Annotated in this window: 106 protein-coding genes and 1 tRNA gene (1 of these 107 only partly in view); 45 read left to right on the top strand and 62 right to left on the bottom strand. The window is 63.9% G+C overall.

Annotated features, from left to right (window positions below; all coding sequences use genetic code 11):
* On the top strand, positions 1-300 hold a 300-nt coding region (locus BLS48_RS26430), incomplete at its 5' end, for a transposase (protein WP_143019512.1).
* A 1,379-nt stretch (positions 301-1,679) separates the two neighbouring features.
* Positions 1,680-2,771, top strand: coding sequence for a sensor domain-containing diguanylate cyclase (locus BLS48_RS26435; protein WP_091584303.1), 1,092 nt, complete (start codon positions 1,680-1,682; stop codon positions 2,769-2,771).
* Positions 2,772-2,909: 138 nt separating this feature from the next.
* Here BLS48_RS26435 and BLS48_RS26440 read toward each other — a convergent pair whose 3' ends face one another.
* Entirely contained in the window at positions 2,910-3,623 is a 714-nt protein-coding gene (locus BLS48_RS26440; protein ID WP_091584306.1) for an antitoxin Xre/MbcA/ParS-like domain-containing protein, read from the bottom strand.
* Between the two features lie 481 nt (positions 3,624-4,104).
* Positions 4,105-5,097 (bottom strand): adenosine kinase, encoded by a 993-nt coding sequence (locus BLS48_RS26445; protein WP_091584308.1) that lies wholly within the window; start codon positions 5,095-5,097, stop codon positions 4,105-4,107.
* Positions 5,098-5,339: 242 nt separating this feature from the next.
* On the opposite strand from BLS48_RS26445, the gene BLS48_RS26450 reads away from it, so the two are divergent.
* Positions 5,340-6,257 (top strand): DMT family transporter, encoded by a 918-nt coding sequence (locus tag BLS48_RS26450; protein WP_091584311.1) that lies wholly within the window; start codon positions 5,340-5,342, stop codon positions 6,255-6,257.
* A gap of 87 nt (positions 6,258-6,344) precedes the next feature.
* Positions 6,345-7,043 (top strand): sulfate transporter family protein, encoded by a 699-nt coding sequence (locus BLS48_RS26455; RefSeq protein ID WP_091584577.1) that lies wholly within the window; start codon positions 6,345-6,347, stop codon positions 7,041-7,043.
* 9 nt (positions 7,044-7,052) lie between these two features.
* Here BLS48_RS26455 and BLS48_RS26460 read toward each other — a convergent pair whose 3' ends face one another.
* From BLS48_RS26460 to BLS48_RS26480, 5 genes are all read right to left on the bottom strand, one after another.
* Positions 7,053-7,856, bottom strand: coding sequence for an isocitrate lyase/PEP mutase family protein (locus BLS48_RS26460; RefSeq protein WP_091584314.1), 804 nt, complete (start codon positions 7,854-7,856; stop codon positions 7,053-7,055).
* A 79-nt stretch (positions 7,857-7,935) separates the two neighbouring features.
* Positions 7,936-8,787 carry a hypothetical protein gene (locus BLS48_RS26465; protein ID WP_091584317.1) on the bottom strand — a complete coding sequence of 284 codons (852 nt, stop codon included), beginning with the start codon at positions 8,785-8,787 and terminating at the stop codon, positions 7,936-7,938.
* 72 nt (positions 8,788-8,859) lie between these two features.
* On the bottom strand, positions 8,860-9,525 hold the full coding sequence (locus BLS48_RS26470; protein ID WP_091584319.1) for an HAD family hydrolase: 666 nt from the start codon (positions 9,523-9,525) through the stop codon (positions 8,860-8,862).
* Positions 9,525-10,010, bottom strand: a complete 486-nt coding sequence (gene dut, locus BLS48_RS26475) for a dUTP diphosphatase (RefSeq protein WP_091584322.1) — start codon at positions 10,008-10,010, stop codon at positions 9,525-9,527. The genes BLS48_RS26470 and dut overlap by 1 nt, the downstream gene beginning before the upstream one ends.
* Before the next feature lie 85 nt (positions 10,011-10,095).
* Complete coding sequence (locus BLS48_RS26480; RefSeq protein ID WP_091584325.1) at positions 10,096-10,566, bottom strand: Lrp/AsnC family transcriptional regulator; 471 nt, start codon at positions 10,564-10,566, stop codon at positions 10,096-10,098.
* Positions 10,567-10,681: 115 nt separating this feature from the next.
* Between BLS48_RS26480 and BLS48_RS26485 the strand changes: the two genes are divergently transcribed.
* The 3 genes from BLS48_RS26485 to BLS48_RS26495 all read left to right on the top strand — a co-directional run bounded on the left by BLS48_RS26485 (position 10,682) and on the right by BLS48_RS26495 (position 13,457).
* On the top strand, positions 10,682-10,936 hold the full coding sequence (locus tag BLS48_RS26485) for a DUF6356 family protein (protein WP_091584328.1): 255 nt from the start codon (positions 10,682-10,684) through the stop codon (positions 10,934-10,936).
* A gap of 15 nt (positions 10,937-10,951) precedes the next feature.
* Positions 10,952-11,749 (top strand): class II glutamine amidotransferase, encoded by a 798-nt coding sequence (locus BLS48_RS26490; RefSeq protein WP_091584331.1) that lies wholly within the window; start codon positions 10,952-10,954, stop codon positions 11,747-11,749.
* A gap of 340 nt (positions 11,750-12,089) precedes the next feature.
* Positions 12,090-13,457, top strand: coding sequence for an amidase (locus tag BLS48_RS26495; protein ID WP_091584333.1), 1,368 nt, complete (start codon positions 12,090-12,092; stop codon positions 13,455-13,457).
* Here the strand turns inward: BLS48_RS26495 and BLS48_RS26500 are convergent.
* Positions 13,451-14,518: an NAD(P)/FAD-dependent oxidoreductase gene (locus BLS48_RS26500; protein ID WP_091584336.1), complete on the bottom strand. Its 1,068-nt coding sequence runs from the start codon at positions 14,516-14,518 to the stop codon at positions 13,451-13,453. The two genes, BLS48_RS26495 and BLS48_RS26500, sit on opposite strands and share 7 nt — an antisense overlap.
* Positions 14,519-14,587: 69 nt before the next feature.
* The gene (locus BLS48_RS26505) at positions 14,588-16,423 is read right to left on the bottom strand and encodes a winged helix-turn-helix domain-containing protein (protein WP_091584338.1); all 1,836 of its coding nucleotides are present in this window, start codon (positions 16,421-16,423) and stop codon (positions 14,588-14,590) included.
* A 201-nt stretch (positions 16,424-16,624) separates the two neighbouring features.
* Here BLS48_RS26505 and BLS48_RS26510 point away from each other — a divergent pair, with 201 nt between their 5' ends.
* The 4 genes from BLS48_RS26510 (at position 16,625) to BLS48_RS26525 (ending at position 19,507) form a co-directional block, all read left to right on the top strand.
* A complete protein-coding gene (locus BLS48_RS26510; protein ID WP_091584341.1) occupies positions 16,625-16,906 on the top strand; it encodes a DUF4242 domain-containing protein in 282 nt (93 codons plus the stop codon).
* Between the two features lie 15 nt (positions 16,907-16,921).
* A complete protein-coding gene (locus BLS48_RS26515; protein ID WP_091584344.1) occupies positions 16,922-17,455 on the top strand; it encodes a hypothetical protein in 534 nt (177 codons plus the stop codon).
* 37 nt (positions 17,456-17,492) lie between these two features.
* Positions 17,493-17,789, top strand: a complete 297-nt coding sequence (locus BLS48_RS26520) for a hypothetical protein (protein WP_143019513.1) — start codon at positions 17,493-17,495, stop codon at positions 17,787-17,789.
* Positions 17,790-17,914: 125 nt separating this feature from the next.
* Entirely contained in the window at positions 17,915-19,507 is a 1,593-nt protein-coding gene (locus BLS48_RS26525) for a peptide chain release factor 3 (RefSeq protein ID WP_091584349.1), read from the top strand.
* A 56-nt stretch (positions 19,508-19,563) separates the two neighbouring features.
* On the opposite strand, the gene BLS48_RS26530 is transcribed toward BLS48_RS26525, so the two are convergent.
* Complete coding sequence (locus BLS48_RS26530) at positions 19,564-20,034, bottom strand: VOC family protein (RefSeq protein WP_091584579.1); 471 nt, start codon at positions 20,032-20,034, stop codon at positions 19,564-19,566.
* 220 nt (positions 20,035-20,254) lie between these two features.
* On the opposite strand from BLS48_RS26530, the gene ilvD reads away from it, so the two are divergent.
* A complete protein-coding gene (gene ilvD / locus BLS48_RS26535) occupies positions 20,255-22,099 on the top strand; it encodes a dihydroxy-acid dehydratase (protein ID WP_091584351.1) in 1,845 nt (614 codons plus the stop codon).
* A 168-nt stretch (positions 22,100-22,267) separates the two neighbouring features.
* On the opposite strand, the gene BLS48_RS26540 is transcribed toward ilvD, so the two are convergent.
* A complete protein-coding gene (locus tag BLS48_RS26540; protein WP_091584353.1) occupies positions 22,268-24,022 on the bottom strand; it encodes an ABC transporter ATP-binding protein in 1,755 nt (584 codons plus the stop codon).
* 153 nt (positions 24,023-24,175) lie between these two features.
* Here BLS48_RS26540 and BLS48_RS26545 point away from each other — a divergent pair, with 153 nt between their 5' ends.
* Together BLS48_RS26545 and BLS48_RS26550 are read left to right on the top strand one after the other, a co-directional pair.
* Positions 24,176-25,456 (top strand): amidohydrolase family protein, encoded by a 1,281-nt coding sequence (locus BLS48_RS26545; protein ID WP_091584355.1) that lies wholly within the window; start codon positions 24,176-24,178, stop codon positions 25,454-25,456.
* A 107-nt stretch (positions 25,457-25,563) separates the two neighbouring features.
* Positions 25,564-26,487 carry a DMT family transporter gene (locus BLS48_RS26550; protein ID WP_091584357.1) on the top strand — a complete coding sequence of 308 codons (924 nt, stop codon included), beginning with the start codon at positions 25,564-25,566 and terminating at the stop codon, positions 26,485-26,487.
* 97 nt (positions 26,488-26,584) lie between these two features.
* Here the strand turns inward: BLS48_RS26550 and BLS48_RS26555 are convergent, their stop codons facing one another.
* The 4 genes from BLS48_RS26555 to BLS48_RS26570 are packed head-to-tail and all read right to left on the bottom strand — an operon-like array spanning position 26,585 to position 33,243.
* Positions 26,585-27,460: a phosphotransferase family protein gene (locus BLS48_RS26555; protein WP_091584359.1), complete on the bottom strand. Its 876-nt coding sequence runs from the start codon at positions 27,458-27,460 to the stop codon at positions 26,585-26,587.
* A gap of 29 nt (positions 27,461-27,489) precedes the next feature.
* Positions 27,490-29,907, bottom strand: coding sequence for a GcvT family protein (locus BLS48_RS26560; RefSeq protein ID WP_091584361.1), 2,418 nt, complete (start codon positions 29,905-29,907; stop codon positions 27,490-27,492).
* 10 nt (positions 29,908-29,917) lie between these two features.
* A complete protein-coding gene (locus BLS48_RS26565) occupies positions 29,918-32,359 on the bottom strand; it encodes a GcvT family protein (RefSeq protein ID WP_091584363.1) in 2,442 nt (813 codons plus the stop codon).
* The gene (locus BLS48_RS26570) at positions 32,356-33,243 is read right to left on the bottom strand and encodes a phosphotransferase family protein (RefSeq protein ID WP_091584365.1); all 888 of its coding nucleotides are present in this window, start codon (positions 33,241-33,243) and stop codon (positions 32,356-32,358) included. The genes BLS48_RS26565 and BLS48_RS26570 overlap by 4 nt, the downstream gene beginning before the upstream one ends.
* A 440-nt stretch (positions 33,244-33,683) precedes the next feature.
* Here BLS48_RS26570 and BLS48_RS26575 point away from each other — a divergent pair, with 440 nt between their 5' ends.
* Complete coding sequence (locus tag BLS48_RS26575) at positions 33,684-34,457, top strand: DeoR/GlpR family DNA-binding transcription regulator (RefSeq protein WP_091584367.1); 774 nt, start codon at positions 33,684-33,686, stop codon at positions 34,455-34,457.
* 48 nt (positions 34,458-34,505) lie between these two features.
* Here the strand turns inward: BLS48_RS26575 and BLS48_RS26580 are convergent, their stop codons facing one another.
* Positions 34,506-35,867, bottom strand: coding sequence for a sensor histidine kinase (locus BLS48_RS26580; protein ID WP_091584369.1), 1,362 nt, complete (start codon positions 35,865-35,867; stop codon positions 34,506-34,508).
* A gap of 10 nt (positions 35,868-35,877) precedes the next feature.
* The gene (locus BLS48_RS26585) at positions 35,878-36,552 is read right to left on the bottom strand and encodes a response regulator transcription factor (RefSeq protein ID WP_091584371.1); all 675 of its coding nucleotides are present in this window, start codon (positions 36,550-36,552) and stop codon (positions 35,878-35,880) included.
* A gap of 289 nt (positions 36,553-36,841) precedes the next feature.
* On the opposite strand from BLS48_RS26585, the gene BLS48_RS26590 reads away from it, so the two are divergent.
* From BLS48_RS26590 to BLS48_RS26630, 9 genes are all read left to right on the top strand, one after another.
* Positions 36,842-37,441 (top strand): class I SAM-dependent methyltransferase, encoded by a 600-nt coding sequence (locus BLS48_RS26590; RefSeq protein ID WP_091584581.1) that lies wholly within the window; start codon positions 36,842-36,844, stop codon positions 37,439-37,441.
* Positions 37,438-38,037: a DedA family protein gene (locus tag BLS48_RS26595; RefSeq protein WP_091584374.1), complete on the top strand. Its 600-nt coding sequence runs from the start codon at positions 37,438-37,440 to the stop codon at positions 38,035-38,037. Before BLS48_RS26590 ends, BLS48_RS26595 begins: the two co-directional genes overlap by 4 nt.
* A gap of 74 nt (positions 38,038-38,111) precedes the next feature.
* The gene (locus BLS48_RS26600) at positions 38,112-39,038 is read left to right on the top strand and encodes a LysR family transcriptional regulator (RefSeq protein WP_091584377.1); all 927 of its coding nucleotides are present in this window, start codon (positions 38,112-38,114) and stop codon (positions 39,036-39,038) included.
* A gap of 205 nt (positions 39,039-39,243) precedes the next feature.
* Complete coding sequence (locus BLS48_RS26605; protein WP_091584583.1) at positions 39,244-40,398, top strand: ABC transporter substrate-binding protein; 1,155 nt, start codon at positions 39,244-39,246, stop codon at positions 40,396-40,398.
* Positions 40,399-40,588: 190 nt separating this feature from the next.
* Positions 40,589-41,587, top strand: coding sequence for an ABC transporter ATP-binding protein (locus BLS48_RS26610; protein ID WP_091584380.1), 999 nt, complete (start codon positions 40,589-40,591; stop codon positions 41,585-41,587).
* A gap of 14 nt (positions 41,588-41,601) precedes the next feature.
* Positions 41,602-42,552: an ABC transporter permease gene (locus BLS48_RS26615; RefSeq protein WP_208604675.1), complete on the top strand. Its 951-nt coding sequence runs from the start codon at positions 41,602-41,604 to the stop codon at positions 42,550-42,552.
* Positions 42,542-43,357, top strand: coding sequence for an ABC transporter permease (locus BLS48_RS26620; protein WP_091584386.1), 816 nt, complete (start codon positions 42,542-42,544; stop codon positions 43,355-43,357). The genes BLS48_RS26615 and BLS48_RS26620 overlap by 11 nt, the downstream gene beginning before the upstream one ends.
* A 29-nt stretch (positions 43,358-43,386) precedes the next feature.
* Positions 43,387-44,814, top strand: coding sequence for a gamma-aminobutyraldehyde dehydrogenase (locus BLS48_RS26625; RefSeq protein WP_091584388.1), 1,428 nt, complete (start codon positions 43,387-43,389; stop codon positions 44,812-44,814).
* A 45-nt stretch (positions 44,815-44,859) separates the two neighbouring features.
* On the top strand, positions 44,860-45,345 hold the full coding sequence (locus tag BLS48_RS26630) for an ester cyclase (RefSeq protein ID WP_091584391.1): 486 nt from the start codon (positions 44,860-44,862) through the stop codon (positions 45,343-45,345).
* Between the two features lie 52 nt (positions 45,346-45,397).
* Here BLS48_RS26630 and BLS48_RS26635 read toward each other — a convergent pair whose 3' ends face one another.
* From BLS48_RS26635 to BLS48_RS26680, 10 genes are all read right to left on the bottom strand, one after another.
* Positions 45,398-45,712 carry a hypothetical protein gene (locus tag BLS48_RS26635; protein ID WP_091584394.1) on the bottom strand — a complete coding sequence of 105 codons (315 nt, stop codon included), beginning with the start codon at positions 45,710-45,712 and terminating at the stop codon, positions 45,398-45,400.
* Between the two features lie 40 nt (positions 45,713-45,752).
* Positions 45,753-46,115, bottom strand: a complete 363-nt coding sequence (locus BLS48_RS26640; RefSeq protein ID WP_091584397.1) for a nuclear transport factor 2 family protein — start codon at positions 46,113-46,115, stop codon at positions 45,753-45,755.
* Between the two features lie 83 nt (positions 46,116-46,198).
* Entirely contained in the window at positions 46,199-46,678 is a 480-nt protein-coding gene (locus tag BLS48_RS26645; protein WP_091584585.1) for a carboxymuconolactone decarboxylase family protein, read from the bottom strand.
* 110 nt (positions 46,679-46,788) lie between these two features.
* Positions 46,789-48,342: an alpha/beta fold hydrolase gene (locus BLS48_RS26650; RefSeq protein ID WP_091584587.1), complete on the bottom strand. Its 1,554-nt coding sequence runs from the start codon at positions 48,340-48,342 to the stop codon at positions 46,789-46,791.
* A gap of 113 nt (positions 48,343-48,455) precedes the next feature.
* On the bottom strand, positions 48,456-48,767 hold the full coding sequence (locus tag BLS48_RS26655) for a formate dehydrogenase subunit delta (RefSeq protein WP_091584399.1): 312 nt from the start codon (positions 48,765-48,767) through the stop codon (positions 48,456-48,458).
* The gene (gene fdhD, locus BLS48_RS26660) at positions 48,757-49,587 is read right to left on the bottom strand and encodes a formate dehydrogenase accessory sulfurtransferase FdhD (RefSeq protein WP_091584402.1); all 831 of its coding nucleotides are present in this window, start codon (positions 49,585-49,587) and stop codon (positions 48,757-48,759) included. The genes BLS48_RS26655 and fdhD overlap by 11 nt, the downstream gene beginning before the upstream one ends.
* A gap of 2 nt (positions 49,588-49,589) precedes the next feature.
* Complete coding sequence (fdhF, locus tag BLS48_RS26665) at positions 49,590-52,502, bottom strand: formate dehydrogenase subunit alpha (protein WP_091584404.1); 2,913 nt, start codon at positions 52,500-52,502, stop codon at positions 49,590-49,592.
* A 10-nt stretch (positions 52,503-52,512) separates the two neighbouring features.
* A complete protein-coding gene (locus BLS48_RS26670) occupies positions 52,513-54,069 on the bottom strand; it encodes a formate dehydrogenase beta subunit (RefSeq protein WP_091584407.1) in 1,557 nt (518 codons plus the stop codon).
* Entirely contained in the window at positions 54,066-54,545 is a 480-nt protein-coding gene (locus BLS48_RS26675; protein ID WP_091584410.1) for a formate dehydrogenase subunit gamma, read from the bottom strand. The genes BLS48_RS26670 and BLS48_RS26675 overlap by 4 nt, the downstream gene beginning before the upstream one ends.
* 134 nt (positions 54,546-54,679) lie before the next feature.
* Positions 54,680-55,579 carry a LysR family transcriptional regulator gene (locus tag BLS48_RS26680; protein WP_091584589.1) on the bottom strand — a complete coding sequence of 300 codons (900 nt, stop codon included), beginning with the start codon at positions 55,577-55,579 and terminating at the stop codon, positions 54,680-54,682.
* A gap of 158 nt (positions 55,580-55,737) precedes the next feature.
* Here BLS48_RS26680 and BLS48_RS26685 point away from each other — a divergent pair, with 158 nt between their 5' ends.
* Positions 55,738-56,379 carry a DUF47 domain-containing protein gene (locus BLS48_RS26685; RefSeq protein ID WP_091584412.1) on the top strand — a complete coding sequence of 214 codons (642 nt, stop codon included), beginning with the start codon at positions 55,738-55,740 and terminating at the stop codon, positions 56,377-56,379.
* Between the two features lie 3 nt (positions 56,380-56,382).
* A complete protein-coding gene (locus tag BLS48_RS26690; protein WP_091584415.1) occupies positions 56,383-57,387 on the top strand; it encodes an inorganic phosphate transporter in 1,005 nt (334 codons plus the stop codon).
* A 47-nt stretch (positions 57,388-57,434) separates the two neighbouring features.
* On the opposite strand, the gene BLS48_RS26695 is transcribed toward BLS48_RS26690, so the two are convergent.
* A complete protein-coding gene (locus BLS48_RS26695; RefSeq protein ID WP_091584417.1) occupies positions 57,435-57,812 on the bottom strand; it encodes a VOC family protein in 378 nt (125 codons plus the stop codon).
* A 179-nt stretch (positions 57,813-57,991) separates the two neighbouring features.
* On the opposite strand from BLS48_RS26695, the gene BLS48_RS26700 reads away from it, so the two are divergent.
* On the top strand, positions 57,992-59,167 hold the full coding sequence (locus BLS48_RS26700) for an Mrp/NBP35 family ATP-binding protein (protein WP_091584419.1): 1,176 nt from the start codon (positions 57,992-57,994) through the stop codon (positions 59,165-59,167).
* Positions 59,168-59,272: 105 nt separating this feature from the next.
* Here BLS48_RS26700 and BLS48_RS26705 read toward each other — a convergent pair whose 3' ends face one another.
* Entirely contained in the window at positions 59,273-59,725 is a 453-nt protein-coding gene (locus BLS48_RS26705; RefSeq protein ID WP_091584422.1) for an SRPBCC family protein, read from the bottom strand.
* 147 nt (positions 59,726-59,872) lie between these two features.
* On the opposite strand from BLS48_RS26705, the gene BLS48_RS26710 reads away from it, so the two are divergent.
* From BLS48_RS26710 to BLS48_RS26725, 4 genes are all read left to right on the top strand, one after another.
* Positions 59,873-61,678 (top strand): IlvD/Edd family dehydratase, encoded by a 1,806-nt coding sequence (locus BLS48_RS26710; protein ID WP_091584424.1) that lies wholly within the window; start codon positions 59,873-59,875, stop codon positions 61,676-61,678.
* A gap of 209 nt (positions 61,679-61,887) precedes the next feature.
* A complete protein-coding gene (locus BLS48_RS26715) occupies positions 61,888-62,709 on the top strand; it encodes a chromate resistance protein ChrB domain-containing protein (protein ID WP_091584427.1) in 822 nt (273 codons plus the stop codon).
* Complete coding sequence (gene chrA, locus BLS48_RS26720; protein WP_091584430.1) at positions 62,709-64,100, top strand: chromate efflux transporter; 1,392 nt, start codon at positions 62,709-62,711, stop codon at positions 64,098-64,100. Before BLS48_RS26715 ends, chrA begins: the two co-directional genes overlap by 1 nt.
* 165 nt (positions 64,101-64,265) lie before the next feature.
* On the top strand, positions 64,266-64,664 hold the full coding sequence (locus BLS48_RS26725) for a hypothetical protein (protein WP_091584591.1): 399 nt from the start codon (positions 64,266-64,268) through the stop codon (positions 64,662-64,664).
* 20 nt (positions 64,665-64,684) lie between these two features.
* On the opposite strand, the gene BLS48_RS26730 is transcribed toward BLS48_RS26725, so the two are convergent.
* Both BLS48_RS26730 and pdxR read right to left on the bottom strand, forming a co-directional pair.
* Complete coding sequence (locus BLS48_RS26730; RefSeq protein ID WP_091584433.1) at positions 64,685-66,274, bottom strand: trimethylamine methyltransferase family protein; 1,590 nt, start codon at positions 66,272-66,274, stop codon at positions 64,685-64,687.
* A 188-nt stretch (positions 66,275-66,462) separates the two neighbouring features.
* Positions 66,463-67,956: a MocR-like pyridoxine biosynthesis transcription factor PdxR gene (gene pdxR / locus BLS48_RS26735; RefSeq protein ID WP_091584436.1), complete on the bottom strand. Its 1,494-nt coding sequence runs from the start codon at positions 67,954-67,956 to the stop codon at positions 66,463-66,465.
* 315 nt (positions 67,957-68,271) lie between these two features.
* Between pdxR and pgi the strand changes: the two genes are divergently transcribed.
* The gene (gene pgi, locus BLS48_RS26740; protein ID WP_091584439.1) at positions 68,272-69,915 is read left to right on the top strand and encodes a glucose-6-phosphate isomerase; all 1,644 of its coding nucleotides are present in this window, start codon (positions 68,272-68,274) and stop codon (positions 69,913-69,915) included.
* Positions 69,916-69,920: 5 nt separating this feature from the next.
* Positions 69,921-70,643, top strand: a complete 723-nt coding sequence (locus BLS48_RS26745; protein ID WP_091584593.1) for an HAD family hydrolase — start codon at positions 69,921-69,923, stop codon at positions 70,641-70,643.
* On the opposite strand, the gene BLS48_RS26750 is transcribed toward BLS48_RS26745, so the two are convergent.
* The gene (locus tag BLS48_RS26750; RefSeq protein WP_091584442.1) at positions 70,627-71,376 is read right to left on the bottom strand and encodes a class I SAM-dependent methyltransferase; all 750 of its coding nucleotides are present in this window, start codon (positions 71,374-71,376) and stop codon (positions 70,627-70,629) included. The two genes, BLS48_RS26745 and BLS48_RS26750, sit on opposite strands and share 17 nt — an antisense overlap.
* A gap of 8 nt (positions 71,377-71,384) precedes the next feature.
* Positions 71,385-73,358, bottom strand: a complete 1,974-nt coding sequence (locus tag BLS48_RS26755; RefSeq protein ID WP_091584444.1) for a long-chain fatty acid--CoA ligase — start codon at positions 73,356-73,358, stop codon at positions 71,385-71,387.
* A 453-nt stretch (positions 73,359-73,811) separates the two neighbouring features.
* Here BLS48_RS26755 and BLS48_RS26760 point away from each other — a divergent pair, with 453 nt between their 5' ends.
* Genes BLS48_RS26760 through BLS48_RS26780 form a run of 5 tightly spaced genes read left to right on the top strand, consistent with a single transcriptional unit; the run spans position 73,812 to position 79,053 of the window.
* Complete coding sequence (locus BLS48_RS26760; protein WP_091584447.1) at positions 73,812-75,410, top strand: ABC transporter substrate-binding protein; 1,599 nt, start codon at positions 73,812-73,814, stop codon at positions 75,408-75,410.
* A gap of 43 nt (positions 75,411-75,453) precedes the next feature.
* The gene (locus tag BLS48_RS26765; RefSeq protein ID WP_091584450.1) at positions 75,454-76,461 is read left to right on the top strand and encodes an ABC transporter permease subunit; all 1,008 of its coding nucleotides are present in this window, start codon (positions 75,454-75,456) and stop codon (positions 76,459-76,461) included.
* The gene (locus BLS48_RS26770; protein WP_091584453.1) at positions 76,461-77,372 is read left to right on the top strand and encodes an ABC transporter permease subunit; all 912 of its coding nucleotides are present in this window, start codon (positions 76,461-76,463) and stop codon (positions 77,370-77,372) included. The genes BLS48_RS26765 and BLS48_RS26770 overlap by 1 nt, the downstream gene beginning before the upstream one ends.
* Positions 77,372-78,223 carry an ABC transporter ATP-binding protein gene (locus BLS48_RS26775; protein WP_091584456.1) on the top strand — a complete coding sequence of 284 codons (852 nt, stop codon included), beginning with the start codon at positions 77,372-77,374 and terminating at the stop codon, positions 78,221-78,223. The genes BLS48_RS26770 and BLS48_RS26775 overlap by 1 nt, the downstream gene beginning before the upstream one ends.
* Positions 78,220-79,053, top strand: a complete 834-nt coding sequence (locus BLS48_RS26780) for a dipeptide ABC transporter ATP-binding protein (protein ID WP_091584458.1) — start codon at positions 78,220-78,222, stop codon at positions 79,051-79,053. Before BLS48_RS26775 ends, BLS48_RS26780 begins: the two co-directional genes overlap by 4 nt.
* Positions 79,054-79,089: 36 nt before the next feature.
* Here the strand turns inward: BLS48_RS26780 and BLS48_RS26785 are convergent, their stop codons facing one another.
* The 5 genes from BLS48_RS26785 to BLS48_RS26805 form a co-directional block, all read right to left on the bottom strand.
* Entirely contained in the window at positions 79,090-80,364 is a 1,275-nt protein-coding gene (locus BLS48_RS26785) for a cysteine desulfurase-like protein (protein WP_091584461.1), read from the bottom strand.
* A gap of 47 nt (positions 80,365-80,411) precedes the next feature.
* Positions 80,412-81,086: an amino acid ABC transporter permease gene (locus BLS48_RS26790; RefSeq protein ID WP_091584464.1), complete on the bottom strand. Its 675-nt coding sequence runs from the start codon at positions 81,084-81,086 to the stop codon at positions 80,412-80,414.
* 168 nt (positions 81,087-81,254) lie between these two features.
* Entirely contained in the window at positions 81,255-82,052 is a 798-nt protein-coding gene (locus BLS48_RS26795) for an ABC transporter substrate-binding protein (RefSeq protein ID WP_091584467.1), read from the bottom strand.
* Between the two features lie 73 nt (positions 82,053-82,125).
* Entirely contained in the window at positions 82,126-83,316 is a 1,191-nt protein-coding gene (locus BLS48_RS26800) for a pyridoxal phosphate-dependent aminotransferase (protein ID WP_167365261.1), read from the bottom strand.
* A 202-nt stretch (positions 83,317-83,518) separates the two neighbouring features.
* Positions 83,519-84,280: an HpcH/HpaI aldolase family protein gene (locus tag BLS48_RS26805; protein ID WP_091584471.1), complete on the bottom strand. Its 762-nt coding sequence runs from the start codon at positions 84,278-84,280 to the stop codon at positions 83,519-83,521.
* A gap of 122 nt (positions 84,281-84,402) precedes the next feature.
* On the opposite strand from BLS48_RS26805, the gene BLS48_RS26810 reads away from it, so the two are divergent.
* Complete coding sequence (locus tag BLS48_RS26810) at positions 84,403-85,494, top strand: LLM class flavin-dependent oxidoreductase (RefSeq protein WP_091584474.1); 1,092 nt, start codon at positions 84,403-84,405, stop codon at positions 85,492-85,494.
* A gap of 56 nt (positions 85,495-85,550) precedes the next feature.
* On the opposite strand, the gene BLS48_RS26815 is transcribed toward BLS48_RS26810, so the two are convergent.
* From BLS48_RS26815 to BLS48_RS26875, 13 genes are all read right to left on the bottom strand, one after another.
* Positions 85,551-85,946: a RidA family protein gene (locus tag BLS48_RS26815; protein WP_091584477.1), complete on the bottom strand. Its 396-nt coding sequence runs from the start codon at positions 85,944-85,946 to the stop codon at positions 85,551-85,553.
* Between the two features lie 64 nt (positions 85,947-86,010).
* A complete protein-coding gene (locus BLS48_RS26820; RefSeq protein WP_091584479.1) occupies positions 86,011-87,159 on the bottom strand; it encodes an acyl-CoA dehydrogenase family protein in 1,149 nt (382 codons plus the stop codon).
* On the bottom strand, positions 87,159-87,971 hold the full coding sequence (locus BLS48_RS26825) for an enoyl-CoA hydratase family protein (RefSeq protein ID WP_091584483.1): 813 nt from the start codon (positions 87,969-87,971) through the stop codon (positions 87,159-87,161). The genes BLS48_RS26820 and BLS48_RS26825 overlap by 1 nt, the downstream gene beginning before the upstream one ends.
* Entirely contained in the window at positions 87,968-88,438 is a 471-nt protein-coding gene (locus BLS48_RS26830; RefSeq protein WP_091584485.1) for a MarR family winged helix-turn-helix transcriptional regulator, read from the bottom strand. Before BLS48_RS26830 ends, BLS48_RS26825 begins: the two co-directional genes overlap by 4 nt.
* Positions 88,432-89,205: an SDR family NAD(P)-dependent oxidoreductase gene (locus BLS48_RS26835; protein ID WP_091584488.1), complete on the bottom strand. Its 774-nt coding sequence runs from the start codon at positions 89,203-89,205 to the stop codon at positions 88,432-88,434. Before BLS48_RS26835 ends, BLS48_RS26830 begins: the two co-directional genes overlap by 7 nt.
* Positions 89,202-91,496 (bottom strand): bifunctional salicylyl-CoA 5-hydroxylase/oxidoreductase, encoded by a 2,295-nt coding sequence (locus BLS48_RS26840; RefSeq protein WP_091584490.1) that lies wholly within the window; start codon positions 91,494-91,496, stop codon positions 89,202-89,204. Before BLS48_RS26840 ends, BLS48_RS26835 begins: the two co-directional genes overlap by 4 nt.
* Before the next feature lie 141 nt (positions 91,497-91,637).
* Entirely contained in the window at positions 91,638-92,237 is a 600-nt protein-coding gene (locus BLS48_RS26845; RefSeq protein ID WP_091584493.1) for a VOC family protein, read from the bottom strand.
* A 78-nt stretch (positions 92,238-92,315) separates the two neighbouring features.
* Positions 92,316-93,152, bottom strand: coding sequence for an ATP-binding cassette domain-containing protein (locus BLS48_RS26850; RefSeq protein ID WP_091584496.1), 837 nt, complete (start codon positions 93,150-93,152; stop codon positions 92,316-92,318).
* A complete protein-coding gene (locus BLS48_RS26855; RefSeq protein ID WP_091584499.1) occupies positions 93,145-94,023 on the bottom strand; it encodes an ABC transporter ATP-binding protein in 879 nt (292 codons plus the stop codon). The genes BLS48_RS26850 and BLS48_RS26855 overlap by 8 nt, the downstream gene beginning before the upstream one ends.
* Positions 94,020-94,868: an ABC transporter permease gene (locus tag BLS48_RS26860; RefSeq protein ID WP_091584502.1), complete on the bottom strand. Its 849-nt coding sequence runs from the start codon at positions 94,866-94,868 to the stop codon at positions 94,020-94,022. Before BLS48_RS26860 ends, BLS48_RS26855 begins: the two co-directional genes overlap by 4 nt.
* A complete protein-coding gene (locus BLS48_RS26865; RefSeq protein ID WP_091584505.1) occupies positions 94,861-95,868 on the bottom strand; it encodes an ABC transporter permease in 1,008 nt (335 codons plus the stop codon). The genes BLS48_RS26860 and BLS48_RS26865 overlap by 8 nt, the downstream gene beginning before the upstream one ends.
* Before the next feature lie 90 nt (positions 95,869-95,958).
* Positions 95,959-97,488 (bottom strand): ABC transporter substrate-binding protein, encoded by a 1,530-nt coding sequence (locus BLS48_RS26870; protein ID WP_091584508.1) that lies wholly within the window; start codon positions 97,486-97,488, stop codon positions 95,959-95,961.
* Positions 97,489-97,619: 131 nt separating this feature from the next.
* Positions 97,620-99,194: a phytoene desaturase family protein gene (locus BLS48_RS26875; RefSeq protein WP_091584510.1), complete on the bottom strand. Its 1,575-nt coding sequence runs from the start codon at positions 99,192-99,194 to the stop codon at positions 97,620-97,622.
* A 119-nt stretch (positions 99,195-99,313) separates the two neighbouring features.
* Here BLS48_RS26875 and BLS48_RS26880 point away from each other — a divergent pair, with 119 nt between their 5' ends.
* From BLS48_RS26880 to BLS48_RS26900, 5 genes are all read left to right on the top strand, one after another.
* Positions 99,314-100,105, top strand: a complete 792-nt coding sequence (locus BLS48_RS26880) for a cyclase family protein (protein ID WP_091584595.1) — start codon at positions 99,314-99,316, stop codon at positions 100,103-100,105.
* 78 nt (positions 100,106-100,183) lie between these two features.
* Positions 100,184-101,755 carry a phytoene desaturase family protein gene (locus tag BLS48_RS26885; RefSeq protein ID WP_091584597.1) on the top strand — a complete coding sequence of 524 codons (1,572 nt, stop codon included), beginning with the start codon at positions 100,184-100,186 and terminating at the stop codon, positions 101,753-101,755.
* The gene (locus tag BLS48_RS26890) at positions 101,755-102,237 is read left to right on the top strand and encodes a MarR family winged helix-turn-helix transcriptional regulator (RefSeq protein WP_023667791.1); all 483 of its coding nucleotides are present in this window, start codon (positions 101,755-101,757) and stop codon (positions 102,235-102,237) included. Before BLS48_RS26885 ends, BLS48_RS26890 begins: the two co-directional genes overlap by 1 nt.
* Before the next feature lie 46 nt (positions 102,238-102,283).
* Positions 102,284-104,437, top strand: coding sequence for a thiamine pyrophosphate-dependent enzyme (locus BLS48_RS26895; RefSeq protein WP_091584513.1), 2,154 nt, complete (start codon positions 102,284-102,286; stop codon positions 104,435-104,437).
* On the top strand, positions 104,430-106,010 hold the full coding sequence (locus BLS48_RS26900) for an indolepyruvate oxidoreductase subunit beta family protein (RefSeq protein ID WP_091584516.1): 1,581 nt from the start codon (positions 104,430-104,432) through the stop codon (positions 106,008-106,010). The genes BLS48_RS26895 and BLS48_RS26900 overlap by 8 nt, the downstream gene beginning before the upstream one ends.
* 106 nt (positions 106,011-106,116) lie before the next feature.
* Here BLS48_RS26900 and BLS48_RS26905 read toward each other — a convergent pair whose 3' ends face one another.
* From BLS48_RS26905 to BLS48_RS26945, 9 genes are all read right to left on the bottom strand, one after another.
* Positions 106,117-106,545 carry a CBS domain-containing protein gene (locus BLS48_RS26905; protein WP_091584518.1) on the bottom strand — a complete coding sequence of 143 codons (429 nt, stop codon included), beginning with the start codon at positions 106,543-106,545 and terminating at the stop codon, positions 106,117-106,119.
* A gap of 276 nt (positions 106,546-106,821) precedes the next feature.
* Positions 106,822-107,223 (bottom strand): DUF1501 domain-containing protein, encoded by a 402-nt coding sequence (locus BLS48_RS26910; protein WP_425284749.1) that lies wholly within the window; start codon positions 107,221-107,223, stop codon positions 106,822-106,824.
* Positions 107,224-107,265: 42 nt separating this feature from the next.
* On the bottom strand, positions 107,266-107,550 hold the full coding sequence (locus BLS48_RS26915) for a GCG_CRPN prefix-to-repeats domain-containing protein (protein WP_091584521.1): 285 nt from the start codon (positions 107,548-107,550) through the stop codon (positions 107,266-107,268).
* Between the two features lie 108 nt (positions 107,551-107,658).
* Positions 107,659-108,114 (bottom strand): periplasmic heavy metal sensor, encoded by a 456-nt coding sequence (locus tag BLS48_RS26920; protein ID WP_091584523.1) that lies wholly within the window; start codon positions 108,112-108,114, stop codon positions 107,659-107,661.
* Positions 108,111-108,563: a hypothetical protein gene (locus BLS48_RS26925; protein ID WP_091584525.1), complete on the bottom strand. Its 453-nt coding sequence runs from the start codon at positions 108,561-108,563 to the stop codon at positions 108,111-108,113. The genes BLS48_RS26920 and BLS48_RS26925 overlap by 4 nt, the downstream gene beginning before the upstream one ends.
* Before the next feature lie 119 nt (positions 108,564-108,682).
* Entirely contained in the window at positions 108,683-109,225 is a 543-nt protein-coding gene (locus BLS48_RS26930; protein ID WP_091584527.1) for an RNA polymerase sigma factor, read from the bottom strand.
* 45 nt (positions 109,226-109,270) lie between these two features.
* Entirely contained in the window at positions 109,271-109,717 is a 447-nt protein-coding gene (locus BLS48_RS26935) for an EF-hand domain-containing protein (RefSeq protein WP_091584529.1), read from the bottom strand.
* Between the two features lie 219 nt (positions 109,718-109,936).
* Positions 109,937-110,125, bottom strand: coding sequence for a YodC family protein (locus tag BLS48_RS26940; protein ID WP_091584531.1), 189 nt, complete (start codon positions 110,123-110,125; stop codon positions 109,937-109,939).
* 153 nt (positions 110,126-110,278) lie between these two features.
* A tRNA-Thr gene (locus BLS48_RS26945) sits at positions 110,279-110,354 on the bottom strand.
* 334 nt (positions 110,355-110,688) lie between these two features.
* Here BLS48_RS26945 and BLS48_RS26950 point away from each other — a divergent pair.
* Positions 110,689-111,828: a hypothetical protein gene (locus BLS48_RS26950; protein ID WP_167365258.1), complete on the top strand. Its 1,140-nt coding sequence runs from the start codon at positions 110,689-110,691 to the stop codon at positions 111,826-111,828.
* Positions 111,829-111,854: 26 nt separating this feature from the next.
* Here BLS48_RS26950 and BLS48_RS26955 read toward each other — a convergent pair whose 3' ends face one another.
* Positions 111,855-113,456, bottom strand: coding sequence for a cisplatin damage response ATP-dependent DNA ligase (locus tag BLS48_RS26955; RefSeq protein WP_091584535.1), 1,602 nt, complete (start codon positions 113,454-113,456; stop codon positions 111,855-111,857).
* 4 nt (positions 113,457-113,460) lie between these two features.
* Positions 113,461-114,288 carry the 3' portion of a ligase-associated DNA damage response exonuclease gene (locus BLS48_RS26960; protein WP_091584537.1) on the bottom strand. It continues 180 nt past the right edge of the window, so the window shows 828 of its 1,008 coding nt (coding positions 181-1,008); the start codon falls outside the window, past its right edge; its stop codon occupies positions 113,461-113,463.

Genomic DNA, 114,288 nt, shown 5'->3' on the forward strand with positions numbered 1-114,288 from the left:
CAAAGATGGCCTTGGCTGCTGCATGTCTTTGCCGATGGCGGCTACGCGGGTGACAAGCTGAAAAGGCGACTGCGGAAAATCGGGCACTGGACACTGGAAATCATCAAGCGATCCGACAAGGCAAAGGGCTTCGAGGTTCTACCGCGCAGATGGGTCGTTGAACGGACCTTCGCATGGCTCGGCAGATGCAGAAGGCTGGCGAAGGACTTCGAGAAATCCGTCGCTTCCGCCGAGGCGTGGATCATGATCGCCCACATACGCCTCATCACGCGCCGTCTCTCAAGATATTGCTATCATTGACCTCTTTTCGAGTCCGACTCTAAGGTAGCAGCCAGAACGTCACCGGGTTGCACCCAAAAGTCAAAAAGCGCTCTTACGTTATTGTGAACATCGAGCAGTGCTCCCAATGTGTCGGCATGCCATAGATGAATGCCCTTTATCCCGAGCTTCGCCGCCCAACTTTGTAAATGTTCAGTGACTCTGTCGATGCCTCCCTTCCCTTTGCCAGAGGAATTGGCGGCGCTAGCGCTCAGTCGAACGTTAGAGGCCAAGACATAGTAGTCAGGAATTTCCAATGACCTCTTCGAGTCCTCAAATTTCGACATCTCAAGATCGATCTGATTAATTAGCTATGCGGTATTCTTGGCTGGTGTCTCAGTGATTTCGTGATACTTGGCTTGAAAGACCACATAGCCACGCCAATCCTCATTTGCGATTCTGCAATGTCCCGTATAGGTTGCTTCGCGGGCGCCATCTTTGCCGCTACCATATACTTGAATGCGTGCCCCAACCGTGGCTGCAGCCAGAGCTTGGACAAATCGCTCAAAAGATTGTGTAGAGAATCGCGAGAAATCGTAGGCCATTAGAGACCTATAGCATTCTGGAGCGGGAGTTCATCTTTTTTTATACGTAAAACGGCATGTGCCCTCCTTCGCCAACTGACGTTGTGCCAGAAAGGGTGGCGATTTGCTCTAGCCAGGCTTAGTCAGAGGTTCATCACAACTAGCGGGTCGCCTGTCGTCTAGCCAGGGAATGTCTGCGACTCGGTGACACCATCGTCCGAGACGAATGCCGTGCGCCCTTCTAGTTAGGTTGGTAAGGCCGATCAGATTGAACACAGGAAGTGACGCCGCCGCCTAGGGTGCCCAAGTTACAGACGTTGGAATTGCCGGCTTCGGCGACGATCTGTGGCCCGGAGCGATCGTTAAGCAACGATTGAGGTCGCAGCTAGGATCTTCCTTGTCGGTATGGGAGAACTGTTCAACGCCGTCTTCTTGCGCTTAGTTTGGATGTCAGCGCTATGTCGGCGAAGTTGCGAGCCTACGGTCTGTATAGGCTCTTGGCCAGCGGAGCTTGTGGCCGTGATGACTGGTGCAACAATCGGTTCGGATCGGCTCGCTGACCGCTAAGGACAGAGACATCTCCAGCATTCCGGCGATCGCGGCCTACACAGAGGGCCGCCGGGGTGGCCCTCGCTACTGACCAACTTTTCGCGGCCGCCGGCGTTTGACTGCGCTCGAGTCACTGAACGCTTGCCCCGCTCGCGCCGCGGCGCGGGACCACCCTGTTCGCGTCGCCTCATAAGGGATTGATAAGATTCAACTGATATAGGGAACCTCTTGCCGACTTGCCGTAACGGCATCTTCGGCGCGCTCAGACCGCCAAACGGGGGTGCGGCCATGAAGCATGACGGAATTCCTGTATCCGCGGTCGGCCTGGGAGCCGACCACGACGAGCGGCTGGACGCCCTGCTCAGCATCACCGGCCGCATGGACGGTTATCTCTACCGCTGCCGCAACGATGCATCCTACACCATGCTCTATATCAGCGACGGCGTTCTCACGGTCAGCGGCTTTCCGCCAACGGATTTCGTGCACAACGCCGTGCGCGACTATGTCTCGGCCATCCACCCGGACGACCTCGCCGCGGTCTATGCCGCCGTCGACGCCGCGCTCGAGGCGCGTTGCAACTGGAACGTCGACTACCGCATCGTGCCGAGGGTCGGCGAACCGCTCTGGGTTCGCGAGATTGGCGGCGGTGTCTGGGACGATACCGGCCAACTCGAATTCCTGGAAGGCTTCGTCGTCGACATCAGCGATCGTAAGGTTGTCGAGGACCTCAACGCCCAGCTGCTCCTGGATCTGAAGGCAGCCAACGAGGAGCTTTCGGCGCAAAAGCGCGAGATCGAGGTTGCGAAGCAGCAGAGCGACCATTCGGCCAACCACGATGCCTTGACCGACCTGCCCAACCGGCGCGCCTTCCATGACGAACTCAAATCGGTGGTCGCCCGCTGCGGGGCCACCGGCGAGGCGGCCGGTCTCCTGTTCATCGACCTCGACCGGTTCAAGGAAGTCAATGACACGCTCGGCCACGAGGCCGGCGATGCGCTGCTGCAGCGCGTGTCGAGCCAGCTTCGCTCGATCCTGCGCAGCGCCGATTTCGTGGCCCGGCTCGGCGGCGATGAGTTCGCCTTCCTGTTCTCGGGCGACGCCGATCTGGCACAGCAGAAGGCCGTGCGCGTCGCCGAACGCATCCTGGAAAGATTGCGGATCAAGGTTCCGACGCCGAATGGCGCCATCCAGGTCGGCTGCACCGTTGGCGTGGCCATGTATCCGGCGGAAGCCGCCGATTCCGAAGCGCTGATCGCGCTCGCCGACCGCCTGATGTACATCGGGAAAAAGAGTGGCCGCAACCGTCTGGTCACCGCCGAGGAAATGGCGCCGCAACTGCCATCGTGCGGGCCTCGCCACCCGATTCGCAAGACAGCCTAGCGCCATCAAGGGCGTGCACAAAAGGCCCTGAACCAGCCTCACCGCCTGCCTGTGCTCGGCGATTACCCCGGCAGCCACTCGCGGAACCGCTTGATGCCGGCCGGGCCCGATTTGGTGTCTGCCCAGGCCTCAAGGCACTCAATCTGGCGCGAATGCACGCGCGGCCAGCACCACATCGTCGATCTGGTCCTGTCGCAGCAGGTCGATCGGGATGCGGCCGTCGAGCTGCGCCGAGGGGCGGGTCAGCCACAGCCATGCGAGCCTCGGATTGCTAATCAGGGATAGCACCTCGCGGATACCCGCCACCGGCCTGCCGTCGACGAACTGCGCCAGCGGGAAGACATGCTTGCGGCCGCCCTTGCGCAGGGCGACGACCTCGCCCCGCCTTTGCCAGCGATGCAGGGTCGATCGCGCGATGCGCAGGTTCTCCTCCAGATAGGTCGAGCCGGCGACCCGCCCGGCCCAGTCCTCGATCAGCATCGATTCGAGGTCGTCGGACTGGCTGCGCGGGGATGAAGAAACAGGTCCATCGATATCCGCCAGCGATGCCGCCGGCAGGCTTGTCGCGGTGCCGGCTTCGCTGCGGCGCGCGGCTTCCGCCGCCAGCGCGCGCACGAACTTCGATGCCAGGCCGGGAAGGTCGGCATGGATGGCGTCGATGGCACGCTGATGCTTCGGCGACAGCAGGGTGACGGCGGAAGCTATGCTGCCGGCGATCTTGCCGACCGAGACCATGGTGGGCTTGTTGATGGCCTCGTCATAGTGGGCAAGCGCGCGTTCGACTCTTTCCGCGACCATCTCCGCGAATTCGTCCTGCCTGATGCCGGTCGTCTGGGTCTGAAATCTGTTCATGCATCTGTCTTTTTGGGCCGCGCGCGCTCCTCCCTCAGCCGCGGCCGAATGTTGAACGTCTAGTGCGGAAAGCGGAAATCGCAGCGGCAACGAATGCAGCGGCCCGACAGCTTGCTGTCTTGCATTTTTTTGACACCCCAACTGGCTATGGACGCCCCGAAATGTCAGTCGCGGGGGCCTCGATTGCGTGTAGGTGCGATGTGTGACAGCTGCGCGACGGTGAGCAGCGGGACGGCCGAGCTGCCGATCTCCCCCCTTGTGGGGGAGATGCCCGGCAGGGCAGAGGGGGGCGCGAAGGATCGCTACGCGGCGATACTTGTGTCCGCTCCCCGCGCTCTTTGGCCGGCGTCGCACCTCGGATCCAGGGAGGTCATGCCGGCCATTTCGAGGGTAAAACCTTCGAGATGCCGGCGGGACAGCGCCCCCCCTGGCCTGCCGGCCATCTCCCCCACGAGGGGGGAGATCGGCAGCTTGACGGTCGCTACAACAACCCCGCCTGTTCCGCCTCGCGGCGCAAATTCTGCCGTGGCCTTGGGCCGATCTGCTGGATCACCAGTCCGGCCGCCAGTGAGCCAAGGTCGCCGCAGGTCTTGAGGTCGCGGCCTTGCGTGTAGCCGTGCAGGAAACCGGCGGCGTAGAGGTCGCCGGCGCCTGTCGTGTCGACCAGCTCCCTGATGGCGGTCGCCCTGATGACGACGGTCTCGTCGCCGCGCACGATCACCGAGCCCTTTTCAGAGCGCGTCACGGCGGCGATCTTGCAGTCCTTGCGGATCTGCGCCAGCGCCTCGTCGAACGACGATGTCTGGTAGAGCGACTTGATCTCGTGGCTGTTGGCGAAAACAATGTCGACGGTGCCGGAGCGCATCAGGTCGAGGAACTCGTCGCGGTAGCGATCGACGCAGAACGAATCCGACAGCGTCATCGATACTTCGCGGCCGGCCGCGTGCGCCAGTTTCGCCGTCTGTCGGATCGCTTCCTTGGCGCGCGGCGGGTCCCACAGATAGCCCTCGAAATAGGTGACCTTGGCGCCTGAGGCCTTGTCGGCCTCGACATCCTCCGGCCCGAGTTCGACGCAGGCGCCGAGATAGGTGTTCATCGAGCGTTCGCCGTCGGGGGTGACGAAGATCATCGAGCGCGCCGTCGGCGGCTCGCCCTTGAGCGGCCTGGTGTCGAAGGCAACGCCCTGCGCATGGATGTCATGGGCGTAGATTTCGCCGAGCGCGTCGCTCGAGACCTTGCCGAAGAAGGCGGCGCGTCCGCCGAAGCTGGCGACGCCGGCCGCCGTGTTGCCGGCGCTGCCGCCGGACGCTTCGATCGCCGGGCCCATGCGGCTGTAGAGCAGTTCGGCGCGCTCGGTGTCGATGAGGTTCATCGCGCCCTTGATGATGCCGTTGGTCTCGAGGAATTCCTCGTCGCACTGGGCGATGATGTCGACAATGGCATTGCCGATGCAAAGCACGTCATAATCCGGCATCAAAGTCTCCGCCAAGAACCCGAGCCGGCTTCTTGCCACACCGGCCGGGCGCGGGTGTAGCGATTCGTAACGGGTTTGCCTAGGGTGCGCTGATATTCAGGTGATGCCGGTCCGCGAACGGCGGCCCTCGGGAGCGCGACACGCCAGGCGCTACGACAATTCGACCGTGGCCGAAACATTTCATCGCCGCGTCGCTTACAAGCCTGGTTCAGCCGATCACGTCCCAAGGCGAACCAGCCCCCATGTCTGCAAACAACGGGCCGACAAAGAACGATATGACGACCGAGCTGGCGCTGCTTGCCGTGCTGGCGGTGCTCTGGGGCGCCTCGTATACCTTCATCAAGATCGGCGTCGAGACGATCCCGCCGGTCACGTTCATTGCCGCGCGCACCTTGATCGCGGGTGGTATCCTGTTCGCCATCATCCGCTGGCGTGGGCTCGCCATGCCGCGCGATGCCGCAAGCTGGCGCCGTTTCGCCTTCCAGGCCTGCCTCAACAGTGTGGTGCCGTTCACGCTGATCGCCGCGGCCGAGCGCTCGGTTGACGCCGGCCTTGCCACCATCCTGAATGCGACCTCGCCGATCTTCACCTTCCTGTTGACCGCGCTCATCACCCGCCATGAGCCGGTGACGTTGCGCAAGCTGCTTGGCGTCGGCGCCGGCATAGCCGGCATCTGCCTCATCATCGGCACCGAGGCGCTGGGTGGTCTCGGTCACCAGCTCTGGGCGCAGCTTGCCATCGTCGCGGCAACGATCTGCTATGCCGGTGCGGCGATCTTCGGCCGCGGCTTCAAGGGCCTCGATCCGATGCTCCCGGCGGCCGGCTCGATGCTCTGCGGCGCAATCATGCTCGTGCCGCTCAGCCTTGTGGTTGACCAGCCATGGACGCTGGCACCGTCGGCGGTGTCGATCCTGGCCTTGCTTGGCCTGTCCGTCTTCTCGACCGCATTGGCCTTTGTCATCTATTTCCGCCTGATCCACACGCTGGGCTCGGTCGGCACGACGTCGCAAGCCTATCTGCGCGTGCCGATCGGCGTCGGCATCGGCGCCCTCTTCCTCGGCGAAAGCCTGGGTTCGACGGCGTGGCTGGGAATGGCCTTTGTTGTCGCAGGCGTCGCCGCCATGACCATCCCGGTGCGAAAGCCGGCGCTCGCTCGATAGCCATTGGCTTGTGCTCGCGCCCTGCGCTGCCTATCTCGGGAGCGTCCGCCGGCTCGGCGGTGTCCGTTGACCTGGGGTTCAAGCACGGTGATTTTCGACGCTGCCCGCACTGCGGCCCTTGAGCTGCTCTCGCCTCCGTTTCGTGCCGTGTTCTTCAAGACTTTGGGCTTGACCCTGCTGGCGCTGGTCGCCTTGTGGCTCGGCCTGACCAGCCTCGTCGACTGGCTGGCCCTGCCATGGCTCCACGCGCTGTTGCCCGGCATGCCCTCCTGGGCCGGCTGGCTGGGTGGCATCATCGCCGCCATCGCCCTTGCCTTCGGCATGGCGTTGCTCATCGCGCCGGTGACGGCGATTGTCGCCGGCCTGTTTCTCGACGATGTCGCCGAAGTAGTCGAGCGCACCGACTATCCCGACGATCGGCCGGGACGCGCCATGCCGGCCCTGCGGTCGCTGGGGCTGTCGATGAGATTCCTCGGCGTCGTCATCCTCGGCAACATCGTCGCCCTGCTGCTTCTGCTGGTGCCGGGCATCAACATCGCCGCCTTCTTCATCGTCAACGGCTATCTGCTCGGGCGTGAGTTCTTCGAATTCGCCGCCATGCGCTTTCGCCCGGAGGCAGAGGCCAGGGCCTTGCGCAGGCACTATGCCGGCACGGTGTTTCTCGCCGGGCTGGTCATATCGGCCTTCCTCGCCGTGCCGCTGCTCAACCTAGTGACGCCACTGTTCGCCGCCGCCATGATGGTGCATCTGCACAAGGCGATTTCGGCCCGCGCAAGCCGCCTGTGACCGCAAGCGTCACGCGACGGGTTTAGCGAAAAGCGCCTGCAATTTGCCGAACGGCATGGCGGCGCGGGTGAAGCCGAACGTGCCGTCCTGCTGGATCTCGCGCGCCGCCGTCTCCAGCATGCCATAGGCGAAATTGGTCAGCCATGGCCCGAGCGAAATGCGCTTGACCCCGGCCATGGCAAGATCGGCGATGGTGAAGCCCGGTCTCGCCATGACGTTGAGCGGCTTGCCGACAGCCGAGCAGACCGTGCGGACCATCTCGACGTCGCCGATGCCTGGCGCATAGAGCACGTCGGCGCCGGCCTTCTCGAAGGCTTGCAGCCGCTTGATGGTGTCGTCGAGGTCGGACTTGCCCCACAGGAAATTCTCGGCGCGCGCCGTGAAGACGAAATCGCGCTTCAGCGCCCGTGCCGCCTCCACCGCCGCCGCGACGCGCTCGACCGCGTGCGAGAAATCATAGATCGGCTTGTCCGGGTCACCGGTGTGGTCCTCGATCGAGCAGCCGGCAAGGCCGGCGGCTTCCGCCGCGAAGATGGTTTCGGCGGCCTGCTCGGCACTGTCGCCCTTGCCGCGTTCGAGGTCCGCCGAGACCGGCAGGCTGGTCGCCGCCGTCACCTCGCGGCAATGATGGATCATCGCCTCGAAGGTGACGGCGCCGTCCGGCAGGCCGCGCGAAAAGGCAAAGCCGGCGCTGGTCGTCGCCAGCGCCTTGAAGCCGAACGAGCCCAGCAACTTCGTCGTGCCGACGTCCCAGGGATTGGGCATAACGAAGGTCGAGGCATGCAGGTCACGAAAGATCTTGCCCTTGTCCATGGTAGTTCCCCATCATGTGCGGTGTGGTGGAGCGGAATTTATCCTGCCGTCCTCGGTCGGGCAAACGAATGCGATTGGTTTAGAAGCGTTTCGCGTTCTCTGCTGACAAACGTTCGAACGCGTCGGAATCCTTGACGTAGCGCGATGTCTTCTTGTCCCAGTGATAGGTGACGGAAATCTTGTGCGATGAAGCCTTTGGCGGTGCCTCGTCGCAGCTTTCACCGCTCGGCATGGTGGCGTCGGTCACCGTCGCCTTGATCGCGGCATAAGGCTTGTCGGCGATTGGCTGGAAGGCGATATCCTGCGTGCGCTTGTAGGCGCACAGGTTCTCGTCGAACGTGTAGATCATGTCGATCAGCTCGAACCGGTCGTTGCGAACCATGATCAGCGGCGTGCTCACATAGCCCTGATTCGAATTGAAATGCGTGCTCATGGTGATGAGCAAATCGTCGTTGGGGCTGACGGAAAGCTTGCCCGGATCACGGAAATAGGTGCTGCGGTCTACGGCGACATTGACGGCGTCGAGCAGCCTCGGCTTGGCCGTGATGTCGTAGAGCGCCAGCACCGCATAGCCCTCGGCGCTGTCCGGAGAATCGCCGAGGTCGAACAGCATCGCCAGCCGATCCTTGCCGCCGGCCCTGATGTCGAGCAGCGCTGCATTGGGGAGGCTCGACGCCTCGGGCGGCGAACCGCCGCTATCGGGTCCCTCGATGTGGCGCATGTCGATCGGCGACCCACCCTTGTAGAAGCCGTCCTTGTCCGCGCTCAGGTCAGGGATGACCATCCTGGCCAGGTCGAGATAGGTGACGTCCTGGTGGCGGGGCAGCGCGCTGCCGAGTTCCGGGAAGCTGACGGCTTGCGCGCCGGCTGCCGTCCATAGAAACGGCAGCAGCACAAGAGCGAGAACGAAGCGAAGCAGGGTGGGTTTCATGCGGGGCCTCGAATTGGCAGCGCCAAGCTAGCACGGACAATCGAGGCGTACAGCCGCGAGCTGACGATCAGATCAGTGGATCGGCACCAGTCCGGCGAGCTCGCGCATGTCGTCGAACAGGATGCCGCCGGCCTTCACCAGCCCATCGCGGTCGGAATAGGGATCGCCATGATAGGAAAATACCCGCATGCCGGCGGCGATGCCGGCCTGCGTTCCGGCGACGCTATCCTCGATGACGATGCAGTCGGCGGGCGGAAAGCCCATCGTCTTCGCCGCATGCAGGAACAGGTCGGGAAATGGCTTGCCGCGCCCAACCATGGTCGAACTGAACAGCGCGTGTTCGAACAGCGGCAACAGCCCGGTCTGACCAAGCGTGATGTGCATCTTCGACACCCTGGCCGATGTGGCGACGCAATAAGCGATGCCGGCCGCGCGCACCACTTCGATGAAGTCGTGGACGTAAGGGATGGTCTCGACCCCGTGGGCGAACAGGTCGGGCAGGCCGGCATTCCAGCGATCAACGAAATCGGCGCCGAGCCTGACGCCGGTCTCTGCCTCGATCTCCTTTTGCACCGATGCCATGCTGCGGCCGGAGAAGTTCTTGCGGCAATATTCGAAGCTTGTCGGATAACCGGCGGCGGTCAGCCATTCGGCGAGGCGTCGATTGGCGAGGTTCTCCGTATCGACCAGGATCCCGTCGCAGTCGAAGATAACGAGTTTTGGCAGGGCCCCATGCATCAGGCGGTGCCGGTCGATCCGAACCCGCCCGAGCCACGTGCCGTTCCGCCGGCCAAGGTGCGTTCTTCCACCGCTGCTTGCGTCACCGCCGCGAAAACGATCTGGGCGATGCGCATGCCGCGCGTCACCGCGAAATCCTCGTCGCCGAGATTGATCAGCAGCACCTTCACCTCGCCGCGATAGTCGCTGTCGATGGTGCCGGGCGTGTTGAGAACGGTAAGGCCATGCTTGAAAGCAAGCCCCGAACGTGGCCGCACCTGGCCTTCCATGCCTTCCGGAATTTCCAGGATCAGCCCGGTCGGCACCAAAGCACGTTTGCCCGGCAGGATCAGCAGCGGCCGGTCGTCGGGCACCGCGGCCCGCAAATCCATGCCGGCGGCGCCGGTGCTTTCATAGGCGGGGAGAGGAAGCCCTTCACCGTGCGGCAACCTGACGAAGCCGACGGACGGACCGATGACGGAGGGAGTGTGGAGGGCTGCGCGCATAAAATCGATCCTATCGGCGCGAACCGCGATTCGGTCAACTCAACCGCAATGCTATCAACGGCTTTCTTTGTGGCATCACCGTGATCTAGCGTAGTTCCATCGGAACGACAGTTGTTTCCTTGATCTCCTCCATCACGAAGGAGGCGGAAACGTCCGACAGCGCCACCTTGGCGATCAGTCGCTGGTAGAGCCGGTCATAGGCCTTTACGTCGGCGACGCGGGCGCGCAGCACATAGTCGAGGTCACCGGACATGCGATAGACGCCGGTGATCTCGGGAAGGCCGGTCACCGCCGCCCGGAATTTCTGCAACCAGTCCGGATCGTGGTTGGACGTGCGGATCAGGATGAACACCGAAAGGCCAAGCCCGAGCTTGTCGGCATCGACCAGCGCCACCCGCCCGGTGATGACGCCATCCTCCTCCAACCGCTTGACCCGGCGCCAGCAGGCATTGCGCGACAAGGCCACCCGTTCCGACAGCTGGTCGACGGAGAGTGTGCCGTCGCGTTGCAATTCGGTCAGCAATTTTCGGTCGATTTCGTCGATTTCCAGCGCCATGTGGGATGTTTGTCCCATGAAATGGCCGAATACAAGGACATTTTGAGACCAATGAACCTGCGAAGCATGTCAGGATACTTACCATCAGGAACCCAAGCGCTGAAGGGGAATCAGCATGTCGGCAGGGCTCGCAAGGATTTTCACCTCTCATCCGGCCAAGGTCGGCGAAACCTATTTCGGCCACATGGCCTTTGCCGCCTGGTTCTCGTCGCGGTTGCTGATGGCGGCGGGTGCCGCGCTCGTTCACGCTTTCTTGCCATTTCTGTTTGAGACTACCGCCAGCCGAATCGTTCGCGAGCTTTACGAGCGGACGCACAACAGAGGCAAACACGCGATCAAGGAGCCTGCGGCTCTCATGGATCGCGCCTAGAGAACGGTTGATGCGATGTGCCGGTGGGCGGCCTATCTTGGTGAAGCGGTCTTTCTCGAAGACATCCTCACGGCGCCCTGTCACTCGCTGATCGCCCAGAGCCATTGCGCTCAGGAAGCAAAATCGCCGACCAATGGCGACGGTTTTGGCCTTGCCTGGTATGGCGACCGGCCCGAACCGGGTCACTATCGCGACATCCTGCCCGCCTGGTCGGACCCCAATCTGAAAAGCCTGTGCCGGCAGATCAAGTCCGGCCTGTTCCTTGCCCATGTGCGGGCGTCGACGGGTGGCGCCACCAGCCGCATGAACTGCCATCCCTTCATCTCAGGCCGCTGGTCGTTCATGCACAATGGTCAGATCGGCGGCTTTGAAAAGATCCGCCGGGCGCTGGAGAACTCGCTCTGCGACGCCGTTTTCGACCAGCGCGAAGGCACCACCGATTCCGAATTGTTCTTCCTGCTGCTGATCGACGAAGGATTGGCCACCGATCCGCAAGGCGCCGTGTCCCGTGCCACCAGCCGGGTGCTCGAAGCCTCGCGCCGAGCCGGGCTCGAGCCGGCGCTGAAACTCACTGCCGCCTTCTCGGATGGGCAAGCACTGCATGCGGTGCGTTACGCCACCGACGCTCATGCGCCGACGCTCTACACCTCCGTCTTGCGCCGGGGCGGCCGCTGCATCGTTTCCGAACCCTTCGATCGCGAGGGTGGCGACTGGCAGGCGATCCCGCCGTCGAGCTTCGTCACCATGACCAGGGATGGCATCACCATTCGCCCCTTTGCCCCTTCCGCGGCGAAGCTGGCGCTGGTCGGATAGTCTTTCAGCTTTTTTATTTTGCGGCAACGTCGCGTTCCTTCGCGCCCCCCTCTGTCCTGCCGGACATCTCCCCCACAAGGAGGGAGATTAGCAGCTTCGAAGCTTCGCCAGTCTTGCAACGTTGGAGATTGGCGAAAGCCGGGATGACGGCAATCTCCCCACCCGTGGGGGAGATGTCCGGCAGGACAGAGGGGGGCGACGTAGCGCGCGGACTTCGACAGTTCCAGCTGCACAATTCCGATCAAGCGCGGCCGATGCTCGAATGCTCAACTTGGCTTGAAGTCGCGCCGCCGTCCGCCATCTTGATCAGGGCGAGTGCGGCCAAGGCGGAGCCTTGAGCATGGACATCGTCTTTTCCTCAACCGTCGATCTCGCCGCCGCGATCGCCGCGCGGAAAATCTCCGCCGTGGAAGTACTTGACGCGCATCTGGCGCAGATCGACAGGCACAATGGGGCGGTCAACGCCGTCATTTCGCTCGACAGGCAAGGGGCTCGCGAGCGCGCAAAGAAGGCGGACGCGGCGCTGGCGCGCAGCGAGGCGCTCGGGCCGCTGCATGGCGTGCCGTTCACGCTGAAGGACATGCACCAGACATCTGGCATGAAAACCACGGTCGGCTTTCCGCCCTTCGCCGACTATGTCGCGAGGCACGACAGTCCGGTCGTCGCCCGGCTGAAGGCGGCCGGCGGCGTGCTGATGGCCAAGACCAATGTCGCGACCATGCTGTCGGACTGGCAGTCGAACAATCCGCTGTTCGGCCGCACCGGCAATCCGTGGGACCCCCAGCGCACCGCCGGCGGTTCCAGCGGTGGTGCGGCGGCGGCGCTTTGCGCCGGGATGACGCCGTTCGATGTCGGCACCGACATGCAGGATTCGATCCGCCTGCCGGCTGCTTTCTGCGGCGTCTATGGGCTCAAACCGACGGAGCATCGTGTCTCGCTGGCCGGCGCCTTCCCCGATCCAGGTGGTGCCGCGCGCAGCGTGCGGCTGATGTCCTGCCTCGGCCCGCTGGCGCGCAGCGTGGAAGATTTGTCGTTGATCTATCAAATCATCGCCGGGCCGGACGGGAGCGATACCGATCTTGCGCCGGTGCCGGTCGAAGCCATGCCAAAGCTCGACCTCAAGACCTTGCGCATTGCCGTCGCGCCGCCCTTTCCAGGCTTCCCGGTGGCCGGCGATATCAGTGCCGCGCTCGAAAGTCTCGCAAAGCAGCTGCAATCGGCAGGTGCGATCGTCGAGGAAGCGAAACCGCCCAAGCTCGATCTGCACGACGATCTGGAGCAGGGCGGCGCGTTGATCGGCATGATGATGGAAGCCGCGCAGCCGCCGGAGCAACCGACGCCGGTATCGCGCTGGTTCGAGGCGCTCGCCCGCCGTGACAGATCCACTCTCGCCTGGGACCGGTTTTTCGAAAGCTGGGACGCCTTGCTCTGCCCGGTCGCCATGACCACGGCCTTCCCGCATTGCGAGCCGGGCACGCCGATCAAGGTCGACGGCAAGGAGCAGAGCTACTGGCTGCTGCCCGCCTATGGCGCGGTCTTCAACTACAGCGGCCATCCCGCGCTTTCGCTGCCGTGCGGGCAGGACAGCGACGGCCTGCCGATCGGACTGCAACTGGTCGGCAAACGCTGGTCGGAGTCGCGGCTGCTCGGCATTGCGGCGGCGATCGAGCCGCTCACCGGCGGTTTTCGCCGTCCGCCAGCCTATTGAGCGAAGCGCGACAACCCGTATGGGGCAAGCAGCGGGTCGCGCTCGCCGTCGAGGATTTCCCGGGTGGCGAACAGGCCGACGGCCGGCGCCAGTGTGATGCCCGAATGCATGACCGCGACATAGAGCCCGTCCATGCCCTCGGCGCGGCCTATGATCGGAAAGCCGTCGATCGGCGTCGGCCGGTAGCCGACGGTGTGGAAATCCAGTTCCAGCCCGTCGCCGCCGCGCAGCATGGTTTTCATAGCCGCGAACAGCTCGCGGGCGGTGGCTTGCGGATCCATGCCGGGATCGGCGCCGCCGAAATCCGAGCCGGCGATGATGCGGCCCTCCGCCGTCTGGCGCATGTGCAGCCGGTCGGCCAGCACAAGCCCGTTGAGCAGTTTTTCGTAAGGCCGCGAATGGACGATCAGCCCGGGCGGTGTCTCGATCGGCAAGTTGATGCCGGCTGTCGCGGCAATATCCGGCGAGCCGACGCCGGCCGCGATCACCACCTCGTCGGCGGCAACCAGGCCGTGCGATGTGTCCACGCCGGTAATTCTGCCTTCGGTCTGGACCAGCGCCGTGACCGTGCTGGCGATGATACGCCCCCCGCGCCGTTCGGCGTCAGCCAGCAACGCTTTCGTGGCCGCGACCGGCTCCGCAACACCCTCCTCGGCGACATGCAAGGCGGCATCCGGAAGCTCCATGAGATTGGGCTCGATGCGCGCCGCCCTGGCGCGGTCGACGCGCTCGATGCCATAGCCCCAGGATGAATGCTCTCTGGCATAGGTTACCATATCGGCGGCCGACAGATCCCAGCATAGGCCGCCGCACCAGGCGAGCGGCAGGCCTGGCAGGTCCAGCGCCAGTCGCGACCATTCGGCCATGGCGCGCGTCCGCAGCCGGAAATACGGCTCCGGATTGCCCCAGCTGGCATTGATCCAGGCAAACGAATTCGGCGTCGCGACGCCGCCGGCAGCACCGTCGGTGATCACCGTCACCCGCGCGCCCGCCTTGCTTAGATGCCACGCGATGGAGGCACCGATGATGCCGGCGCCGATGACGATGATTTTCTTGCTCATGCTGGTCCTCTGCCGAATGGGCATCTTCTGATGACATCACGGCGGGCATATCTCAATAGTGGGGAAGGCTCATCCACCTGGATGCGTTCTCGGTAATGGTTGTGCCGTTTCTTTCGTCGCGCCAGCGAGCAGCGTCCGCAGCTCGTCGCACCGCCTCAGCAGCCGTGGCGAGTCGACTTTCCTTGCGACCGCCAGGACGGTGCCAAGCTCCAGCTCGGCGCCCGTGTGATCGCCCAGTTGAATAAGCAAAACTGCTAGCGACAGCCGGGCATCGGCGGCATTGATCGGCGAACCGATCTCGTTCCAGCGCGCGCAGGCGACTTGCAGTTCTCGGGCGGCTTCGGCCAATCGGTCTTCTCGTGTAAAGAGCTCGGCCTTGGCCACCGCCGTGAGCGCCCGGATCGATGCCATCGGCCAGCGTTGCGGCTGCTTCTCCAGCTCGGCGATGACCTCCTTCGCGCGCTCCGGCCGACCCGTCCGTGCCGCCACCTTGGCCAGCGTGGCGAGAATGAGACCCTTGCGCTGCAGGGTCGGCCAGCCGTTCCCGACAAGGGATCGCTCGAGAGAGGCGAAAGCAGCCTCGGCCTGTCCCTGCTCCAGTTGCAGGAGTGCAAGGCCGGGCTGGGGGTCCCAGCCTGCAGCATGGGACGCGCGATAGGCCGCTTCCGCCTCGGCGAGATCTCCGGCGGAGAGATGAATGTCGCCAAGAACGCGCAATGCATCGCCCGTCGCCCAGGGTGCGTCCAGAGCAAGCTGTTCGAGAGCCGCGCGCACCAGTGCCTCGGCCTCCTTCAGCGTGCCGTGCACCCCGAGCACCTCGGCCCGATGCAGCCGGCAAGAGCCGGACAGGTCCTCGAGCCCATGTCCCTTGCACCAGCTTTCATAGCCGAGCGTCCACTGGTTGGCTCTCGCCCAGTCGCCGAAATTCCGGCAGGCCCAAAGAATGTTGCAATAGAGGATACCGCCAACGATCGGATCGATGTCGCTGGACAGGCCGAGGGCGGCTGCGAAGTCCTGGTCTTCTTCACCTGACTTGGTTTCACCGAGGCAAAGCTTGAAGAAGCCGCGATAGATGAGACCGAGCGATTCAACGACAGGATCTTCGAGTTGTTTGCCAACTTCGAAGGCTTGCTCGGCCAGCGCCAGCGCCTGCTCGGGCTCGGCTTCCGCTCCCATGATGCGCGCCCCCATCCAGCACCAGAGGCCCTGTTCCCGGCTGTCGGTGGCCGTATCGATCAACTGGGCAGCGCGCTTGTGCCAGCCTTTGGCCACCGCGAGCTCCCCTCTCTCAAGGTGGATTCTCGCAAGCGTGATTGCCGGGGAAGCCGCCCGCAGACGTTGTCCGGCAGTGTTGTATGCCGCGACCGCACGCGTCAGGAGCGGAATGGCTTCGGCCGGTCGTCCCATGCATTCCAGGGCCAGTCCCCATTCCTCGAGATCGGAGGTGAGAAGCTGCTGAGCGGCATCCGCTTCGGCGAACAAGGTCGCGGCTTCCTGCCATTTCCTGGCCGTCGCTGCCGTTCTTGCACGCAAGATCTGTGACCCGGGACTCGAAGGAGCGGCGCCCGGATCGACCGGGCTCGTGCTCCGATCGGAAACGGTCGGCGGATCGAGGCAGATCCGGTAGCCGAACCGCGGCAGGTTGCGCAGTGCCGTTTCCATGCTGCCTTGGCGCAGAACGCTGCGGGCAAGGCTGGCCACGCGCTGCAGCGAGGCCTCGGTCACCGTGACGCCCGGCCACAGCGTTTCAAGCAACTCGTCCTTGCTCAAAGCCCGGTTTTGATGACGCAGAAGGATGGCAAGGAAATCGAACACCAGAGGCTGCACGTCGATCTCTCTGTCGGCGAGACGAAGGCCGCGAGAATCCTCGTTCAGCACGAAATTGCCGAAGCAATAAACTCCCATCGGCAGAATTCCCTCCAGCGACAACGCAAAGGATCAGAAGAAGATAAGGGCGGCGTAAGGACTGTCGGCCGCCCCTCCTGTCATTCTCCGTCTGCCTGGCGAGCCAAGCTGCACTTTAACGCAGCAGCCCCAGGGATGTCACCGGCAGCGACATGGTCGCCCGTCCGACGGCATTTGAACCCCAGACAAGGAGACTACGAAATGCACAAGTACATCATCGAAAGGGAAATTCCCAAGGTCGGCACTTTCGAGCGCGCGCAGCTTCGCGACGCGTCCAAGGCCTCGAACGCCGTCCTCGCCGAACTCGGCCCGGAAATTCAGTGGGTCGAATCCTTCGTCGCCGACGACAAGACGTTCTGCGTCTATCTCGCCAAGGACGAAGCGATCATCCAGCGCCACGCCAAGATGAGCGGATTCCCGGCGACGAAGATCACACAGGTGAAGCGCCTGTTCGATCCGACGACGGCGTACGCCAGCGCCTGACGCGGAGGGACGGCCGTGAAACTCTTCGCAAATCTCATCCTCGGCACCGCGTTGTCCGCCGGCATTTGGGCCTCCGCGCTCGCCTGCGGCTCCGCGGATGCCCATGATACGCCCGACCCGGTGCTCAACCGGTCCCGGGAAATGGCGGCCAAGTACGTCAATATCGAGGTCGCCAAGGCCGAGGGCTACCAGCAACTCTTCGAATGCACGACGCATGACGAGCACGGCACGATGGGCATTCACTTCATCCATCCCGGCCGCGCTGGTGACGGCAAGCTGGTGCTCGGCGAGCCGGACGTGCTGACCTACGAGCCGGAATCCGATGGCACCATGCAGCTCGTCGGCATGGAGTACATCGTCTTCGAGAAGGACTGGAAGGACAAGGGCGTTCCCGAGTTCCTCGGCCGCACCCTCCAGCGCAAGACGACGGTGGGTGTCCATCCGGTGGACCCCTACTATGAGCTTCACGTCTGGCATTGGCGGCACAATCCGGCCGGCATGTTCGCCGACTGGAACCCGTATGTGAGCTGCGTACACGACCAGTCCTGAAGCAGGCGATGCGCTGCACCTTTGGGAGGGTCATTGCATGGCCCTCCCAATCATCCATCGATCAAACAAAGGAAACATGACCATGTCAGTTCTTCGTATAGCGCCGGAATTCATCGTTGATCAGCCGGCCACTGGGCGCTCCTTCGCACTGGCCATCGCAATATACCGCCGTGGCCTTCGTGCCCTGGCCCGTATCATCCGCATTCGCGGAGATCGGGCATGGTTTGAGGACTTGCCGGACTATCTGTTGCGCGACATTGGCATCGATCGCTCCGAAATCTCCTCAGTCATCCGCTCCGGCAGCAAGGATGGTCGTGATCGTCTGTGGATTTGAAAGTCGCGGTTTCATTGCCAATTTTCCTTGGTCACAGAGGCGGTCCCGGACCAATCCGGCCAAATCTGTTCGACAGGCCTGAAATGCGCTGCTAGAAGCCCGCGCCACAGACAGGATTCCAAAAATTGGCTGAAGACATCGAACAGGCGGTATCCCGCCGCCGCACCTTCGCGATCATCGCGCACCCGGACGCCGGCAAGACGACGCTGACCGAAAAGCTGCTGCTGTTCGGCGGCGCCATCCAGCTTGCCGGCGAGGTCAAGGCCAAGAAGGACAAGATCCAGACCCGGTCCGACTGGATGAAGATCGAGCGCGAGCGCGGCATTTCGGTCGTCACGTCGGTGATGACCTTCGAGTATGAGGACAATGTCTTCAACCTGCTCGACACGCCCGGCCACGAGGATTTCGCCGACGACACCTATCGCACGCTGTCGGCGGTCGACAGCGCCGTCATGGTCATCGACGCCGCCAAGGGTATCGAGCCGCGCACGCTGAAACTGTTCGAGGTCTGCCGGCTGCGCGACATCCCGATCATCACATTCGTCAACAAGATGGACCGCGAAAGCCGCGATCCGTTCGAGATCCTCGAGGAGATCGAGCAGAAGCTGGCGCTGGATACCGCACCCATCACCTGGCCGATCGGCCGCGGCAAGACGTTCTCTGGCACCTATCACCTGGCGCTGAACGCGGTCCGCAAGGGCGACGACGAGAAGGAGCGCACGCCGGTCAACGGTCCCGATTCCAATCGCGTCGCCGGCCTTTTGCCGGAAAACGAGCGCGAGGCCTTCATCGAGGAACTGGAGCTCGCGCGCGAAGCCTGCCGCCCGCTCGACATCGACGCCTTCCGCGAAGGCCACCTGACGCCGGTCTATTTCGGCTCGGCGCTGCGCAACTACGGCGTCCGCGACCTGATCGAGGCGCTCGGCGCCTATGGGCCGCCGCCGCGCGCGCAGGAGGCCGACACCCGCAAGGTCGAGGCGACCGAGGACAAGATGACCTCCTTCGTCTTCAAGATCCAGGCCAACATGGATCCCAACCATCGCGACCGCATCGCCTTCGTGCGCGTCTGCTCGGGCAAGCTCGAGCGCGGCATGAAGGCCAAGCTGGTGCGCACCGGCAAGCCGATGTCCCTGTCGGCGCCGCAATTCTTCTTTGCCCGCACCCGCGTCACCGCAGACGAGGCGTTTGCGGGCGACGTCGTCGGTATCCCCAACCACGGCACGTTGCGCATCGGCGACACGCTGACCGAGGGCGAGGAAATCCTGTTCCGCGGCGTGCCGAATTTCGCGCCGGAAATCCTGCGCCGTGTCCGTTTGGGCGATGCGATGAAGGCCAAGAAGCTCAAGGAAGCGCTGCACCAGATGGCCGAGGAAGGCGTCGTGCAGCTGTTCTCGCCCGAGGACGGCTCGCCGGCCATTGTCGGCGTCGTCGGCGCGCTGCAGCTCGATGTCTTGAAGGAGCGGCTGAATTTCGAATACACGCTGCCGGTCGAATTCGAGATGTCGCGCTTTTCGGTTTGCCGCTGGATCTCGGCCGACGACAAGGCCGAGGTGCTTCGCTTCATCGAGGCGCATCGCGGCGACATCGCCCGCGACCTCGACAACGATCCGGTGTTCCTCGCCCAGCACGCCTTCTCGCTGAACTATGAAGCCGAACGCTGGAAGGCGATCCGCTTCGCCACGATCAAGGACTATCAGGTGCGTGACAGGGCGGCTTGAGCCTAGTGGCCCTTCCCTTCTCCCCAACCTAGGGAGAAGGGAAGATCGCGCAGTTCTCAGCCTCCGGCCGCCTCTTCAATCTTGGCGATGTCGATCTTGCTCATCTGCATCATCGCTGACATCACCCGGCCGGCCTTGGCCCGGTCCGCATCCCCGAGCAGGCGCGGCAGTTGCTCCGGCACGACTTGCCAGGAGATGCCGAACTTGTCCTTCAGCCAGCTGCATTGCGACGGTTCGCCGCCACCTTCGATGAGCCTGTCCCAGAAATAATCCACCTCTTCCTGCGTCTTGCAGTCGATCGACAGCGACATCGCTTCGTTGAACCTGAATTGCGGTCCGCCGTTGAGCGCCTGAAACGCCACGCCGTCAAGTTCGAACGTGGTCACCAGCACTTTGCCTTCATCGGCGTGGCCTTCGGGCCAACGCATCACGCTCAGCACCTTCGAATTCTTGAAGATGGAGACATAGAAATTCATCGCCTCTTCGGCCTGGTCGTCGAACCACAGGCAGGTGGTTATCTTTTGCATGTCGTGCTCCTCCGTTTGCTCTTTGCCATCTGCCCAAGGACGGTCGTGAGGCATGCAATCCGACAGTGGCATGCAATTTTTTGCAGCGCCTCGTTTTCGCGGGACTCTGGCGCATTGCAAAATTGTGGCCAGAGAAGGCTTGGACGTCTATAACGCCTGCGGTCCGAATTCAGCGCCGTCACGCTCCCATCGAGCGCGGCCAGCTACCTAAGGAAAATTCATGCCCGCCTATCGCTCCCGCACCACCACCCATGGCCGCAACATGGCCGGCGCCCGTGGCCTCTGGCGCGCCACCGGCATGAAGGATTCCGATTTCGGCAAGCCGATCATCGCCGTGGTCAACTCCTTCACCCAGTTCGTGCCGGGCCATGTCCATCTCAAGGACCTCGGCCAGCTGGTCGCGCGCGAGATCGAAAAGGCCGGCGGCGTCGCCAAGGAATTCAACACCATCGCCGTCGATGACGGCATCGCCATGGGTCATGACGGCATGCTCTATTCGCTGCCGTCGCGCGAGCTGATCGCCGATTCCGTCGAATACATGGTCAACGCCCACTGCGCCGACGCCATGGTCTGCATCTCCAATTGCGACAAGATCACCCCCGGCATGCTGATGGCGTCGCTGCGCCTCAACATCCCGACCGTCTTCGTTTCCGGCGGCCCGATGGAAGCCGGCAAGGTGGTGCTGGCCGGCAAGACACAGGCGCTCGACTTGGTCGATGCCATGGTCGCGGCCGCCGATGACAAGATCTCCGACGAGGACGTCAAGGTCATCGAGCGCTCGGCCTGCCCGACCTGTGGTTCCTGCTCGGGCATGTTCACCGCCAATTCCATGAACTGCCTGACCGAGGCGCTTGGCCTGTCGCTGCCCGGCAATGGCTCGACGCTGGCGACGCATGCCGACCGCAAGCGGCTGTTCGTCGAGGCCGGCCACCTGATCGTCGATCTGGCCCAGCGCTATTACGAGCAGGATGACGAGACGGCGCTGCCGCGCAACATCGCCTCGAAGGGTGCCTTCGAGAACGCCATGACGCTCGACATCGCCATGGGCGGCTCGACCAACACCGTGCTGCACATCCTGGCCGCGGCGCATGAGGGCGAGGTCGACTTCGATCAGGATGATATCGATGCGTTGTCACGCAAGGTGCCGGTGCTGTGCAAGGTTGCACCCGCCAAGGCGGACGTGCACATGGAGGACGTCCACCGCGCCGGCGGCATCATGGCAATCCTCGGCCAGCTCGACAATGCCGGCTTGATCAACCGCGACCTGCCGACGGTGCATACGCGAACGCTGGGTGAGGCGCTCGACCATTGGGACATTGCCCGCACGACCAGCCAGAACGTCCGTGATTTCTTCCTCGCCGCTCCCGGCGGCGTGCCGACGCAGGTCGCCTTCAGCCAGGATCGCCGCTGGGATGAGCTCGACCTCGACCGCGAAAAGGGCGTCATCCGCTCGGCGAAAACACCTTTCTCGAAAGACGGCGGCCTCGCCGTGTTGAAAGGCAATCTGGCGCTCGACGGCTGCATCGTGAAGACCGCTGGCGTCGACGAATCGATCCTGAAGTTCACCGGCCCGGCCCGCGTGTTCGAAAGCCAGGACGCCAGCGTCAAGGCGATCCTGTCCAACGAGATCAAGGCCGGCGATGTCGTGGTCATCCGCTACGAGGGTCCGCGCGGCGGCCCTGGCATGCAGGAAATGCTCTATCCGACCAGCTATCTGAAGTCGAAAGGCCTCGGCAAGGCCTGCGCGCTGGTCACCGATGGCCGTTTCTCCGGCGGCACTTCGGGCCTGTCGATCGGCCACGCGTCGCCGGAAGCCGCCGAGGGCGGCACGATCGGGCTGGTGCAGGAGGGTGACACGATCGAGATCGATATCCCCAACCGCACCATCCGCCTTGCTGTGGATGATACCGAACTCGCTGCCCGCCGTGCGGCAATGGAGGCCAAGGGCGCGTTGGCCTGGAAGCCCGAGGAAAAACGCAAGCGCAAGGTGACGACGGCGTTGCGCGCCTATGCCGCGATGGCCACCAGCGCGGCCAAGGGCGCGGTCAGGTTCGTGCCGGAGTAGCGTCTTTTTCCTTCTCCCCTTGTGGGAGAAGGTGGATTAGCGCGCAGCGCCAAGACGGTTGAGGGGTGCTGGACGGAGTGGGGCTTTGCCAAGCTGGAACACCCCTCATCCGGCCGAGCTTCGCTCGGCCACCTTCTCCCACAGGGGGAGAAGGAAGAAGCCCTGCCCCTAAGGCATCAGCTGATACTCATAAAGCTTCTGGTAGAGCCCGCCCTGCTTGAGCAAGGTCCGGTGCGGGCCGCTCTCCACCACCTTGCCGGCTTCCAGCACCACGATCGTGTCGGCCTGATGCACGGTCGACAGGCGATGCGCGATGACGATTGTCGTGCGCCCCTCCGTCAGTTGCTGCAGCGCGTCGCGAAACAGCGCTTCGGATTCGGCGTCGAGCGCACTGGTCGCTTCGTCCAAAAGCAGGATCTCGGCATTGCGCAGCATGGCGCGCGCGATTGAAATGCGCTGGCGCTGGCCGCCGGACAGCAGGCCGCCATTCTCCCCGACATCCGTCTCGTAGCCCTTCGCCTGCGCCATGATGAAGTCATGCGCGTTGGCGGCCTTGGCGGCGGTGATCACTTCCGCGTCGGTCGCGTCCTGACGCCCAAGCCGGATGTTATGCATGATCGTGCCGGCGAACAGGAACGTGTCCTGGCTGACATAGGCGATCTTTTCCCGCAGCGACGCGAGCGTCGCGTGAGAGATGTCCTGGCCGTCGAACATCACCTTGCCGCTCTGCGGGTCGTACATGCGCATGATCAGGTTCAAGATCGTCGACTTGCCGCTGCCGGAAGGTCCGACCAGCGCCGTCATCTTGCCGGGCGCGAAGGTCAGGTCGAACCGCTCCAGCACCGGCGGGCCGTTCTGGTACGCGAAGCTGACAGTGTCGAACCTGATCTCGCCCGGCCCAGCCAGAAGCGGTCTTGCATCCGGCTTCTCGGCCAGCGTCAGCGGCTCGTCGGCGAGCTGGAACATCATGCGCACGCCGACAATACCGCTTTCCAGCGCTATGCGGACGCGTGCAAGGCGCTTTGCCGGTTCATAGGCAAGCAACAGCGCGGCGATGAAGGCCATGATGTTGCCAGGCAACTGGCCGCCCTGCAGGACCAGGAAGCCGCTGACCACGACGGCGCCGGCGATCGCCAACCCGGCCAGCGTCTCCATCACCGGGCTGGTCACCGCTTCCAGCGCAGCGATGTTGTTGGCCCGATCCTCGACGTCCGACACCGCCTTGTACATGCGCTTGCGCATCAAGCCTTCGAGGTTGAAGGATTTGACCACGCGCACGCCGATTGCGGTTTCCTGCATCACCTGCACGATCTGGCCGACCGAACGGAACTCCATTGCAGCGAACTTGCGGACACGCTTCAGGATGCGGTTGACGCTGTAGATGGCCACGGGTCCGACGACGAAGCAAATCAGCGATAGCGCCGGCTGCTGCACCACCATGACCAGCACGAGGACGATCAAGGTCACCAGATCCCGCACATAGGACGTGACCACGAGGTCGAGCACGTTGCGTGCCGCCTGGGCATTGTTGGTCATGCGGGTGATCAGGTCGGACGAGGAGGTGGAATGATAGAATTCGATGCCCTGCGCGAGGATCCGATCGTAGATCTTGCGCTGCCGCTCGGCGATGATGGCGTTGCCGACCCGGCTCATGAAATAGGCCTGGACGTAATTGGCGATGCCCTTGACGATGAAGATCGCGGCAACCGCCATCGCAATCATGTTGACGCGATCGATCCTTTTGTCGATCACGAATTCATTGGTGATTTCGCGCAGGATCCAGGCGCTGGCGCCCGTCATGCCGGCCACCACCAGCATCGACACTATGGCGGCGCCGTATCCGAACATATGCTGTCGGAAGGATTCCCTGACCAACCTCGCAACGAGGCGCTGGTTCTCCGTCGAGCGGAAGAAACGAAACAAACGGCTGATCCTTGAAACGGGACGACGAAGGCGGCTTATAGAGGGAGTTGCGGCGAGATGGAACCGTCGGCAGAGTCTGCAAAGAAACGGCTGCGGCAAGCTGTCTTTTGCGACACGATGGAACGGGTGATTCTTCAAGCGGGATGACGACAGATGGATTTCGACCTTATCGTTCGCGGCGGCACGTTGCCTGATGGCGCCATTGCCGACATCGGCATCAGCGGCGAGACGATCGTGGCGATCGAGCAGACATTGCAGGGATCCGCGCGGACCGAGGTCGACGCCCGTGGCAATCTGGTCTCGCCGCCCTTCGTCGATCCGCATTTCCACATGGACGCGACACTGTCCTACGGCATCCCGCGCATCAATGCGTCGGGCACGCTGCTCGAAGGCATTTCGCTTTGGGGCGAGTTGAAACCGCTCCTGACGCATGAGGCGGTGCGCGACCGCGCGCTTGCCTATTGCGACTGGGCGGTGTCGATGGGCCTGCTCGCCATCCGTACCCATGTCGATGTCTGCGACGACAGGCTGCTGGCGGTCGAGGCTCTGCTCGACGTAAAGAAAACGATCGCCCCTTACATCGATCTGCAATTGGTGGCCTTTCCACAGGACGGCTTCTATCGCTCGCCGACGGCGCGCGAAAACACCATCCGCGCGCTCGACCTGGGCGTCGACATCGTCGGCGGCATCCCGCATTTCGAGCGTACCATGGCCGACGGCACGCGCTCGGTGACAGAACTCTGCGAGATCGCGGCCAGTCGCGGCCTGATGGTCGACCTGCATTGCGACGAGACCGACGATCCGCTGTCGCGTCATATCGAGCAGTTGGCTTACGAGACGCAGCGTCTTGGCCTGCAGGGCAGGGTAGCCGGATCGCACCTCACCTCGATGCATTCGATGGACAACTACTATGTTTCGAAGCTGCTGCCGCTGATCGCCGAAGCCGGTGTTTCGGCGATTCCCAACCCGCTGATCAACATCATGCTGCAGGGCCGCCACGACACCTTCCCGAAGCGCCGCGGCCTGACCCGGGTCAAGGAGATGCTGGCGCTAGGCATCCGCGTCGGCTGGGGCCAGGATTGCGTGCTCGACCCCTGGTATTCGCTGGGCACGGCCGACATGCTCGATGTCGCCTTCATGGGGCTGCACGTTGCCCAGATGTCGAGCCCGGCCGACATGGCGCGCTGCTTCGACATGGTCACCAATGTCAACGCATCGATCATGGGGCTCGATCATCTGGGTCTCGCGGTCGGCAAGCGCGCAAGTCTGGTCGTTCTCGATGCCGGCAATCCCGTCGAAGCCTTGCGCCTGCGCGCCGAGCGCATTTGCGTCATCGCCAGGGGCAAGGTGGTGGCGGAGCGGACAAGGCAGGATACGCGGCTTTCGATCGATGGAAGGCCGGCGGCGGTGAACCGCAGGCACAAGGCCACGTAGGCCCAGCCGATTTCCGGTTCTGGTCTCGCCGGTTTCCCGAATTCTCCTCGTCAAAGCGGCTGCTTCCGTCTACGACGCGGCTACGCAAGGGAGGAATCGGGATCGGCATGACGCAGCCCGTGGCGCAGAATTCTACAATCAGGAACGTGTTGCTGGCCGGCATTCTGCTGATGCTGGCGGGCGACTTCCTGTTTGCGCTGAACGATGCGATGGGCAAATGGCTGGTCGCCAGCTTCTCCGTCGGCCAGGTGGTGCTGATCCGTTCGATCGGCGCCTTCTTCGTGCTTGGGCCGATGATCGCCCATCAGGGCACGGCCAAGCTGTTCCGCATGGAGAGGCTCGAACTGCAGATCTTGCGCGTCGTCATGACCACGCTGGACACAGCGCTCTTCTATGCCGCCGTCGTCTATCTGCCGCTCGCCGACGTGATGAGCTTCTACATGGCCGGGCCGATTTATGTCGCGGCACTCTCGCACCTCTTGCTCGGTGAAAAGGTCGGCTGGCGCCGCTGGATGGCGATCCTGCTCGGCTTTTGCGGTGTGCTGATCATCCTCAAGCCCTCCTCGGCGGCGTTCTCCCTGTCGTCCGCCTACGCGCTGACGGGCAGCATCGCCTTCGCTTTCGCCATCATCCTCAACCGGCGGCTGCGCGGCACCAGCGACACCAATCTGGTGACGTGGCAGACCATCGGCACGCTGGTCGTCGGGGGTGTTCTGACCGTCGGCGCCTGGCAGACACCGTCGGCGCTCGATTTCGGCGCCATGCTGCTTCTCGGCATCGTTTCTTGCGGGGCGCATCTGATGATCACCAGGGCGCTCAAGCTGGCGCCGGCCTCGACGCTGGCGCCGCTGCATTACACGCTGCTCTTGTGGGCGGTGGTGTTCGGGCTGGTGTTCTTCGGCGACGTTCCAGGCCCGCGCATCCTGATCGGCTCGGGCATCGTCGTGGTGGCGGGCCTGTTCATCTTCCATCGCCAGAAGGTGGTCGAGACCACGGTACCGCCCGAAAACGTGCCGAAGGGTGTCAATTGATGCATGTCGCCCAAAAGCGCGCCGCGGTTTTGGGATAACGACATGCACAAAGATTGACCTAAAGCGCGCCGCGCTTCAGGGTCCAGATTTCTGGTCCCTAGCCCCGGCGTATCGCGGCAAGGTGTCGTGAAAACTCCGGCGTCTCCATCAGTGCCTTGCAGCGGGCAAACCGCCCGTCGGCATAGGCACGGAAATCGTCGACCGGGTTGTTGTTGGCGAGCTGGATCAGTCCCCACAGCGTCCACAAGAGGTCGCACATCGCCTTGTAAATGACGATGCGGCCGCGCTCCGCTGGCCTCGCCTCGCCACGGAAATAGGCGCGCATCATCTCTTCGTCCTGTGCCGTGTCGAACTTTCCTTCCACGCTGAGGTCGCCAAGGTCCCACAGCGGGTCGTTCATGCCCGAATATTCCCAGTCGACGATCCACATCCTGTCCCCCGTATCGAGGAAGTTCTCGCACAGCGGGTCGCAATGGCAGGCGACCAGGGGCAGCAAATGGGCGGCGAGCGCCGACCGCACGCTCCCGGCCTCACGCACCACGTCATGATAACCGGCGGGCAGGGCGACATCCTTCGTCGCCAGCACCTTGAGATAGTCGTCGATCATCGCAAACAGCTCGAAGCGGAAGGGAAACACCGCCTCGGAAGCATGCAGCTTGCGGAAGGCCTCGCCGGCCCGCGCCGGACTGCCCGACCGAACCTTGAATTTCTCCGGCGACATGGTCTCGGCGCCAGCGATGAAGCGCGTCACCATCACGCCGGTGCCGGGATCGACATGCAGCACCTCGGGACTGACCCCCGCCTTTGCCGCTTCGCGCGCCGCCACCGCTTCGTTGGCGCGGTTGATGTACTCCTCGGTGCCCTTGCCGGGAATGCGCAGGCAGAACTCGCCAGCCCCGAAGACGAGGTTTGTGAGGCCGCCAAGCCGTTCCGCTCTGCCGGCGAAATCCTTGAACAGCGGGATCGCTGCCATGGCCTGGCGGGCGAGGGCTAGATCGTCACTCACGCTCGCAACCTTTCCATCTTTGGATCATAAAGCGTGCGCGGCCCTCGCGTCGCCCTGTAGGCCTTGCCGAAGGCCTCGATCTCGAACGCGGCCTCGCCCGCCAGCTCCACCGGAAGGTAGCCGAAGGCAATGGTCTTGCCGAGCGTATAGCCATAGCCAGTGGATGAGGTCGAACCGACGACCTTGCCGCCGAACAGGATCGCCTCGCCGCCGTGGAACGGCGCGAAGCCGTCGACGGTGAAGGAGCACAGCTTTCGCGTCACGCCTTCGGCCTTGATCCGCGACAGCGCCTCGCGACCGAGGAACTCACCCTTGTCCAACGCCACCGCAAAGCCGAGCCCGGCTTCATAGGGATTGTAGTCGGGGGTGATGTCGCCGGACCAGTAGAGATAGCCCTTCTCCATGCGGCAGGCGTCGATGGCGCGATAACCGGCATCGGCAATGCCATGCGGCTCGCCCGCCTCGCGCAGTGTTTCGTAGACATGCACGGCATAGTCCTCCGGCACGTAGAGCTCGTAGCCAAGTTCGCCGACATAGCCGACACGTACCGCGAGTGCGGTGGCGTTGCCGACCTCGATGGCGCGCGCAGCCAGAAAGGGCAGAGTGTCGTTGGAAACATCATCATCGCTGACCGACTGCAGGATGTCCCGGGCGCGGGGGCCGCACAAATTGATTGTGGCATACTGATTGGTCACGTCGCGCAGCGACACGCCGGCCGGCAGATGCCTCGATATCCAATGCCGGTCATGCACACCGAAGCCGGAGCCGGTGACCAGCAGGAAGCGATCCTCGCCGGTATGAACGATGGTCACGTCAGCTTCGATGCCGCCCTTCTCGTTGCAGAGTTGGGTGTAGACGGCCCTACCCGGCGCGCCGGAAAGGTCGTTGGCGGCGATGCGCTGCAGTGCTGCCTGTGCCCCACTGCCCGTAATCTCGAACTTGGAGAACGAGGTCTGGTCGATCAGGGCGGCGCGCTCGCGGATTGCGCGCACCTCGTCGCCGACAGCGTTGAACCAGCCGGGCTTGCCTTCGAAGCTGCCCAGCTCGACCGATTTACCGTCATCGACAGAGAACCAGTTCGGCCGCTCCCAGCCGAATTTGGAGCCGAAAACCGCGCCGTTGTCGCGCAGCGTGTCATGCAATGGCGAAAGGCGCAGACCGCGCGCGGCGTGGGATTCCTCCGCTGGCCAGTGGATCTTGTAGTAGGCGCCATAGGCCTCGATGGCGCGCGCTTCAAGATAGCGGCCGTGCGCCTGCACCGCGCCGAAGCGGCGCACGTCGAAGGGCCACAAATCCATGCCGGCATCGCCATGAAGGATCATGTTGGACAATGCCAGCCCGGCGCCGCCGGATGCCGCGATACCGGCGGTAAATCCGCAGGCGACGAAGAAATTGTCGAGTTCCGGCGCCAGCCCCATGATCGGCTCGCCGTCGAAGGACACCGGGATAGGCCCGTTGATGACAGTCTGGATACCGATCTCATTGAGCACTGGCAGCCGCTCCGCCGCGGGCAGCGCGAACAGTTCCAGTCGCTCCATGTTGGGCGGGAAGAGCTCACGGCCGAAATCGAGCGGCGGCATGCCGCGCCAGCAGCCTTTCGAGCCGTCCTCCCAGCCGCCGATGGCAAAACTGCCAGTGTCCGGCTTGAGGTAGAAATTGTGGTCGGGGTCGCGCAGCGTGGTCAGGTTCGGATCGAGCGTCAGCGTCTTTTCGGTGAGGAAATACTGGTGTTCGACGACACCTGCGGCCAGCGGCACACCGGCCATCTTGCCGACGCGCTTTGCCCACAGCCCGGCGCAGTTGACGAGAATGTCGCAGGAGATCGAGCCGCCATTGGTGACGACGCCGACCGCGCGCCGTCCCTCGATGACGATCTCCTCAACCGTCACGCCTTCCTCAATTCTGGCGCCATTCTGCCGCGCGCCCTTGGCATAGGCCATGGTCAATGAATAGGGATCGATATAGCCGTCACCGGGAATGTAGGCGGCGCCCTCGATGCCTTCCTTGACAATGTAGGGGAAGTGCTTGGCTGCCTCATCGGCCGACAGCGAGTGACATTCGACACCAAAGCTCTTGGCTTGCGTCATCGACCGGCGGATTTCGCTCCAGCGGGCGGAACTTCCGGCCAGCCGCAGCGAGCCGACTTTCTTCCATGATATCGCTTGCCCGGTCTCGGCTTCCAGCCGGTCGAAGACGGCGACCGAATTCTGCATCAGTCGCGTCAGGTTCCGTTTGCCCCGGAGCTGTCCGACCAGTCCGGCGGCATGCCATGTGCAACCATGGGTGAGCAGCGATTTCTCGACCAGCAACACGTCCTTGGCGCCGTCGCGGGCGAGATGATAGGCCACCGAGGTGCCGATGGCGCCGCCACCGATGATCAGGATATGGACGTGACGATCCGCATGGAAACTCATCGCTGCACCGTTACGCCTTGATCTTGCTCATCGACGGATCATACAGCGGCCCAAGATGGATTTGGGCCGGCGTTCGCTCCATCGCCACAACCAGTTCGTAGTCGCCCGAGGCGAGAAAATCGTCGCTGACCCCGTCGGCATTGCGCACATAGCCGTAGCCGATGTTCCTGCCCACCGTGTAGCCATAACCGCCGCTGGTGAGGTAGCCGACCGGTTCGCCATTGCGCAGGATCGTCTCGCGGCCGAGCAGCACGATCTCCGGATCGTCGACCGTGAAGCCGGCAAAGCGTTTCTTCAATGCCGTGCCGTTGGTCTTCTCGAGCGCGCGCCGTCCGACGAAATCCGTATTCTTGCGCAACTTGACCGCCCAGCCGAGCCCGGCTTCCTGCGGCGTGTCGTTGGGCGTGATGTCGGAGCCCCAGGCGCGATAACCCTTTTCCAATCGCAGCGATTCCAGCGCCCGGTAGCCGACGGGGCGGATGTCGTGCTTCTTCCCGGCCGCCATCAGCGCGTCGAAGACTTCGCCCGTGGCCGCGATCGGCACATGCAGCTCCCAGCCGAGCTCGCCGACATAGGTGACACGCAGCGCCCGCACGGTGTGGCCGGCGATGGCAATCTCGCGCACATGGCCGAACGGGAAGCCGGCGTTCGACACATCCGCATCGGTCACATCAGCCAGCACATCGCGCGCCCGAGGACCCATCAGCGACAGCGTGCCGAAATCCTCGGTGACATCGGCGAGCGTGGCGTCGAGCCCTTCGCCGATATGGTCGCTGATCCACGAGAAATCGTGCGTGCGGAAGCCGGTGCCGGTGACGATGTAGAATTTCTCCTCGGCCAGCCGCGCTACGGTCAGATCGGCCTCGATGCCGCCGCGCGTGTTGAGAAGCTGCGTGTAGGTCAGCCGGCCGACCGGCTTGCTGACGTCGTTGGCGCAGATCCAGTCCAGCGCCTTCAACGCGTCGGACCCGGTCAGCTCGTATTTGGCGAAGGACGACTGATCGAAGATGCCGACCTTCTCGCGCACATGGCGGTGCTCGTCGCCGACTGCCGCGAACCAGTTCTGCCGGCCCATCGAATAGACGTCCTGCGGCTCGATGCCCTCCGGTGCGAACCAGTTCGGCCGTTCCCAGCCGAGCTTCGAGCCGAACACCGCGCGCTGCTGTCTCAGCCGCTCGTAGAGCGGCGAGACGATACGGGGTCGTCCGCTGGCGTACTCCTCGTGCGGGAAGCCGATCGTATAATGCTTGCCATAGGCCTCCAGCGTGCGGTCGCAGACCCATTGCCGGTCGCGGTGCAGGTTGGAAAAACGCCGGATGTCGACGACCCACAGGTCGAGTGGCGCCTCGCCATCGACCACCCACTGCGCCAGCACCCAGCCGGCGCCGCCGCCCGAGGCGATGCCGAAGGCGTTGAAGCCGGCGCCGACGAACATGTTGGCGCATTCGGGGGCCGTGCCGAGGATGAAATTGCCGTCCGGCGTAAAGCTCTCCGGCCCATTGATCATCTGCTTGACGCCGACGGTTTCGAGCGCCGGCACGCGCGCGATCGCTTGCGTCATATGCTGCTCGAAATGGTCGTAGTCGTCGTCGAACAGCCGGAATTCCCAATCATTGGGCACGTCGCCCATCGTCCAGGCCTGGGGGTTCGGCTCGTAGCCGCCCATCACCAGCCCGCCGACCTCCTCCTTGAAGTAGGTGCGCCGGTCCGGGTCGCGGATGGTCGGCGCGTCGGTCGCCAGCCCGTCGATCTTCTCGGTGATTATATACTGGTGTTTCACCGGCTGCAGCGGCACGTTGATGCCGGCAAGCGCGCCCACCTGCCGCGCCCATTGCCCGGCACAGTTGACCACCTTTTCGCAGGCGATGTCACCCTTGCTGGTCTTGACCGCGGTGATGCGGCCGTCCTTCATCTCGAAGCCGGTGACGCGGACATCCTCGAACAGTTTCGCGCCATGCATGCGCGCCCCCTTGGCCAGCGATTGCGTGATGTCGGAGGGGCTTGCTTGCCCGTCGGTCGGCAGCCAGGAGGCGCCGACAAGATCGCCGGTCTCGAGCAGCGGCCACATTGCCTTGACCTCCGCCGGCGACAGCAATTGCATGTCCATGCCGAAGCTTTTCGCCGTCGTCGCCAGCCGCTTGTACTCCGTCCAGCGGTCGGCGTTGGTGGCCAGCCGCAGGCAACCGGTCATCTTCCAGCCGGTGGCCAGACCGGTTTCGGCCTCCAGTCCCTTGTAGAGATCGACGGAATATTTAAGCACGCGGGTGATCGAGGCTGATGAGCGCAATTGCCCGACGAGGCCCGCGGCGTGCCAGGTCGAGCCCGAGGTCAGCTTGCCCTGCTCCAGCAGCACGACATCGGCCTTGTGATCGCGCGCCAGATGATAGGCCGTCGAACAGCCGATGATGCCGCCGCCGATGACGACGACGCCAGCATGGGTTGGCAATGTCATGGTTTTTGTATCCCGTATTTTGTTCTGTAGTTTTCCAGCGCGGCTTCGAGCCGCGTCAGGTTTTCCTCGGTATAGGCGACGTAGTCGATGCCGGGCGCGTCGAGATAGAGCTCGGACACCATGCTCCACATCGCCTCGCGCAGCAGCGAGGCGCACTGCATCGCCGCGTGCGAGCGGCGGATCGCCTCATCCGGTTCCTTCATGAAATAGGCGGTCAGAAAGGCGAAGGATTCGTCGTCGCTCATGCCGGCGTTCGAGGCGACGCCGGCGAGGTCGAACATCGCGGTGTTGAAGCCGGCATATTCGAAGTCGATCAGCCACAGCCTGTTGCCGTCGTCGAGAATATTGGCCGGCAACAGATCATTGTGGCCGAAGACGATCGGCAGCAATTTCTGCGCGCGCTCCAGCTCGTCAGCCAGCGTCAGCAGGCGCGGCAACTCGCCGCGCTTGCGGCTGCCGCCCTCTTCCAGAGTGCGTGCATAGTCGCGAATGACATGGAATACCCAGAACATGAAGCCGGCGCCGGAAACATGGTTGGGCATCTCCCGGTGGAAGCCACGCATCAGGGCCGCGACACGGCCCAAGTTGGCGCGCACATCTTCTGCCTGATAGGTCTTCGCGCCAAGGAACTCCGTCACCATGATGCCCGGTTCGGCGTGGCGGACAGCTGGCGCGAAACCGGCGGCATGAGCCGCCCGCGCGGTCATCACCTCGCGCTCGCGAAAGACATGGTGGAACGGATAGTCCTTGCCGAAGCGCACGACATGCTTTCCGGCCGCGTCCTTGACCAGATAGTTTGCATTGCTCAACCCGCCAGGCAGCGGTGCGATCTCGATGTCGCCGCTCCAGCAGGGCAGGGCGCGGATGCGGTCTTCGGCGGTCATGGGTTGGCCCTTGGTCCGACACGGCATCGACAGGGCGGCGCCGCGGTGCTGGCGTGCCGTTTCGACGGATGCTCATTTTGGCAAAGATCTCGTCGGCGCGGCATTCGGGATCGGTATCCTGCGCCGCACCGACGAGTCCCATGTGCCGGGCTCTTCGAGGCCGGCATCCGCCCCCGCGGATTCGATAGTTTCTTTCGCCCTCGCGCCAGACAGTTTTCAGACCTTTGGGCATGCAAGTTTGGATAAGGCTCTGCCATGGTTCTCCCGTGGCAGTCCGAGCCTGTCACCAGACAAGTGTCACGCCGCGCAATACCGGATGTCAATCGGATTCTGTGGCTTTTTCTGCTTTTATGACCGATCTGTTTCGAGATTTCTTGTAATGTCCGGCAAATTGGCCTTAGAAGCGGGCAATTGTGCAACGATGCGACCGGAAACGACCTATGGCTCACTCGAAACGGCACGGCGAGATCCTGCGGCTCCTGCAGGAAGAGGGAACCGTCACCATCGCCAGTCTGGCCGACCGGTTGGGCGTGTCGCTCGAGACTGTGCGCCGCGACGTCAAGCCGCTCACCAGCGACGGCTCCGTCCTCAAGATGCATGGCGCCATCGGCCTGCCGTCGATGATCGGCGAAGCGCCGTTCGAGCGGCGCATGCGCGAAAATGCCGACGCCAAGCGCATCATTGCCCGCATGGTCGCCGCCACCATCCGCGACGGTGAATCGATCATGCTCGACACCGGCACGACGACCTCGTTCCTTGCCCGTGAATTGCTCGCCCACCGGCGCCTGACGGTCGTTACCAACTCGTCGGACATCGCCCGCACGCTGGCCACCATCAATGGCAATAAAGTCTATATGGCCGGCGGCGAATTGCGCAGCGATTCCGGCGCCGCCTTCGGGGTCTCGGCCATCGAGTTCGTCAGCCGCTTCTCGGTCAGCCACGCCATCATCTCCACCGGCGCCGTCGATGCGGTGATGGGCGTCATGGACTATGATCTGGAAGAGGCTGAGTTCGCCCGCATGGTGCTGTCGCGCGGCCAGCGTTCGCTCGTCATCACCGACCACAGCAAGTTCGGCCGCCTTGGTCTGGTTCAGGTCTGCGGCTTCGACAGCTTTTCCGAGCTCGCCACCGATCGGTCGCCGCCGCGCGACATTGCCGCCGCCCTCGCGCAGGCCGGCGCGCGGCTCAGCATTGCCGGCGGTGCCGGGTTCTAGCCAAAGACGAGAGGTGTCTACGCGGCTGCATCAGCTCGCTCGTCGCGCCTATGCGGGCAAAGCGCGAAAAGTCATCCTGAAGCAGGCGCCGTTCGGCTTGCCGTTGAGGATCTCGATTCGCCCGCCGTGCAACTGCATGATTTCCTGCACCAGGTTGAGGCCGAGCCCGGCGCCGTGATCCTGCGGGCGTAGCCGGTAAAAGGGCTCGAAGACGCGCTCCCGCTCGCTCTGTGGCACGCCGCCACCTTCATCCCGCACCTCGATGACGGCGGGGGTGGTGACGCTGACGGTGATCTTGCCGGCACGGCCGCCATGCTCGATGGCATTCTGGACGAGATTGGTCACGGCGCGTTCGATCGCGGTGCGGTCGCCGGCGGCGAAGACTGTTTCTCTTTCCGGTTCGAACGACATCTCGTATCCGGCCGAAAACGCCATCGGCGCGAGGTCGACAATGACGCCGCGCGCGATCACCACCAGGTTGACCTTGTCGAAGGGCGCGGCCTGCCGGTCGAGGCGCTGAAGGTCGAGCAATTGGTCGGTCAGCGTCGAAAGCCGCGCCGCATCCTGCAGCAACCGTGCCCGTTCCGGAGTCGCCGGCAGCGAGGCGAGGCGGGTGTTGAGGATGGCGACCGGTGTCCGCAGTTCATGGGCTGCGTCGGTCAGGAAACGCTTGTGGCGCTCATAGCCCTTGTCGAGGCGCGCAAGTGCTGCATTCACCGCCTTGACCAGCGGCGTCACCTCCCTCGGCACGTCCTTCAGCGGCAGTTGCACGCCACGCTGGTCGATGTCGATGCGTTCGGCCTCGGCCGCCGCATGGCCAAGCCCCGAAAGCGCGCCGCGCACCACCCAGGGCGTCGCGAACAGCGTGGCCAGCGCCATCAGCCCGGCAAGCGGCAATATCCCTTGCAGGAAAAACTGTGGCGCCTGCCCGAGCAGGCGCAGGAGCGAAAGCCCGCCCTTGGTGCCAGTGAAGATCTGGACATTGCCGGCGGCAGTGTCGGTCCAGCGGATCTTTGCCTCCGGCGGCGCGGCTTGCCCGATTGCATGGTCGATACGGGCGTCGCTGATGGTGTCCAGCAGGCCGGCGAAAGGCTGGAAGATGGCCGGCACTGTTCCTTCCTGCAACTGCTGCCCTTGCTTGTCACGAATGATGAACCAGAGGTCAGGGACACCAGACCGCAGTTTTGCCAGATCCGGTGTTTCGTTGAGGGCAAGCTTGCCGTCTGCATCGCGCGCCACCGCATCCGCCAGCACGTCCATTGTGCCGTCTTCATAGTCGTGTGGAATGAGGCCGGTGGCCAGCATGGCGCCGAGGATGCCGACGATGATTAGCGTCAGCATCGCGCATTGCAGCAACGCGATGCGCAGCACCAGCCTCCATTTCAGCGAACGCGGGCGGCTGATGCTCATCGCTTGACGCTCATGCCGTCTCACGCAAGAGATAGCCGACGCCGCGAATGCCGTTGATCGTCACGCCGCTGTTCGCGTCGGCGAGCTTGCGGCGCAGGCGCGAGACATGGGTGTCGAGCGCGTTGGACTGGATCTCGTCGTCGAGGCCGAACACCGCCTCCATCAGCGCCTCGCGCTGCACCATGCGGCCGGTCCGCCGCATCAGCGCCTCCAGCACCAGCAGTTCGCGCCGCGGCAGGCTGAGCGGCTCGCCGCGGATCGCAGCCTCGCGATGTCCGACATCCAGAACCAGATGGCCGGCTCGGATGAATTGCGACTGCATCGGCACTGGGCGCCGCAGCAGCGCGCGCAACCGGGCCAGCAGTTCCTGGAAGGCGAACGGCTTTGCCAGATAGTCGTCCGCGCCCATGTCCAGCCCATCGACCTTGTCCGATGTGTCGCCCCTCGCCGTCAGGACCAGCACGGGCGTGGTGTTCTTTGCCGAGCGCAACATCGGCACCAGCGACAGCCCGTCGCCATCCGGCAACTGGCGGTCGAGCAGGATGGCGTCGTAACCGTCGACGGCAATGAAGCCCTCCGCCTCCAGCAATGTGCCGGCGTGATCGACCACCATGTCGTGGCGCTTCAGCGCGGCACGCAGCGCCGAGACCATCTCGGGCTCGTCTTCGACCAGCAAGATACGCATCCATTATCCTCAGGTAACGACATGGCTTCGGGCGCTACCGCGCCAACATTGCGCGAGCATGGCAAAGCCGAACGGCCCGAGGTCGACAAGCGCTTTCTTTGCGTCCGCGATATTGCGCAATGTCCATGCAATCCAGTCGCGGCAAACAGCGCCGGTCGGCACGAACCGCCCATGCCGGCATCAAAGGCGTCGGGCTCGAATATGCAACAGGTTCGGGTCCGACGTTGAAGCGAAATCAAGTGGCCGCGCCAAACTGTCTGGCGTGCCGCTGTTCGGGATTGAGGTTGTTATGCCTGTAAATGATGCTCTGTCTTTTCTCGTGGCGTGGACCGTGGCGCCGTTCAGGATCGGCTCCGTCACGCCGTCCAGCGCCAGTCTGGCGGCCTTGATGACGCGCGACGTCGGTCCCGGGACAGGTCCCGTGCTGGAGCTTGGCCCGGGAACCGGCCCGTTCACACGGGCGCTGCTGGCGCGCGGGGTGCGGGAGGAGGATCTGACGCTGATCGAATCCGATCCGGATTTCGCCGCGCTGCTCAAGCGGCGTTTTCCCGCCGCCCGGATCTTCGAAATGGATGCAGTCGGTTTGCGTCATCTGTCGCTGTTCCAGGGGCCGGTTGTCGGTGCCGCCGTCAGCGGGCTGCCCTTCCGCCTGATCTCGCCGCGCAAGACGCTCGCCATTCTCGAAGGCGTTTTCGTAAATCTGCGCCCGGGTGGCGCGCTCTATCAGTTCACGCTTGGCCGCCGCTGCCCGTTCGACCAATCGCTGCTCGATCGGCTCGATCTCGAGGTCACGCGGATCGGCCATACCTTTCGCAATTTTCCGCCGGCAACGGTCTATCGCATCGCCAGGATCAAGACGGTAAACTCCTATGATTGGCGCTTCGCATGACCGGGCCGCTGTCGGCCATTCTCGGCTTCGGTCTGTTCGGCGTCTTCTGCCTCGCCTTCACCGAAAAGATCCTGCCGGTGCCGCCGTCGCACGTGCTGTTGCTGTTCCTTGGCATGACGGCAGCCCCCGATGCCGCGACGCTGGCGATCCTGCTGCTGGTGACGACGCTCGCCTCCTCCACCGGCTGTCTTGTCTGGTACGCGGTGGGCCGCCGGATAGGGTTTGACCGGGCCGACAGGCTGGTCGAACGTTTCGGCGGATACGTCTTCCTGCGCCATGCGACCTACCGCAAGCTCGGCCACGCCTATCGCCTTAATCACGTCCGGGTCTCGTTGCTGGCGCAGTTCATACCGACAGTGCGCAATTACCTGCCGATCGCGGCCGGCGCGCTCTGTCTCCCCGCTCTGCCCTTCGCGGCCGCGACGCTGCTCGGCGCCACGCTGTGGAATGCTGGTTTTCTCACCACTGGCTACCTGTTGCGTGGCAGCGGCCGGGATTCGCTCACGGTGGGCTTGCGCATCATTGTCATTGTCGTGGCTCTGGAGACGGCATTCATGCTTGCATGCCGTCGGCGCATCAGGCTGGCGCTCGGCTGAACGCCAGCTCTCCAGCCATGGGATAAGCTCTGCGTCGGCTTTCCTTCCCTTCCGCGCCGGTGTTTAGTCGGGCCATGGCTTTCACCATCCGCCAGCTGCAGTTCTTCATCGCCGTCGCCGAGCAGGGCACGGTGTCGGGTGCCGCGCAGAACCTCTCCATCTCGCAATCGTCGGTCACCGAAGCGATCAAGGAGCTGGAAAGCGATCTCGGCGTCGAACTGTTCGAACGCCATCCGCGCGGCCTCAACATCACCCATAAGGGGCACCAGTTCCTGCGCCATGCGACGAAGATCCTGGCCGACGTGTCCGACGCGCGCCGCTCTTTTTCTAGTGAACAGGCCGCTTCCGGCGGCCGGCTGCAACTTGGCGTCACCTCGCTGGTCGCCGGTTATGTGCTGTCGGATTTGCTTGCCCGCTACCGCCGCGCCTATCCGGGCGTCGAGGTCTCGGCCATCGAGGACAATGGCGACTACCTCGAACATCTGTTGATCGGCGGCAAGCTCGACATAGCCGTCATGGTCACCTCGAACCTGCGCGACCGCACCGCGCTGCAGTCGGAAATCCTCGAGGTCTCGGCCTACCGGCTGTGGCTGCCGCTCGGCCACCCGCTGGCCGGCGCCGACATTATCGGCATTGGCGACATCGCCTCCGAGCCGCTGATCATGCTGACCGTCGACGAGATCGAGGAGAACACCGGCAAGCTGCTGACGGCGATCGGCGCCAAGCCGCATGTCGCCTTCCGCACGCGTTCCGTGGAAGCCGTGCGCAGCCTGGTTGCCACCGGCGCCGGGGTGGCGCTGCTGCCCGATCTTGTCTACCGGCCATGGTCACTGGAAGGCGACCGCATTGAATCGCGCGACATTTCCGGCTCCTTGCCAGTGGTCCAGGTCGGCATGGTCTGGCGGCGCGGCTCCGGCCTGCCGCAGGCGGCGCGCGATTTCATCGGCCTTGCCCAGTCGCAGCGTATGGTCCGCCAGCGGCCCGACAAGATTGGTCGCTGATATATCGGAAAAACCGATATCGCCTTTCTGATAAATGAATTTGCGAAACCGGAGTTTTCAAAGCACTTTTCGGTTCAGGGACCAAAGCCGCCACCAGAGCGACATGCGTCCGAAGGAAGAACTGACACTTTTTCAGTCCGCGCGTGCCCCCTAGCGAAGACCGAAACCGGCTTTCGGGGTCAGGCGTCAAAATGGGAGATCGATGATGAATTCATTCCTGAAGTCATGCACTGCTTTGACGGTCGCGCTGACCTTCTCGAGTCAGGCCGTCGCCCAGGTCAAGGAACTTGGCAAGGGCGAAGGCCAGGTCAACATCGTGGCCTGGCCGGGCTATATCGAGCGCGGCGAGACCGACAAGGGCTATGACTGGGTGACGTCCTTCGAGAAGGAGACCGGCTGCAAGGTCAACGTCAAAACCGCCAACACCTCCGACGAGATGGTCTCGCTGATGAACGAGGGCGGCTTCGACCTCGTCACCGCTTCAGGTGATGCCTCGCTGCGCCTCGTCGCCGGCAAGCGCGTCCAGCCGATCAACACCGATCTCATCCCGAGCTGGAAGACGGTCGACGACCGGCTGAAGGACGCCCCATGGTTCACCGTGGGCGGCGTTCACTACGGCGTTCCCTATCAGTGGGGCCCGAACATCCTGATGTACAACACCGAGGTGTTCAAGGAAGCGCCCAAGAGCTGGAACGTCGTCTTCGAGGAAATGAAGCTGCCGGACGGAAAGTCCAACAAGGGCCGCGTCCAGGCCTATGACGGGCCGATCCACATTGCGGATGCCGCCAATTACCTGATGTTCCACAAGCCGGAACTCGGCATCAAGGACCCTTATGAACTGAATGAGGACCAGTACAAGGCGGCACTCGAGCTGCTGCGCGTCCAGCGCACTCTGGTCGGCCGCTACTGGCACGACGCCGCCATCCAGGTCGATGATTTCCAGAACGAGGGTGTCGTCGCCTCGGGATCGTGGCCGTATCAGGTCAACGCGCTGGTCGCCGCCAAGAAGCCAGTCGCCTCGACCGTGCCGGAAGAAGGCGTCACCGGCTGGGCCGACACAACCATGATGGAAGCCGATTCGGCCAATCCCAACTGCGCCTATATGTGGCTCGAGCACTCGCTGTCGCCGAAGGTGCAGGGCGATGTCTCGGCCTGGTTCGGTTCGCTGCCGGTGGTGCCCGCGGCCTGCAAGGGCAACGAGCTGTTGACCGACGAAGGCTGCAAGACCAACGGCTACGACAATTTCGAAAAGATCAAGTTCTGGAAGACGCCGGTGTCGAAATGCGCCACCCAGAACGATCAGTGCGTGCCCTACTATCGCTGGGTGTCGGACTATATCGGCGTCATCGGCGGGCGGTGATTCCGCTTCGCTGAGAGCATAGTGCTGCCCCTCACCCTTACCCTCTCCCCGTGAAGAACGGGGAGAGGGGGTCGCCAGCGTTTCCGCCAAGTCCCTTCTCTCCGTCACTATACGGGGAGAAGGTGCCGGAAGGCGGATGAGGGGCAGCACAGCGCCCGAACTTGACGAGCCTGACAGATCAGGACAACCCATGACATCTGCCGTTTCCTTCCAGAAAGTCTCGCGCCATTTCGGCAGCGTTCGCGCTGTCGACGCGGTAGATCTCGACATCGTGCCCGGGGAATTCTTCGCCATGCTCGGGCCTTCGGGTTCCGGCAAGACCACCTGCCTGCGCCTCATCGCCGGCTTCGAGCAGCCGACCTCGGGCTCGATCTCGATCTTCGGCGAACGCGCCGAGGGCGTGCCGCCCTATCGCCGCAACGTCAACACCGTGTTCCAGGACTATGCGCTGTTCCCGCATCTCAACGTGCTCGACAACGTCGCCTACGGGCTGATGGTCAAGGGCGTCGGCAAGCCGGAACGGCACAAGGCGGCAGAGGAAGCGCTGTCGCTGGTGCGGCTGCCCGGCTATGGCGCCCGCCGCCCCGGCCAGCTTTCCGGCGGCCAGCGCCAGCGCGTCGCGCTCGCCCGCGCGCTGGTCAATCAGCCCAAGGTGCTGTTGCTCGACGAGCCGCTTGGCGCGCTTGACCTCAAGCTGCGTGAGAACATGCAGGAGGAGCTGAAGTCGCTGCAGAAGGCGCTCGGCATCACCTTCGTCTTCGTCACCCACGACCAGGGCGAGGCGCTGTCGATGGCCGACCGCGTCGCCGTCTTCAACGACGGCAAGATCATGCAGATCGGCACGCCCGAGGACATCTACCAGCGGCCGAAGACCCGTTTCGTTGCCGATTTCGTCGGCTCCTCCAACGTGCTGCCGCCGGATTTCGTCCAGCTCTATTCCGGCCAGCATCGCTGGGGCAGTCTGCGCCCTGAATCCATTCGTGTCGGTCGCGCGGCGAGCGGCGAAGGCGTTTCCGCTCGCCTCGTCTCGACCAACTATCTCGGCGCCACGACAAAGCTGGCGCTCGACGCCGACGGGCTGCGACTGCACGCCATCGTGCCGGCCGGCACGGCCTTGCCGGTGGAAGGCGAAGCGGTCGTGCTCACCTTCAACCGCGAGCACTTGCATCTGATGGACGAGCCGGCATGAGCCTCGACGCCGCCATGCCGCGCGCCTCGGCGCCCGCCATCCTGCCAGGCAGCGGCGGCCTGCGCGGCGCGCTCTCGGATCTTTTCTGGCGCAAGCCAAAAGTCCTGCTGTTGCTCATGCTGCTGCCGCCGGTGCTGTGGCTCGGCATCGTCTATATCGGCTCGCTGTTCGCGCTGCTGGCGCAGAGCTTTTTCTCGATCGACGAGTATTCCGGCCTGATCAACCGCCAATTCACCTTGAAAACCTATGGCGACCTGTTGCAGGCGGCCAATCTCGACATCATCCTGCGCACGGTGACGATGGCGGCTCTGGTCACGCTGGCCTCGGCTATTATCGCTTTCCCGATTGCCTATTATGCGGCGCGCTATGCGCGCGGCCGCTGGAAGGCGCTGTTTTATCTCGGCATCATGCTGCCGCTGTGGTCGAGCTACCTGGTCAAGATCTACGCCTGGAAGCTGATCCTGGCCAAGGAAGGCATCCTCACCTGGCTGTTCGGCAAGTTGCATCTGCAATGGCTGATTGACGCCTGGCTGTCGCTGCCGGTCGTCGGCGGCAACTCGCTGTCGGTGTCGTTCACGGGCACCTTCATCGTCTTCGTCTATGTCTGGCTGCCGTTCATGATCCTGCCGGTGCAGGCGGCCCTCGAGCGTGTGCCGGGCAATCTGGTCGAGGCCTCGTCCGATCTCGGCGCCTCGCCCGGCCAGACCTTCCGCAACGTGCTGTTCCCGCTGGCGCTGCCGGGCATCGTCGCCGGCTCGATCTTCACCTTTTCGCTGACGCTCGGCGACTACATCATCCCTCAGATCATAGGCACCTCGCGGCTGTTCATCGGCCAGGCCGTCTACTCGCAGCAAGGCACCGCCGGCAACATCCCGCTCGCCGCCGCCTTCACGGTCGTGCCGATCGTCATCATGGGCTTCTATCTCTGGGGCGCCAAGCGCATGGGGGCCTTCGATGCGCTCTGATCGTGGTCAATCCGCTCCGCTCAGCCTGAAGGTCGCCGCCGCTTGCGGCCTGCTGTTCCTGCACCTGCCGCTCCTGCTGATCTTCGTCTACGCCTTCACGACGGAGGAGAAGAGCTTCGTCTGGCCGCCGCCCGGCCTGACCACGCAATGGTTCGCCGTCACCTGGAACCGCCCCGATGTCTGGCAGGCGCTGTCGCTGTCGGTCAGGGTCGCGGCCATCTCGACGGCGATCGCGCTGATCCTCGGCACGCTCTGTTCGGCGGCGGTTTCCAGGACAAAATTCTTCGGCCGCGAAACCATCTCGCTGCTGGTCATCCTGCCGATCGCCTTGCCCGGTATCATCACCGGCATCGCGCTGCGCTCGGCGTTTTCGCTGGCCGACATTCCGTTCTCGTTCTGGACGATCGTGCTCGGCCACGCCACCTTCTGCGTCGTCGTTGTCTACAACAATGCCGTCGCCCGCTTCCGCCGCACTTCCGGTTCGATGATCGAAGCGTCGATGGATCTTGGCGCCGACGGCTTCCAGACCTTCCGCCATGTCGTGCTGCCCAACATTGCCACCGCTTTGCTTGCCGGTGGCATGCTGGCCTTTGCTCTGTCGTTCGACGAGGTCATCGTCACCACCTTCACCGCCGGCCAGCAGCAGACGCTGCCGATCTGGATGCTGGAGGAACTGATCCGGCCGCGCCAGCGCCCGGTCACCAATGTCGTGGCCATGGTCGTCGTGCTGGTGACGCTGCTGCCCATCCTCGCCGCCTATTACCTGACCCGCGACGGCGACCAGATCGCCGGTTCGGGCAAATGATTTCAAGAGTTCCCAAGGGAGAGACTTCCATGGATACCCAGATGCTGATCGGCTCGAAATTCGAGAAGGGTACCGAAACCGAGGAGCCGATCCTCAATCCGAAGACCGGAGCGACGATCCTCAACCTGCCCGAAGCCAGCCAGGCGCAGATCGAGGCGGCGGTGTTCGCGGCCGAGAAGGCGTTCGTCACCTGGTCGCGCACCACGCCGGCTCAGCGCTCCGGCTATCTCCTGAAGATCGCCGACCGCATCGAGGCCGATGCCAAGGAGTTCGCTACGCTCGAGGCGCTCAACTGCGGCAAGCCGATCAATGCCGTGCTCAACGACGAGATCCCGGCGATCGTAGATTGCTACCGCTTCTTTGCCGGCGCCGTCCGCTCGATGCCGGGCGTCGTTGCAGGCGAATACATTCCCGGCCACACCTCGATGGTGCGCCGGGACGCCATCGGCATCGTCGCCTCGATCGCGCCGTGGAACTATCCTTTGATGATGATGGCCTGGAAGCTGGCGCCGGCGATCGCCGGCGGCAACACCGTCGTCTTCAAGCCGTCGGAACAGACGCCGCTGACTTCGCTCAAGCTGGCGAAGATCCTTGCCGAAATCCTGCCCGAAGGCGTCGTCAATGTCGTGCTCGGCCGTGGCGACAGCGTCGGCAACACGCTGATCAACCATCCCAAGGTCAACATGATCTCGATCACCGGTGACGTCGCCACCGGCAAGAAGGTGCTGCAGGCCGCGGCCAAGTCGGTCAAGCGCACCCATCTCGAACTTGGCGGCAAGGCGCCGGTCATCGTCTTCGACGATGCCGACCTCGGTGCGGTGGTCAACGGGCTGCGCGCCTTCGGCTACTACAATGCCGGCCAGGACTGCACCGCCGCCTGCCGCATCTATGCCGGCAAGAAAATCTACGACAAGCTCGTCGCCGACCTCTCGTCGGCCGTCTCGACCATCAAGTACAATCGTCCGGACGACACGGAAAACGAGATCGGACCGCTGATCTCGCGCCGCCAGCGCGACCGCGTCTCGAGCTTCGTCGAGCGCGCCTCTGAACTGAAGCACATCGAGATCACCACCGGCGGCAAGCCGGGCGAGGGCTCCGGTTTCTACTACCAGCCGACCGTCGTTGCAGGAGCGCTGCAGGAGGACGAGATCGTGCGCCGCGAAGTGTTCGGGCCGGTCGTCTCGATCACGCGTTTCACGGAAGTCGATGAAGCGGTGAACTGGGCCAATGACAGCGACTACGGCCTGGCGTCATCCGTGTGGACCAAGGACGTATCACGCGCCATGGCGACGGCCGCCCGCCTGCAATATGGCTGCACCTGGATCAACACCCATTTCATGCTGACCAACGAGATGCCGCATGGCGGATTGAAGCAATCAGGCTACGGCAAGGACATGTCGCTCTATGCGCTGGAGGACTACACCGCCGTGCGGCATGTGATGGTAGCCCACGGCTAGCGCTTGAACGCGCAATACAAGCATTCAACCAGGGAGGAAATAACCATGCATCGCCGCCAGTTTCTGACAACCGCAGCCATCGCCGCGACGCTTTTCGCCACGGCGCCGTCTTTAGCCGCCGAGACTGCGCAATCGGTGGTCGAAGCCTATCTCGCCGCCTGGAATGCGCATGACTCGGCCAAGGCCGCCGGCTACTTCGCCGACGACGTCACCTATTACGACGCCTCGGTCGGCAAACCGGTCAAGGGCAAGGAGGCCGCCAAGACCGGCGTCATCGACAATTTCCTCAAGGCCGTTCCAGATGCCGTCTGGACGATGAAGGGTGCGCCCGTCGTGGAGGGCGATCGCGTCTCGTTCGAATGGGAGTTTTCCGGCACCAATACCGGCGCCTGGGCCGACGGCACCGCCGCCACCGGCAAGAAGTTCTCCTTCACCGGCGCCTCGATGTTCTCGGTCAAGGACGGCAAGATCGCGACCCAGAGCGACTATTACGACGCGCTCGGCTTCTACAAGCAGCTTGGCCTGATGTAGCAGCGCCGCCTGCTTCCCTTCTCCCCGTTGCCGGGGAGAAGGGCGTCAGCCACTACTCCACAATGCGATAGATATTCCACATGCTGGTGCCCGACACGACATAGGGCTCCATCTCCTTGCCCCATTTGGCGTGGGCGTCGATCTTGCCGATCTTGGCGAAGACCGCCTCCAACTGGGCCAGATTCTCGACCTGGTGATGCGACTCGACTGTCGCCTCCCGCGCGCCGATCGATCCGGTCATGATCTGGAACTTCAGGTCGGCGATGCCGACCTGCGAGCCGATCTCACGTTCCCATTTCTTCAACAGGTCAAGCACGGTCTGCTTGTGCCCGAACTTGGCGTCGATCTGCCATCTGGCGCTGAACATGTTGGTTTCCTCCGAGATTGCGGTTGAGCCCGCGATTGATCTACTCGTCCCAGGCCTGCACGACGGTCTGCCGTGCGATCCGCCCGTTCTTCAGCTCCAGCATCGCCGCGGCGAACACTTTCGTGCCGTCCGGGTAGGCGCAGGCCTGGGTGAAGGCCAGGCTGTCGCCATCGGCGATCGTGGTATCGACCTTGTGGGTCATCGCACGGCTGCAGATGTCGTCCCAGAACGTGCTGATCGCTGCGCGCCCGCGGATTTCGCGCGGCTTGCTCGGTGGGTTGTTGCGGTCGATCACCCGCACCAGCGCGTCGTCGGTATAGAAGCTCGACAGGAGTTTTCCGTCACGGCCTTCGATTGCCTTCTTGATCGCCGCGCCGTCCACGGCCTGTGTCTTGGTCAGCATTTTATCCTCCATGTGCCCGTCTTCGCGATCGGGCGGTTGATAATCAGGAGTGCTGTCCGGCGCTCATCGCCGGGCAGGGATTTTCACTGCGACTTTGCCTTGACTGCAGCGAACACGTCGTCGGTCTGCTTCTTGAACGTCGCGAGATCGACCTGGCTGCCGTTGAGAATCGTCGACCAGTGGCGCACGATCGCCGCCATCGCGATCGCCTCTTTGATCTCCTCGTCGCTCGCACCGTTGAGCTTGGCCGCCTCGGTGTGGAAATAGATGCAGTACTGGCAAGGAATCTGCGACGCGACCGCGAGGCCCATCAGCTCCTTGGTCTTGCCGTCGAGCGCCGTGTTCGGGTTGAGCTGCACCCCTTTGATCTCGGCCCAGGCGCCGGCGATGGCGACGTCAGGCAAGGTCTTGAACATGTCCGGCACCGAGCCGAGCGTCGCCTGGATGTCCTTGTAGGCGGCCGTTGCCGATGCATCCTCGGCCTTTGCGGGAGTGATGGCGAACAGCGCGCCAACGCCTGCCGCTATCACAAGTGATCTGATATTCAGCTTTGACTTCAGCATTTCATCCTCCGTTCGCAGCGCCTTTCCCGGCGACACCCGCCTAGCCTGCATGGGAGAAATTGATAGCGCTTACGTTGGCATGGCCGCTTCGCCCGAAAGCGCCATGGCTCTCATGGCCCGTCCGGGCCAGTGTGCCTGACGGAAAATGCCGCCGCCGCCGCTCGCGATGGCAGATCGAGCTTGAGCAGTATGTTGGCGACGTGGCGCTTGACCGTGTGTTCGCTCAGCCTGAGCTCGGCGGCAATCGCGGCATTGCTCTTGCCGTCGGCAATCAGGCCCACCACCTCGCTTTCGCGTGCCGTCAGCACGGCCGGTTCGGTCGTTCGGGTCCTGGCGCGGCAGTCGGGCTCCAGATGCTGCTCGGACATCGCATGGACCAGTGCCAGCGGCTCGTCCAGGTCGTCCAGCGTGATCCTTCCGGCATCAGCGAAATGCAGGCCAGAGCCGACGGCCAGATCGGCGATCAGTCGCGAGGCGAGGATATCGCCACGGCCGGCATGCGAGGCAAGCTGCATCGTCACTCGCGCCGTCAGCCCCACCGGCGGCCCACGCAGTTCGATCTCGCCGACATGCGCACCTTGCGCACTGGCCACGCCGATGCCTTGCGCCGCCTCGCGCAGCGCCGCCGCGCAGCGTATGGCACGCGCCGGTCCGTCGAAGCGCGACATCATCATCTCGCCCTGCGTGCCTGCCAGGCGGCCGCCATGGCGCCCGACCTGCTGGCGCCAGATTTCCTGGAAGCGCTGGCTGCGTTCGCCCCACATGCGGTCGCCCATCCGCGCCGTATCGTAGATGCGCGTCACCAAAAGCGCGGCCAGAACGCGGTCCACCTCGGTCACGGCGCGTTCGCCGGTCAGAAACTCCTCGATAATGTCGGCCACCCGGTCCACGTCGCCGGTCCAGATCGGATGGTCACGCCCGGGCACTTCGACCAACTTGGCGTTTGGGATCTTTCTCGCCAGATAACGGCTGGCGTCGGGGTCGACCCGCACATCGTTGCGGCGATGGATCAAAAGCGTTGGCGCGCTGATTGCCGCCAGCACGTCACGCACGTCGATTTCCGCGTTCATACGCGCCAGCGCGGCCGCTGCCGTCGGGCTCGCCGACAACCGTTCGAAACGCGCCCACCACTGGGCGAAATGCGCGTCATCGACCCGACCTGGCGCGAAATTCGGCAAAGTGGCGCCGGTGCCCCAGGCTGTCTCGGCCGTCTCGATGAACGCCTCGAGGCGCTCTGGTGGCATCACCCATTTGTGGAAATGCGCATAGCCGCCATAGAGTGCCAGCGCCCGCGTCCGTTCCGGATAGGTGGCGGCGAACAGCATCGCCATCGGCGCGCCTTCGGAGGCGCCAAGCAGTGCCGCGCGGCCGCTGCCTGCGGCGTCCATCACCGCGCGCACATCGTCCATGCGCGTTTCGAGACTGGGCAGGTGGTGCGCGTCGACACGGTCGGAAAGACCCGTGCCGCGCTTGTCGAACAGGATCAGCCGCGAGAACGCCGAAAGCCGCTTCAAGAGCCGGCTGTAGCCTTCGTCTTCCCAGTGCAGGTCGAGATTGGAAATGAAGCCCGGCACGAAGACGAGATCGAACGACCCCTGGCCTACCACCTGGTAAGCGATCCGCACGTCGCCGCTAAGGGCGTATCGGGTCTCGATCGGCCTCACCAGATTTTCCGCCCCGGCCTGACGATTTCTGATCGTCAACCATAGCAGAACAGTGCCGATTGCGGCAGCTTAAACTTTAGCGGCAGGGAATATAAGCCGGCGCGGCCCGGTGGCTATTTTTGCGAGGCGGCGACGTCGGCCGGGAAGGGCTTGAGCCCGAGTTTGAGGTCTGCCTCGGCCGGCGTGATCGGCCGCTTGATCTTGGCGGAGGCGGCCACCACCAACTCGTTGAAGTTCTCGGTGCCGCCCTCCAGCATCTCGAACAGCTGCCGCCGCATCCTCGGCTCCCAGAACTTGTTGATATGCTCGGCAACGCCCGCGATCCCTTCCTCGCGCGGTTTGGAATGGAAAAAATCGGCGATCTGGTTTGCCATTCGCACCAGCTTCTCGCTGGTGCTCATGATGTGTTCTTCGTCATGCGACATGCTTGGCAACTCCGGAAGCCACCCGGTCGGGGTGGGTGAAAATATCGAAATCATCGCCACGCACCAGCGCCACCAGCGTCATGCCGGCTTCCTCCGCGGTGCGGATGGCAAGGGCGGTCGGCGCGGAGACCGCGATGATGAAGGCGGCGCCGATCGCCGCCGTCTTCTGCACCATCTCGACCGAGACACGACTGGTCACCACGACGGCACCGGAAGCGCCGTCGATGCCGGCCCTGGCCAGCGCTCCGGCCAGCTTGTCGAGCGCATTGTGGCGGCCGACATCCTCGCGCGCCATGACGATGCCTTTGCCCGGAACGTAAAAACCGGCGGCGTGAACGGCCCCGGTCTCGGTGTGAAGCGGCTGCACCTTCGACAGGAGCTTGACCGAGCGGACGATATCGTCGGCCCCAAGCGTAAGCTTTGACGCACCAACCGCATCGACCGAGCGCATCGCTTCCTCGATCGATTCGATGCCGCACAGCCCGCAGCCGACCGGCCCGGCGAGCCGCCGGCGTCGGGCCTCGAAGCGCGTGTTGGCCTGATCCTTCAGCCGGATCTGGATGTCGATGCCCTCGCCGAGATCCTCGACCTCGATGGCTTCGATTTCTTGCGGGTCGGCAATGATGCCTTCGGTCAGCGAGAAGCCGAGCGCGAAATCCTCGAAATCGGCCGGGCTTGCCATCATCACCGCATGGGTGGTGCCGGCAAAGGAAAACGCCACCGGCGTCTCCTCGGGCACCATGCGGTTGGCCGTCGCGGTGCCGCTGGCGCGGCGCGCCAACCGCGATACCTGCGTCGTGGCTTTGCGGCGCGCGCTCAAGACTACTCCGCCGCTTCCAACTTCGCGATTCGACGGCTGTTGCGCGCTTGCTCGTCATAGTCGCGCTGCCATTCCGACGGCCCGTTGGAGGCGCCGACCTGCACGGCTGTCACCTTGTATTCCGGACAGTTGGTCGCCCAGTCGGAGAAGTCGGTGGTGATGACGTTGGCCTGCGTGTCGGGATGATGGAATGTCGTGTAGACGACGCCCGGCGATACCCGGTCCGTGATCAGCGCGCGCAGCGTCGTTTCGCCCGAGCGGCTGGTCAGCCGCACCCAGTCGCCGTCACGCAGTCCGCGGTTCTCGGCATCGTGCGGATGAATCTCCAGCCGGTCCTCGGCGTGCCACACGATGTTGTCGGTGCGCCGGGTCTGCGCGCCGACATTATACTGCGACAGGATGCGCCCGGTGGTGAGCAGCAGCGGGAAGCGTGGTCCGGTCCGCTCGTCCGTCGCCACATATTCGGTGCGGATGAACTTGCCCTTGCCGCGCACGAAACCATCGACATGCATGATCGGGGTGCCGAGCGGCGCCTTCTCGTTGCAGGGCCATTGCACGGATCCGACACGGTCGAGCAGCTCGAAGGAGACACCGGCGAAGCTCGGCGTCGTGTTGGCGATCTCGTCCATGATCTGCGAGGGATGCTGATAGTTCCAGTCCAGCCCGATCGCGCGGGCAAGCTCCTGCGTCGCCTCCCAATCGGCGTAGCGCGCCTTCGGCTCCAGAACCTTGCGCACCATGTTGATGCGGCGCTCGGCATTGGTGAAAGTGCCGTCCTTCTCGAGGAAGGTCGAGCCCGGCAGGAACACATGCGCGTAGTTGGCGGTCTCGTTGAGGAAGAGGTCGTGCACGACGACGCATTCCATGGCGGCGAGGCCGGCGGCGACATGCTTGGTGTCCGGATCGGACTGCAGAATGTCCTCGCCCTGGATGTAGATACCCTTGAAGGTGCCGTCGACGGCCGCATCCAGCATGTTGGGAATGCGCAGGCCGGGTTCGTCGTCCAGCTTCACGCCCCACAGGGTCTCATAGATGTCGCGCACGGCTTCGCCTGAGATATGGCGATAACCGGGAAGCTCATGCGGGAACGAACCCATGTCGCACGAGCCCTGCACGTTGTTCTGGCCGCGCAACGGATTCACGCCGACGCCCGGCCGGCCGATATTGCCGGTGGCCATGGCGAGGTTGGCAATCGCCATCACCGTGGTTGAACCCTGGCTGTGTTCCGTCACCCCGAGGCCATAGTAGATCGCGCCGTTGCCGCCGGTGGCGTAGAGACGCGCGGCGCCGCGGATCAGTTCGGGATCGACGCCGGACAACTTGCCGACGGTTTCGGGGCTGTTTTCCGGCAAGGCGACGAAAGACGCCCAGTCCTGGAACTCCGCCCAGTCGCAACGTTCGCGGATAAAGGCTTCGTTGAAAAGACCTTCGGTGACGATGACATGCGCCAGCGCCGTCAGCACGGCCACATTGGTGCCGGGCTTCAGCGGCAGGTGATAGTCCGCTTCGATATGTGCCGACTTGACCATCTCGGTGCGACGCGGATCGAGCACAATCAGCTTGGCGCCCTGGCGCAGCCGCTTCTTCAGCCGCGAGGCGAACACCGGATGGGCGGAAGCGGGGTTGGCGCCGATGATGACGGCGACATCGGTGTAGTCGACAGAGTCGAAATCCTGCGTGCCGGCCGAGGTGCCATAGGTCTGGCCGAGCCCGTAGCCCGTCGGCGAGTGGCAAACGCGCGCGCACGTGTCGACATTGTTGTTGCGGAAGCCCTGCCGCACCATCTTCTGGACGAGGTAGGTTTCTTCGTTGGTGCAACGCGACGAGGTAATGCCGCCTATCGCGGTGCGTCCGTACTGATACTGGATGCGGCGGAATTCCTTGGCCGTATGGGCGATCGCCTCTTCCCAGGTCACCTCGCGCCAGGGATCGGTGACTTTTTCCCGGATCATTGGCGACAGGATGCGGTCCTTGTGGGTGGCGTAGCTATAAGCGAAACGGCCCTTCACGCAGGAATGCCCGTGGTTCGCCTTGCCCTCCTTGTAGGGCATCATGCGAATGACTTCGTCACCCTTCACTTCGGCCTTGAACGAGCAGCCGACGCCGCAATAGGCGCAGGTGGTGACGGCCGAACGCTCCGGCAGGCCCTTGGCAAGTACCGATTTCTCGCGCAGCGCATCGGTCGGACAAGCCTGCACGCAGGCGCCGCAGGACACGCATTCCGAATCGATGAACGCCTCGTGCATTCCCGCCGAAACTCTGGATTCGAATCCACGCCCTTCGATAGTCAGCGCGAAGGTGCCCTGCACCTCCTCGCAGGCCCGCACGCAACGCGAGCAGACGATGCATTGCGCCGGATCATAGGTGAAATAGGGATTGGATTCATCGCGGGCGATGTAGTCGACCGCCAGCGAGCCATGGCCGGGCGCCACGCCGTTCTCCTGCTTGACGTGGTTGCGGCCCTCGATGCCGTAGCGGTTCTCGGTCAGGCCGACCGACTTTGCCACCGCATCGAACTCGCTGGCGCCGGTTCCGGCCTTCTCGTTCCAGCCGGTCGGATGGTCGGAGACATAGAGTTCCATGACGCCGCGACGAATGGCGTCGAGCCGCTCGGACTGCGTGCGCACCACCATGCCTTCGCCAACAGGTGTCGTGCAGGACGCCGGCGTACCGCCGCGTCCTTCGATTTCGACGAGGCAGATGCGGCACGAACCGAACGAGTCCAGCATGTCGGTGGCGCAGAGTTTCGGGATCTCGACGCCGCCTTCCATCGCGGCACGCATGATCGACGTGCCTTCCGGCACGGTGATGCTGCGGCCGTCGACGGTCAGCGTGACCTGCTTCTCGGCCTTCGATTGCGGGGTTCCGTAGTCGATCTCTTCGACGAGGGATGGGAAGTCGGCCTTGATGTTCATCTGCCAGCTCCTATTCAGCAGCCACGCGCACGGGCGCAGGCTTGAAGTCGTCGGGGAAATGGGTGATCGAGCTCATGACAGGGTAAGGCGTGAAGCCGCCCAGCGCGCAGAGCGAGCCGAATTTCATCGTGTTGCAGAGGTCGGTGACCAGAGCCAGGTTCTTCTCCGGTTCGATGCCGGCAGCGAGCCTGTCGATGGTCTCGACGCCGCGCGTCGAGCCGATGCGGCAGGGCGTACACTTGCCGCAACTTTCGATGGCGCAGAACTCCATGGCGAAGCGCGCCTGTTTCAGCATGTCGGCAGTGTCGTCGAACACCACGATGCCGGCATGGCCGATCAGCCCGTCCTTGGCCGCGAAGGCCTCATAATCGAATGGCGTGTCGAACAGCGCGCGCGGAAAATAAGCGCCGAGCGGCCCGCCGACCTGCACCGCCTTCACCGGCCGGCCAGTCGCGGTGCCACCACCGATATCGTCGACGATCTCGCCCAGCGTCATGCCGAAGGCGGCCTCGAACAGGCCCGCATATTTGACATTGCCGGCGATCTGGATCGGGATCGTGCCGCGCGAGCGGCCCATGCCGAAATCCTTGTAGAAGGGAGCACCCTTGTCCATGATGACAGGCACGGAAGCCAGAGAGATGACATTGTTGATCACCGTCGGCTTGCCGAACAGCCCCTTGTGAGCCGGTAGCGGCGGCTTTGCGCGCACCATGCCGCGCTTGCCTTCGAGTGAGTCGAGCAGCGCCGTCTCTTCGCCGCAGACATAAGCGCCTGCGCCGACGCGGATCTCCATGTCGAAAGCGTTGGACGAGCCCAGCACGCTGGCGCCAAGGACACCAGCCTTGCGGGCGACCTCGACGGCCTTGTTCATCACCGCCACCGCATGCGGATATTCCGAGCGGATATAGACAAAGCCTTTGGTCGCACCCGTGGCGATGCCGGCGATCGTCATGCCTTCGATCAGCACGAAGGGATCGCCCTCCATGATCATGCGGTCGGCGAAGGTGCCCGAGTCGCCTTCGTCAGCGTTGCAGACGATGTATTTGCGGTCGCCAACGGTATCGAGCACCGTCTTCCACTTGATACCGGTTGGGAAGCCCGCACCACCGCGCCCGCGCAGCCCGGATTCAGTCACTTGGGCAACAATGGCGGCGGGCGTCAGTTTCAACGCGTTCGTCAGTCCATTCAACCCGCCATGATTCTTGTAGGATTCGAGCGACAGCGGATCTGTGACGCCGCAGCGGGCGAAAGTCAGCCGCGTCTGTTTGGCCAGGAACGGAATCTTGTCGGGCGCGCCCAGCCAGCGTTTGTGATGGCCGCCGGTAAGGAAGCCGCAGTCGAACAGGCTTTTGACGTCGGACGGCTTGACCGGCCCGTAGGCGACGCGGCCATTTGCCGTCGCGACCTCGACCATCGGTTCGAGGAAATAGGCGCCGCGCGAGCCGTTGCGCACGATCTTGGCTTCGATGCCGCGCTCGGCGAGCTCACTTGCGATTGCCTTGGCGACTTTTTCGGCACCCAGCGCCAGAGCGCCGGAATCGCCGGGAATGTAGATGCGGGGGATCATGAGCGCACCTCGGTAACGATCTCTTCGATCTTTTCGTCATCGAGCCGCCCGATCACCTCGCCGTCCAGCATTGCCGCCGGCGAACAGGCGCAAAGCCCGAGGCAATAGACCGGCTCGAGTGTAACCGATCCGTCGCGGGTGGTCTCGTGGAAACCGATGCCTAGCAATTGTTTGATCTTGGCGGCGACGGCGTCCGAACCCATCGACTGGCAGGATTCTGCCTGGCAGAGCTTCAGCACATGCCGGCCGGCCGGATGGCGGCGGTAATCATGGTAGAAGCTGACGACGCCGTGCACCTCGGCCCTGGAAATGTTCAGCGCCTCGGCGATGACAGGCAGCGAATCCTGCGGCACATGGCCGAACTCTTCCTGGATGCCGTGGAGGATCGGCAGCAGTGGGCCTTCCAGCCCCCTCATCTCCTGGATGATCGCCGCCGTGCGCGATGCGATCTCGGTACTTGCAGGCTGCACGGTCATGCAGCGCCCTCCCTGGTCGATAGCTTTTTTCGCTAAGTCTTTACGAAATCAGAGGAAACCCGCGAAATCAATATAGCTGTCCCGTCGATCGATAGAGATCTTCTATCGATCGTGTTCAGCCTGCATTGTCTAGCCTAGCGCTGGGCGTGGAAATCGTCCGCCAGCGCCATCGCCTCGTCCAACAGCGCCGAGACCAGCGGCGTGTGCGGCTCGCGCGGGGTCGCCACCAGCCCGACGGTGTGGCTGGCATCCGGTTCGACGATCGGGATGGCCCGGACCGGTTCGGAAAAGCCGAATGTTTCCGCAAGGTTGAGCGGCATGATCGACGACCATTTACCGGTGCGGATGTGGGAAAACAGCACGATCATCGAGTTGGATTCCAGCGTCGGCCGCACCTGTACGCCGGCCTCGGCCAGATGCTGGTCGATGATGCGGCGGTTCTGCATGTCCGGCGTCAACAGGCAGAGCGGCAACTGGCTGAGCTCGGCCCACGTCACTTTGTCGCGGTCGGAATAGGGATTTCCGACAGCGGTGATCAGCTGATAGCGCTCGTCATAAAGTGGCACGCTGGTTACCCGTCCCAGCGGCTCGTTGTCGAGATAGGTAATGCCGGCATCGATGTCGAAATTGCCAAGCAGCGACAGCACCTCGATCGAAGTCCGCGACAGCACCGAAAAGGTGACGCCGGGATGCTTTGCCCGGAAGGGTGTCGTCAGCCGCGCCACCATGGCCAGGGCCGTCGGGATGGCGGCGATGCGGATACGTCCGGAAAGGCCATGGCGCGCCGCCCGCATTTCCTCGCGCATGGCGCGGGTGTCGCCGACGATGCGCCGCGCCCATATCAGCACCTGCTTGCCTTCCGGTGTAAGCCCCTGGAAGCGCGACCCGCGCAGAACCAGCATCACGCCGAGCTGGCCCTCCAGCTGCTTGATCCCTGCCGAAAGTGTCGGTTGGGTGACACCGCACAGCTCCGCCGCGCGGCCGAAATGCTCTTCCCTGGCCAATGCGATGAAGAATTCCAGCTTGTCGATCATGCCACCTGTCCGGTCCTTGGGTGCAAGGTCGGGGAAATTGCGTTTCGCCGCAAGCGCTATGCGCGATTGGCCTGCATCCACATCTTTGAGCCGGCTACCTGTTTTCCCCCGGCGGAATGTGGCGCTATGTGGTGGGACAGAAACGGGGGAGGTCGGACATGCTGGGCTGGTTCCGCAAGCTGCTGCCGCGCGAAGATCGTTTCTTCGACCTGTTCGAACGCCATTCCCGCACAGTGGTCGGCGGCGCCGAGGCGCTCCAGCAGCTTCTCCAGGGCAAGGATATCGATCGCTGGTGTCAGAAGATCATCGATCTCGAGGATGAGGCCGATCACATCACCGCCGAAGTCCTGCTGGCCGTGCGGCGCTCGTTCATCACGCCTTTCGATCGCGGCGACATCAAGGACCTGATCCAGTCGATGGATGACGCCATCGACATGATGCACAAGACCGTCAAGACGGTGAAGCTGTTCGAAAAGAAGGAGTTCGACCCGCTGATGCAGGAAATGGGTGGCGTCATCGTCGCCGCCGCCAAGCTGGTGGCCGAGGCGATCCCGCTGCTTGCCAAGGTCGGGACGCACACGGCGCGCCTGACCGCCATTGCCGAAGAGGTCATGCGCGTCGAAAGCCGGGCCGACGACCTGCACGAGCAGGGGCTGAAGGACCTGTTCAGGAAGCATGGCCGCAGCGACCCGATGGCCTACCTGATCGGCAGCGAGATCTATGGCCAACTGGAAAAGGTGGTCGATCGCTTCGAGGACGTCGCCAACGAAATCAGCGGCATCGTCATCGAGAATGTCTAGGTAATGGAAGCTACCATAGCCTTTCCCGTTCTCGCCGGTCTCATCGCGGTTGCGCTGTTCTTCGACTTTCTCAACGGCCTGCACGATGCGGCCAATTCCATCGCCACCATCGTCTCCACCCGCGTGTTGAGGCCGCAATATGCGGTGCTGTGGGCGGCCTTCTTCAATTTCATCGCCTTCATGTTCTTCGGTCTTCACGTCGCCGAGACCGTGGGAAAGGGCATCGTCGACGTCAGCATCGTCACCCCGGCGGTGATCTTCGCAGCCCTTGTCGGCGCCATCGTCTGGAACATCGTCACCTGGATGGCCGGCATCCCGTCGAGCAGCTCGCATGCGCTGATCGGCGGGCTGGTCGGCGCCGGCCTTGCAAAGGCTGGACTGAGTGCCATCGTCTGGCCGGGGCTTGGCAAGACGGTCGCCGCGATCGTCGTGTCGCCGGCGACCGGTTTTGTCCTGGCGCTTGTCCTGATCCTTGTCGTTTCGTGGCTGTTCGTGCGACAGACGCCGTTCGCCGTCGACAGCACCTTCCGCGTCATGCAGTTCTTTTCCGCCTCGCTCTATTCGCTCGGGCACGGCGGCAACGACGCCCAGAAAACCATGGGCATCATTGCCGTGCTGCTCTATTCGCAAGGCATGCTCGGCGCCAATTTCTACGTGCCGCTGTGGGTCGTCCTCACCTGTCAGTCGGCGCTGGCGCTGGGCACGTTGCTCGGCGGCTGGCGCATCGTCCACACGATGGGCTCGAAGATTACCCGGCTGAATCCGATGCAGGGCTTCTGCGCCGAGACCGGCGGCGCGATCACCCTGTTCGCCGCCACCTGGCTCGGTGTTCCCGTGTCGACCACGCACACCATCACCGGCGCCATCATCGGCGTCGGCGCCGCCCGCCGTGTCTCGGCCGTGCGCTGGGGCATTGCCGGCAACATCGTCATTGCCTGGGTTGTTACCTTGCCGGCCACTGCCGCCATTTCGGCGCTCACCTATCTCGCGGTTGGCCTGGCGGGATGACGTGAGCTCTGCGGAGCGTGGAGTGCCGCCGGCAAACGCGATACGATCTATCGGTTCACAAGATTGAGGATGTTGCCATCCGGGTCCTTGAACCATGCGACCTTCATGCCGTCGCCGACATGGATGTCGCCCTCGATCGTCAGGCCGGGCATTTCGTAGTGCTCGAACGCAACGCCTTTCGATTTCAACGATTTGACGACAGTCTCGATCTGACCGCCGACCGTCCAGGTCACCGCAGTCGCCTTGTTGGTCCCGGCGAACTGGGAACGATAGACATTGATGACCGTATCGCCGCTTTTGTAGACGATCAGTTCGCCACCCATTTCGTCGACCTGCTTGAGGCCCAGCGTTCCCTCATAAAAGGCCTTTGCTCTCGCCAGGTCCTTCACCGCGAGATTGGCCGTTGCGTTGCTGTTTGCAAGCATGATCGTCTCCTTCCCTGGTTGGCGCTCCTCATGTTGCTCATTGAAATAGGTCGCATGCCCCGTTTGGCGACCGGCGTCCCACGGAACGCTCGCTCGCAGAAGCCGGGGTGCGTCGAGGCGGCTGCTTGGTTCTGGTCGAAAACTACACTATCTGAGGTGCCGAACGCCGAGGAAAGATCATGCCCGTCACCAAAGATACCGTCATCGAACGCCTGAAAACGGTCAACGGGCCTGACTTCACCAGCAATATTGTCGACCTCGGCATGGTTTCCGAGATTTTCATCGCCGACGGCAAGGTCTTCTTCTCGATCACCGTCCCTGCCGCCCGCGCCCAGGAAATGGAGCCGCTGCGCGCCGCCGCGGAACGCGTCGTCAAGGCGATCCCCGGCGTCGCCGGCGCCGTCGTCGCGCTGACTGCCGAGAAGAAGGGCGGCGGCATGGAGGCTCCGGTCCCGGCGCGTCCTGCTCCCAGGCCGGCACCGCCGGCCGCTCCAGCTGCTTCGCGGCCAGTTCCCCACGCCCCCGCATCGCAAAGCCACGGCAAGCGCGGCGTGCCCGGCATCGAGGCGATCATCGCGGTGGCTTCAGGCAAGGGCGGCGTCGGCAAGTCGACCACAGCCGTCAACATCGCGCTTGGCCTCGCCGCCAACGGCTTGCGCGTCGGCGTGCTTGACGCCGACATCTACGGCCCCTCCATGCCGCGGCTGCTCAACATCCATGGCCGGCCACAGACCGTCGACGGCAAGATCCTGAAGCCGATGGAGAATTACGGCCTCAAGGTCATGTCGATGGGCTTCCTCGTCGATGAGGAAACGCCGATGATCTGGCGCGGGCCGATGGTGATGTCGGCGCTGACGCAGATGCTGCGCGAGGTCGAGTGGGGTCGGCTCGACGTGCTCGTCGTTGACATGCCGCCCGGCACCGGCGACGCCCAGCTGACCATGGCCCAGCAGGTGCCACTGGCTGGCGCCGTCATCGTCTCGACGCCGCAGGACCTGGCCCTCATCGACGCCCGCAAGGGGCTCAACATGTTCAAGAAGGTCGACGTGCCGCTGCTCGGCATCGTCGAGAACATGAGCTATTTCATCGCCCCCGATACCGGCAAGCGCTACGACATCTTCGGCCATGGCGGCGCCCGGCGCGAGGCCGAGCGCCTCGGCGTCACCTTCCTCGGCGAAGTGCCGCTCGAGATGGGTATCCGCGAAAGTTCGGATGCCGGCACGCCGGTGGTTGTCTCGAAGCCCGATGGCGCCGAAGCGAAGATCTATCGCGACATCGCCGGAAAAGTCTGGGATCGGGTCAATGAAGAGCGCGGTGCTGCGGCAGCCGCGGTGCCGAGCATAGTGTTCGAGTAGGTTTTCCGTCGGCAGGCGCTGCCCCTCACCCTTGAAGAACAGGGAGAGGAGGATCGCCGGTGCAACGCCAGCCCTGAACAAGCCAAGCGTTGTTCAAGCAGCAGCCTAAGCCGCGCCTACCTTCTCGCCGAACTTCGAGAAAAACTGTCCAGCCAGTTTTTTCGAGGTCGATTCGATCAGCCGGCTGCCGAGCTGGGCGATCTTGCCGCCGACATCGGCCTTGGCCGCGTATTTCAACACCGTGGCATCCGGCCCATCGGCGGTCAGCGTCACGTCGGCGCCGCCCTTGGCGAAGCCGGCGATGCCGCCCTTGCCTTCGCCCTGGATGGTGTAGGAATGCGGCGGCTTGAGGTTCTTCAGCGTTACCTCGCCGTTGAACGTCGCCTTGATCGGCCCGATCTTCACCACCACCGTCGCCGCCATCTCGGTCGGTGACTTCATCTCCAGGCTCTGGCAGCCTGGAATGGTCGCCTTCAAAACCTCGGGATCGTTCAGCGCTTCCCACACTTTTTGCAGGGGTGCGGCTATGTGTTCCTCGCCTTCGATCACCAAAGCCATGAAAACCTCCCAGACAAGACTGCCCGAAGCCCTAACGTACGGTTGGGTGCATGTCTATCGCACCAAAGTCCGGTTGCGACCGCACGCCCCTCTTGCCTGCTCTCGCTCGTTGCCATATCGATTTGTCTTACAAATACGGAGACCACGATGGCAGGCGCCCCCACCAGAAAGAAAAAATTTCGCTCGCAGGAGTGGTTCGACAATCCCGACAATCCCGGGATGACGGCGCTCTATCTGGAGCGCTACCTGAATTACGGCCTGACGCGGGCCGAACTGATGTCCGGCAAGCCGCTGATCGGCATTGCCCAGACCGGCTCGGATCTCTCGCCTTGCAACCGTCACCATATCGAACTCGCCAAGCGCGTGCGCGAAGGCATCGTGTCGATGGGTGGCATTCCCTTCGAGTTCCCGTGCCATCCGATCCAGGAAACCGGCAAGCGCCCGACCGCCGCTCTTGACCGCAACCTTGCCTATCTCAGCCTGGTAGAGGTGCTCTACGGCTATCCGCTCGATGGCGTGGTGCTGACCATCGGCTGCGACAAGACGACCCCAGCTCTGCTCATGGCGGCAGCCACCGTCAACATTCCGGCCATCGCCCTGTCGGTTGGCCCCATGCTGAATGGCTGGCACAAGGGCAAGCGCACCGGCTCCGGCACCATCGTCTGGGAATCGCGCCAGCGCCTGTCGGCTGGTGAGATCGACTATGACGAGTTCATGGACATCGTCGCGTCCTCGGCGCCGTCCACCGGCTACTGCAACACCATGGGCACCGCCACCACCATGAACTCGCTGGCCGAGGCGCTCGGCATGCAACTGCCGGGTTCGGCCGCCATTCCCGCCCCCTATCGCGAGCGCGGCCAGATTTCCTACGAGACCGGAAAACGCATCGTCGAGATGGTGCATGAGGACTTGAAGCCGTCCGATATCATGACGCGGGAAGCCTTCGAGAACGCCATCGTCGTCAATTCGGCCATTGGCGGCTCCACCAATGCGCCGATCCATCTCAACGCCATCGCCCGCCATCTCGGTGTGCCGCTCGACAACGACGACTGGCAGAAGATCGGCCTCGAGGTGCCGCTCATCGTCAATCTGCAGCCGACAGGTGAGTATCTCGGCGAGGACTACCATCATGCCGGCGGCGTGCCGGCCGTGGTGGCCGAACTGATGAAGGGCGGGCTGTTGCCGCATCCCGATGCCTTGACCGTCAATGGCAAGTCGATCGGCGACAACTGCAAGGGGGTCGTCAACGAGAACATCGACGTCATCCGCACCGTTGCCGAGCCGCTGAAGGCCAATGCCGGCTTCATCAACCTCAGGGGTAATCTGTTCGATTCGGCAATCATGAAGACCAGCGGCATCTCGCCGGAGTTCCGCGAGCGTTATCTCTCCAATCCCAAGGATCCCGAGGCTTTCGAGGGCAACGCCATGGTCTTTGACGGGCCCGAGGACTACCACGCCCGCATCGATGATCCGGCGCAAGGCATCGACGAACACACCATCCTGTTCATGCGCGGCGCCGGCCCGGTCGGCTATCCTGGCGGCGCCGAGGTCGTCAACATGCAGCCGCCGGCCTATCTGATCAAGAAGGGCATCCATGCGCTCGCCTGCATCGGCGATGGTCGCCAGTCGGGCACGTCTGGCTCGCCGTCGATCCTCAACGCCTCGCCGGAAGCCGCGATCGGCGGTGGATTGGCGCTGCTCAAGACCGGCGACCGCGTCCGCATCGATCTCAGGAAGGGCACGGCCGACATCCTCGTCACCGACGACGAGATCACCCGGCGCCGCGCCGAGCTGCAGAACAATGGCGGCTATCATTATCCGAAGCACCAGACGCCGTGGCAGGAGATCCAGCGCGGCATGGTCGACCAGTTCTCCGAGGGAATGGTGCTGAAGCCGGCGGTGAAATACCAGGATGTCGCGCACACCAGCGGTGTCCCCAGGGACAATCACTGATTATTCCCGGGAATAGTCAGTGATTACCTGTTCGCAGGTGCTTGCGTGAACGACAGACGGCGGCTTGGATATGGATCAAGCCGCCGCCCGCAGTCCTTGACAAGCGCGCCCAACAAATCCACCATCATGGCAAGGGGTGCATCGCGACGACCCCGTGAGGCGTCAGCCCAACGTTCGCGTCCAAGCTTCTCTTCCAGGAGGTGGACGCCATGCCGTCAACAACCGCTATCACCGTATCGCAACTATCCCGTCTGGTCGGTCTGCCGGGTGCTCCGGTAATCGTCGATGTTCGCATCGATGACGATTTCGACGCCGATCCGCGCCTGCTGCCGGCCTCGACCCGGCGCGATTTCAAAACCGTTTCGACCTGGGCGGCCGCGTTCGCCGGCAAACCAGTGGCCGTCGTCTGCCAGAAAGGGCAGAAGCTCTCGCAAGGCGTGGCCGCCTGGCTGCGGCATGAGGGGATTTCCGCCGAGACCCTCGAAGGTGGGTTCGAAGCCTGGCGCGAAGCAAAGGGGCTCCTGGTCCGCGCCGACAAATTGCCTGCGCGCGACGAAAAGGGACGCACGGTGTGGGTAACGCGAGCCCGCCCGAAGGTGGATCGCATCGCTTGCCCCTGGCTGATCCGGCGTTTTATCGATCCTCTCGCGATCTTCCTGTTTGTCGAGGCGGCGGAAGTGCCTGCCGTGGCCGACCGCTTTCAGGCCGTGCCTTTCGACATCGACAACGTGTTCTGGAGCCATCGCGGCGAACGCTGCACCTTCGACACGATGATCGAGGAGTTCGAGCTGAAATCCGAGGCGCTGGACCGCCTTGCGGCGATCGTGCGCGCCGCCGACACCGCAAGCCTCGACCTGGCGCCCCAGGCGGCCGGCTTTCTGGCTGCCTCGCTTGGCCTGTCGCGTATGTTTCGCGACGATCTGGAACAACTGGAAGCAGGCATGCTGCTCTACGATGCGTTCTTCCGCTGGTGTCGCGACGCCACCGAAGAAACTCACAACTGGCCCGCTGCCGGCACCGGTAAACCGTGATGAGCGTTTTGGTCCCGGAAGGTGAGGCTGAGAGCGTCGAGGCACCGGTTGCACCGACCTTCGCCGAAGCCGTCAAGGTCTGGGCGAAGATCGGACTGCTCAGCTTCGGCGGACCGGCCGGGCAGATTGCATTGATGCACAAGGAACTGGTCGAGGAGCGGCGCTGGATCGGTGAACAGCGTTTCCTGCATGCGCTGAACTACTGCATGCTGCTGCCTGGCCCGGAAGCCCAGCAACTTGCCATCTACATTGGCTGGCTGCTGCACAGGACGATCGGTGGCCTTGTCGCCGGCATCCTGTTCGTCGTGCCGGGCGCGCTTGTCATGCTGATCTTGAGCAGCCTCTACATGCTCTATGGCGACGTACCGCTCGTCGAGGCGCTGTTTTTCGGGGTGAAGGCGGCGGTGCTTGCCATTGTCATCGAAGCGGTGATCCGGATCGGCCGGCGTGCCCTGAAAAACCCAGTCATGGTGTCGATCGCGGTCGCGGCCTTCATCGCTATCTATGCGTTGAATGTGCCGTTCCCGCTTATCATCCTGCTCGCGGGCCTGACGGGATGGCTGGGGGACCGCATTGCTCCCGGCCTGTTTTCCGGCTCCGCGCATGGCAAGGGCGATGTTGCCGATATCAAGGGTGCGGTCGACCTGATGTTCGAGCGTGGCGAACTCACCCATGTCAAACCGACGACATGGCATGCGCCGCGCACCGTCGCGATCTGGCTGCCGATCTGGCTCGGGCCCGTTCTCGTGGTCTGGTGGTTCACCGGCTCTGCCAGCGTCTGGACCGAGATAGGCAGGTTCTTCAGTCTCATGGCGGTCGTCACCTTCGGTGGCGCCTATGCGGTCCTCGCCTATGTCGCGCAGGCGGCCGTCCAGTCCTTCGGCTGGCTCGCGCCCGGTGAAATGGTCGACGGTCTTGGGCTTGCCGAAACGACGCCAGGTCCGCTCATTCTGGTGTTGCAGTTTGTCGGCTTCATCGCTGCGTTCCGCCATTCCGGGTCGCTGCACCCGTTGCTTGCCGGATCGCTTGGAGCGCTGCTGACCTTGTGGGTGACGTTCACGCCGTGCTTCTTCTGGATATTCCTGGGCGGGCCCTATATCGAGGCCCTGCGTGGCAACAAGGCATTGTCCGCCGCGCTGGGCGCGATCACCGCCGCTGTTGTCGGCGTCATCATGAACCTCGCTCTGTGGTTTGCCCTGCACGTCATCTTCCGGGAGGTTCGCAACATGGGCCTCGGCATGAATGTGCCGGTGTTTTCGTCGATCGACTGGCGCGCGGCACTGCTTTCCGGCGCCGCCATGATCGCCATCCTGAAGCTGAAAGTCGGCATGCTGCCGACGCTTGCCGGATCCGCCCTTGCCGGTGTCTTGCTGCTGGCGGCGAGTGGCTAGAGCAATTCCAGGAAAAGTGTGAAACGGTTTTCCGTCCGGAATTGCGTCAAAACAAAGAGATAAGAGCGGTTCGGCGTTTCCGTGAAACGACGAACCGCTCTAGATGCCGCTGCCTTTGTATTCCGCTTGCGAACACCTAAGTGGTTGGAAACGGATTGGACCATCATGGCGGGACGACGCTCTTCCCTCGGCTTCCTCGGAATGTTCGGCCGCTCGGGCGACCTCAGGCAGCTCGATGCGGCGTTGCGTGGCGCCGACCTTCATCCGGCCCTCGTGCCGGACGGGGTGAAACTCACCATCGTCAATCTGATGAAGGATCGCTGGCCCGACGAGCCGCCCAGTCAAGCCTATCCAGAGGTGGCCCGGCTGTTCAGCTATTGCATTGCCGGGCCGGAAGCCTTCGAACGATCCAATGGCCTTCAGGGCACGCTCGACGCGGAGCGCCGGATCGAAACAGCCCTTGAGACCGGCGACAGCTTCGATGCGCAAATCGTGCTGATGACGTTGCACGCCAAGCTGATCAGTGCCGAGGTTGTCGAGCGCTACGCGCTGAGCGCCGACTGACGGCTTCGAGGGAAGTGGGCTTATCCGCCCATGCTGCCGCGCGGAAGCTTGATCATCTCGCCAAAGCGGGCGCGCAGTTTGTCGTCGAGCAGCTTGGGGACATGGCGCGGGAAGCGCTCGGCAAGGACACGCTTCTTCTCGATGATCGCCCGCTGCAGGATGTCGGGCCGGCCCTTCTCGTTCCATTCCTTCGGTGAAAACCGGTCGCCGACGGCCGGATAGAAATATTCGGTCTGCATCAGCCGCAGCGTCTGCTCGTTGCCGAGATAATGTCCCGGTCCCTTCAGGCAGACATCGGCGATGGTGTCGATCGACAGCGATTCATCGGACACTTCGATGCCGCGCACGCAGCGCAGGCAGTGGCCGAGCATGTCGTTGTCGATGATCAGGCTTTCCAGGCAGAAGCCGAGCAGCGAAGCGTGCATGCCGGCCGATTCATAGACCAGGTTGAGCCCTGCAAGGCCGGCCATCACGTCGGTGATGCCCTTTTCATAGCCGGACTGGATGTCGGGCAGCTTCGAATCCGTCATGCCGGCGGCCGAGCCACCCGGCAGGTCGTAGAATTGCGCCATCTGCGCGCAGGCCGCCGTCAGTACCGCCTGTTCGGCCGAACCGCCCGACATGGCACCGGTCCTGAGATCCGACACGAACGGCCATGTGCCGAAGATCGCCGGATGCCCCGGCTTGATGGCGTTGACATAGACGAGGCCGGCCAGCACTTCGGCCACTGCCTGTACCACAGCGCCTGCAATCGCCGCCGGCGCCGTGGCGCCTGCCTGTCCGGCCGAGAGCAGGAGGATCGGGATGCCGCCCTCGACGCAGGCTTCGAGCACGCCGCAGGCGTCTTCGGCGAATTTCATCGGCGGCACGACGAAGCAGTTGGAATTCGACACGAACGGCCGTGCGCGGAAGTTCTCCTCGCCACCGGCAATGGCATAGAGCATTTCGAGCGCCGGCTGCACGTTCTCGCGCACGGTGAACGAGGTGCCGACATGCTTGGACGTGCCCATCACGCACGCATAGAGCGTGTTGAAGTCCATTTCGAGCGGATCGGGAATGTCGCGCGGCACCATCGGCCGCTGGAAGAAATGGATGTTGTCGAGCCCCTCGACGATGCGGGCGGCGTCATAGATGTCCTGCAGCAGCGACTCGCGATATTCGCGCTTCTCGACATCGACCAGATGGACGGCGGCTCCGGCCGTGCCGTAGTGCACGCGCTTGCCCTTGATCAGCATGTCGTGCTTGGGGTCCTGGCCGTGCAGCGTGAAATTCCGTGCCGCTTTCTTGATGGAATCGAGCACCAGCGCGCGCGGGAACCGGATGCGGCCATCGTCGGCGTAGGTGGCGCCGGCCCCGGTCAGCGCTTCGATGCAGGAGGGAATGGCGTTGGCGAAGCCGACCGTCTCAAGCAGGGTCAGCACCGCCTCGTGGATGCGCTCCTGGTCATTCCCGGTCAGCGGTCCGTAGCTGCCGCCTTCGAGACCGGCGCGTACCGGCTTGATGTCGTCGGCCAGCGGCGCGGCCCGCATGGCACGGCGCGCTTCGCGTCCGCCGGAGCGGCGCGAACGCTGATCCGCCGCCGCTTCCTGCTTTTCAAGAACCACAGACATGCAGACACTCCACCTTTCAGAGAAGCAGGGCGCGGCGGTTGGTCCACCATCGGCTGCTTCTTCCCCTTGTGCCCCGACTATGCCGCCGGCATTGGCACAGCCTATGAGCCAGCCAGTCCGGTTGCATATGCCAGGGCTAAAGGACCCAGAGCCGCGCACGCGCGGCTCTGAAGGGATCGGTCGATGGATCAGGCGGCGGCAGGCCTGCGTCCGGCCGCGGTGGCCAGTTCGCGGATGCCGGGCTCGATGTGCTGCAGCGCGATCGAGGAGATGCCCAGGCGCATGAAGCGCGAAGGCTTTTCGGTGCGGTCGAAGAAGCGGTCGCCCGGCTCGATGATGACGCTGCGCGAGGCCGCCGCCTCGGCTAGCCCGCGCGCATCGGTGCCGCGCGGCCCCTCGAGCCACAGCGACGTGCCGCCGGCCGAATCGGTCGAACGCCATTCCGGCAGGAAGGCGGAAATCGCATGGACCAGGCGCTTGCGCCGCTCGTCGAAGGCGCTCGACAAACGCCGCACCAGCGCCTCGTGGTGGCCGAGCGACAGGAACAGCGCGACGGCGCGCTGGTTGTTGGCTGGCGGATGGCGCAGCATGAAGCGGCGCAGGGCCCGCAGCTCGGAGATTAGTCCAGCGGAAGCGACGATATAGCCAAGCCGCAGCCCCGGGGCCAGCGTCTTCGACATCGAGCCGACATAGACGACGCGGCCGGAGCGGTCGAGGCTCTTCAGCGCCTGCTGCGGCGCCTCGTCGAGCAACTGGCTGTCATAGCCGTCCTCGATGATGATCTGGTTGTGGCGGTTGGCTCGTGCCAGGAGATCCTGCCGCCTCTCGGCCGACAGGGGCACCATGGTCGGGCAATGATGGCTGGGCGTGACGAACACGAAGCCGGAATCATTGGGAATAGAAGCGGTTACGATGCCGGACTGGTCGACCGGCACCGGCTGGATGTCGGCGCCCGCAAGCCGGAAGATCGAGCGCGCGTCGGGGTAACCCGGGTCCTCCATCGCCACCTTGGAGCCCTTGGTCATCAGCAGCGTCGCCAGCATGTAGAGCGCATTCTGAGCGCCCAGCGTGACGATGATCTCATCGGGATTGGCGAAAATGCCGCGCCGGGGCAAGAGCCGCGCCTGGATCTGCTCGATCAGCAGCGGATCGTCGCGGTCGACCATGTCGGACGCCCAGTTGCGGATTTCGAGCACCGCGAGCGCCATGCGGTTGCACTCGCGCCACTCGGCGGTCGGGAACAGCGCCGGGTCGAACTGACCGTAGACGAAGGGGTAGGACGACTTGATCCAGTTCTCGTGCTTGGCCGGCGGCGGCATGTCGCTGGCGGCGATCTGCCGGCGTGCCTTCCAGTCGATCTCATTGGCCTGGTCGGGCGCCTTCTGGTGCGGCTTGGCCGGTGTCGCCAGCACGTCGGGATTGACGAAATGACCACGCCGCTCGCGCGCCACCAGGAATCCCTGGTCGACGAGTTGCTGGAACGCCAGCACCACGGTGCCGCGCGCCACGCCGAGTTTCTCGGCGAGGATCCGGCACGAGGGAAGCGGCATCGAAGCGGCGATCTGGCGATCGAGAATGGCTGCAACGATGGCTTGGCGGATCTGCGCCTGCAGGGTCTGGCCGGATTCGGCCGAAATCCGGAACAGGCCGGACCATATCGCCGTGTCGTTTCGCTGTGGCATGGAAGATGTTCCTCGATGGCCAGCTTTTTTCGCTTGGCTGGACCAGTCGAATGTAGCGGTGGCACAAGGTGTTGCGCCAATCAATTTTTCTGATCTTTGAGATTTATGCCAGTGATCCTTCGGCCGAAATCCTGCCTCGCGTGACGCGTTGCATAATACGGCGATGATGCAGTGCATCACGCGGCGATGATGCACTGCGTCATCGCTGCGTATTGAACCGGATGGAATTCGGCTCAATAGTTTTGGCGCGACGACACGCGCCGGAAACATCCGGTCTGATATGGTGCGTCGAAAACGTCAGGAGTCCCCCCGCCAGTGGATCAATCAGCCTTTCAAAAACAGCTTGCCGCCTTGCGCGACCATCGCGCCGCCGCACCTGCCAGCATGCGCCAGGCCTTCGCCGCCGATCCGCAGCGGTTCGAGAAATTCTCCGCCACCGACGGCGACCTTTTGCTCGACTGGTCGAAATGCGCTGTCGACGCGGTCACCATGGACTTGCTGGAAAAGCTCGCCAAGGCCGCCGATCTCGAAAGCCGTCGCGCCGCGATGTTCGCCGGCAAGAAGATCAACCTGACTGAAGATCGTGCCGTGCTGCACACGGCGCTGCGCAACCTGACCGGCAAGGGCGTCACGGTCGATGGCCAGGACGTCAAGGCGGACGTCATCGCCGTACTCGACGCGATGGGGGCTTTTGCCGATGCCGTGCGTTCCGGCAAGGCGGCCGGCGCCACCGGCAAGAAGATCACCGACATCGTCAACATCGGTATCGGCGGTTCCGATCTCGGTCCGGCCATGGCGACGCTGGCGCTGGCGCCCTATCATGACGGGCCGCGCGCCCATTACGTCTCCAACATCGATGGCGCCCATATCCACGACACGCTGAAGGGCCTCTCCGCCGAAACCACGCTTTTCATCATCGCATCCAAGACCTTTACCACCGTCGAGACGATGACCAATGCCGAGACGGCGCGCAAATGGGTGCAGGAAGCCCTCGGCAAGGATGCGGTGGGCAAGCATTTTGCCGCCGTCTCGACCGCGCTCGACCTTGTGGCGAAGTTCGGCATCGCGGCCGACCGCGTCTTCGGCTTCTGGGACTGGGTCGGCGGCCGCTATTCGGTCTGGGGCGCGATCGGCCTGCCGGTGATGATCGCTGTCGGCCCGAGAAATTTTCGCGCCTTCCTGGATGGCGCGCACGAGATGGACGAGCATTTCCGCACCGCCCCCATCCAAGAGAACCTGCCGGCGCTTCTGGGGCTGGTCGGCTGGTGGCATCGCGTGATCTGCGGATATCCGGCTCGCGCCGTCATCCCCTACGACCAGCGCCTGTCCAGGCTGCCGGCCTATCTGCAGCAGCTCGACATGGAATCGAACGGCAAGAGCGTCACCCTCGAAGGCGTGGCGGTGACGACGCCGACCGGGCCGCTGGTCTGGGGCGAGCCCGGCACCAACGGCCAGCATGCCTTCTTCCAGCTGCTGCACCAGGGCACCGATTTCATCCCGGTCGAGTTCCTTGCCGCGGCCGTCGGCCACGAGCCGAAGCTCAGGCATCAGCACGATCTGCTGCTCGCCAACTGCCTGGCGCAGTCGGAAGCGTTGATGAAGGGCCGCACGCTGGAGGAGGCGCGCGCCCAGATGCTGGCCAAGGGCATGAAGCCTGCCGAGGTCGACAAGATCGCCCCGCACCGCGTCTTCTCCGGCAACCGGCCCTCGATGACCATCCTCTACCGGAAACTCGACCCGCGCACCTTCGGCCGGCTGATCGCGCTCTATGAGCACCGCGTCTTCGTCGAGGGAACGCTCTTCAACATCAACTCCTTCGACCAGTGGGGCGTCGAACTCGGCAAGGAACTGGCCACCGGCCTTTTGCCTGTCGTGGAGGGCAAGGAAAGTGCCGCAAAGCGGGATGCCTCGACCGCTGGTCTGGTAGATTACATCCACCATCTGCGTGGGTCGGAGTGAAGCGCTTGGCAGACATCAAGGGAATATTGTTCGACAAGGACGGGACGCTTGTCGACTTCAACGCGACCTGGCTTGGCGTTGCCGACTTCATGGCCATGGATGCGTCCGAGGGCGATCGCTGGAAAGCCGACAGACTGCTTGCAGCGGCCGGATTCGATTTCGCCAACCGACGTTTCAAGCCCGATTCGATCTTTGCCTCGGGCACCAACATGGACGTCGTCGAGCTGTGGTTCCCGCGCCTGTCCGACGAGGACCAGATGCTGGCCGTCGCCCGCTTCAACGAGATCACCTCGGCGCAGGGCTCGGCGATGGCAGTGGCACTGCCGGGCATCGTCGAGACGCTCAACACCTTGCACAGGAAATCCTACCGGCTTGGTGTCGCCACCAACGATTCGACCAGCGGCGCGGAAAGGACGCTGGTCACGCTCGGCGTCGCCCAACTGTTCGACGCGGCTTATGGCTACGACGCGGTCGCCAATCCCAAACCGGCGCCCGATACGATCCTGGCTTTTTGCGATCTCACCGGCCTGCAGCCGTCGGCGATCGCCATGGTCGGCGACAACCGCCACGATCTCGAAATGGCGCGGGCCGGTGGCTGCGGCCTGGCGATCGGCGTGCTCTCGGGCACCGGCACCCGCGAATCGCTGGCCGGCATTGCCGACGCCGTCCTCGATTCCGTTGCCGATCTGCCGGATTTCCTTTCGGCGCGGGTCAAGGAGACGATCTGATATCGGCAGCACTGGCGGGTGCCATATCCGCCTCGAAACGAAAGACGCCGCTCGGCTCCAGTGCTGTGCCTTTCGTCTGGCCGAAATCCGGTACCTCGTATTCGGCAAGCAGAAGCAGCCGCGATCGTGGCAGGTAGGCCCGGCCCGGATCGCCGACCAGGACTTCGATGCCGGCGGCGAGGCAGCGGTCGAGGAAGGGAATGATCCGCCAGGCGACGTCCTGCCTGTAGAACACATCGCCGGCGAGCACCAGGTCGATCGCGGGTGGCGAACCCATGGTGATATCCCTGCCGATCACCGTTATGGCGACGCCGTTGGCTGCTGCATTGAGGTCGAGCGCGGCGACGCCGTGGCGGTCGATCTCGGCGGCGATCACTTCGCGCGCCCCGGCCTTCGCGGCGGCAATGCCGACAATGCCGGAGCCGGCGCCGAGGTCGAGCACGCGGCGCCCGGCGACGGTCGTCGGACGGTCGAGGACATAGCGCGCAAGCACGGTGCCACCGGCCCACGCATAGGCCCAGTAGGGCGGTTGCGGCTCCGGCGAATCGTCCTCGTCGTTCTCGTCATCGGGCTCGACTAGCCGCCTCAGTCCGCTGCCGGGATGAGCCGTGTAGAACTGGATCTCGGGAAGCGCGGGGACAGGAACAAGGCGCATGTTCGCCTTGATGAACGTCGCCGGGTCGAGGCGCGAGCGCCGATCCGGCGCATCGTCGGTGGCGAGCTTGTCACCCAAGATCCTGCCTATTCCCGCAGCGCCCGCCGCAGGATCTTGCCGACCGGCGTCTTCGGCAGCTCGGTCCTGAATTCGATATATTTGGGCCGCTTGTAGCCGGTCAGGTTCTCGCGGCAATAGGCGGTCAGCGCCTCGGCGGTCAGTGCCGGATCCTTCCTGACGACGAACAGCTTCGGCACTTCGCCCGAATGCTCGTCCGGCACGCCGATCGCCGCGACTTCGAGCACGCCCGGATGTTGGGCGACGACCTCCTCGAGTTCGTTCGGATACACGTTGAAGCCCGAGACGAGGATCATGTCCTTCTTGCGGTCGACGATCTTGGTGTAGCCGCGCTCGTCCATGAAGCCCATATCGCCGGATTTGAAGTAGCCGTCCTTGGTCATCACCTTGGCGGTCTCGTCCGGCCGGTTCCAGTAGCCCGCCATCACTTGCGGCCCCCTGATGCAGATCTCTCCGACCTCGCCGAGCGGCAGGTTGTTGCCGTCGTCGTCGCGAATGGCGATCTCCGTCGACGGCAGCGGCAGGCCGATCGTGCCGGTGAAATCGCTGGCGCTGAACTTGTTGGCGGTGGCCACGGGTGAAGTTTCCGAGAGGCCATAGCCTTCGGTGACCGGGCAGCCGGTCAGCGCCTTCCACCGTTCGGCGACGCCCTTCTGCACCGCCATGCCGCCGCCCAGCGTCAGGATCAGCGGCTTGAAGTCGAGCTTGCGGAAATCCTCGTTGTTGAGCAGCGCGTTGAACAGCGTGTTGAGACCCGGAAAGATGTGGACCGGATATTTTGCCAGTTCCTTGACGAAACCCGGGATGTCGCGCGGATTGGGAATGAGCACGTTGCGGGCGCCTTGCTGCATGCCCATCAGCGCGTTCACCGTCAGCGCGAAGATATGATAGAGCGGCAGCGCGCAGATGAAGTTCGGATGCGCCGGCTTCGGCTTGATGGTGTAGGCGTCTTCCAGCCACAGCGCGTTCTGCACGACATTGGCCAGCACATTGCTGTGCAGCAGCACCGCGCCCTTCGAAATCCCCGTGGTGCCGCCGGTATATTGCAGGAAGGCGACATCGTCGGCCGTCACAATGGCTGGCGTGAAGCGCAGGCTGGCACCGGCCTTCACGGCCGCGTTGAACTTGACATGGCCGGGCAGCGACCATGCCGGCACCATCTTCTTCACGCGGCGCACGACGAGATTGACGATGGTCCCCTTCAGGCCGCCAAGCATGTCACCCATCGCCGCGACGACAACATGCTTGACCGCCGTCCGGGCGATCACGGCCTGCAAGGTGCTGGCGAAGTTCTCCAGGATGACGATGGCCTGCGCGCCGGAATCCTTGAGCTGGTGTTCGAGTTCGCGCGGCGTGTAGAGCGGGTTGACGTTCACCACGGTGTATCCCGCGCGCAGGATGGCCATCATCGCCACCGGATATTGCAGCACGTTCGGCATCATCAAGGCGACGCGAGCGCCTTTCTGCAGCCCTTTCGACTGCAGATAAGCGCCGAAGGCCGCCGACAGCCGCTCGATATCGGCATAGCTGATGGACTTGCCCATGCAGGTGAACGCGGGCTGGGCGGAAAACTGCTTGCAGGTGGCAACCAGGAAGTCGCCGATGGAACTGTAGGGCAGGACGCCGATTTCGGCCGGCATGTTCTTCGGATAACTCTTGAGCCACGGCTTTTTCGGCAGCCCGGCGGCGAGCGCGGTCAGCGCTTTCGGCAGTCGCTTGGCGGCAGTTGCGACGGGCTTCGCGGCCGGCGCGGCTTTCGAAACTGCAGCCTTCGCCGGAGCCGCCTTTGGCGACGCGGTCTTTGTCGGGGTGCTCTTGCCTGCGGTCTTTACCGGGGACGATTTCGTTGCGGGCTTCGCTTCTGCCTTCGCGGTCGCTGCCTTGGTGGCGGGCGCCGCCTGTCCGTCAGGGCCGGCGGCCTGTTCCGAGGCCGCCTTGGCCGGTGCCTTTGCCGGCGCTGCCTTCTTTCCTGTTTTTGCCACCCATTCCTCCCTGGATCGTTCTGTTCGTCCGCGCCGCGCTCGTTCCTGAATTGACAGGGACATCCTCCGCTGCTGCCTAGATATCTTCTATGTATTGCCTCTATTGGCGGCCGTGCAAGTCTTGCCCTTGCGGCAGGACGGGAAAGATTTGGCTCCGAGAATCTTTCCCGCCGCCGACACTTCGAACCGGTCTCTTCCCGTATTCGCGGCCGAGCGAAGGCGCGCGTGCCATCAATATCGCCGGATTGGCGATCAATAAAAAAATGCGGTCGTTAATAATAACGTGAAAGGAAAAAACTGCTAATTTTTTCTGACATTTGCCAAAATCGCGGATTTTTTTCCTGCTTCCCGCGGGGTAAGCAAACGGGGTGTTCCAAAGCCGGAAAAACGGTGCTTATATGCGCGCTTCGCGAGCCTGATAGAGGGGCTTGGAAGAACATCAGGGAGTGCTCAATGAAAAAGAAACTCGCTTTTGCGGCCGCGTTGCTGGCCGCAAGCGTCCTCGGCGGCATGGCCAATGCAAAGACGCTTGTCTATTGCTCGGAAGCGTCGCCGGCCAATTTTGATCCAGGTACGACGACCGGCGGCAACGACTTCGATGCCTCGTCGCGTACCGTCTATTCGCGCCTGGTCGAATTCAAGCATGGCGGTACCGAGGTCGAGCCCGGCCTCGCCGACAAGTGGGAAATCTCCGACGACGGCCTGGTCTATACCTTCCACCTGCATCCGGGCGTGAAGTTCCAGACCACCGATTTTTTCAAGCCGACCCGCGACCTCAATGCGGATGACGTCGTCTTCTCTTTCGATCGTCAGTTCAACAAGGCGAATCCCTGGAACGGTGACAAGTATCTGCCCAACCTGACCTGGGACTACTATACCGGCATGGACATGCCGAAATACGTCGCCAAGTGGGAAAAGGTCGACGACCTGACCGTCAAGCTGACGCTGACCGAGCCGAATGCACCGATGCTGGCCAATCTCGGCATGGACTTCGCCTCGATCGTGTCGAAGGAATATGCCGACCAGCTGGAGAAGTCCGGCAAGATGGCCGATTTCTCCACCAAGCCGATCGGCACCGGTCCGTTCCAGTTCGTCGACTACCAGCTGGATTCGGTCATCCGCTATGCGGCCAACCCAGACTATTTCAAGGGCAAGGAGAAGATCGACGATCTCGTCTTCGCCATCACCCCTGACGCAACCGCACGCATCCAGAAGGTGCTGGCCGGCGAATGCGACATCGCGCCCTATCCGAATCCTGCCGACATCGGCACGATCAAGGCCAACCAGGACGTGACCCTGATGGATCAGGCCGGCCTGAACATCGGCTACATGAGCTACAACACCACCATCCCGCCGCTCGACAAGCCTGAGGTGCGCCATGCGCTCAACCAGGCGATCGATCGGGAATCGCTGATCAAGTCGCTGTTCCAGGATGCCGGCGCCACGCCGGCCGAAAACCTGATCCCGCCGACCATGTGGTCGTGGAACAAGGATGTGAAGTCCGACGCCTATGATCCGGAAGCCGCCAAGAAGGTGCTGGCCGCTGCCGGGCTCACGGAGATCCAGCTTTGGGCTTCCGATCGCGTTCGTCCTTACAACCCGAACTTCCAGCGTGCCGCCGAACTGATCCAGGCCGACTGGGCCAAGGTCGGCGTCAAGGCCGAGATCGTCAACTACGAGTGGACCAAGTATCGCTCGGAGGGCAAGAAGAAGGATCGTCCAGGCGCCTTCCAGATCGGCTGGACCGGCGACAATGGCGATCCGGACAACTTCTTCGCCACGCTGTTCGCCTGCTCGGCTATCGGCGTCTCGAACTACTCGAGCTGGTGCGACAAGGACTTCGAGGACCTGATCCAGAAGGCCAAGAAGACCAGCGACCAGGCCGAGCGCACCAAGCTCTACGAACAGGCGCAGGTGGTCTTCCAGAAGCAGGCTCCGGCCTTCCTGCTGGCGCATAGCCAAGTCTACGCGGTCGTGCGCAAGAATGTCAGCGGTTTCATGATGGACCCGCTCGGCATTCACCGCTTCGACGGCGTCGACAAAGCCGAATAAGACATTGAGTGGGGCGGCGCTCTAGAGCGCCGCCCCCTTCGCCATGCTCAAATATATTCTTCACAGAATTGCACTTTTGATTCCGACGCTTGTCGGCATCACTATCTGTGCCTTCGCCTTCGTCAGGCTGCTGCCCGGCGATCCCATCCTTGCCATGGCCGGTGAACACGGCGTGGCGCCGGCGCGCTACGAGGAGCTCAAGGAACAGTTCGGCTACAATCTGCCGATCTGGCAGCAATATGCCCGCTATGTCGGTGAGGTCGCGACCGGTGATTTCGGAGTCTCGATCTCGTCCAAGCGCCCGGTGATGGAGGAGTTCAAGATCCTCTTTCCGGCAACAATGGAACTGTCGTTCTTCGCCATGATTTTCGCCATGGTGCTCGGCATTCCAGCCGGCATCTTCGCTGCGGTCAAGCGCGGATCATGGTTCGACCAGTCGCTGATGGGCACGGCGCTCGTCGGCTATTCCATGCCGATCTTCTGGTGGGGCCTGCTGCTGATCATCTTTTTCTCCGGCTATCTCGGCTGGACACCGGTTTCGGGCCGCATCGGCCTGCAGTTCTTCTTCAAGCCGATCACCGGCTTCATGACCATCGACACCCTGCTCTATGGCAAGTGGGATGCCTTCCGCTCGGCGTTGAGCCACCTCGTCCTGCCGGCGATCGTGCTCGGCACCATCCCGCTCGCGGTGATCGCCCGCCAGACGCGTTCAGCCATGCTGGAAGTCCTGGGCGAGGACTATGTGCGCACGGCGCGCGCCAAGGGCCTGTCGCCGTCGCGGGTGGTCGGTCTGCATGCGTTGCGCAATGCGCTCATCCCGGTGGTCACCACCATCGGCCTGCAGATCGGCACGCTGCTCGCCGGCGCTATCCTCACCGAAACCATCTTCGCCTGGCCGGGCATCGGCAAGTGGATGGTCGATTCCATCTTCAAGCGCGACTATGTCGTCGTGCAGTCAGGTTTGCTTTTGATCGCCCTCATCGTCATGGCCGTGAACCTCATCGTCGACGTGCTCTACGCCGTCATCAACCCGCGCATACGGGCCGCGTGATGAGCCAGTCGACCGAAGTCACCGCGCTCGCCGCCGGCAATCCTGACCGCCTGACCGGGTTCAGGACCTTCTGGCACTACTTCTCGGTCAATCGCGGCGCCGTGATCGGCCTGTTCGTCTTCATCCTGCTGGTGCTGGCGGCGCTGTTCGCGCCGCTGCTTGCGCCCTATGCGCCTGACATTCAGGACAAGACCGCCTTTCTGAGGCCGCCAGCCTGGCAGGCGGGCGGCAGCGCGCAATATCTGCTCGGCACCGATCCTGTCGGCCGCGACATCCTTTCGCGCCTGCTCTACGGCGCGCGCTTTTCGCTGCTGATCGGCGCGGTCGTGGTCACGCTGGCGCTCACCGGCGGCATCACGCTCGGTCTGCTCGCCGGCTATTTCCGCGGCTGGGTCGACGTGGCGATCATGCGCTTGATGGACCTCATCCTGGCGTTCCCGTCGCTGCTCCTGGCGCTCGTCCTGGTCACCATTCTTGGCCCCGGCCTGTTCAATGCGATGCTGGCCATCGCGCTCGTCCTGCAGCCGCATTTCGCACGGCTGGTGCGCGCCGCCGTGATGGCGGAGAAAAGCCGCGAGTATGTCGTGGCGGCGAAGGTCGCCGGCGCCGGCCATATCAGGCTGATGCTTCGCACCATCCTGCCGAATTGCCTGGGGCCGCTGATCGTCCAGGGCACCTTGTCGTTCTCCAACGCCATTCTCGAAGCGGCCGCTCTCGGCTTCCTCGGCCTTGGCGCCCAGCCGCCGACGCCCGAATGGGGCACGATGCTCGCTTCGGCGCGCGAGTTCATCCTGCGCGCCTGGTGGGTGGTGACCTTCCCCGGCCTTGCGATCCTGATCACCGTGCTTGCCATCAATCTGATCGGCGACGGTCTGCGCGACGCGCTCGATCCGAAACTGAGGAGATCGTGATGGCGCTGCTCGAGATCCAGAATCTCGTCGTCGAATTCCAGACCGCGTCAGGTCCGTTCCGGGCGGTCGACGGCGTCTCGCTGCATGTCGACGAGCGCGAAGTGCTGGCCATCGTCGGCGAATCCGGCTCCGGCAAGTCGGTCTCGATGCTGGCGGTGATGGGCCTGCTGCCGTGGACGGCCACGGTCACCGCCGACCGCATGAGCTTCAATGGCCGCGATCTCCTGAAGATGAGCCCGGCGGAGCGCCGCAAGATCATCGGCAAGGACATATCGATGATCTTCCAGGAGCCGATGGCCAGCCTCAATCCCTGCTTCACCATCGGCTTCCAGATCGAGGAGGTGCTGCGTTTCCATATGGGTATGGACGGTGCGCAGCGCCGGGCACGTTCAATCGAACTCCTGACGCAGGTCGGTATTGCCGAACCGGCGGAACGGCTGAACTCGTTCCCGCACCAGATGTCGGGCGGCCAGTGCCAGCGCGTCATGATCGCCATCGCCATTGCCTGCAATCCGAAGCTTCTGATTGCCGACGAGCCGACGACGGCGCTCGATGTCACCATTCAGAAGCAGATCCTCGATCTCCTGGTCTCGCTGCAGGCGAAATACGGCATGGGCCTGATCATGATCACCCACAATATGGGCGTGGTGGCCGAGACCGCCGACCGCGTCATCGTCCAGTACAAGGGCCGCAAGATGGAAGAGGCCGACGTGCTGTCGCTGTTTGAATCGCCGAAGAGCAATTACACCCGCGCGCTTTTGTCGGCGCTGCCGGAGAATGCCGTCGGCGACCGGCTGCCGACCGTGTCCGACATGCTGTTCGAGCCGGCGCCCTCGGGAGCCGCCGCATGAGCATCAAGGTCGTCGAAGGCAAGAACATCGTACGCGACTACCATATTGGTGGCGGCCTGTTTCGCGGCCAGCGCACGGTGCATGCGGTCAAGGGCGTCTCGTTCAGCGTCGACAAGGGCAAGACGCTGGCCATCGTCGGTGAAAGCGGCTGTGGCAAGTCGACGCTTGCCCGCATCATCACGCTGATCGATCCGGCGACGTCGGGTGAGCTGTTCATCGACGGCAACAAGGTCGACATCGCCAGGAACGGATTGACCAAGGAGATGCGCCGCAAGGTGCAGATCGTCTTCCAGAACCCCTACGGGTCGCTCAATCCGCGCCAGAAGATCGGCGACGTGTTGGGTGAGCCACTGCTCATCAACACCAACAAGCCGGCCGAGGAACGGCGCGACCTCGCCATGAAGATGCTGAAGAAGGTCGGCCTCGGACCCGAGCACTACAACCGCTACCCGCACATGTTCTCGGGCGGCCAGCGCCAGCGCATCGCCATTGCCCGCGCGCTGATGCTCAACCCGAGCCTGCTGGTGCTGGACGAGCCGGTCTCCGCGCTCGATCTTTCGGTGCAGGCGCAGGTGCTCAACCTGCTTGCCGACCTGCAGGACGAGTTCCAGCTGACCTATGTCTTCATCAGCCACGATTTGTCCGTGGTGCGCTACATCGCCGACGATGTGATGGTGATGTATTTCGGCGAGGCGGTCGAATACGGCTCGCGCGAGGAGGTCTTCGCCGATCCCAAGCACAGCTACACCAGGACGCTGTTCGCGGCGACGCCGCGCGCCGACATCGCCTCGATCAAGGCGAGACTGGCGAAGAAGAAGGCGGCGGCCTGAGACTGCGAGCCGCCGCCCCCAGGCCGCCTTCGTCGATCACGACAACTTGGCGACGATGGCGCGCAGCGCCTCGCCGAAACGGTGGATCTCATCGACAGTGTTGTAGTGGACCAGTGAAGCGCGGATGGCGCCGCTGTCCATCGAGAGGTTGAGACGCTTCATCAGCCGCGGCGCGTACATGTGGCCGTCGCGGATGCCGATCTGCATTTCGGCCATTTCCTCGACGATCCGTTGCGGCGACAGTTTGCCGATGTTGAAACAGAAGGTCGGCACGCGCTCATTGATGCGGGCTTCGTCGGCGACACCATAAATCGTCGCACCGCAATCCTTGAGCACGGCGAGCATTTCGCGCGCCAGCAGCAGCTCATAGTCGCGAATGGCGCCCATGCCGGCAACGATGTTTTCGCGGCGCGAGCGGTTGTTGGATGGCGCAAGGTTGCGGCCGATCAGTTCCAGATACTGTACCGCCGCATCCATGCCCGCGACGTTCTCGTAGATGAAGGTGCCGGCCTCGACCTTGTAGGGCGGCTCGTCGGGGATGAAATCCTCGCGGAAGGTCGGCAGCCGCTTCAGCGTTTCGAAGCGGCCCCACAAAAAGCCCATATGCGGCGAGAAATTCTTGTAGCCGGAACAGACGAGGTAGTCGCAGTCCCAGGCTTGCACGTCGATAAGCCCATGCGGCCCGTAATGCACGCAGTCGAGGAACACTTCCGCACCGGCCGCGTGCGCGATCTCGGCCACCGAGGTGACATCGACGATCGAGCCGATCGAATGCGCCGTCACAGTGCAGGCAACGAGACGGGTGCGATCGGAAACCAGCGGGCGCAGATCGTCGACATGCAGGTTGCCGTCCTCGCGCATGCGCCACCATTTGAATTTGGCGCCAGCGGACTCCAGCGCCAGCCATGTGGCGATGTTGGCATCGTGGTCCATGTCGGTGATGACGATCTCGTCCCGCTCGGACAGCATCTGGCCGATGCCGAGGCTGACCAGGCGGATGAACGAGGTGGCGTTCATGCCGAAGCAGATTTCCGAGGGACTGGTGGCGTTGATCAGCAATGCCACGCTCGCACGCGCATCGGCGACCGCCTGGTCGACAGCGACGCTGCGGCCATAGCGGCCGCCGCGCTGCACATTGTGCGCGACCAGATGGTTGGTCACTGCGTCGAGCACACTCTGCGGGATCTGCGCGCCGGCGGCGTTGTCCAGGAAGATGAAGTCGCCGGCCCGCTGCAAGGCGGGAAACATGGCGCGGATGGTATCGACGGGGAACGCGGTGGCGTTCGCTTTGTCGGTTTGATGCTTGTTCACGGGTACGCTCCTGCGAAGGACTTGGCGGTTGGGATCAGTTGGCGAGGTCAGCGCGTCTTCTCGGTCTTGAAGCGGCGCTCGAGCAGGCTGACGAGGCGGACCATCGGCCAGAGGAAGATGAGATAGACAAGCGCTGCGCCGATCAGCGGTGAGGGGTTGGCGTAAAGCGACTGCGCGTTGGTCGCCTCCTTCAAGAGTTCCGGCAGCGCCACGGTGGAGGCGAGCGAGGTGTCCTTGAACATCGAGACGCAGTTGCTGGTCATCGGCGGGATGACCACGCGCACCGCCTGCGGCAGCACCACCTTGCGCAAGGTCAGCAGGAACGGCAGGCCAAGCGCCTGCGCCGCCTCGAACTGGCCGCGCGGAATGCTTTCGATGCCGGAACGGAACACTTCGCTCGAATAGGCCGACATGATGATGGCAAACGCCGTCACCGCCGACGACCAGGATGACAGGCGTATGCCGAGGAAGGGCAGCGCGTAGTAGATCAGGATCAGCACGACCAGCACCGGCAGGGCGCGGAAGATGTCGGTGTAGCCGATCGCCAGCCACCGCAGCGGCTTCGGCGCGTAGAGCCGCAGCAGGCTGATCACCAGCCCGATTGGGATGCCGATGCCGATGCTGAGCAGTCCGAGCAGCAGCGTGTTCAGGAAGCCGCGCAGCAGCGCCGGCAGGCTGGACATGATGACATCGGGGTTGAAGAAAGTGTCCAGCAGCGACATGGGAGCGTTCCCGAACCGTTTTGCGTCCCGTGACGCCAGAGCAAAGGGTGCTCAGTTAAAATTCATCGGCCTCGCCGATGGCGAGACGATTTGCGCGGAAGCTGGCGCCAGAGCATCAAATGAATCGTGCCGGCCTGCAAAGCCGGCACGATTTCAGTGCATTGCCGCTCAGGCCTTCGGCAGCGGCATTTCCTTGACCGTCGAAGAGTCGGCGGGGGCGTCGCTGCCGAACCACTTCTTGTGGATCGCGGCCAGCGTGCCGTCCTTCTTCATCGCGGTCAGGGCGTCGTTCAGCTTGCCGAGCAGCGGGTGGTCCTTGGTCATCATCAGGCCGTACTGTTCGCCGGTCTTGATGCGCTCCTTGACGGTCAGGTCCTTCATCTTGGTGAAGGAATACTGCATGCCCGGAATGTCGCTGACGGCGGCATCGACGCGGCCGGCGCTGAGGTCGAGCAGCAGGTTCTGTTGCGTGTCATAGCCCTTCACGTCGCTGAAGCCGTCAGCCTCCTGATGCGCCTTGACCCAGGTTTCGCCGGTCGATCCGGACAGCACGCCGACGATCTTGCCCTTGAGGTCGGCCTCGGCCTTGATCGGGCTGTCGGTCTTGGTGGCGATGCCCATGTCGGAATCATAGTAGGGCTGCGTGAACGACTGCGACTTCAGCCGCTCCGGCGTGATGGTGATCGACGAAATGGCAACGTCGATGCGCTTCGACGTGGTGGCGGCGAACAGCGCCTGGAAGCCGAGGTCGGCGATATCGGTGGTCATGCCGACGCGCTTGGCCGCTTCGTTGACGATGTCGACTTCAAAACCCTCGAAGGTGCCGCTCTCGTTCTTGTACTCGAAGGGCGGATTGGTCGGGTAGGCGCCGACATTCAGCACGTCGGCGGCATAGGCGGTGGCGGGGCCGGCGGCGATGCCGATGGCGGCAGCGAGAAGAAGCAGATTGCGGCGAGTGAAGCTCATTTGTGTTCCCTCTGTTGTTGATCGGGCGGGTTGGCCCCGCACGGTTTTTTGCCGCCCCACCTCCGGCAGGGCGTCAATTCATGGCAGCGACCATGCGGTCGAGCGCGGTCGCTATCGGGTCGCGTTCACGGCAGACGCACATCCGCAGGAAAGCCGTTGCCGAACTTCCGAAGAGATGGCCGGGCGCCAGCCCGACGCGCGCCGTCTCCAGGATCTTGGCGCAGGCCTGCCGGGCATCACTTTCGCCTTCCAAGGCAAAGAAGGCATACATGCCGCCGCGCGGTTTCGCCGGCAGGATGATGCCCGGAATCTGCGCCAGCCTGATATAGGCGAGGTCTAGGCCGGTCCTGATCCGCTGCCTGATCTCCTCGACCAGCGGTTCGCCCTGGCGGATGGCCGCAACAGCGCCGGCCTGGATCGGAGCCGCTGTACCGCTGTTGATATACTGGGTCATGGCGCCGAGCTGGTCGGCCACCCCGGATGGATGCGTCAGCCAGCCGATGCGCCAGCCGGTCATCGCCCAGGCCTTGGAGAAGCTGTTGACCGACAGCACCCGGTCGCCGTCCTCGGCGATCTGCAGAATGGAGGGAGCAACATCGCCGTCGAAATAGAGCCGGCCATAGACCTCGTCGGAGATGATCCAGATACCGGTGCGCCGGCTGAAGTCGAGCAGGGCCTGCATCTCCTGGCGCGACGCGGTCCAGCCGGTCGGGTTGGAGGGCGTCGACAGGAAGATTGCCCGCGTGCGCGCGTCGCAGGTCGCGAACAGCCGGTCGAGGTCGAGATGCCAGTCGCCCTTGAAGTCAAGCGAAAACGGTCGCGGCTCACCGCCGATCAGGTGAATGGCGTTGTGGATGTTGGGCCATTGCGGCGCGACATAGACGACATTGGTGCCGGTATCGACCAGCAGCTCGAGCGCCAGATACAGCGCCTGCATGCCGCCCGGCGTGACGGTGGTGCGCGCGATGGGGATCGGTCGGCCGTGCAGGCGCGTCTGGTACTCCGACAGCGCTTCGTTCAGGGGCCCATGGCCACGCATATTGGGAACGTAGAAGGTGAGGCCTTCATCGAAGGCTGCCTTGGCAGCGTCGCGGATGAAGGCCGGCGTCACCATGTCGCCTTCGCCATACCAGAGCGCGATCACGTCGCCGAGTTCGCGCGCACGCACGGCAAGGTTGGCGATGTTCTCGGTGTGCAAATCGCGGATTTGAGCGCGCACGCCATCGAGAGCATAGCGCGCGCTGGACGATGATTGGGGCAGCATGAACGACAAGGACTGAACCCTTTGAACCCACCCGGAGCACCACGATGGACTGGCCGGCAAGCCCGTCCGGCACGGCAGGCGCCATCGACTTTGGAATGCTTATCCAAACCACGACACTTTTCAAGGCAAAAGTTTTAAGCTTAAAAAGTTTCGCCGGCATGTTCCCCGGCCGATACGCTCTTTTGTGTTGGCTGCGCTCGTCTCACGCCAATTCGTCGCGCGCGGCGGCACAGTTGGCCGCGGCACCGGCGCCGAGGAACATCGTGTCGCTGGCCAGGATGAAGAAGCTGGCGCCGATGGCTGCCCATTGCCCGACAGACTGCGGGCTGGCGCAAAATATGCCGGCGGCCTTGTTGTGCGCGGTCGTCGCGCCAATGACTGTCCGGATCGCCGCATTCAGCCTGTCGGCGCCTTTCGGTCCGATCGCATCGATCGACACCGAAAGGTCGCCGGGGCCGACGAAGATCACGTCGACGCCGTCGACGGCGGCGATCGCTTCGATATTGGCCAGCCCTTCTGATGTCTCGACCTGTATCGCCACGACGATCCTGTCATTCGCGCCGGCAAGATATTCGGGAATGCGATAACCATAGCCGGCGGCTCGGCCGGGCCCGACGCCGCGCTCGCCCAGTGGCGGATAGCGCGAGGCTTTGACGGCCATGGCGGCCTGGGCGGCGGTCGAGACGCGTGGCACGAGTACGCCCTGCGTCCCGCTGTCCAGCGCCGCCTGGATTGCCTCCGGCGCATGGCCGGGAACACGCACCATCGCCGGCACGCGATGGACGTCCGCCGCCCGAACCATGCTCTCGATCATGTCCCGCGATACCTGGGCATGTTCCCAGTCGATGCAGAGGAAATCGAGGCCGGACTGCGCCATCACTTCGACAGCGACGGGATGAGGAATGGCGGCAAAGGAACCGATGAGGCTCGTCTTGCCGGTGCATTTCTGGCGGAACTCGCTCATGCAATCCCCTTTCTCGTCCTGCCCAAATCCATATCCGCAAACGATGGCGAGGCGAAGCTATTTCATGCTTGAAATATTTTCACGGAGCCGTAGCGTGCCATCTCCCGCCGAGAGGTCGCGACATGACGAAACCACATCCCCTGCACGGCTCCAACAAACTGAAGCTTGGCGTCTTTTCGACCAATGCGGATGGTGGCCTTGCCATCACCGACGTGCCGGAACGCTGGACGGCAAGCTGGCGGGACAATCTGACGGCGGCCCAGATCGCCGACCGCGCCGGCCTGGAGTTCATGCTGCCGATCGCGCGCTGGCGCGGTTTTGGCGGCCGCAACAAGGTGCGCGAGTGGTCGTTCGAGACCTTCACCTGGGCTGCAGCCCTTGCCGTGGCCACCGAACAGATCGGACTGTTCATGACCGTGCATGTGCCGCTCGTCCATCCGCTCTATGCCGCCAAGGCGCTGGCGACGGTCGATCACATCAGCCAGGGCCGCGCCGGGCTCAACATCGTCTGTGGCTGGAACCCCAAGGAATTCGGCATGTTCGGCACGCCGCTGGTCGAGAAGGGCTACGATCAGGCGGCCGAATGGATCGAAATCCTCGAAAAGCTCTATGCGTCGGCCGAGCCGCTCGATTATGAAGGCACCTATTACCATCTCAAGGAGGCTGTGAGCCGTCCGGCCAGTCTGCAGATGCCGCGCCCGGTGACCATGAACGCCGCGTTCGGCGGGCCGGGCCGCGATTTCGCCGCCGCCAGATGCGACTATCTGTTCACGACCTTTTCCGAAATGAGCGATGCCGGCAAGCATGTCGCCGATATCAGCGAACGGGCCGACAAAGTGGGCCGAGATGTCGGCGTCTACACGGTGGCGCATGTCGTCTGCCGCCCGACGATGGAAGAGGCGCAGGCCTATTACACGCGCTATGCCGTTGATATGGCCGACCACGATGCGGTCGACGCCCATATGGCGGGCAAGAAGGAATTCTCGCAATCGCACGACCCGCACGCCTACGACCGCTACCGGCAGCGCTTTGCTGGCGGCGCCGGTACGTACCCGCTGATCGGAACGCCGGAAACGATCGCGGCCGAAATGGTCGCCATTGCCGAGCAGGGCTATCAGGGCATCGCGCTGTCCTTCGTCAACTACACGCAGGAACTGCCCTATTTCTGCGACCACGTGCTGCCGCTGCTGAGGCAAGCTGGGCTTCGCGAATAGATTATTCTGGACGGACACTTGTTCCGGAGATTGGTTATTCCTGAACAACGAATTCGTTATTCCGGGATAACGGCGGTGGCCTGGATTTCGACCTTGGCGCGATCCTCGACCAGCGCCATCACCTGCATGGCGGCCATCGCCGGAAAATGCCGGCCGATCACCTCGCGATAGGCCTCGCCGATACCCCTGAGATTGGCGAGGTATTCGGCCTTGTCGGTAAAATACCAGGTCATCGAGGTGATGTGCCGCGGCTTCGCCCCGGCCTCGGCCAGCACCGCCACGATGTTCTCGAGCGTCTGCCGCACCTGGCCGACAAAGTCGTCGGTCTCGAACTGGCATTGGCCGTTCCAGCCGACCTGTCCGCCGACGAAGACCAGTTGCCCACGCGCGGCGACGCCATTGGCGTAGCCGACCGGCTTGACCCAGCCTTCCGGCTGCAGGATCGTGTGCATTTCAAGCCTCCCGGTATTCTAAAAACCAAGTCTCAAAATCGAATGCCCGTCAAATTTCTTGCCGTCAGGCAGCGCCCATCACTTGCCGCGCGATCACCACCTTCTGCACGTCCGAGGCACCCTCATAGATGCGCAGCGCGCGGATCTCGCGATACAGGCTTTCGACGATATGGCCTTTGCGGACACCGTCGCCGCCGTGCAGCTGCACCGCCTTGTCGATCACCTCTTGCGCCTTGTCGGTGGCGAACAGCTTGGCCATCGCCGCTTCGCGGGTGACCCGCGCCGCACCCATGTCCTTGGTCCAGGCGGCGCGGTAGACCAGCAGGGCCGCCGCATCGACGTCGAGCGCCATGTCGGCGATATGGCCCTGCACCATCTGCAGTTCGGCCATCGGCGCGCCGAACAGTTTGCGCTCGGCCACCCTCTTGATGCTTTCATCCAGCGCGCGGCGGGCAAAGCCGAGTGCTGCCGCACCGACGGTCGAACGAAACACGTCGAGCACCGACATGGCGATGCGGAAACCGTCGCCCGGTCTGCCGATCAACGCCGAGGCGGGTAGGCGGACCTGGTCGAACGACAGGCGCGCCAGCGGATGCGGCGCGATCACTTCCAGCCGTTCGGCGATGCCAAGCCCCTTGGCGTCGCCAGGCACGAGGAAGGCGGATAGCCCCTTGGCGCCCGGCGCCTCGCCGGTGCGGGCAAAGACGACGTAGAGGTCGGCGATGCCGCCATTGGAGATCCAGGTTTTTTCGCCGGATAGAACATAGCTGTCGCCATCGCGGGTCGCCGTCATCTCGGTGTTGGCGACATCCGATCCCGAGCGTGGTTCCGACAGGGCGAAAGCGGAAATCGCCTTGCCGGCGCGCGTCTTCGCCAGCCATTGCTGCTGCTCGGGCGTGCCGAACAGGCTGAGCGCGCCGGTGCCGAGCCCTTGCATGGCGAAGGCGAAATCAGCCAGTCCGTCATGGCGGGCGAGCGTCTCGCGCGTGATGCACAGCGCACGCACGTCGAGTCGGCCCGGATTGTCGGTGTCGATTGCCGTCGGCTTCAGCCAGCCCTCCCTGCCGAGCTTGCCCACCAACTCGCGGCAGGCGGCATCGACGTCATGGTGATCGACCGGCAGGTTCTTTGCGCACCATGCCTCCAGCCGCTCGGCCAGCTGGCGATGGCGGTCCTCGAAGAACGGCCAGGAGAGGAAACTCTTGTCAGCCATCAATTGCCCTCGAACGCCGGCTTTTCCTTGGCCACGAATGCCTTGTAGGCGCGCTCGAAATCGCGCGTCTGCATGCAGATCGCTTGCGCCTGCGCTTCCGCCTCGATCGCCTGGTCGAGACCCATCGACCATTCCTGGTTGAGCTGAGTCTTGGTGATGCCGTGGGCGAAGGTCGGGCCGGAAACGATGCGCGCCGCCATGTCGAGCGCGTCGGCCTCGAGAGAGGCGGCGTCGACCAGCCGGTTGTAGAATCCCCAGCGCTCGCCTTCCGCCGCCGTCATCGTGCGGCCGGTGTAGAGCAGTTCGGCGGCGCGGCCCTGGCCGATGATGCGCGGCAGGATCGCGCAGGCGCCCATGTCGCAGCCGGCGAGGCCGACACGCGTGAACAGGAACGCCGTCTTGGCTTCCGGCGTGGCGATGCGGATGTCGGAACTCATGGCGATGATGGCGCCGGCGCCGACCGCAACGCCATCGACAGCCGCAATGATCGGCTTGCCGCAGTTGAGCATCGCCTTGACGAAATCGCCGGTCATGCGGGTGAAGGCGAGGAGCTCCTTCATGTCCATCTTGACCAGCGGGCCGATGATGTCGTGGACATCGCCGCCGGAGCAGAAATTGCCGCCATTGGACAGGAACACCACGGCGTCGACATCGTCGGCGTAGACGAGGTCGCGGAATGTGTCGCGCAGCTCGGCATAGCTGTCGAAGGTCAGCGGGTTCTTGCGCTCCGGCCGGTCGAGCCGGACCTTTGCGATCCTGCCCTCGACCTGCCAGAGGAAATGCTTCGGCTTGAGCCCCGCCATTGCTGTCATTCGCGTCCCTCCCAGTTGCTGCGGAAAGAAGTCAGCATGCCGGTCAGCCGGCGCGCGTCGTCCTCGCTGACCTTGCCCAGCAATTCTCCGATCCAGCTCTCATGCACCGCGGCGATGGTGGCGAAGGTCCGCGAGCCTTCCTCGGTCAGCCGCACCATCGAGGTGCGGCGGTCACCATTGCGTCGGGCGCGGGCGACCAGCCCTTCCGAGACCAGCCGGTCGACGATGCCCGTGACATTGCCGTTGGACACCAGCAGGAAGCGCGACAGGTCGCTCATCAGCATGCCTTCCGGCGCCCGATAGAGCGCGGCCATCACATCGAAGCGCGGCAGCGTCGTGTTGAACTCCTTCTTCAGCCGCTCGCGCAGCTCGGCCTCGATCGTGCGCGAGGCACGCAGCAGCCTTATCCAAAGACGCAAGCGGTCCTTGCCGGGTCCTGACGGCGCGGGCAGGGGGCCGGCTACCATGTTTCGCCTCCTGAGATGGAAATCGTCTGTCCGGTGATCGACGCCGCCCCATCGCCACACAGCCAAAGCACGGCGGCGGCAACCTCTTGCGGCTGGATGAAGCGGCCTTGCGGATTGGTCGAGGCAAGGCTCGACCGTGCCTGCTCGGCCGAGCGGCCGGTCTTTTCAATGATGCGCTGGATGGACTCCTCCAGCATCTCGGTTTCCACGAAGCCCGGGCACACCGCGTTGACGGTCACGCCTGACTTCGCCGTCTCGGCCGCCAGCGCCCGCATCAGGCCGACGACGCCATGCTTGGCGGCGACATAAGGCGCGACGTAGGCGTAGCCTTTCAGTCCTGCCGTGGAGGCGATGAAGACGATCCGGCCCGCCTTGCGCCCCGCCATGCCGGCCAGCGCCGGCTTCACCGTCAGGAAGGCGCCGGTCAAATTGACGTCGAGCGTGCACTGCCAATCGGCAAGCGTGGTCTTGTGCGCCGCCGTGCTGCCGGCCATGCCGGCATTGGCGACGACGATGTCGAACGGCCCACGCGCTGCTTCGGCCGTCTCGTAAAGGGATGTCATCGCCGCCTCATTGGTGACATCGGCGGCGATGGCGAAGATGCGGTCGTTTTCGCCAGCCACCTTGGCAAGCTCCGCTTCCCGGCGGCCGCAAATGGTGACGTCGATGCCAGCCTCTGCCAATGCCAGCGCGATTGCCCGGCCGACGCCAGAGCCACCACCGGTGACGAGCGCATGCTTGCCGGCGATCGCTGTCGCGGCCGTCATACTTTCAGCCCCGCGGCCGCATCACGCTCGGCCAACCTGTAGAGCTGGTCGCGGCCAGGCAGATAGGGGTCGGGCCATTTGACGCCGCGATCGCCGAGCGTGACCGCGGCATGCAGCGTCCAGTAGGGATCGGCAAGATGCGGCCGTGCCAGCGCCACCAGATCGGCGCGGCCGGCCATCAGGATCGAATTGACATGGTCCGGCTCGTAGATGTTGCCGACCGCCATCGTCGCCATGCCGACCTCGTTGCGGATGCGGTCGGAAAACGGCGTCTGGAACATGCGGCCATAGACCGGTTTCGCCAGCGCGGAGGTCTGGCCGGCCGAGACGTCGCAAATGTCGACACCGGCCTCATGCAGCAGCCGCGCGATCTCGACCGCGTCGGCTGGCGTCACGCCTTCGATGCCGACCCAGTCATTCGCCGAAATGCGCATCGAGATCGGCTTCTGCGCCGGCCAGGCGGCGCGCACCGCGCGGAAGATCTCGAGGGGATAGCGCATGCGGTTTTCCAGCGAACCGCCATAGGCGTCCGTGCGCCGGTTGGTGACCGGCGTGATGAAGGACGACAAGAGATAGCCGTGCGCGGCATGGATCTCGAGCATGTCGAAGCCGCAGCGATCGGCCATCTCGGCCGAGGCTACGAATTCGTCGCGCACCCTGTCCATGTCGGCGCGGTCCATCGCTTTCGGCACCTGGTTCTGCGGTGACCACGCCACGGCCGACGCCGCCATAACAGGCCAATTGCCGGATGTCAGCGGCACGTCGGTGCCTTCCCAGCCGAGCCGGGTCGAGCCCTTGGCGCCGGAATGGCCGATCTGCGCGCAGATCTTGGCTTCGGTCTCGGTATGGACGAAATCGACCAGCCGCTTCCACGCCACTTCATGTTCGGGCGCATAGAACCCGGGGCAGCCGGGCGTGATGCGGCCTTCGGGACTGACGCAGGTCATCTCGATATAGACCAGCCCGGCGCCGCCTTTGGCCCGCTCGGCATAGTGTGTGAAATGCCAGTCGGTCGGACAGCCGTCGACGGCCTTGTACTGCGCCATCGGTGAAACGACGACACGGTTCTGCAGCCTCATGTCGCGCAGCTTGAACGGCGCGAACATCGGCGCGCGGCGAAGGTTGTTGGCGGCGGCGCCTGCCTGACGCTGGAACCATTCCTCTGCACCGCCCAGCCATTCGGCGTCGCGCAGCCGCAGATTCTCGTGGCTGATGCGCTGCGAGCGGGTCAGCAGCGAATAGTTGAACTGCACCGGATCGAGGCCGAGATAGCGCTCGACCTCCTCGAACCATTCGAGCGAATTGCGCGCCGCCGACTGCAGCTTCAGCACCTCGGTGCGGCGGGCATCCTCATATTTGCGGAATGCGGCGGCGAGGTCCGGTTCGGACTCGACATAGTCGGCCAGCGCCACCGCGCTTTCCAGCGCCAGCTTGGTGCCGGAGCCGATCGAGAAATGCGCCGATGCCGCGGCGTCGCCCATCAGCGCCAGGTTCTTGTAGGACCAGCGCTCGCACAGCACGCGCGGAAAATTGATCCAGGCCGAGCCACGGATGTGGTTGGCGTTGGTCATCAGCGCGTGGCCGCCAAGATGCTTGGCGAAGATGCGCTCGCAGGTGGCGATCGATTCCTGCTGCGACATCGAGCCGAAGCCGAAAGCCTGCCATGTCTGTTCGCTGCACTCGACGATAAACGTCGCGGTGTCGCTGTCGAACTGGTAGGCGTGCGCCCACACCCAGCCATGCTCGGTCTTCTCGAAGATGAAGGTGAAGGCATCGTCGAATTTCTGCTTGGTGCCGAGCCAGACGAACTTGCACTTGCGGGTGTCGATGTCGGGCTTGAAGATGTCGACGAAGGTGTTGCGCGCCCTGGAGTTCAGTCCGTCGGCGGCGACGACCAGATCATGCGTTTCCATATAGGGCTTGGGATCGGCGATGTCGGTCTCGAACATCAGCTTGACGCCGAGTTCGCGTGCGCGGCGCTGCAGCAGGATGAGCAGCCGCTTGCGGCCGATGCCGCAGAAGCCATGGCCGGTCGAAACCGTGCGCACGCCATCATGGATGACGGCGATGTCGTCCCAGTAGGCGAAATGCTTCTTGATCCAGACGGCGCTGACGGGATCGTTCTTCGACAGGTTTTCGAGTGTCTCGGCCGACAGCACGACGCCCCAGCCGAACGTGTCATCGGCGCGGTTGCGCTCGAACACCGTCACATCATGCGCGGCATCCCTGAGCTTCATCGAGATGGCAAAGTAGAGGCCGGCTGGTCCGCCGCCGAGAACCGCAACCTTCATCTGTGCGATCTCCTCTTCGCTTGCTGATTTGAGTATCGCGCCGGCGGCAAATTATTTCAAGCTTAAAGTTTCATATCGAAATGATTATCCGGACAATGGCGAAGGCGCGCTTGCGTGTCGTCACGCAAGCGCGCCGTCAGGTCATTTTTCCGGGTTCTTTGGGCTCCACAACACAGTCTCGGCGCCTTTCTCGTAAGCCATGCCGGTCGGATAGCTGATCGCTTCCAGCTGCAGGCCCCAGGGTGCCTGGAAATAGAGAATGGTCTGGCCGGCGGCGGGCCCCTCCTTGACCGGCAGCGGTCCCAATCTGGTCTTCACGCCCTTGGCGTCGAGATACGCCTTGGCGGCGGCGACATCGTCGACATAGAAGGCGATGTGGAAGCCGCCGATGTCGCTGTTGCGGGCTTGCAAATCCTTCTGGTCCGGTGCTGTGTATTTGAACAATTCGATGTTCGATCCGTAGCCGCAGCGGACCATGGTGATCTCTTCGATCACCGCCTTGGGGTCCACGCCCAGCAGATCCTGCATGAACGTGCCCTTGTCGTCGGCGAACGGGCCGAACGACATCGCCTTCTTGCAGCCGACCACGTCGGTGAAGAAGTCGACCGCCTGCTTCATGTCGGGAACCGTGATGCCGGTGTGATCGTGCCCGTGCATGCCGGGGATCGAGCTGGCCGCGGCCATGCCGGCACCGCCAAGGATGGCCGCCGCGAGCGTCGCGTTTCGAAGTATCGTCTTCATGTCACTCCTCCTCCATTGGCGGGACTTGGGTCATGCCGGCCGCACGTCCGAGGCCCGCTTTTCGGCGTGCGTATGCATTCATGTCGGGGCCTTGGCGGCAGGCGGGATGTTCAGCCAGCCAGCATCGATTTCCGGCAGCGGGATGGCAGAGATCAGGTCGCGCGTGTAGCTTTGCCGCGGGTTTTCGAACAACGCGTCGGTGGCGCTTGCCTCGACGATCATGCCTTCGCGCATGACGATCACTTGCCTGCACAGCCGCCGGATCACCGACAGATCGTGGCTGATGAAGGCGACCGTCAGGCCCATCTCCGCCGCCAGCTTCTCCAGAAGGGTGAGGATCTGCGCCTGCGTCGACACGTCGAGCCCGGAGACGATCTCATCGGCCAGCACGAATTTCGGCGACAGCGCCAGCGCCCGCGCAATGCCGACGCGCTGGCGCTGGCCGCCCGACAGTTCGTGGCGGTAGCGGCTGGCGAAGCTCTGCGGCAGGCCGACGCGCTGCAACGCCTCGGCTATGCGTGCCCTGAGATTGTCGCCAAGGCCGTTCTGCTTGAGGGGCGCTGCGATGATGCTGGCAATGGTGCGACGCGGGTTGAGCGACGACATCGGATCCTGGAAGATCATCTGCAGGTTGCGGCGCAGGGGCCGCAGCTCGGCCTCCGGCAGATGGGTGATATCTAGGCCGTCGAAGGTGACGCTGCCGGCGCTGGGCTCCAGCAGCCGCACGAGGGCGCGGCCGAGCGTCGATTTTCCCGACCCTGACTCGCCGACGATGCCGGTCACCGACCCCTTCGGCAGGTCGAAATCCAGGCCTTTCAGGATTTCGGCCAATGGCGCGCGGCCGATCAGCGGCTTGCGCGTCATGTCGGGCAGCGCGACCTTCAGCCCGCGCACGGAAAACAGCGGCTCAGCCATGCGGTCGCCCCCAGGCCTGGTCGGCGGAAGCGATCTCGGCGGCAAGCCCGGCCAGTACCGTTTCGTCCACCGGCTTCAGCGAAGCGAACGGGTCGGTGTAGCGCGGTGTGGCGGCCATCAGTGCTCGCGTGTAGGGGTGCTGCGGTGCGGCGAAGAGAGCAGCCGTTTCGGCCTCTTCCACCACCTTGCCGGCGTAGAGCACCGACACTTTCTGGCTGATCTTGGCGACGACGCCGAGATCATGGGTGACAAACAGAATCGCGGTGCCATGCTCGCGCTGCAGCTGTGCGATCAGCCGCAGGATCTGCTTCTGCACGGTGACGTCGAGCGCCGTGGTCGGCTCGTCGGCGACGATCAGGCGTGGCTCGGCGGCGAAGGCGGCCGCGATCAGCACGCGCTGGCGCATGCCGCCTGAAAGCTCGTGCGGATAGTTTTTCAGCACGCGGTCGGGGTCGCGGATCTGCACCTCGTCCAGCAATTGGCGGATGCGCTGATCGGCCTTCTCGCCACTCCAGCCGAGAATGCGCACCAGCCGGTCAGTCATCTGCGGGCCGATGCGGCGCGATGGATTGAGCGCTGTCAGCGGATCCTGCGGGATCAGAGCCGTGCGGGCGCCAATCAGCGTGCGGCGCGCCTTGGGCTGCAATTTGCCGAGGTCTTCGCCCTCGAGCAGCATGTCGCCTTCGACAATGCGCACACTCGACGGCAGGACGCCAAGCACCGCCTTGCCGATCATCGTCTTGCCGGCGCCGCTCTCGCCGACCAGTGCACGCACCTCGCCGGGCTGAACCGCAAGCGATACCGAGCGCAGCACGCGCTGGCCGTTGGGCAGCACGGCGCTCAAATCCCTGATGTCGAGACAAGCGCTCATCGCAGCACCGGGTCGAAACGCGCCTTCAGGCCTTCGCCGAACTGGCTGAACGACAGCACGGTGAGGATCAGCGTGATCAGCGGGAACACCAGCACCCACCAGGCCTGATGGATCGACAGCCGTCCCTCGGCGATGATGCCGCCCCAGGTCGGATCGTCGGTCGAGATCGACAGGTTGACGAAGGACAGGATCGCTTCGACGATGACGGCGATGCCCATTTCCAGCGACAGCAGTGCGACGATCGACGGCACCACATTGGGCAGCACTTCGCGCAGCATGATGCCGATGCGGCCATAGCCGGCGATGCGCGCGTTCTCGACATAGTCCATGCGCGACTGGCCCATGGTCTCGGCGCGGATCACTCGGCAAAAGCGCGTCCAGTCGATGACGGCGATGGCGATGATGACGGAACTCAGGCCGGTGCCGAGCACGGCGACGAGGAGGATGGCGAACAACACCGGCGGAAACGCCATCCAGACATCGACGATGCGCGAGATGATGCGATCGGCCCAGCCGCCGAAATAGCCGGCGACCAGCCCAAGCGTCGAGCCGACCAGGCACGCGGCGGTGGCTGCCGCGAAAGCGACGATGAAGGCGATGCGGGCGCCGAAGATCAGCCGGGACAAGAGATCGCGGCCGAGACTGTCGGTGCCGAGCCAGTAGCCGGGTTCGGCGCCGCTCATCCAGAACGGCGGCAGCCGCTCGAGCATCAGGTCCTGCGCCAGCGGATCCTGCGGCGCGACCAGTGGCGCGAAGATCGCGGCAAGCAGTGCGAGCAGCAGCCAGCCGCCGGCCAACCACAGTTTCGCTCCCGAGCCGTGCCTTGAGATGCGGCCGTCATCCATGGCGCAACCTCGGATTGAGCAGCGCATACATCATGTCGACGACGAGGTTGATCAGCACGAACAACAGCGCGAAGACCAGCACGATGCCCTGGATCAGCGGCAGGTCGCGGTTGATGACGGCATCGATCGCCATGTTGCCGAGGCCTTCATAGGAGAACAGCCGCTCGACGATGACCGTGCCGCCGATGAGGAAGGTGAATTGTACCCCGACCAGGGTCAGCGTCGGCAGCGCGGCATTCTTCAACGCCTCACGCAGAATGACCTGTGTTTCCGAAAAACCTTTCACCCGCGCCAGCACGACATAGTCGAGGTCGAGCACTTCCTTGAGCGACTGTTTCAGCAGCTGCGCAATGATCGCCGCCAGCGGCAGCGCCAGCGCGACGGCCGGCATCAGCATGTGCTTCAAGAGATCCCAGGTCAGGTCAAAGCGCAGCCGAAGCAAGCTTTCGAACAGATAGAACTGGGTGAGGAAGGGCAGGTCGAGCTGCGGCGACACCCGGCCGGAAATATCGAAGACAGGGATCAGCACGCCGAACAGGAGGATCAGCACCAGACCCCACAGGAAGTCGGGAATGGAAAGGGCGGTGCCACTGGCGATATCGATGCCGGCCTCGACCGCCGTGCCGCGTTCGCGGGCGCCGAGGATCGCCGTCGTGCCGCCGATCGTCACCGCCATGATGAGCGCGACGATGGCAAGTTCCAGCGTCGCCGGCAGCCGGTTGAAAACCAAGCCCAGCACGTCCTGTCGCAGCGAGATCGAGGTGCCGAAATCACCCCTGACAACGCCGGACAGCCAGATGAAGAATTGCTGCAAGATAGTCTTGTCGAGACCATAAAGCGCGCGCAGCCGGGCGATGTCGGCATCGGTCGCGCCGGGCGGCAACATCATCGCGATCGGATCGCCGGGCGCGACGCGGATCACGACGAAGACGACGACGGCCACGCCGAACAGCGTGACCAGCATCGTCAGAAGGCGGATCAGGAATCTTTGCAGGAGCATGTATATCTTTGCAGGAGCCCGCTGGCTCGTATGCCTGATGGAAAATGCGCGCCGTCGCTGTCGACGGCGCGCGGCAATCCCGGACCGATATCAGGCCGGGGACATCAGGGCCGGCAGCAGCGCGCCGGACACGTGCTGGACGACATTGACGCCCTTGGCATGCACGATCGGCTGCGCATACTGCATCAGCGGCAGCACATAGGCCTGCTCGGCGATGTATTTGTCCACCGCCTTCCAGCCGGCAATGCGCTTGGCCTCGTCCTTTTCGCCCCACAGCGGGTTGATCATGTCGATCAGGTCCTGGCTGTCCCACACCGAATGCGGGCTCGGGCCATACATGGCAAAGCCGGTCGAGGTGGTCGGGTCGCCGATGGCATTGCCCCAATTGTAGAAGGCGGCCGGCGCCAGCTTGTCGGCGGCGCGCAGCTCGTAATGCTTGGCGATCTCGTAGACCTCGATCGTCGCCTCGATGCCGACCTTGCGCCACATGCCGACGATCGCCTGGATCATCTCGTAGTCCTTGGGCTTGAAGCCCTTGGTCGTCTGGATGGTGAACTTGACCGGCTTTTCCGGCGAATAGCCCGAGGCGGCCAGCAATTCCTTGGCCTTCTCCGGATTGTGCTCGACCTTGATCGACGCATCGTAGGCCGTGTATTCCGGCGTTTCCAGCGTGTCGATGGGCTGGCCGTAGCCGCGCAGCAGGCGGTCGACGAGCAGCTTCTTGTCGATCGCCATCACCGCTGCCTGGCGGACATTCTTGTCCAGCATCGCCTCGATGTCGTTGAAGAAGATCATGCCGATGTCGGAGACGTTCTTGCACGAGCCGGCAAGCCCGTCCTTGGCGATCAGACGGTCATACTCCTCATAGGGAATCTCGAGCGTCACCTGCGAGGAACCGGATTCGATCTCGGCGACGCGGCTCGCCGCATCGGTGACGAACTTGATCGTCACATTCTCGAAGGCCGGCTTGCCGCCCCAGTAGGTCGGGTTGGCCTTGAGCCGCAGGAAGGCGTTGCGCTCGAACTTCTCGACCATGTACGGGCCGGTGCCGATCGGCGCTTTCTCGAAGCCTTCGGCGCCGACCTTCTCGTAATACGCCTTGGGCATGATGTAGCCGGTCAGGAACGACATCCATTTGAAATACACCGGGTCGAACTGCACGACGTCGCCGGTGATCTTGTTGCCGTCGATCTTGAAGTTGTTGACGTTCTTCCAGACGAACTGGATCGGGTTGCCGGTCTTTTCGTCACCAGCCCGCTGCAGCGACCAGACCACGTCTTCGGCCGTGAACGGCGAGCCGTCATGCCAGGTCACGCCTTCGCGCACCGTCATCATGATCTTGGTGCGGTCGTCGTTCCAGCCCCATTCGGTCAGCAGGCCCGGCGCGAAGGACAGGTCCGGTTTCTGCGGGATGAACTGGTCGAACACCGACTGGTAGAGGCCCTGGATCGTCGGGTTGACCGCCGAGGGCCCGGTCGTCGGATCCCAGGACGGCAGGTTGACGTTGTAGGCGATGGTCAGTTCGCCGGCGGCCGCCTTGGCGATCCGCGGCAGGCCGACAGCGGCCACCCCGAGTGCCGCGGCACTGTATCCGAGCAATTCGCGTCTGTTGATTGTCATGGTCGTTCCCCTTGTTGGTTGTATTTTCTTTGCGCGGCAATGTCAGTTCCTTGGTTCAGGCTCCTTGGGCAGCAGCGCCTTGCCCTCCTTCACCTCTAGAAATCTTCGGCACCTCTAGAAATCTTCGGCTCCTACCTCCCGCCAAGCTGTTGCGCGAGCATGTAGCCCGAAGCCGCGCCGGTGCCGGCGCCGGGCCACGTCGCGGCACCCGTGAGATGCAGATTGCCGACCGGCGTGTTCCAGCCGGCGAAACCGCGCGCCGGGCGAAACAGGAAATTCTGCGCCAGATGGTGGCTGCCGCAGACCTGGTCGCCGCCGACGAGGTTCGGGTTCTCGCGTTCCAGGTCGATGGGCGAAAACACCGCGCGGCCCAGGATCTTGTTTCGCAGGCCGGGCGCGTAGGTCTCGATGATGTCGAGAACGCGGTCCGCGTAGCGGTCCTTGACCTTCTCCCAGTGGTCCGGCGCGACCTTGCCGGCAGCGTCGCCGAGAATTTCGGCGGGCAGCATGCGCACCTGCACCCACAGCACGTGCTTGCCTTCAGGTGCGCGAGACGGATCGATCGCGGTCGGCTGGCCGACGACCAGCACCGGCTCGTCCGGAAGCATGCCCGCCATCGCCTGTTGATAGGTCCGCGACATCGCGTCGAGCGACGGCGACAGATGCACATAGGCGAACTGCCGAAGCTCGGCGCCGGCGCGCCAGTCCGGCAGATCGTCGAGCGCCAGATGGATCATCATCGTGCCCGGCGCGTGGCGGAATTCTTGCATCGCCGTGTCGAAGCCGGCGTCGCCGGAACCGTTGGGCAGCAACCTGCCGGTCAGCGCCCTGGGCGCAACGCCGGCGATGACGGCCTTGGTCGCGGTATGGGTCTCGCCGGAAGCGAGCCGCACACCGGTCGCCTTGCCGGCGGAAACCGTGATCTCGGCCACTTCGGCCCCGGTGACGATCTTGCCGCCGGCGGCAGTGACCATGCCCGACAAGGCGCGGATGATGGTGTCGGCGCCACCCTTGCCCAGCACCATGCCAAAACTCTGGTTGGCCATCGATTCCAGGTAGGGGAACACGGCGCCGCCGGCGATGTCGGGTGCGAAGTCCAGATGCATGCCCCAGGTCGCGAGCGTTGCCCTGACATGCGCGGACTCGAAATTCTCCTCGAGCCAGGCACGTGGCGACGACAGCAGCAATCGCCCGGTGTCGAGCGCGCCGGCAACACCCTTCTTGCGCCACAGATTCCACGCGGTGCCGGCCAGCGCGCGGGCGCTCATCGGCGAGCCCAGCAGCCGGAACAGATGCTCGGCCTCCGCCGGGAAGGCGGCGACCAGCCTGCGCCATGTCGCGGCATCAGCGGCTGAGAAGGCGGCCATGCGCGCGGCGGTCTTTTCCAGATCGTTGCTGACGCCGAACCAGCGGTCGTCCGGAAAGGCGCTGGCGAAACAGTCGGCGACCGGCGCGAACTCCAACCCCCGCGCTTTCAATTCATTTGCATATTTCCGATGGAAGGCCGAGCCGGCGAACAGGCTCAGATTCATCGCGCCGAAGTCGTGGCGGAAGCCGGGAAGGGTGAATTCACGGGTCTGGACGGCGCCGCCGATTGTTGCACTGCGCTCGAAAATCCCGGTTTTCCAGCCTTTGAGCGCCAAATGCGCGGCGCATGCCAGACTGTTGTGGCCCGCCCCGACAAAGATGGCGTCGAACTCGCTCACGCCCCGTTCCCATTTCCTTTATGCTTAAAGATAATTGCAGATGCATATGTTTTCGTCTAGTAGGATATTAAGGGCCGCGACGAGCCTTGATCATCACCACGAAAGAGGGAACAGAAACCATGGACACCCAAAAACTCCTCGGCGAAGTCGCCGGCCAGCTTCTTTCAGGCGCCATCAAGGTGGTCGACCTGTCGGCACCGCTCGGTCCCGACACCCCCTTGATCAAGCTGCCGCCGGAACTCGCCGTCGACACGCCGAAAGTCGAGATCCACACCATTTCCGCCTATGACAAGAACGGTCCCTGGTGGGCGTGGAACTGGTTGAAGCTCGGCGAGCATTCGGGCACGCATTTCGACGCGCCCAAGCACTGGATCACCGGCAAGGACTATCCGGACGGCGCCACCGATACCATTCCGGCGCAGAACTTCGTCGGCCCGGTCAATGTCATCGACTGTTCGAAGGAAGCCGCCGCCGATCACGATTTCCTGCTCACCGTCGACCACATCAAGGCCTGGGAAGCCAAGCACGGCGCCATCAACGCCGGCGAGTGGGTGGTGATGCGCACCGACTGGTACAAGCGCAATGGCTCGGAAGCCGAATTCCTCAATGCCAATGAGACCGGTCCGCACACGCCCGGCCCGACGGCCGAAGCCATCCAGTACCTGATCAGCAAGAACATCAAGGGCTGGGGCAGCGAGACCATCGGCACCGACGCCGGCAAGGCCGGCGGCATGGAGCCGCCATTCCCGGCGCACAGCCTGATGCACAAGGCCAACCGCTACGGGCTTGCCAGCCTGTGCAACCTCGACCAGCTGCCGCCGAAGGGTGCGATCCTGATCGCGGCGCCGCTGAAGATCGAGCATGGCACCGGCAGCCCGATCCGCGCGCTGGCGCTCGTCTCGAAGGCATGATCGCACCAAGGCAAGGGCCGGTTTCGCAAGAGATCGTGCCCAAGCTGGATGACACACGCTGAACGAAGGCAGATCAAGGTGAGTCAGCCGGATCACATCATCGTCGGCAGCGGCATCAACGCGCTGGTCTGCGCGGCGATGCTCGGCGGCAAGGGCGCCAAGGTGCTCGTCCTCGAGCGCAACGACCGCATTGGCGGCTGTATGCGCACCGAGGAGATCACCGCGCCCGGCTTCATCCATGATGTGATGGCGACCACCTTCGTGCTGTTCATCACCTCGCCTGCCTTTGCGGCACTTGGCGCCGACCTTGCACGGCACGGGCTGGAGTTCTGCCACACCGGCACGCCGACCGGCGTGCTGCGGCAGGACGGCAGCCATGCCGTGCTCAGCACCGACCGTGCCGCCAACGTTGCCGCCCTGAACGCGATCACGGCGGGTGACGGCGACCGGCACGCGGATGATGCCGGCGGCATCGAACGCAACGCCGGCCTGCTTTTCGGCCTGCTCGGCGGCAGCCTTTGGTCCTACCCGACGGCAAAGCTGCTGGCGGGCGAAGCCTGGCGGCGAAGCCCGCGCAATCTTGCCGCCTTTCTCGGCGAAGCCCTGGTGCCGGCGCGCGGCTGGCTGGAAAGCACCTACCAGTCCGAGACCGTCCGCGCGCTATGGGCGCCCTGGGTGCTCCATGCCGGCCTTGGGCCGGAAGATGCTTTCTCCGGCCAGATCGCCAAGGTCATCGCCTTCGCGCTGGAAGCAGCCGGCGCGCCGATCGTCAAGGGCGGCGCGAAGAACCTGCTGTCGGCCTTCGAGGCGCTGATCACCGAGTGCGGTGGCGTCATATCCACCGAAGCGGACGTTGCCTCCATCATCCTGACCGGAGGCCGCGCCACCGGCGTTCGGCTGGCGTCGGGCGAAACGGTCCACGCGAAGAAAAGCATCATCTGCTCGGTGACGCCAACGCAGCTCTACGGCCGGCTGCTCGGCAGCGAGGCTCCCGGGGACGACGTCGAGGCGACGCGGAAATACCGCTACGGCAAGGGCAACTTCCAGATCCACTACGCCCTCGACAAGCCTCCGGCATGGCGTGGCGAAGGACTGGACAAGGTGGCCTTGCTGCACCTGACGCCGGGATTGGATGGCGTGTCGAAGGCCTGCAACGAGGCGGCGCGCGGCATGCTGCCGGAGGTGCCGACCATCTGTGTCGGCCAGCCGCATGCGCTTGACCCGTCACGCTGCCCGCAGGGCAAGGCGATCCTGTGGCTGCAACTGCCCGAGGCGCCCCGGCATATCAAGGGCGACGCCGCCGGCAAGCTGCAGGCACCCGCTGACGGGCAGTGGACCGAAGCGCTGCGCGAGGCCTATGCCGATCGCGTCGAGGCGATCCTTGCCAGCCATATCGACGGCTTCAAGGACAGCGTGATTGCGCGCCGCGCCTATTCACCGGCTGATCTGGAAGCGATGAACATCAATCTGGTCGGCGGCGACCCCTATGGCGGTTCGTCGACCCTCGACCAGTCGTTCCTGTGGCGGCCGTTCAAGGCCAGCCGCAACCACCAGACCGGCATCAAGGGCCTCTACCATATCGGCGCCTCGACCCATCCGGGCGCGGGCCTGGGCGGCGGCTCCGGCTTTCTCCTGGCGGGGAGGCTGTGATGGAACAGAAGGTTGCGGAAAAGCGCCAGCGCATTTCGACCTTGGGGCAGATCGGCCTGCAGCAATTCGCGCCCTATCTGATGAACCGCATCATGGGTCGCTACAACGCCACCTTGCGCGACGATTTTCGCAAGCAGGGCCTGACCATTCCGCAGGTACGCACGCTGGCCGTGCTGTCGGTCACCGACGGCGTCACCGTCAACGACCTCTCGGTCTATACGGTCATCGAGCAGTCGACCTTGAGCCGGACGCTGGACACGCTGGAGGGGCAAGGGTTTGTGCGGCGCGAGCAGGGCGTCACCGACAGCCGTATCCGCCATGTGTTCCTGACCGACGATGGCCGCGCCGAGTTCGCGCGCGCCTGGCCGGCCATGCATGACGCGTTCGAGGCGATGTTCGACGATGTCGACGATGCCGAATACGCGGCGCTGATCGCGACGCTGCAGAAGATGCTGAAGAACATTCGCAAGCACGACATCTAGATGTACGCACCGCCGGCGCGCCCGGCGGTAACGGAAGGAGGCCGACATGGCCGAACGGTCTTTTGCCAAGGAAGTCGAGAAGCTCCGGCTCGGCGCCGGCGAGGAGTTTGCCGGTGAAGGCATTCTCGCCATCACCAAGGCGCTGCTGCAATGCGGCGTCGGCTATGTCGGCGGCTATCAGGGTGCGCCGATCAGCCACCTGATGGACGTGCTGGCCGACGCGCAGGACATTCTGGGCGAGCTCGGCGTGCATTTCGAGGCCAGCGCCTCGGAAGCGACCGCTACCGCCATGCTGGCGGCCTCGGTGCATTATCCGATACGCGGCGCAGCAACCTTCAAGTCGACGGTCGGCACCAATGTCGCCTCCGACGCGTTGGCCAATCTCGCTTCCGGCGGCGTCACCGGCGGCGCGCTGATCATTGTCGGCGAGGATTACGGCGAAGGCTCTTCGATCATGCAGGAGCGCAGCCACGCATTCGCCATGAAGAGCCAGGTCTGGCTGCTCGATCCGCGCCCCAATTTGCCGTCGATCGTCAAGGCGGTGGAAGACGGTTTCGAGCTGTCGGAGATTTCCAACACACCGGTGATGCTGCAGGTGCGCATCCGCTGCTGCCACGTGCATGGCCATTTCATCGCCAAGGACAACAAGCGGCCGCCAATGACCGTGGCCGATGCGCTCGACGCACCGCGGCGCGACACCGGGCGCATCGTGCTGCCGCCCGCCTCCTTCCTGCATGAGAAGGAAAAGGTGCAGAAGCGCTGGCCGGCGGCGGTCGATTTCATCCGCAAGAACAAGATCAACGAATTCTTCGGCTCGGACCACGGCTCGGTCGGCATCGTCATGCAGGGCGGCATGTACAATTCGGTCATCCGCGCGCTTCAGCGGCTCGGCCTTGCCGACACCTATGGCGACACCGACGTGCCGCTTTACGTGCTCAACGCCGTCTATCCCCTGATCGACGACGAGTTCCTGTCCTTCTGCGAGGGCAAGCAGTCGGTGCTCGTCGTCGAGGAAGGCCAGCCCAACTACATCGAACAGGCCTTTGCCTCGATGCTGCACAAGGCCGGGCGCGGCACCAGGCTGGTCGGCAAGGAGCATCTGCCGATGGCCGGCGAATACACCGGCCAGGTCATGCTCGACGGCATCGGCGCTTTCCTGCGCGCCGAGGCGCCACATCTGCTGCCGGGCGAGGTGCGCGCGCCCAACAAGGTTGGCGACGGCGTCGACACCGCCGACCTGATCAACGTGGTTCCTGGCCGGCCGCCCGGCTTCTGCATCGGCTGCCCGGAGCGGCCGATCTTTGCCGCCACCAAGCTGGTCGAGCAGGAACTTGGCAAGCACCACATCGCTTCCGACATCGGCTGCCATCTGTTCTCGATCATGCCGCCTTTCGAACTCGGTGCCACCACCATGGGCTACGGGCTGGGGCCGGCCTCCGCCTCGGCGTTCAATTCGCCGGACGCCAAGCGCCGCTCGATCTCCTTCGTCGGCGATGGCGGCTTCTGGCACAACGGCCTGACCTCGTCGATCGGCAACGCGGTGTTCAACAAGAACGACGGCGTCATCGTCATCGTCGACAACTTCTACTCGGCAGCGACCGGCGGACAGGACATTCTGTCGTCGCGCGCGGGAAACAAGACCAAGTCAACGAAGCATCCGATCACCGAGGCGGTGAAAGGCATGGGCGTCAAATGGCTGCGCCATGTCGACCGCACCTATGACGTGACCAGGATGCAGGACACGCTGCGCGAGGCGCTGACGACCGACGAGAAGGGGCCGAAGGTCATCGTCGCATCGTCCGAATGCATGCTCAACCGGCAGCGCCGCGAAAAGCCGCTGGTCGACAAGGCGATCAAGGGCGGAGAGCGGGTGGTGAAACCGAAGTTCGGCGTCGACGAGGACATCTGCACCGGCGACCACGCCTGCATGCGGCTGTCCGGCTGCCCCTCGCTGTCGGTGAAGTCGCTCGACGATCCGCTGCGCGACGATCCGGTGGCGCATATCGACCAGAGCTGCGTCGGCTGCGGCAATTGCGGCGAGGTCGCCGATGCGGCGGTGCTCTGCCCGTCCTTCTATCGCGCCGACGTTGTGCACAATCCGAACCGCTGGGACCGCTTGCTCGAAGCGGCGCGCCGCGCCACCATCAGCCTGTTGCAGCGCCGCCGCGAGAGCCGGCGCCTGACCTTCGCCGATGCTTGACGCTGTCCCTCCATTTCGCGCCAGGGCCGGCGCGCAGGATGACGAGCGCGTCATCAAGCTTGCCGTGCTGGCGGTCGGCGGCCAGGGCGGCGGCGTGCTGGCCGACTGGATCACCGACGTCGCCGAGCGCAACGGATATGTCGCGCAATCGACCTCGGTCGCCGGCGTCGCCCAGCGCACCGGCGCCACCATCTACTATGTCGAGATGGCCCGCGACACCGGCCGCTTGCCGGTCTTCGCGCTATCGCCCTCGCAAGGCGACGTCGACATTCTGATCGCGGCGGAATTGATGGAGGCCGGCCGCGCCATCATCCGCGGCTTCGTCACGCCCGAGCGCACGACGCTGATCGCTTCATCGCACCGCATCGCCGCCGTGTCGGAAAAGATCGAGCCGGGTGACGGCCGGGCTTCGTCTTCCAAGGTGCATGCGACGGCGGAGGCCGCATCGAAGCGCTTCATCGCTTTCGACATGGAAAAGATCGCCGCCGATAACGGCTCGATGATCTCGGCCAGCCTGCTTGGCGCGCTGGCGGGGTCCGACGCGCTGCCGTTCACACGTGAAAGCTACGAGCAGGCGGTCAGTGCCGGCGGTCGGGGCGCGAAGGCCAGCCTTGCCGCCTTCGGCGCCGCCTATGATCGCGCGCGGGGCACGGCCGCGCCGGCGCAAAAGGCCGTGGAGCCGAAACTTGCCGAGCCTGTCCCGGGAACCGGGCAAGTGAGCGGCCCGCAAAACCTGCTGAAAGGCTGGCAGGCGCTGGAAACTCGTGTCGATGCGGTGCCGGAACCTCTTCGCGACATGGCGCTTCGCGGCTTGAAAAAAGTCGTCGACTACCAGGACATCGCCTATGGTGGCGAGTATCTCGACCGCCTGGACCGGGCCGTCGCGCTGGACAGCGCCGACCATGCCTATGCGCTGTCGATCGCTGCCGCCAAGCACCTGGCCAACGCCCTGTGCTACGACGACATGATCCGCGTTGCCGACCTGAAGACGCGCTCGGCGCGCGACAGGCGGGTGCGCCGCGAGGTCGGCGTCAAGGACGGCTCGATCCTGCAGGTGACCGAATATTTCCATCCGCGCATCGAGGAATTCTGCGGCACTTTGCCGGCAAGCCTGGGCAGCTACATCGAGAACCGGCCGAAGCTCGCCGCGTTTCTCGACCGCCGCATCAACCACGGCCGCCGCATCCGCACCGACAGTTTGGTCGGCTTTGCCGCGCTCTGGTTCATCGGCGGCCTGCGCCGCTGGCGCCGCCGCCTGCTGCGCCACAAGGTCGAGATCGCTCATCTCGACCGCTGGTATGCGCTGGCGCTCAGTTATGTGCCAGCCGGCTACGCGCTGGCCGTCGAGATCCTCAACTGCCGCCGGCTGATCAAGGGCTACAGCGACACCCATGTCCGCGCGCAGTCGAAATTCGACCGCGTGCTGTCGGCGCTCGATCTGCTCAAGGGTCGCACGGACGCCGCCGACTGGATCCGCCGCCTACGCGACATGGCCTTGAAGGACGAGAAGGGCGACATGCTCGACGGTGCGCTTAAGACCGTGGCGACGCTGAACAACGACACGGCTTTATGAGCATTTGAGCCGCGGCGCGGAGGCAGTCTTCAGCGCGCGAAAAGCACTCGCGACGGCAAGCAACCAAGCCCCCGGCGATAAGACGGGTCAGGTTTCTCCGCTCGCCTCAGCCTTGTACATAACGCACAAGTTGTTCGATGTTGAATTCCCGGTCAGCGATGATGCTCTTCATGAGATCGCCAATAGATATTAATCCCACGAGACGTCCATCGCGCAGGACTGGGAGGTGCCTGATTCGTTTATCGCTCATCAGCGCCATGCAAGCCTCAGCATTTTGCCCAGGCTCCACATAGACAACGTTTGACTCCATAACCTCACGAATCCGGGTTTTTGGTGATGACCTGCCCTTGAGAAATACTTTCCTGGCATAATGCCGTTCGGTAAATATGCCGACGAGCGTGTCGTCCTCTTTGACCAGCATCGCCCCCACGTTTCTTCTTTCCATCATCTGGAGCGCGTGCAGAACCGTATCATCGGGACGGACGAAGTAGATATCGTGGCCCTTGGCATCGAGGATTTGCTGAACCGTGGTCATTGCAACCAGTTCCCATCGTCAGACACGCTTATAAAACCTAGTGCATGACGCATTAAGGCTCATTGATGTGAATCAATTTGTTATGCAGCAATCAGGGCTTGCGGCGGACGCACGCCCTGTCGGAAAGGCGTGCCGAACCGTCGGATGACGATCCGTCGGGTTGGTCGTTGACATCCGGGATTCTAGTTCAACTACCGCTGGCATGCCGCCTGTTGGGCCCGGAACCCCTGATCGGATTTCCGAACGGCGCCCCGCTCCGGAAACTGCGCGGGGATTTCAGCCCACGTCATCGTCACGACGCGGCCGCCGGCCGGCCCTCACGCGACGAGATTGGCCATCGGCTTCACCGCGGCGAGGCTGGAAAACCTTGTCGCCGAGCACGGCGGTCGACAGTCCGAACTGGCAGGCGAGCAGGTCCTTTAGCACCGCCCTGACCTCGGTGGTCGGCGCAAGATCGCGCGCTTCATAGAGCTGAGCCGGCTTCAGTCCGGGTCGGCCCGCAATCACGCGGCTTCTCGATCGCCCCGTCCACCAGCAAGCACCACGGTGCCGGTGCCATGATCCGCTGCCGACGGTGCCGTTGATCCGGGCCGTGCACCCGAACTCGGTGATGACGACGATCGACGTGTTCGCCGAGATCCTTTTCGAATTCTTCGAAGGCGCCGTCGAGGCCGCCAAGCAAGGTGTCGAGCCGGCGCGATGGCCGGCTCCCAAGCGTTCCTACCAGCGATGCCAGCGGTGCCAGTGACGGTGGGGATGCCAGACATAGAAGGCCGGCCCATGCCGATAGTGGTAACGAGGGTAGACCACCACACGGTTGGGGACGCAGCGTCCCCACGGATTGGGATGCCAGCCAGGCCCGCAGCCCCAGGCGACATGCTCGACCAGCGCCGGGGCGGCAGGGGCGAGCGGCGCCATCGGCATCGCCGAGGATGCCGCAACCGTCGCAACGGTTCCGGTCACCGCAAGAGCGGCGGCGATCGCGTATTTTGTCAGACGATTCATGTCATACTCCGAGTGTTTCCGAGGTTGAAAACCTGTTCGAACCACACGGGTTCGGCAGGTCTGCCCTTCTCCCGGTTAAACGGCGGCGTCGGCATTTTCCGTCGGTCGTCACGGTGATTTTTTTGGCGCGGCGGACGGTTGCGCGCCGCCGCGCCGCATCAGTCCCTCCGCCAGCACACGACGACCCTCGGCGGAGCCAGCCGCCGCGAACTCGACGATGCGCTGTTCCAGCCGCGTGCGGATGGTGACGTCGGCATTGCGGGCCCGCTCCAGCGCCGCCGACAGGGCGGTCGTGTCCAGAACCGGCTGTTGCAGCAGGTCCGCTGCTTCCCGCCTGGCCTGCTGGCCGTCGAGAATGATCTGGCGCGATTCGCGGCGCACTTCGCGCAGGGCCTTGCGGAATGTCGTGCGATCCTGCTCGGGAAGCCGACCGCCGGCCGCCTCCAGGGAATGGCCCTGGCCCGACTTGCCGCTTCGTATCCAGACGGCACCGCCGGCAAGCGCCCCAGCCAGGAAGACGTTGAGCACCACCGACGCGATGATGAGGTTGCGGCTCATGCTCATAGGTCCTCCTCGATCATGTCGCCGTCGGGTCCGGCATCGCCGAACGCCGTCGCATTGGCATCAAGGACGTAATGATCGGGCTGCACTTCGGGCGTGACGATGGTCACCAGCGCCAGCCCGGCGACGGCGCCGGCCAGACCAATGCCGGCAAGCGCCAGCCCCATCCGCCAGAACAGCTGACGCCGGCGCTGAGCGAGGTGCCGGCCTGCGGCCCGCAGGATGCTGCCGTGCAAGGCCTTGCCGGGCGCTTCGACGGCATAGCTGTCCAGCTGTGCGTCGAGTTTTCCGGCGTGGCTCAAGATGGCATCGCCCATCTCGCTTGGGGCAAAGATCGCGCCTGCCATCCGTTCGGCCTCCGGCCATCGCCGCAAGTCACCGCCATAGGCCGCGGCCAGGGCCGCAAAGCGCCTGGCATCCATTGCCGGTTCGTCCTCGGTGTCTTCAGCCATCTGTTTTCCCCTTGCCCGTTGCTGCTGCGTCCCCATGCGGTGTTGGAACGGCAGCAGCCGACCACCGGGCAGCGGCCGCAAGGCGGGATGAACGCTGCACGGTCATGGTCGCCCGGTTCTCACCCATCCGCGCCATCCCTGGCCAGTATTACCTGCAGCGACCGCCGGCCGCGCGAAAGCAGGCTCTCCAGGGCGTCGACGCTGATTTGCAAGGTCGCTGCCGCCTCGATGTTGGACATCTCCTGATAGTAGACCAGGATGATCGCCTCGCGCTGGCGCGGCGCTATGCCTTGCAGTGCCCGTTCGACCCGCTGCGCGTCTTCCCGCGGATGAGCATCGGGCAGCGCTGCGGGATCGGCCACGTCCGGCACATCGTCGGTTACCCATTCGCGCCTGCGGCGCAGCCGGTCGTAACAGAGGTTCAGCGTCACCCGGTGGACCCAGGTGTCGAAACTCGCATTGCCACGCCGCCAGCTCGAGGCATGGCGCCAGATCCGCACGAAGGCTTCCTGCGCGACATCCTCGGCCTCCGCCGCATCGCCGAGCATGCGCACGGCCAGCGCCAGGATGCGCGGCAGCTTGCGCGCGACCAGGCTTTGCACGGCTGCCGGGTCGCCGGCGCCGACACGGCGAACCAGCTCCTCGTCCGGATCGGCGCTCATCCGTTGGCGCACTCCTGATGGTCATCGCGCGTCATTGCCTCTTGGTCATTGCTGCTGTTTGGGAGCGGTTTTATGGCCTGGCATTTCGTCGGCCGTCAGAACGCCGTCGGCATTCTTGTCCAGCTTGGCAAAGCGCTTGGCGAAGAACGCATCGAGTTCGGCGCGGTCGATGAAGCCGTCATGGTTGGAATCGATACGGGCGAAGGATTTGCTGGGGTCGCCCTTGGCGGTGCGTTTGGCCTGAAAGGCTGTCCATTCCAGCAGGCTGATCTTGCCGTCGCCGTCGGTGTCGGCCGCCAGGATCGCCTTCTCGCGCCGCTTCTGGAATTTGGCCAGCGTGATCTCGGACCTTGCCGGGGCAGCCGGTGCGGCAGCCGGCGGCGTGGGGGCGGTGGTCGGCGGCGTCGGCGCGGGGAGCTGTGTCGTTGTCTGGGCGAGAGCTGCAACCGTCTGCAGGCTCAAGGCAGCGGCAAGTATCGAACGGCGGATCATGCTTTGCGTCTCCGGTTGGCGCGGTACCGACGGCTTGTGCCGCGGTCACGCTTCGACCGTTAAACGCCGCGACGACCGAAATCCGTCGGTCGCGCCTGCAAATCCGTTCAAGCGGCTGGACGCGGCGCTTCCGCGCGGGTTCCGCCAGCCGCCGCGATGGCGGGCGTCAAACCCGGTACCTGGCCGCCGCCCTCAGCCGAAGCCGTGTCGGCCTGTGGCCTAGTTTGATTGGTCGGCCACTACCAGCTGCTCGGGCTTGAACGCGGCATGTTGCGGGGTCCACACCTCGCCCTCGCGATTGAACCAGTGGCACAGATACATGCCCGAGGCGGCGCCATCGCTTACCGTCATCCTGGGGCCCCCGGACTTCAACTTGACGATGTCTCCGGTCCTGAAACTGTTGGACATTTTCGACCTCCCATTCTGAGTCTCCGAGTTTCACACCAAACCGGGGTCTCGACAATGGCGGATGGCCTTCGCCGGCGTCGCAATCCTTTGCCCCAGCAGCGGCTGGAATGCCTGATGCGGCACGCGACGAGATGACCGGAATGGAAAGGAAAGTGGTGCCGCTTGCGTGACTCGAACACGCGACCCCCGCATTACGAATGCGGTGCTCTACCAACTGAGCTAAAGCGGCCCCGGGAAGCCAAGGCCTCCAAGATGGGCTGGGTGATAGACTCAACCGGCCGCGAATTCAAGATGCGACTTGGCATTTCCTGCGGGGTGTCGTGCCGCCGCCGAAAGCCGGCCACCGCACCCTTCGCCAATTGGTCGCGAAGTGATGGCTCGACAGGATTGATGTCTCCATGCGTGGGAAAATCGATGAAACATGCTGATTTCGTTATCGGAACACTGCCGGAATGGACTTTGCACACCTCGACAAGGCAGAATGCGCCGCTCGCCCGTTGATTGATTGGTCGCCTGCGGCTAACGATCATGGCAAGGTTGGGCAAACGTGCAGAGGGACCCGCTTGGACGCGATCGAAAAAGCGATCCGGAACGCCTTGGAGAAGGGCAATGCCGAGGACCGCGCGTTCCGCGAAAAGGTCTATCGATCGGCTTTCGCCGCGCTCGACCGCGCGCTCCAGGCCAATCCTGGTGTGACAGTTGAAGTCGCCATCAATCGCCGCAAGTCGATACAGGCGAAAATCACCGAAATCGAATCCGAGTTCCTGCCGGCGGTGCCGGATGTCGCGCCGCGCGGCGAAGCCCCGGCGGTCGAGCTTGCGGACGACGCCGCACCCACGGTCGAGACTGGCCAGGCGGCGCCATCGCCCGTTGTCGACGGACCTGTGCAATCCGGTTCCGATGCGCCGCACTCCCACGTGCTGCCGGTCGTTCCCGACATCATGCCCGAGCCGGTTCTTCCCGGCGCGCCGGCCATCGACATGTCGGCTCCGGCCTCGGCGCAAGCCGCGGCCGAAGTGGCGCCCGATCGCGATGAACGGCGCATAAAGGGGCGTCGCCTGCCGCTGACCGCCATCTTCCTCGGCGTGACGCTGCTTGCCGCAATTGGCATCGGCCTGTTTTTCGCCATGCAGACCGGTGTGTTCAAGACGCCGGCGCAACTCGATACCGCGCCGCCGCAAGCGCCGCCGACGGTCGAGGACGACGATTTCACGCCGGCCGATGGCGAAACCGGGCCGGCAAAGCCGGGTGCGGCGGACCAGTCGCGTGACTGGATCAACGTGTTCTCGCCGACCGACCCGACGCATGTCAGCGCCCCGTCGGATGCCAAGGCCGAGGTGATGAAGGACGACACCGGGTCATTCCTGCGCATCCAGTCCGGCGCCTCCGGTTCGGCGATCAGCTTCGATGTCGGACAAGGCGTGCTGGAGAAGCTCGCCGGCAAGCATGCCGTGTTCGACATCATCGCCCGTTCCGAAGAAGGCAAGGAGACGCAGATGTCCGTCGACTGCAATTTCGGCGAACTCGGCGACTGCGGCCGCAAGCGCTATGCTGTGGGCCAGCAGCAGAACGAATATCTGTTCGACGTGAAGTTTCCCGACAAGCACCCGGGCTCGGCTGGCACGATCGCCATCAATTCCGACTTCGACAAGCAGGGCAAGGCCGCGGACATCTACGAAATCCGCGTTTCGATCGAGCCGTAAGAGCATCCGGTGCCGGACGAAGTGGCCTAGCGATCGAGCAGTGCCTGCAGCGTCTCGATGCGGTCCGCCTCGTTGGCCGGCTTGTCCCAGCGCAGCCGTGAAATGCGGGGAAAGCGCATGGCAACACCGGATTTGTGCCGGGTCGAGCGGTTGAGCCCCTCGAAGGCGACTTCCAGTACCAGGCCGTTGTCGCGGTCGGCCCGCACCGAGCGCACCGGTCCGAAGCGTTCGACCGTGTTGTCGCGGACATATTTGTCGATCTGCTTCAGCTCTTCATCGGTGAAGCCGAAATAGGCCTTGCCGACCGGCACCAGTTCCTCCTCGCCTTCCCCGCCGGACCAGACGCCGAACGTGTAGTCCGAGTAGAAGCTCGAACGCTTGCCGTGGCCACGTTGGGCGTACATCAGCACCGCATCCACCGTGTGCGGATCGCGTTTCCACTTGAACCAGGGACCTTTCGGCCGGCCGGCGACATAAGGTGAGTCCCAGCGCTTCAGCATCACGCCTTCGATGACCGGGTGCGGCGGCGCCCGGCGCAGGTCCTCCAGCGCTTGCCAATCCTCGAATTGGACGAACGGCGACAGATCGAAGCGGCTCGGATCGAGCGTCTTCACGAAGGTTTCGAGATGGCCGCGCCGCTCGCGAAACGGCAAGGCGCGCAAATCCTCATCGCCGATCTGCAGCAAATCGTAACAGCGCATGAACGCCGGGTACTGCTGCTGCATCTTTGTGGTCACCGTCTTGCGGTTCAGCCGCTGCTGCAGATCCGAAAAGGTCCCCGTCGCTTCTTGGGGATCGCCGACCAGCAGTTCGCCGTCGAGGACAGCGGAAAAATGCATGGCGTCGGCGAGGTCTGGAAAGGCGCCGGAGACATCGTCGCCGGTGCGCGAATAGAGCCGGCGACTGCCGCCTTCGGCTGCGGCCTGGACACGGATGCCGTCCCATTTCCACTCGGCCGCATAGTCCGCGGGGGCAAGCTTTTCGAGATCGCCATCGCCGACCGGGTTCGACAGCATCACCGGTTTGAACAGCGCCATCGCCGTGCTTTGTGGTTTTTCGGCCTTGCCTTCCAGCCACGCGAACAGCCCCGTGTAAGGCGGCGACAGTCCGTGCCAGAGTTCCTCGATCTCGGCGACATCGACCTTGCCGAAATCCGCCAGAGCCTGTTTGGCAAGCCGCGCCGATACGCCGATCCGCAGGCCCCCGGTGACCAGCTTGATGATGGCAAAGCGCGCCGAGATGCCGGCGTTGTCGAGCAGCCCGGCCAGCACCTTCGGTCCATCGGAGCGGCTTGCCGCCTGCAGTTTCGCCGCGACCTCGCCAAGCGTTGGCTCACGGTTCGGAATGTTTCCGGGCGATTGCGGCCAGACCAGCGACACCGTTTCAGCGAGATCGCCGACGTAGTCGTAGGAATAGCCGAACAGCACCGCGTCCATGCGTTCGGTGACCAAAGCACGCAGCATCGCCGGCTTGACCGCGGCTAGGTTGAGGTCGCCGGTGATGGCGGCCAGCGCCAGGCCGCGGTCGGGATCCTCGACGCTGCGGAAATAGTCGGTCAGCAAGGTCAGCTTGCCGTTGCGCGACGGCGTCAGCACGAGGCGGTCGAGAAGCTCTGCGAAGCGGTTCATGCCATCAATCGCCCTCGTCCTCATAGCCGACAAGGTGCAGTGGCCGGGCGGCTATGCCTTCGAGCTCGCACCAGCGCACCAGCGCTTCCTCGCGGCCATGCGTCACCCAGATCTCCTCGGCTCCGGTCTCCTTGATGGTGCCGGTCAGCTCGTCCCAGTCGGCGTGGTCCGAGATGATCAGCGGCAGCTCGACGCCGCCCTGCTTGGCGCGCTGGCGGATGCGCATCCAGCCCGATGCGAAGCAGGATATCGGATCGGGAAAGCGCCGCGCCCAGCGGTCGGCGAAGGCCGATGGCGGACCAACGACGATGGCGCCGGCGAAATCTTGCCTGCCGCCCTCCACCGTTGCCGGTTCGAGCGTCCCGAGGTCGATGCCCTGGCCCTGGTAATACTCGCTGAGTCTCGCCAGCGCGCCATGGATGTAGATCGGCCTGTCGTAGCCGGCGTCGCGCAACAGCCGCATCACCCGCTGCGCCTTGCCGAGCGCATAGGCGCCGACCAGATGCGAGCGCTCGGGAAACTGCGCCGCCGATTTCAGCAGCCGCGCGATTTCCTCGGTGTCGGGCGGATGGCGGAACACCGGCAGGCCGAAGGTTGCTTCGGTGATGAACACGTCGCACTGGATCGGCTCGAATGGCCGACACGTTGCGTCCTTCTGCCGCTTGTAGTCGCCGGAAGCGACGATGCGCGTGCCCTGGTGCTCGACGGCGATCTGCGCCGAGCCCAGCACATGGCCGGCCGGATGGAAGCGGACGCTGACACCGTCGAGGACAATCGTCTCGCCGAGCCGTGCTGCTTGCGTCGTGTCGGCAAACTGCTCGCCATAGCGCAA

The sequence above is a fragment of the Mesorhizobium qingshengii genome (assembly GCF_900103325.1).
GTDB lineage: Bacteria > Pseudomonadota > Alphaproteobacteria > Rhizobiales > Rhizobiaceae > Mesorhizobium > Mesorhizobium qingshengii.

Coding starts and splice junctions, on each gene's coding strand:
- BLS48_RS26610 (WP_091584380.1), top strand. CDS start 40,589: ATGACATCTGCCGTTTCCTTCCAGAAAGTCTCGCGCCATTTCGGCAGC.
- BLS48_RS26445 (WP_091584308.1), bottom strand. CDS start 5,097: ATGCCGGATTATGACGTGCTTTGCATCGGCAATGCCATTGTCGACATC.
- BLS48_RS26450 (WP_091584311.1), top strand. CDS start 5,340: ATGTCTGCAAACAACGGGCCGACAAAGAACGATATGACGACCGAGCTG.
- BLS48_RS26840 (WP_091584490.1), bottom strand. CDS start 91,496: ATGAAGGTTGCGGTTCTCGGCGGCGGACCAGCCGGCCTCTACTTTGCC.
- BLS48_RS26890 (WP_023667791.1), top strand. CDS start 101,755: ATGGAACAGAAGGTTGCGGAAAAGCGCCAGCGCATTTCGACCTTGGGG.
- BLS48_RS26470 (WP_091584319.1), bottom strand. CDS start 9,525: ATGCATGGGGCCCTGCCAAAACTCGTTATCTTCGACTGCGACGGGATC.
- BLS48_RS26600 (WP_091584377.1), top strand. CDS start 38,112: ATGGCTTTCACCATCCGCCAGCTGCAGTTCTTCATCGCCGTCGCCGAG.
- BLS48_RS26700 (WP_091584419.1), top strand. CDS start 57,992: ATGCCCGTCACCAAAGATACCGTCATCGAACGCCTGAAAACGGTCAAC.
- BLS48_RS26765 (WP_091584450.1), top strand. CDS start 75,454: ATGCTCAAATATATTCTTCACAGAATTGCACTTTTGATTCCGACGCTT.
- BLS48_RS26635 (WP_091584394.1), bottom strand. CDS start 45,712: ATGTTCAGCGCCAGATGGCAGATCGACGCCAAGTTCGGGCACAAGCAG.
- BLS48_RS26925 (WP_091584525.1), bottom strand. CDS start 108,563: ATGGCTGAAGACACCGAGGACGAACCGGCAATGGATGCCAGGCGCTTT.
- BLS48_RS26645 (WP_091584585.1), bottom strand. CDS start 46,678: ATGCTGAAGTCAAAGCTGAATATCAGATCACTTGTGATAGCGGCAGGC.
- BLS48_RS26810 (WP_091584474.1), top strand. CDS start 84,403: ATGACGAAACCACATCCCCTGCACGGCTCCAACAAACTGAAGCTTGGC.
- BLS48_RS26685 (WP_091584412.1), top strand. CDS start 55,738: ATGCTGGGCTGGTTCCGCAAGCTGCTGCCGCGCGAAGATCGTTTCTTC.
- BLS48_RS26605 (WP_091584583.1), top strand. CDS start 39,244: ATGAATTCATTCCTGAAGTCATGCACTGCTTTGACGGTCGCGCTGACC.
- BLS48_RS26725 (WP_091584591.1), top strand. CDS start 64,266: ATGGCGGGACGACGCTCTTCCCTCGGCTTCCTCGGAATGTTCGGCCGC.
- BLS48_RS26655 (WP_091584399.1), bottom strand. CDS start 48,767: ATGTCGCATGACGAAGAACACATCATGAGCACCAGCGAGAAGCTGGTG.
- BLS48_RS26565 (WP_091584363.1), bottom strand. CDS start 32,359: ATGACATTGCCAACCCATGCTGGCGTCGTCGTCATCGGCGGCGGCATC.
- BLS48_RS26870 (WP_091584508.1), bottom strand. CDS start 97,488: ATGACAATCAACAGACGCGAATTGCTCGGATACAGTGCCGCGGCACTC.
- BLS48_RS26560 (WP_091584361.1), bottom strand. CDS start 29,907: ATGAGTTTCCATGCGGATCGTCACGTCCATATCCTGATCATCGGTGGC.
- BLS48_RS26780 (WP_091584458.1), top strand. CDS start 78,220: ATGAGCATCAAGGTCGTCGAAGGCAAGAACATCGTACGCGACTACCAT.
- BLS48_RS26830 (WP_091584485.1), bottom strand. CDS start 88,438: ATGGTAGCCGGCCCCCTGCCCGCGCCGTCAGGACCCGGCAAGGACCGC.
- BLS48_RS26585 (WP_091584371.1), bottom strand. CDS start 36,552: ATGCGTATCTTGCTGGTCGAAGACGAGCCCGAGATGGTCTCGGCGCTG.
- BLS48_RS26495 (WP_091584333.1), top strand. CDS start 12,090: ATGGACATCGTCTTTTCCTCAACCGTCGATCTCGCCGCCGCGATCGCC.
- BLS48_RS26880 (WP_091584595.1), top strand. CDS start 99,314: ATGGACACCCAAAAACTCCTCGGCGAAGTCGCCGGCCAGCTTCTTTCA.
- ilvD (WP_091584351.1), top strand. CDS start 20,255: ATGCCCGCCTATCGCTCCCGCACCACCACCCATGGCCGCAACATGGCC.
- BLS48_RS26695 (WP_091584417.1), bottom strand. CDS start 57,812: ATGCTTGCAAACAGCAACGCAACGGCCAATCTCGCGGTGAAGGACCTG.
- BLS48_RS26680 (WP_091584589.1), bottom strand. CDS start 55,579: ATGATCGACAAGCTGGAATTCTTCATCGCATTGGCCAGGGAAGAGCAT.
- BLS48_RS26440 (WP_091584306.1), bottom strand. CDS start 3,623: ATGAACAGATTTCAGACCCAGACGACCGGCATCAGGCAGGACGAATTC.
- BLS48_RS26790 (WP_091584464.1), bottom strand. CDS start 81,086: ATGTCGCTGCTGGACACTTTCTTCAACCCCGATGTCATCATGTCCAGC.
- BLS48_RS26760 (WP_091584447.1), top strand. CDS start 73,812: ATGAAAAAGAAACTCGCTTTTGCGGCCGCGTTGCTGGCCGCAAGCGTC.
- BLS48_RS26465 (WP_091584317.1), bottom strand. CDS start 8,787: ATGAAACCCACCCTGCTTCGCTTCGTTCTCGCTCTTGTGCTGCTGCCG.
- BLS48_RS26915 (WP_091584521.1), bottom strand. CDS start 107,550: ATGAATCGTCTGACAAAATACGCGATCGCCGCCGCTCTTGCGGTGACC.
- BLS48_RS26670 (WP_091584407.1), bottom strand. CDS start 54,069: ATGATCCCCCGCATCTACATTCCCGGCGATTCCGGCGCTCTGGCGCTG.
- BLS48_RS26705 (WP_091584422.1), bottom strand. CDS start 59,725: ATGGCTTTGGTGATCGAAGGCGAGGAACACATAGCCGCACCCCTGCAA.
- BLS48_RS26820 (WP_091584479.1), bottom strand. CDS start 87,159: ATGGCTGACAAGAGTTTCCTCTCCTGGCCGTTCTTCGAGGACCGCCAT.
- BLS48_RS26570 (WP_091584365.1), bottom strand. CDS start 33,243: ATGACCGCCGAAGACCGCATCCGCGCCCTGCCCTGCTGGAGCGGCGAC.
- BLS48_RS26865 (WP_091584505.1), bottom strand. CDS start 95,868: ATGCTCCTGCAAAGATTCCTGATCCGCCTTCTGACGATGCTGGTCACG.
- BLS48_RS26800 (WP_167365261.1), bottom strand. CDS start 83,316: ATGCTGCCCCAATCATCGTCCAGCGCGCGCTATGCTCTCGATGGCGTG.
- BLS48_RS26520 (WP_143019513.1), top strand. CDS start 17,493: ATGGCCCTCCCAATCATCCATCGATCAAACAAAGGAAACATGACCATG.
- BLS48_RS26815 (WP_091584477.1), bottom strand. CDS start 85,946: ATGCACACGATCCTGCAGCCGGAAGGCTGGGTCAAGCCGGTCGGCTAC.
- dut (WP_091584322.1), bottom strand. CDS start 10,010: ATGCGCGCAGCCCTCCACACTCCCTCCGTCATCGGTCCGTCCGTCGGC.
- BLS48_RS26615 (WP_208604675.1), top strand. CDS start 41,602: ATGCCGCGCGCCTCGGCGCCCGCCATCCTGCCAGGCAGCGGCGGCCTG.
- BLS48_RS26590 (WP_091584581.1), top strand. CDS start 36,842: ATGCCTGTAAATGATGCTCTGTCTTTTCTCGTGGCGTGGACCGTGGCG.
- BLS48_RS26460 (WP_091584314.1), bottom strand. CDS start 7,856: ATGGACAAGGGCAAGATCTTTCGTGACCTGCATGCCTCGACCTTCGTT.
- BLS48_RS26935 (WP_091584529.1), bottom strand. CDS start 109,717: ATGATCCGCCGTTCGATACTTGCCGCTGCCTTGAGCCTGCAGACGGTT.
- BLS48_RS26505 (WP_091584338.1), bottom strand. CDS start 16,423: ATGGGAGTTTATTGCTTCGGCAATTTCGTGCTGAACGAGGATTCTCGC.
- pdxR (WP_091584436.1), bottom strand. CDS start 67,956: ATGCCACAGCGAAACGACACGGCGATATGGTCCGGCCTGTTCCGGATT.
- BLS48_RS26920 (WP_091584523.1), bottom strand. CDS start 108,114: ATGAGCATGAGCCGCAACCTCATCATCGCGTCGGTGGTGCTCAACGTC.
- BLS48_RS26930 (WP_091584527.1), bottom strand. CDS start 109,225: ATGAGCGCCGATCCGGACGAGGAGCTGGTTCGCCGTGTCGGCGCCGGC.
- BLS48_RS26825 (WP_091584483.1), bottom strand. CDS start 87,971: ATGACAGCAATGGCGGGGCTCAAGCCGAAGCATTTCCTCTGGCAGGTC.
- BLS48_RS26690 (WP_091584415.1), top strand. CDS start 56,383: ATGGAAGCTACCATAGCCTTTCCCGTTCTCGCCGGTCTCATCGCGGTT.
- BLS48_RS26620 (WP_091584386.1), top strand. CDS start 42,542: ATGCGCTCTGATCGTGGTCAATCCGCTCCGCTCAGCCTGAAGGTCGCC.
- BLS48_RS26490 (WP_091584331.1), top strand. CDS start 10,952: ATGTGCCGGTGGGCGGCCTATCTTGGTGAAGCGGTCTTTCTCGAAGAC.
- BLS48_RS26895 (WP_091584513.1), top strand. CDS start 102,284: ATGGCCGAACGGTCTTTTGCCAAGGAAGTCGAGAAGCTCCGGCTCGGC.
- BLS48_RS26555 (WP_091584359.1), bottom strand. CDS start 27,460: ATGGCAGCGATCCCGCTGTTCAAGGATTTCGCCGGCAGAGCGGAACGG.
- BLS48_RS26480 (WP_091584325.1), bottom strand. CDS start 10,566: ATGGCGCTGGAAATCGACGAAATCGACCGAAAATTGCTGACCGAATTG.
- BLS48_RS26905 (WP_091584518.1), bottom strand. CDS start 106,545: ATGACCACGGTTCAGCAAATCCTCGATGCCAAGGGCCACGATATCTAC.
- BLS48_RS26940 (WP_091584531.1), bottom strand. CDS start 110,125: ATGTCCAACAGTTTCAGGACCGGAGACATCGTCAAGTTGAAGTCCGGG.
- BLS48_RS26805 (WP_091584471.1), bottom strand. CDS start 84,280: ATGAGCGAGTTCCGCCAGAAATGCACCGGCAAGACGAGCCTCATCGGT.
- BLS48_RS26850 (WP_091584496.1), bottom strand. CDS start 93,152: ATGGCTGAGCCGCTGTTTTCCGTGCGCGGGCTGAAGGTCGCGCTGCCC.
- BLS48_RS26955 (WP_091584535.1), bottom strand. CDS start 113,456: ATGAACCGCTTCGCAGAGCTTCTCGACCGCCTCGTGCTGACGCCGTCG.
- BLS48_RS26640 (WP_091584397.1), bottom strand. CDS start 46,115: ATGCTGACCAAGACACAGGCCGTGGACGGCGCGGCGATCAAGAAGGCA.
- BLS48_RS26435 (WP_091584303.1), top strand. CDS start 1,680: ATGAAGCATGACGGAATTCCTGTATCCGCGGTCGGCCTGGGAGCCGAC.
- BLS48_RS26900 (WP_091584516.1), top strand. CDS start 104,430: ATGCTTGACGCTGTCCCTCCATTTCGCGCCAGGGCCGGCGCGCAGGAT.
- BLS48_RS26770 (WP_091584453.1), top strand. CDS start 76,461: ATGAGCCAGTCGACCGAAGTCACCGCGCTCGCCGCCGGCAATCCTGAC.
- fdhF (WP_091584404.1), bottom strand. CDS start 52,502: ATGAACATCAAGGCCGACTTCCCATCCCTCGTCGAAGAGATCGACTAC.
- BLS48_RS26845 (WP_091584493.1), bottom strand. CDS start 92,237: ATGAAGACGATACTTCGAAACGCGACGCTCGCGGCGGCCATCCTTGGC.
- BLS48_RS26500 (WP_091584336.1), bottom strand. CDS start 14,518: ATGAGCAAGAAAATCATCGTCATCGGCGCCGGCATCATCGGTGCCTCC.
- BLS48_RS26545 (WP_091584355.1), top strand. CDS start 24,176: ATGGATTTCGACCTTATCGTTCGCGGCGGCACGTTGCCTGATGGCGCC.
- BLS48_RS26860 (WP_091584502.1), bottom strand. CDS start 94,868: ATGGATGACGGCCGCATCTCAAGGCACGGCTCGGGAGCGAAACTGTGG.
- BLS48_RS26775 (WP_091584456.1), top strand. CDS start 77,372: ATGGCGCTGCTCGAGATCCAGAATCTCGTCGTCGAATTCCAGACCGCG.
- BLS48_RS26530 (WP_091584579.1), bottom strand. CDS start 20,034: ATGCAAAAGATAACCACCTGCCTGTGGTTCGACGACCAGGCCGAAGAG.
- BLS48_RS26675 (WP_091584410.1), bottom strand. CDS start 54,545: ATGACCGTGCAGCCTGCAAGTACCGAGATCGCATCGCGCACGGCGGCG.
- BLS48_RS26550 (WP_091584357.1), top strand. CDS start 25,564: ATGACGCAGCCCGTGGCGCAGAATTCTACAATCAGGAACGTGTTGCTG.
- BLS48_RS26580 (WP_091584369.1), bottom strand. CDS start 35,867: ATGAGCATCAGCCGCCCGCGTTCGCTGAAATGGAGGCTGGTGCTGCGC.
- BLS48_RS26710 (WP_091584424.1), top strand. CDS start 59,873: ATGGCAGGCGCCCCCACCAGAAAGAAAAAATTTCGCTCGCAGGAGTGG.
- BLS48_RS26575 (WP_091584367.1), top strand. CDS start 33,684: ATGGCTCACTCGAAACGGCACGGCGAGATCCTGCGGCTCCTGCAGGAA.
- BLS48_RS26485 (WP_091584328.1), top strand. CDS start 10,682: ATGTCGGCAGGGCTCGCAAGGATTTTCACCTCTCATCCGGCCAAGGTC.
- BLS48_RS26625 (WP_091584388.1), top strand. CDS start 43,387: ATGGATACCCAGATGCTGATCGGCTCGAAATTCGAGAAGGGTACCGAA.
- BLS48_RS26630 (WP_091584391.1), top strand. CDS start 44,860: ATGCATCGCCGCCAGTTTCTGACAACCGCAGCCATCGCCGCGACGCTT.
- BLS48_RS26730 (WP_091584433.1), bottom strand. CDS start 66,274: ATGTCTGTGGTTCTTGAAAAGCAGGAAGCGGCGGCGGATCAGCGTTCG.
- chrA (WP_091584430.1), top strand. CDS start 62,709: ATGAGCGTTTTGGTCCCGGAAGGTGAGGCTGAGAGCGTCGAGGCACCG.
- BLS48_RS26595 (WP_091584374.1), top strand. CDS start 37,438: ATGACCGGGCCGCTGTCGGCCATTCTCGGCTTCGGTCTGTTCGGCGTC.
- BLS48_RS26795 (WP_091584467.1), bottom strand. CDS start 82,052: ATGAGCTTCACTCGCCGCAATCTGCTTCTTCTCGCTGCCGCCATCGGC.
- BLS48_RS26835 (WP_091584488.1), bottom strand. CDS start 89,205: ATGACGGCCGCGACAGCGATCGCCGGCAAGCATGCGCTCGTCACCGGT.
- BLS48_RS26855 (WP_091584499.1), bottom strand. CDS start 94,023: ATGAGCGCTTGTCTCGACATCAGGGATTTGAGCGCCGTGCTGCCCAAC.
- BLS48_RS26510 (WP_091584341.1), top strand. CDS start 16,625: ATGCACAAGTACATCATCGAAAGGGAAATTCCCAAGGTCGGCACTTTC.
- BLS48_RS26715 (WP_091584427.1), top strand. CDS start 61,888: ATGCCGTCAACAACCGCTATCACCGTATCGCAACTATCCCGTCTGGTC.